The organism is Microbacterium invictum (assembly GCF_034421375.1).
Classification (GTDB): Bacteria; Actinomycetota; Actinomycetes; order Actinomycetales; family Microbacteriaceae; genus Microbacterium; species Microbacterium invictum_A.
In genome coordinates, this window is the sequence record NZ_CP139779.1 from 793,898 (window position 1) to 909,240 (window position 115,343).

The 115,343-nt window shown below is 69.6% G+C and carries 99 protein-coding genes and 1 tRNA gene (2 of these 100 running past the window's edge); 56 read left to right on the top strand and 44 right to left on the bottom strand.

Annotation, left to right across the window (positions count from 1 at the left end):
- The 8 genes from T9R20_RS03810 to T9R20_RS03845 all read left to right on the top strand — a co-directional run.
- Positions 1 to 1,180, top strand: partial view of a hydantoinase B/oxoprolinase family protein gene (locus T9R20_RS03810; protein ID WP_322411218.1) — the 3' portion only. It extends 692 nt beyond the left edge of the window; 1,180 of the gene's 1,872 nt are visible here — the last part of the coding sequence; the start codon falls outside the window, past its left edge; its stop codon occupies positions 1,178 to 1,180.
- Positions 1,177 to 1,836 carry an isochorismatase family protein gene (locus T9R20_RS03815; RefSeq protein ID WP_322411219.1) on the top strand — a complete coding sequence of 220 codons (660 nt, stop codon included), beginning with the start codon at positions 1,177 to 1,179 and terminating at the stop codon, positions 1,834 to 1,836. The genes T9R20_RS03810 and T9R20_RS03815 overlap by 4 nt, the downstream gene beginning before the upstream one ends.
- Entirely contained in the window at positions 1,833 to 2,843 is a 1,011-nt protein-coding gene (locus T9R20_RS03820; protein WP_322411220.1) for an ABC transporter permease, read from the top strand. Before T9R20_RS03815 ends, T9R20_RS03820 begins: the two co-directional genes overlap by 4 nt.
- A 135-nt stretch (positions 2,844 to 2,978) precedes the next feature.
- Positions 2,979 to 4,151: a sugar ABC transporter substrate-binding protein gene (locus T9R20_RS03825; protein ID WP_322411222.1), complete on the top strand. Its 1,173-nt coding sequence runs from the start codon at positions 2,979 to 2,981 to the stop codon at positions 4,149 to 4,151.
- A gap of 67 nt (positions 4,152 to 4,218) precedes the next feature.
- Complete coding sequence (locus tag T9R20_RS03830; RefSeq protein WP_322411223.1) at positions 4,219 to 5,742, top strand: sugar ABC transporter ATP-binding protein; 1,524 nt, start codon at positions 4,219 to 4,221, stop codon at positions 5,740 to 5,742.
- Complete coding sequence (gene leuC, locus T9R20_RS03835) at positions 5,739 to 7,211, top strand: 3-isopropylmalate dehydratase large subunit (RefSeq protein WP_322411224.1); 1,473 nt, start codon at positions 5,739 to 5,741, stop codon at positions 7,209 to 7,211. Before T9R20_RS03830 ends, leuC begins: the two co-directional genes overlap by 4 nt.
- The gene (locus T9R20_RS03840; RefSeq protein ID WP_322411225.1) at positions 7,201 to 8,088 is read left to right on the top strand and encodes an isocitrate lyase/PEP mutase family protein; all 888 of its coding nucleotides are present in this window, start codon (positions 7,201 to 7,203) and stop codon (positions 8,086 to 8,088) included. Before leuC ends, T9R20_RS03840 begins: the two co-directional genes overlap by 11 nt.
- 13 nt (positions 8,089 to 8,101) lie before the next feature.
- Positions 8,102 to 9,205 (top strand): zinc-binding dehydrogenase, encoded by a 1,104-nt coding sequence (locus T9R20_RS03845; RefSeq protein ID WP_322411226.1) that lies wholly within the window; start codon positions 8,102 to 8,104, stop codon positions 9,203 to 9,205.
- Positions 9,206 to 9,235: 30 nt separating this feature from the next.
- Here T9R20_RS03845 and T9R20_RS03850 read toward each other — a convergent pair whose 3' ends face one another.
- From T9R20_RS03850 to T9R20_RS03890, 9 genes are all read right to left on the bottom strand, one after another.
- Complete coding sequence (locus T9R20_RS03850) at positions 9,236 to 9,769, bottom strand: gluconokinase (protein WP_322411227.1); 534 nt, start codon at positions 9,767 to 9,769, stop codon at positions 9,236 to 9,238.
- A complete protein-coding gene (manD, locus tag T9R20_RS03855) occupies positions 9,766 to 11,004 on the bottom strand; it encodes a D-mannonate dehydratase ManD (RefSeq protein WP_322411228.1) in 1,239 nt (412 codons plus the stop codon). Before manD ends, T9R20_RS03850 begins: the two co-directional genes overlap by 4 nt.
- Positions 10,991 to 12,466 (bottom strand): mannitol dehydrogenase family protein, encoded by a 1,476-nt coding sequence (locus tag T9R20_RS03860; RefSeq protein ID WP_322411229.1) that lies wholly within the window; start codon positions 12,464 to 12,466, stop codon positions 10,991 to 10,993. The genes manD and T9R20_RS03860 overlap by 14 nt, the downstream gene beginning before the upstream one ends.
- Positions 12,463 to 13,866, bottom strand: a complete 1,404-nt coding sequence (uxaC, locus tag T9R20_RS03865; protein WP_322411230.1) for a glucuronate isomerase — start codon at positions 13,864 to 13,866, stop codon at positions 12,463 to 12,465. Before uxaC ends, T9R20_RS03860 begins: the two co-directional genes overlap by 4 nt.
- A 30-nt stretch (positions 13,867 to 13,896) precedes the next feature.
- Positions 13,897 to 15,678, bottom strand: coding sequence for a beta-glucuronidase (uidA, locus tag T9R20_RS03870; protein WP_322411231.1), 1,782 nt, complete (start codon positions 15,676 to 15,678; stop codon positions 13,897 to 13,899).
- 23 nt (positions 15,679 to 15,701) lie between these two features.
- Positions 15,702 to 16,538, bottom strand: a complete 837-nt coding sequence (locus tag T9R20_RS03875; RefSeq protein WP_322411232.1) for an ATP-binding cassette domain-containing protein — start codon at positions 16,536 to 16,538, stop codon at positions 15,702 to 15,704.
- Positions 16,538 to 18,421 (bottom strand): dipeptide/oligopeptide/nickel ABC transporter permease/ATP-binding protein, encoded by a 1,884-nt coding sequence (locus T9R20_RS03880; protein WP_322411233.1) that lies wholly within the window; start codon positions 18,419 to 18,421, stop codon positions 16,538 to 16,540. The genes T9R20_RS03875 and T9R20_RS03880 overlap by 1 nt, the downstream gene beginning before the upstream one ends.
- A complete protein-coding gene (locus T9R20_RS03885; protein WP_322411234.1) occupies positions 18,418 to 19,359 on the bottom strand; it encodes an ABC transporter permease in 942 nt (313 codons plus the stop codon). Before T9R20_RS03885 ends, T9R20_RS03880 begins: the two co-directional genes overlap by 4 nt.
- 76 nt (positions 19,360 to 19,435) lie before the next feature.
- A complete protein-coding gene (locus tag T9R20_RS03890; RefSeq protein ID WP_322411235.1) occupies positions 19,436 to 20,983 on the bottom strand; it encodes an ABC transporter substrate-binding protein in 1,548 nt (515 codons plus the stop codon).
- A 150-nt stretch (positions 20,984 to 21,133) separates the two neighbouring features.
- On the opposite strand from T9R20_RS03890, the gene T9R20_RS03895 reads away from it, so the two are divergent.
- Positions 21,134 to 22,138 carry a LacI family DNA-binding transcriptional regulator gene (locus tag T9R20_RS03895; RefSeq protein WP_322411236.1) on the top strand — a complete coding sequence of 335 codons (1,005 nt, stop codon included), beginning with the start codon at positions 21,134 to 21,136 and terminating at the stop codon, positions 22,136 to 22,138.
- Positions 22,139 to 22,154: 16 nt separating this feature from the next.
- On the opposite strand, the gene T9R20_RS03900 is transcribed toward T9R20_RS03895, so the two are convergent.
- Together T9R20_RS03900 and T9R20_RS03905 are read right to left on the bottom strand one after the other, a co-directional pair.
- Positions 22,155 to 23,024 (bottom strand): ABC transporter permease, encoded by an 870-nt coding sequence (locus T9R20_RS03900; RefSeq protein ID WP_322411237.1) that lies wholly within the window; start codon positions 23,022 to 23,024, stop codon positions 22,155 to 22,157.
- Positions 23,021 to 23,998: an ATP-binding cassette domain-containing protein gene (locus T9R20_RS03905; RefSeq protein ID WP_322411238.1), complete on the bottom strand. Its 978-nt coding sequence runs from the start codon at positions 23,996 to 23,998 to the stop codon at positions 23,021 to 23,023. The genes T9R20_RS03900 and T9R20_RS03905 overlap by 4 nt, the downstream gene beginning before the upstream one ends.
- 171 nt (positions 23,999 to 24,169) lie before the next feature.
- On the opposite strand from T9R20_RS03905, the gene T9R20_RS03910 reads away from it, so the two are divergent.
- From T9R20_RS03910 to T9R20_RS03960, 11 genes are all read left to right on the top strand, one after another.
- Positions 24,170 to 25,165: a MetQ/NlpA family ABC transporter substrate-binding protein gene (locus T9R20_RS03910; protein WP_322411239.1), complete on the top strand. Its 996-nt coding sequence runs from the start codon at positions 24,170 to 24,172 to the stop codon at positions 25,163 to 25,165.
- 30 nt (positions 25,166 to 25,195) lie between these two features.
- The gene (locus T9R20_RS03915; RefSeq protein ID WP_322411240.1) at positions 25,196 to 26,248 is read left to right on the top strand and encodes a methionine ABC transporter ATP-binding protein; all 1,053 of its coding nucleotides are present in this window, start codon (positions 25,196 to 25,198) and stop codon (positions 26,246 to 26,248) included.
- The gene (locus T9R20_RS03920) at positions 26,241 to 26,903 is read left to right on the top strand and encodes a methionine ABC transporter permease (RefSeq protein ID WP_322411241.1); all 663 of its coding nucleotides are present in this window, start codon (positions 26,241 to 26,243) and stop codon (positions 26,901 to 26,903) included. Before T9R20_RS03915 ends, T9R20_RS03920 begins: the two co-directional genes overlap by 8 nt.
- Positions 26,900 to 28,102: an acyl-CoA dehydrogenase family protein gene (locus T9R20_RS03925; RefSeq protein WP_322411242.1), complete on the top strand. Its 1,203-nt coding sequence runs from the start codon at positions 26,900 to 26,902 to the stop codon at positions 28,100 to 28,102. Before T9R20_RS03920 ends, T9R20_RS03925 begins: the two co-directional genes overlap by 4 nt.
- Positions 28,099 to 29,355 (top strand): hypothetical protein, encoded by a 1,257-nt coding sequence (locus T9R20_RS03930; RefSeq protein WP_322411243.1) that lies wholly within the window; start codon positions 28,099 to 28,101, stop codon positions 29,353 to 29,355. The genes T9R20_RS03925 and T9R20_RS03930 overlap by 4 nt, the downstream gene beginning before the upstream one ends.
- Positions 29,356 to 29,372: 17 nt before the next feature.
- Complete coding sequence (locus T9R20_RS03935; RefSeq protein WP_322411244.1) at positions 29,373 to 30,788, top strand: NtaA/DmoA family FMN-dependent monooxygenase; 1,416 nt, start codon at positions 29,373 to 29,375, stop codon at positions 30,786 to 30,788.
- A 245-nt stretch (positions 30,789 to 31,033) separates the two neighbouring features.
- Complete coding sequence (locus T9R20_RS03940) at positions 31,034 to 32,008, top strand: ABC transporter substrate-binding protein (RefSeq protein ID WP_322411245.1); 975 nt, start codon at positions 31,034 to 31,036, stop codon at positions 32,006 to 32,008.
- A 14-nt stretch (positions 32,009 to 32,022) separates the two neighbouring features.
- Positions 32,023 to 32,985: an amino acid ABC transporter permease gene (locus T9R20_RS03945; protein WP_322411246.1), complete on the top strand. Its 963-nt coding sequence runs from the start codon at positions 32,023 to 32,025 to the stop codon at positions 32,983 to 32,985.
- A complete protein-coding gene (locus T9R20_RS03950; RefSeq protein WP_416182938.1) occupies positions 32,982 to 33,824 on the top strand; it encodes an amino acid ABC transporter ATP-binding protein in 843 nt (280 codons plus the stop codon). Before T9R20_RS03945 ends, T9R20_RS03950 begins: the two co-directional genes overlap by 4 nt.
- Complete coding sequence (locus T9R20_RS03955) at positions 33,825 to 35,015, top strand: M20/M25/M40 family metallo-hydrolase (protein WP_322411247.1); 1,191 nt, start codon at positions 33,825 to 33,827, stop codon at positions 35,013 to 35,015.
- Between the two features lie 31 nt (positions 35,016 to 35,046).
- Entirely contained in the window at positions 35,047 to 35,904 is an 858-nt protein-coding gene (locus T9R20_RS03960) for a MurR/RpiR family transcriptional regulator (RefSeq protein WP_322411248.1), read from the top strand.
- A gap of 49 nt (positions 35,905 to 35,953) precedes the next feature.
- Here the strand turns inward: T9R20_RS03960 and T9R20_RS03965 are convergent, their stop codons facing one another.
- Entirely contained in the window at positions 35,954 to 37,213 is a 1,260-nt protein-coding gene (locus T9R20_RS03965) for a cyanophycinase (protein WP_322411249.1), read from the bottom strand.
- 150 nt (positions 37,214 to 37,363) lie between these two features.
- Here T9R20_RS03965 and T9R20_RS03970 point away from each other — a divergent pair, with 150 nt between their 5' ends.
- Positions 37,364 to 38,773: a pyridoxal phosphate-dependent decarboxylase family protein gene (locus tag T9R20_RS03970; RefSeq protein WP_322411250.1), complete on the top strand. Its 1,410-nt coding sequence runs from the start codon at positions 37,364 to 37,366 to the stop codon at positions 38,771 to 38,773.
- Positions 38,774 to 38,917: 144 nt separating this feature from the next.
- On the opposite strand, the gene T9R20_RS03975 is transcribed toward T9R20_RS03970, so the two are convergent.
- From T9R20_RS03975 to T9R20_RS03985, 3 genes are read right to left on the bottom strand one after another with little or no spacing between them, the layout of a single operon-like run.
- Positions 38,918 to 40,192, bottom strand: a complete 1,275-nt coding sequence (locus T9R20_RS03975) for an RNA polymerase sigma factor (protein ID WP_322411251.1) — start codon at positions 40,190 to 40,192, stop codon at positions 38,918 to 38,920.
- Positions 40,193 to 40,211: 19 nt separating this feature from the next.
- The gene (locus T9R20_RS03980; RefSeq protein ID WP_322411252.1) at positions 40,212 to 40,568 is read right to left on the bottom strand and encodes a YciI family protein; all 357 of its coding nucleotides are present in this window, start codon (positions 40,566 to 40,568) and stop codon (positions 40,212 to 40,214) included.
- A gap of 12 nt (positions 40,569 to 40,580) precedes the next feature.
- Positions 40,581 to 41,030 (bottom strand): SRPBCC domain-containing protein, encoded by a 450-nt coding sequence (locus tag T9R20_RS03985; protein ID WP_322411253.1) that lies wholly within the window; start codon positions 41,028 to 41,030, stop codon positions 40,581 to 40,583.
- A gap of 123 nt (positions 41,031 to 41,153) precedes the next feature.
- On the opposite strand from T9R20_RS03985, the gene T9R20_RS03990 reads away from it, so the two are divergent.
- Entirely contained in the window at positions 41,154 to 41,879 is a 726-nt protein-coding gene (locus T9R20_RS03990; RefSeq protein ID WP_322411254.1) for a ThuA domain-containing protein, read from the top strand.
- Here T9R20_RS03990 and T9R20_RS03995 read toward each other — a convergent pair whose 3' ends face one another.
- Positions 41,880 to 42,359, bottom strand: a complete 480-nt coding sequence (locus T9R20_RS03995) for a BLUF domain-containing protein (protein ID WP_322411255.1) — start codon at positions 42,357 to 42,359, stop codon at positions 41,880 to 41,882.
- A gap of 10 nt (positions 42,360 to 42,369) precedes the next feature.
- Positions 42,370 to 42,603: a hypothetical protein gene (locus T9R20_RS04000; protein ID WP_322411256.1), complete on the bottom strand. Its 234-nt coding sequence runs from the start codon at positions 42,601 to 42,603 to the stop codon at positions 42,370 to 42,372.
- 162 nt (positions 42,604 to 42,765) lie between these two features.
- Between T9R20_RS04000 and T9R20_RS04005 the strand changes: the two genes are divergently transcribed.
- The 4 genes from T9R20_RS04005 to T9R20_RS04020 all read left to right on the top strand — a co-directional run bounded on the left by T9R20_RS04005 (position 42,766) and on the right by T9R20_RS04020 (position 47,363).
- Complete coding sequence (locus tag T9R20_RS04005) at positions 42,766 to 43,914, top strand: Gfo/Idh/MocA family oxidoreductase (protein ID WP_322411257.1); 1,149 nt, start codon at positions 42,766 to 42,768, stop codon at positions 43,912 to 43,914.
- Entirely contained in the window at positions 43,911 to 44,804 is an 894-nt protein-coding gene (locus T9R20_RS04010) for an aldo/keto reductase (RefSeq protein WP_322411258.1), read from the top strand. Before T9R20_RS04005 ends, T9R20_RS04010 begins: the two co-directional genes overlap by 4 nt.
- A gap of 123 nt (positions 44,805 to 44,927) precedes the next feature.
- Positions 44,928 to 46,472, top strand: coding sequence for a glycosyltransferase family 2 protein (locus T9R20_RS04015; RefSeq protein WP_322411259.1), 1,545 nt, complete (start codon positions 44,928 to 44,930; stop codon positions 46,470 to 46,472).
- An 81-nt stretch (positions 46,473 to 46,553) separates the two neighbouring features.
- Entirely contained in the window at positions 46,554 to 47,363 is an 810-nt protein-coding gene (locus T9R20_RS04020) for a DUF1206 domain-containing protein (protein WP_322411260.1), read from the top strand.
- Positions 47,364 to 47,382: 19 nt separating this feature from the next.
- Here T9R20_RS04020 and T9R20_RS04025 read toward each other — a convergent pair whose 3' ends face one another.
- A complete protein-coding gene (locus tag T9R20_RS04025; RefSeq protein ID WP_322411261.1) occupies positions 47,383 to 49,512 on the bottom strand; it encodes an alpha-galactosidase in 2,130 nt (709 codons plus the stop codon).
- Positions 49,513 to 49,551: 39 nt separating this feature from the next.
- Between T9R20_RS04025 and T9R20_RS04030 the strand changes: the two genes are divergently transcribed.
- Entirely contained in the window at positions 49,552 to 50,691 is a 1,140-nt protein-coding gene (locus T9R20_RS04030; RefSeq protein ID WP_322411262.1) for an ROK family transcriptional regulator, read from the top strand.
- On the opposite strand, the gene T9R20_RS04035 is transcribed toward T9R20_RS04030, so the two are convergent.
- The 4 genes from T9R20_RS04035 to cofD are packed head-to-tail and all read right to left on the bottom strand — an operon-like array spanning position 50,692 to position 54,989.
- Positions 50,692 to 51,780, bottom strand: a complete 1,089-nt coding sequence (locus tag T9R20_RS04035) for a DNA polymerase IV (RefSeq protein ID WP_322411263.1) — start codon at positions 51,778 to 51,780, stop codon at positions 50,692 to 50,694.
- Between the two features lie 17 nt (positions 51,781 to 51,797).
- Positions 51,798 to 52,718, bottom strand: a complete 921-nt coding sequence (locus T9R20_RS04040) for an oxygenase MpaB family protein (protein ID WP_322411264.1) — start codon at positions 52,716 to 52,718, stop codon at positions 51,798 to 51,800.
- Between the two features lie 27 nt (positions 52,719 to 52,745).
- On the bottom strand, positions 52,746 to 54,002 hold the full coding sequence (locus T9R20_RS04045) for an FAD-binding protein (protein ID WP_322411265.1): 1,257 nt from the start codon (positions 54,000 to 54,002) through the stop codon (positions 52,746 to 52,748).
- A gap of 9 nt (positions 54,003 to 54,011) precedes the next feature.
- Complete coding sequence (gene cofD / locus T9R20_RS04050; protein WP_322411266.1) at positions 54,012 to 54,989, bottom strand: 2-phospho-L-lactate transferase; 978 nt, start codon at positions 54,987 to 54,989, stop codon at positions 54,012 to 54,014.
- Positions 54,990 to 55,116: 127 nt separating this feature from the next.
- Here cofD and T9R20_RS04055 point away from each other — a divergent pair, with 127 nt between their 5' ends.
- Positions 55,117 to 55,239, top strand: coding sequence for a hypothetical protein (locus tag T9R20_RS04055; RefSeq protein ID WP_322411267.1), 123 nt, complete (start codon positions 55,117 to 55,119; stop codon positions 55,237 to 55,239).
- Between the two features lie 15 nt (positions 55,240 to 55,254).
- On the opposite strand, the gene T9R20_RS04060 is transcribed toward T9R20_RS04055, so the two are convergent.
- The gene (locus T9R20_RS04060) at positions 55,255 to 55,749 is read right to left on the bottom strand and encodes a metallophosphoesterase family protein (protein ID WP_322411268.1); all 495 of its coding nucleotides are present in this window, start codon (positions 55,747 to 55,749) and stop codon (positions 55,255 to 55,257) included.
- On the opposite strand from T9R20_RS04060, the gene T9R20_RS04065 reads away from it, so the two are divergent.
- Positions 55,748 to 56,341: a bifunctional nuclease family protein gene (locus tag T9R20_RS04065; protein ID WP_322411269.1), complete on the top strand. Its 594-nt coding sequence runs from the start codon at positions 55,748 to 55,750 to the stop codon at positions 56,339 to 56,341. The genes T9R20_RS04060 and T9R20_RS04065 overlap by 2 nt on opposite strands.
- A gap of 11 nt (positions 56,342 to 56,352) precedes the next feature.
- Here T9R20_RS04065 and T9R20_RS04070 read toward each other — a convergent pair whose 3' ends face one another.
- The 9 genes from T9R20_RS04070 to T9R20_RS04110 form a co-directional block, all read right to left on the bottom strand.
- Positions 56,353 to 57,810, bottom strand: coding sequence for an NAD(P)/FAD-dependent oxidoreductase (locus T9R20_RS04070; protein WP_322411270.1), 1,458 nt, complete (start codon positions 57,808 to 57,810; stop codon positions 56,353 to 56,355).
- Entirely contained in the window at positions 57,807 to 58,373 is a 567-nt protein-coding gene (locus T9R20_RS04075; protein ID WP_322411271.1) for an SRPBCC family protein, read from the bottom strand. Before T9R20_RS04075 ends, T9R20_RS04070 begins: the two co-directional genes overlap by 4 nt.
- Before the next feature lie 70 nt (positions 58,374 to 58,443).
- Positions 58,444 to 59,031 carry a DUF1992 domain-containing protein gene (locus tag T9R20_RS04080; RefSeq protein ID WP_322411272.1) on the bottom strand — a complete coding sequence of 196 codons (588 nt, stop codon included), beginning with the start codon at positions 59,029 to 59,031 and terminating at the stop codon, positions 58,444 to 58,446.
- 32 nt (positions 59,032 to 59,063) lie between these two features.
- Positions 59,064 to 60,428 carry an ABC transporter substrate-binding protein gene (locus tag T9R20_RS04085; protein ID WP_322411273.1) on the bottom strand — a complete coding sequence of 455 codons (1,365 nt, stop codon included), beginning with the start codon at positions 60,426 to 60,428 and terminating at the stop codon, positions 59,064 to 59,066.
- A 58-nt stretch (positions 60,429 to 60,486) separates the two neighbouring features.
- Positions 60,487 to 61,440 (bottom strand): carbohydrate ABC transporter permease, encoded by a 954-nt coding sequence (locus tag T9R20_RS04090; RefSeq protein ID WP_322411274.1) that lies wholly within the window; start codon positions 61,438 to 61,440, stop codon positions 60,487 to 60,489.
- Entirely contained in the window at positions 61,440 to 62,372 is a 933-nt protein-coding gene (locus tag T9R20_RS04095) for a sugar ABC transporter permease (RefSeq protein WP_322411275.1), read from the bottom strand. The genes T9R20_RS04090 and T9R20_RS04095 overlap by 1 nt, the downstream gene beginning before the upstream one ends.
- Positions 62,373 to 62,485: 113 nt before the next feature.
- Entirely contained in the window at positions 62,486 to 63,724 is a 1,239-nt protein-coding gene (locus T9R20_RS04100) for an MFS transporter (RefSeq protein ID WP_322411276.1), read from the bottom strand.
- Positions 63,725 to 63,815: 91 nt separating this feature from the next.
- A complete protein-coding gene (locus T9R20_RS04105) occupies positions 63,816 to 64,673 on the bottom strand; it encodes an NAD(P)-dependent oxidoreductase (protein WP_322411277.1) in 858 nt (285 codons plus the stop codon).
- The gene (locus T9R20_RS04110) at positions 64,664 to 69,010 is read right to left on the bottom strand and encodes a family 43 glycosylhydrolase (protein ID WP_322411278.1); all 4,347 of its coding nucleotides are present in this window, start codon (positions 69,008 to 69,010) and stop codon (positions 64,664 to 64,666) included. The genes T9R20_RS04105 and T9R20_RS04110 overlap by 10 nt, the downstream gene beginning before the upstream one ends.
- A 253-nt stretch (positions 69,011 to 69,263) precedes the next feature.
- Between T9R20_RS04110 and T9R20_RS04115 the strand changes: the two genes are divergently transcribed.
- The 15 genes from T9R20_RS04115 (at position 69,264) to T9R20_RS04185 (ending at position 88,950) form a co-directional block, all read left to right on the top strand.
- Positions 69,264 to 72,176: an immunoglobulin-like domain-containing protein gene (locus T9R20_RS04115; protein ID WP_322411279.1), complete on the top strand. Its 2,913-nt coding sequence runs from the start codon at positions 69,264 to 69,266 to the stop codon at positions 72,174 to 72,176.
- A gap of 94 nt (positions 72,177 to 72,270) precedes the next feature.
- On the top strand, positions 72,271 to 72,891 hold the full coding sequence (locus tag T9R20_RS04120; protein ID WP_322411280.1) for a hypothetical protein: 621 nt from the start codon (positions 72,271 to 72,273) through the stop codon (positions 72,889 to 72,891).
- 85 nt (positions 72,892 to 72,976) lie between these two features.
- Complete coding sequence (locus tag T9R20_RS04125) at positions 72,977 to 74,038, top strand: WxL protein peptidoglycan domain-containing protein (RefSeq protein ID WP_322411281.1); 1,062 nt, start codon at positions 72,977 to 72,979, stop codon at positions 74,036 to 74,038.
- Positions 74,039 to 74,276: 238 nt separating this feature from the next.
- A complete protein-coding gene (locus T9R20_RS04130; protein ID WP_322411282.1) occupies positions 74,277 to 75,248 on the top strand; it encodes a LacI family DNA-binding transcriptional regulator in 972 nt (323 codons plus the stop codon).
- Between the two features lie 156 nt (positions 75,249 to 75,404).
- Positions 75,405 to 76,415: a substrate-binding domain-containing protein gene (locus tag T9R20_RS04135; protein WP_322411283.1), complete on the top strand. Its 1,011-nt coding sequence runs from the start codon at positions 75,405 to 75,407 to the stop codon at positions 76,413 to 76,415.
- A gap of 122 nt (positions 76,416 to 76,537) precedes the next feature.
- Positions 76,538 to 78,115 (top strand): sugar ABC transporter ATP-binding protein, encoded by a 1,578-nt coding sequence (locus tag T9R20_RS04140; protein WP_322411284.1) that lies wholly within the window; start codon positions 76,538 to 76,540, stop codon positions 78,113 to 78,115.
- On the top strand, positions 78,112 to 79,209 hold the full coding sequence (locus T9R20_RS04145; protein WP_322411285.1) for an ABC transporter permease: 1,098 nt from the start codon (positions 78,112 to 78,114) through the stop codon (positions 79,207 to 79,209). The genes T9R20_RS04140 and T9R20_RS04145 overlap by 4 nt, the downstream gene beginning before the upstream one ends.
- On the top strand, positions 79,206 to 80,267 hold the full coding sequence (locus T9R20_RS04150; protein ID WP_322411286.1) for an ABC transporter permease: 1,062 nt from the start codon (positions 79,206 to 79,208) through the stop codon (positions 80,265 to 80,267). Before T9R20_RS04145 ends, T9R20_RS04150 begins: the two co-directional genes overlap by 4 nt.
- Positions 80,267 to 80,986, top strand: a complete 720-nt coding sequence (locus T9R20_RS04155; RefSeq protein ID WP_322411287.1) for an L-ribulose-5-phosphate 4-epimerase — start codon at positions 80,267 to 80,269, stop codon at positions 80,984 to 80,986. Before T9R20_RS04150 ends, T9R20_RS04155 begins: the two co-directional genes overlap by 1 nt.
- The gene (locus tag T9R20_RS04160; protein ID WP_322411288.1) at positions 80,983 to 82,566 is read left to right on the top strand and encodes a xylulokinase; all 1,584 of its coding nucleotides are present in this window, start codon (positions 80,983 to 80,985) and stop codon (positions 82,564 to 82,566) included. Before T9R20_RS04155 ends, T9R20_RS04160 begins: the two co-directional genes overlap by 4 nt.
- A gap of 31 nt (positions 82,567 to 82,597) precedes the next feature.
- Entirely contained in the window at positions 82,598 to 84,109 is a 1,512-nt protein-coding gene (gene araA / locus T9R20_RS04165) for an L-arabinose isomerase (protein WP_322411289.1), read from the top strand.
- A 34-nt stretch (positions 84,110 to 84,143) separates the two neighbouring features.
- A complete protein-coding gene (locus T9R20_RS04170) occupies positions 84,144 to 87,128 on the top strand; it encodes an immunoglobulin-like domain-containing protein (RefSeq protein ID WP_322411290.1) in 2,985 nt (994 codons plus the stop codon).
- Positions 87,129 to 87,217: 89 nt separating this feature from the next.
- Positions 87,218 to 88,162, top strand: a complete 945-nt coding sequence (locus tag T9R20_RS04175; protein ID WP_322411291.1) for an aldose 1-epimerase family protein — start codon at positions 87,218 to 87,220, stop codon at positions 88,160 to 88,162.
- A 69-nt stretch (positions 88,163 to 88,231) separates the two neighbouring features.
- Entirely contained in the window at positions 88,232 to 88,792 is a 561-nt protein-coding gene (locus T9R20_RS04180) for an asparagine synthase (RefSeq protein ID WP_322411292.1), read from the top strand.
- An 85-nt stretch (positions 88,793 to 88,877) separates the two neighbouring features.
- Positions 88,878 to 88,950: transfer RNA gene (locus T9R20_RS04185), tRNA-Arg, on the top strand.
- A 73-nt stretch (positions 88,951 to 89,023) separates the two neighbouring features.
- Here T9R20_RS04185 and T9R20_RS04190 read toward each other — a convergent pair.
- A complete protein-coding gene (locus tag T9R20_RS04190; RefSeq protein ID WP_322411293.1) occupies positions 89,024 to 89,524 on the bottom strand; it encodes a DUF4188 domain-containing protein in 501 nt (166 codons plus the stop codon).
- A gap of 68 nt (positions 89,525 to 89,592) precedes the next feature.
- Between T9R20_RS04190 and T9R20_RS04195 the strand changes: the two genes are divergently transcribed.
- A complete protein-coding gene (locus T9R20_RS04195; protein WP_322411294.1) occupies positions 89,593 to 90,219 on the top strand; it encodes a MerR family transcriptional regulator in 627 nt (208 codons plus the stop codon).
- Between the two features lie 31 nt (positions 90,220 to 90,250).
- On the opposite strand, the gene T9R20_RS04200 is transcribed toward T9R20_RS04195, so the two are convergent.
- The gene (locus T9R20_RS04200; protein WP_322411295.1) at positions 90,251 to 91,795 is read right to left on the bottom strand and encodes an alpha/beta hydrolase-fold protein; all 1,545 of its coding nucleotides are present in this window, start codon (positions 91,793 to 91,795) and stop codon (positions 90,251 to 90,253) included.
- A 144-nt stretch (positions 91,796 to 91,939) separates the two neighbouring features.
- Positions 91,940 to 92,977: a LacI family DNA-binding transcriptional regulator gene (locus tag T9R20_RS04205; RefSeq protein WP_322411296.1), complete on the bottom strand. Its 1,038-nt coding sequence runs from the start codon at positions 92,975 to 92,977 to the stop codon at positions 91,940 to 91,942.
- 192 nt (positions 92,978 to 93,169) lie between these two features.
- Between T9R20_RS04205 and T9R20_RS04210 the strand changes: the two genes are divergently transcribed.
- The 5 genes from T9R20_RS04210 to T9R20_RS04230 all read left to right on the top strand — a co-directional run bounded on the left by T9R20_RS04210 (position 93,170) and on the right by T9R20_RS04230 (position 98,648).
- Positions 93,170 to 94,531: an ABC transporter substrate-binding protein gene (locus tag T9R20_RS04210; protein WP_322411297.1), complete on the top strand. Its 1,362-nt coding sequence runs from the start codon at positions 93,170 to 93,172 to the stop codon at positions 94,529 to 94,531.
- A gap of 71 nt (positions 94,532 to 94,602) precedes the next feature.
- On the top strand, positions 94,603 to 95,550 hold the full coding sequence (locus T9R20_RS04215; protein ID WP_322411298.1) for a sugar ABC transporter permease: 948 nt from the start codon (positions 94,603 to 94,605) through the stop codon (positions 95,548 to 95,550).
- Entirely contained in the window at positions 95,547 to 96,476 is a 930-nt protein-coding gene (locus T9R20_RS04220) for a carbohydrate ABC transporter permease (RefSeq protein WP_322411299.1), read from the top strand. The genes T9R20_RS04215 and T9R20_RS04220 overlap by 4 nt, the downstream gene beginning before the upstream one ends.
- A 53-nt stretch (positions 96,477 to 96,529) precedes the next feature.
- A complete protein-coding gene (locus tag T9R20_RS04225; protein WP_322411300.1) occupies positions 96,530 to 98,044 on the top strand; it encodes an alpha-N-arabinofuranosidase in 1,515 nt (504 codons plus the stop codon).
- Positions 98,045 to 98,174: 130 nt separating this feature from the next.
- The gene (locus T9R20_RS04230; protein WP_322411301.1) at positions 98,175 to 98,648 is read left to right on the top strand and encodes an Hsp20/alpha crystallin family protein; all 474 of its coding nucleotides are present in this window, start codon (positions 98,175 to 98,177) and stop codon (positions 98,646 to 98,648) included.
- 47 nt (positions 98,649 to 98,695) lie between these two features.
- Here the strand turns inward: T9R20_RS04230 and T9R20_RS04235 are convergent, their stop codons facing one another.
- Complete coding sequence (locus tag T9R20_RS04235) at positions 98,696 to 99,139, bottom strand: MarR family winged helix-turn-helix transcriptional regulator (RefSeq protein WP_322411302.1); 444 nt, start codon at positions 99,137 to 99,139, stop codon at positions 98,696 to 98,698.
- Between the two features lie 48 nt (positions 99,140 to 99,187).
- Here T9R20_RS04235 and T9R20_RS04240 point away from each other — a divergent pair, with 48 nt between their 5' ends.
- The 5 genes from T9R20_RS04240 (at position 99,188) to T9R20_RS04260 (ending at position 105,944) form a co-directional block, all read left to right on the top strand.
- Complete coding sequence (locus T9R20_RS04240; RefSeq protein WP_322411303.1) at positions 99,188 to 100,978, top strand: DUF2207 domain-containing protein; 1,791 nt, start codon at positions 99,188 to 99,190, stop codon at positions 100,976 to 100,978.
- Between the two features lie 82 nt (positions 100,979 to 101,060).
- A complete protein-coding gene (locus T9R20_RS04245; protein ID WP_322411304.1) occupies positions 101,061 to 102,026 on the top strand; it encodes a TIGR03885 family FMN-dependent LLM class oxidoreductase in 966 nt (321 codons plus the stop codon).
- Entirely contained in the window at positions 102,023 to 103,678 is a 1,656-nt protein-coding gene (locus T9R20_RS04250; RefSeq protein WP_322411305.1) for an alpha-amylase family protein, read from the top strand. The genes T9R20_RS04245 and T9R20_RS04250 overlap by 4 nt, the downstream gene beginning before the upstream one ends.
- Before the next feature lie 104 nt (positions 103,679 to 103,782).
- Positions 103,783 to 104,505, top strand: coding sequence for a response regulator transcription factor (locus T9R20_RS04255; RefSeq protein ID WP_416182939.1), 723 nt, complete (start codon positions 103,783 to 103,785; stop codon positions 104,503 to 104,505).
- A complete protein-coding gene (locus T9R20_RS04260) occupies positions 104,502 to 105,944 on the top strand; it encodes a HAMP domain-containing sensor histidine kinase (protein WP_322411306.1) in 1,443 nt (480 codons plus the stop codon). Before T9R20_RS04255 ends, T9R20_RS04260 begins: the two co-directional genes overlap by 4 nt.
- 79 nt (positions 105,945 to 106,023) lie before the next feature.
- On the opposite strand, the gene T9R20_RS04265 is transcribed toward T9R20_RS04260, so the two are convergent.
- From T9R20_RS04265 to T9R20_RS04285, 5 genes are read right to left on the bottom strand one after another with little or no spacing between them, the layout of a single operon-like run.
- Positions 106,024 to 107,622 carry a carbohydrate-binding domain-containing protein gene (locus tag T9R20_RS04265; protein WP_322411307.1) on the bottom strand — a complete coding sequence of 533 codons (1,599 nt, stop codon included), beginning with the start codon at positions 107,620 to 107,622 and terminating at the stop codon, positions 106,024 to 106,026.
- Positions 107,604 to 108,419, bottom strand: coding sequence for a polyphosphate polymerase domain-containing protein (locus T9R20_RS04270; protein ID WP_322411308.1), 816 nt, complete (start codon positions 108,417 to 108,419; stop codon positions 107,604 to 107,606). The genes T9R20_RS04265 and T9R20_RS04270 overlap by 19 nt, the downstream gene beginning before the upstream one ends.
- Positions 108,416 to 109,048 carry a DUF4956 domain-containing protein gene (locus T9R20_RS04275; protein WP_322411309.1) on the bottom strand — a complete coding sequence of 211 codons (633 nt, stop codon included), beginning with the start codon at positions 109,046 to 109,048 and terminating at the stop codon, positions 108,416 to 108,418. Before T9R20_RS04275 ends, T9R20_RS04270 begins: the two co-directional genes overlap by 4 nt.
- Entirely contained in the window at positions 109,045 to 110,187 is a 1,143-nt protein-coding gene (locus T9R20_RS04280) for a bifunctional glycosyltransferase family 2/GtrA family protein (protein WP_322411310.1), read from the bottom strand. Before T9R20_RS04280 ends, T9R20_RS04275 begins: the two co-directional genes overlap by 4 nt.
- A gap of 4 nt (positions 110,188 to 110,191) precedes the next feature.
- On the bottom strand, positions 110,192 to 111,241 hold the full coding sequence (locus tag T9R20_RS04285) for a phosphodiester glycosidase family protein (RefSeq protein WP_322411311.1): 1,050 nt from the start codon (positions 111,239 to 111,241) through the stop codon (positions 110,192 to 110,194).
- A 102-nt stretch (positions 111,242 to 111,343) separates the two neighbouring features.
- Between T9R20_RS04285 and T9R20_RS04290 the strand changes: the two genes are divergently transcribed.
- Complete coding sequence (locus T9R20_RS04290) at positions 111,344 to 112,303, top strand: endonuclease/exonuclease/phosphatase family protein (protein WP_322411312.1); 960 nt, start codon at positions 111,344 to 111,346, stop codon at positions 112,301 to 112,303.
- A gap of 404 nt (positions 112,304 to 112,707) precedes the next feature.
- Here the strand turns inward: T9R20_RS04290 and T9R20_RS04295 are convergent, their stop codons facing one another.
- The 3 genes in view from T9R20_RS04295 to T9R20_RS04305 are tightly spaced (at most 9 nt apart) and all read right to left on the bottom strand, a layout consistent with a single transcriptional unit that may run on beyond the window.
- Positions 112,708 to 113,571: an ABC transporter permease gene (locus tag T9R20_RS04295; RefSeq protein WP_322411313.1), complete on the bottom strand. Its 864-nt coding sequence runs from the start codon at positions 113,569 to 113,571 to the stop codon at positions 112,708 to 112,710.
- Positions 113,558 to 114,535, bottom strand: coding sequence for an ABC transporter ATP-binding protein (locus tag T9R20_RS04300; protein WP_322411314.1), 978 nt, complete (start codon positions 114,533 to 114,535; stop codon positions 113,558 to 113,560). The genes T9R20_RS04295 and T9R20_RS04300 overlap by 14 nt, the downstream gene beginning before the upstream one ends.
- Before the next feature lie 9 nt (positions 114,536 to 114,544).
- Positions 114,545 to 115,343: the 3' portion of a hypothetical protein gene (locus T9R20_RS04305; protein WP_322411315.1), read on the bottom strand. The gene runs 332 nt beyond the window's last position; 799 of the gene's 1,131 nt are visible here — the last part of the coding sequence; its start codon lies off the right edge, out of view — the gene reads right to left on this strand; it ends in the stop codon at positions 114,545 to 114,547.

Consider the following 115,343-nt stretch of genomic DNA (forward strand, 5'->3'; position numbering starts at 1 on the left):
GAAGACGCTCCTGGAGATGCTGTTCGTCGACGGCGAGACCATCTCCTTCACCGACTACATCTGCGACGACGGTGTGGGATACGGGCCGTTCGAGCTGAAGCTGAGCCTCACCCGTCACGGCGACAAGGTCACCCTGGACTTCACCGGGAGTGCGCCTCAGGCCCCGGGACCGATCAACTACTTCCTCAACGAGAACCTCGTGAAGATGTTCTTCGGCATCTACGTCATCACCGTCGCCGACCCGCAGATCCTGTGGAACGACGGGTACTACCCCCTCATCGACGTCGTGATCCCGGACGGCTCGTTCTGGAAGCCCAAGTTCCCCGCGGCGCTGAACGCGCGCAACCACGGAATCGGCCGCCTGTTCGATCTCTTCGGAGGACTGCTCGGGCAGAAGACCCCCGACCTGCTCAACGCCGCCGGCTTCTCCTCCTCGCCCCACTTCATGTACTCGGGCACCTACTCCGAAGGGGAGAAGAAGGGCGAGTCGTTCCAGCTCTACTCCATCGGGTTCGGCGGGATCCCCGGTCGACCGATCGGCGACGGCCCCGACGGCCACTCGCTGTGGCCTTCGTTCCTCAACATCCCGTGCGAGTACCTCGAGAGCTACTACCCGATGCGCATCACGAAGTGGGAGACCATCCCCGACTCCGGCGGCGCGGGCCTGCACCGCGGTGGCAACGGCGTGGAAGTCGTCTACGACTTCCTCGAGGACGGCGTGATCACCATCCACGACGACCGCTGGCTCACCTACCCCTGGGGGGTCAACGGCGGCAAGCCCGGCGCGCGCAGCCGCAAGTGGATCGAACGCCTCGACGGAACGATCGAGGTGCTGCCGAGCAAGGTCGACGACGTGAAGGTGCGCAACGGCGAGAAGCTGCACTTCGGCACCTGGGGCGGCGGCGGCTGGGGCGACCCGCTCGCCCGCGACCCCGAACTGGTCGCCCTGGAGGTCAAGCGCGGCCTGGTCACCGCCGAGGGCGCCCGCGAGTACGGTGTCGTCCTGAGCGAGGACGGCTCGGTCGACGTCGCGGAGACCGGCGCCCTCCGCGATCGGATCCGTGACACCCGGCCCCCGCTCGAGACCTTCGACCGCGGCGGCGACATCGAGACCATCCTCGCCAACGCGCTCGCCGAAACCGGCCTGCCGGCCCCGATGGCGCCCCCGGTGCTGACGTGAGCAGCACCGACGGCGACCGCCCCGGCGTCCTGCCGCCGTCCGAGGCGGGGTTCGCGAACCGGCTCGAGCTGGGCGCTCGGCCCGCGCTCGTGATGGTCGACATCGTGCGCGCGTACTTCGAGCCGGGTGCGCAGCTCTACATGGGCGATGCGTCGAGCCTCGACGCGGCGGCGATCCTCCTCGAGGAGGCTCGAAGCGCGGGGATCCCGGTCGTCCACACCCGGGTGTCGTTCAGCGGCGGCGGTGCCGACGGCGGCTACTTCTTCAAGAAGGTCGGTGCGCTCGAGCACTTCGTCGGCGAGACGCCGCTGGGCGAGATCATGCCCGAAGTGGCACCTCTCCCCGGCGAAGTGGTCATCGTCAAGCAGTACGCGAGCGCCTTCTTCGGAACGACGCTGGCCTCCACACTCGCCGCTGCGGGGGTGGACACCCTCCTCATCGCGGGGGTGTCGACCAGCGGGTGCATTCGGGCGACCGCGGTGGACACGATCCAGCACGGGTTCATCCCCGTCGTCGTCCGCGAGGCGGTCGGCGACCGGCATCCCGCCCCGCACGAGGCGAACCTCTTCGACATCCAGGCGAAGTACGGCGAAGTGAAGACCCTCGCGGAGGCCACGGCCTACCTGCGCGATCTCGCGGGGAGGGGGGAAGGATGACGGTCACCGCTCCCGACACCGACGCGGTGGTCGCCGCGAAGCGGCGGTCCTCCTTCTCGCCGCTGGCGATCCTCGAACGCTACGGCGTGATCGTGGCGTGGCTCGTCGTGATCGTCGTGTTCTCGATCCTCCGGCCCGCGACCTTCCCCACCGCCGGGACGGTCTCGCTCATCTTCGGCACCCAGACGGTCATCCTCGTCGCCACCCTCGGACTCATGCTGACCCTCGCCGTCGGCGAGATCGATCTCTCGGTCGGCAGCGTGGTCGGATTCGGTGCGTCGCTGATGGTCGTGCTGAACGGCGTGGCCGGCGTGGACGTGTGGCTGTCGTTCCTGCTGACGATCGCCGCATGCGCCCTGTTCGGTCTGTGCAACGCCGTCCTCACCGTGATCGTGGGCGTGCAATCGATCATCGTGACCCTCGCCAGCGGCACCCTGCTCGCGGGGATCACGCTGGCCGTCACCGGATCCAAGGTCGTGACCGGACTCGATGTCGCCGTCGTCCAGCTCATCTCCACGAGGTGGTTCGGCATCCCGATCCCGTTCTACCTCGGCATCGTCCTGACCGTGGTGCTGTGGTTCGTGCTGCAGCACACCCCGCTCGGTCGCCGCATGGCCTTCGTCAACTCCAACCGGGTGGTCGCGCGCCTCGCGGGCATCCGTGTCGACCGCATCCGCATGGGAGGACTCATCGCGACGGCGGTGTTCGCCGGTCTCGCGGGCGTCATCCTCGCGGGTCAGAACGGCGCGGCCAACCCGCAGGCGGGTGCCTCGTACCTTCTGCCCGCTTTCGCCGGCGCGTTCCTCGGATCGACCACCATCCGTCCCGGCACGTTCAACGCCGTCGGCACCTGGGTCGCCGTCTACTTCCTCATCACCGGCATCACGGGCCTCGTCTACCTCGGCTTCGCCGGGTGGCCCGAGCAGGTGTTCTACGGTGCGTCCCTCCTCGTCGCCGTCTCGCTGAGCGTGCTCGCGCGGCGACGACGACGGGAAGGAATCACCTAGCACCGTCGTCCCGATCCGATCAGCTGCGGCTGCCGCCGAGACATCTGCCCGGTGGCCTGGGCACCGCTGTGCCCCGGCCACCCCGTACCCACAACCGAATACCCACCCGAGCCCCACCCACCGAGAGGCAATTCCATGACCATTCGCACACCCGGACGCGTCGCGGGCATCGCCGCGGCGCTGGTCCTCATCGCAGGATTGGCCGCGTGCTCCACCGACGCCGGCGGAGCGGCCCCGGCCGACTCCGGCGCCCCCGCCGACTCCGGCGCCGCCGTCGACACCGCCGGGATCGAAACCGCCCAGGCCCAGCTGGACATCTACTACGAGCCCCCCACCTGGCAGGGCCCCGACGTTCCCGTCGATCTGACGGGCCTCGAGGGCAAGCGCGTCACCTACATCAACGTCTCCAGCGGCATCCCCGTCCTGAAGTACTGGACCGACACCGTCAAGGCGATCCTCGACGAACAGGCCGGCGTGATCCTGGAGGAGGTCGACGCGAAGGGTTCCGTCGACGAGGCGAACCGCGGGTTCCAGCAGGCCATCGCCAGCGGGGCTGATCTGATCGTGCTCCAGGCACTCTCGCCGGAGCTGTTCGCCACGCAGATCGCCGACGCCCAGGCGCAGGGGATAAAGGTCATCACCGGCAACACCGGTGTCCCGGGTGATGTGTCGGAGGGCCAGGACGCCGAGGTCTCGTTCGACTACGTCAAGATCGGCGAGCTCATCGCCGACTGGTTCATCGTCGATTCCGAGGGCGCGGGCAAGGCCACGGTCATCTCATCCGACGACGTCCCCGCGTCTCAGCCGCAGGTTCAGGCCACCCTCGACCGGGTCGCCGAGCTGTGCCCCCAGTGCGACGTCAAGGTCGAGGACATCCAGATCCCGCAGTGGGAGACCTCGGTGCCGACGCTCGTGCAGAGCACGATCAACACCGACCCGGAGCGCACCTACTTCCTGCCGCTCTACGACGGCCAGGGGCTCTCGGGCCTCGGCGCCATCCGCGCCGCGGGGGCCGGAGACCGCGTGACCATGGGTGCGTTCAACGCCACCCCCGGCATCGTGGAGAGCCTCATGGACCCGACCAGCGGCCTCGGTCTCGACATCGGCGGGCAGAACGAGTGGTGGGCCTACGCCATGGCCGATCAGATCTTCCGCGTCCTTCAGGACGAGGAGCCAATCGAGAACTACAACGTCGGCCTGCGCATCTTCGACCGCGACAACGCGGAGGAGCTGATCGTGGGCGAAGAGCTCGACTGGTACGGCTACGACGGCTACCGGGACGAGTTCCTGGCTCTGTGGGGTAAGTGATCCCGGCGGGGGGCGCGGTCATCCCGCGCCCCCCGCGTCCCGACCGGTTCGCCAGACAAGGAGAACGATGACGACCCAGGATGCCGCGCCGGCGCTGTCCGTCGCGAATGTGTCGAAGACATTCGGAACGACACGCGTGCTCACAGACGTGACCCTGTCCGTCGCCCCCGGAGAGGTCGCCGCGCTGATCGGCGAGAACGGCAGCGGGAAGTCGACCTTCATCAAGATCCTGTCGGGATTCCACGAGGGCGATCGCGGGGGAACCGTCTGCATGGGCGGAGTGGACGTCAGCGACGCGTTGCAGGACGGCCCCGAGAAGACCGGCATGGGCTTCATCCATCAGGACCTCGCGCTCGTGGAGACCATGACGATCGTCGAGAACCTGCGCATCGGCGGCTTCTCCACCGGGTTCCTCGGTCGGATCAGGTGGAGACAGGAGGCCGAGACGGTGCGCGGATTGCTGCGCCGAGTGGGACTCGACGTCGATCCGAACGTGCGCGTGGGTGAGCTCAGCGTCACCGACCGTGCGCTGGTGGCCATCGCGCGGGGGCTCGCCGAGATCGATCGCGCCTCGCACCTCTCCGCGCGCCTCCTCGTCCTCGACGAACCGACGGCCTACCTGCCCGTGACCGGTGTCGAGCGGTTGTTCCAGGCCGTCGCGCAGCTCGCAGCGGAAGGCGTCAGCGTGTTGTTCGTCTCCCACCGGCTCGACGAGGTGCTGCGATACTGCACCCGCGCCTTCGTGCTGCGGGGCGGCCGCCTCGTCGCCGATGAGCCGACCGCCGGCCGTACCGAGCGCGACCTCGTGACGCTCATGCTCGGCCGCGCGCCCGAGGATCTGTACCCCGAATACGCCCTGTCACCCGCCGAGTGCAGCATCGAGGTGACCGGACTCGCCGGCGGCCTCGTCGAGAGCGTCGACTTCGACGCCCGCGCGGGCGAGATCATCGGTCTCATCGGTCTGCCCGGCAGTGGCTACGAGGAGATCCCCTACCTGCTGTCGGGGTGTCGACCGGCGACCTCGGGGTCGTTGCGCGTGGGCGATCAGGTGATGGATGTCGGTCGTCTCGAGCCGGGGGCCGCGATCCGAGCCGGTGTCGCACTTCTGCCGGCCGACCGCAAGTCGGCCAGCGGCGCCCAAGACCTCTCGGTTTCCGACAACATCACCGTCGCCACCCTGGGAAGCGTCGTCCGACGGGGCGTGATCTCGCGTCGCGAGGAGCGCGATGTCGTGGCAGCGCAGATCGAGCGATTCCACATCGCCCTCCCCGACCCGCAACATGCGTTGAGCTCGCTGTCGGGAGGCAACCAGCAGAAGGCGCTCCTGGCGAAGTGGGTGATCTCCGCCCCGCGCGTGTTCTTCCTCCACGAACCGACCCAGGGGGTGGACGTGGGCGCCAAGCGCGAGGTGTTCCGCCACCTCACCGAACTCGCACGCCAGGGGGCGACTCTGGTGATCTCGAGTGTCGAATACGAGGACCTCGCGGCCCTCTGCACGCGCGTGCACGTGATGCGTCGCGGGCGCATCATCCGCACGATCGAGCGCGACGACCTGAGCGCGCACGAGCTGGCCGTGGCGGTGCACGGATGATTGCCCGGACGATGATCGACAAGATCTGGAGCGCCCATGCCATCGCGAGGGAGGGCAAGCCCGACCTGCTCTACATCGACCTGCACTTCCTCCACGAAGTCTCCAGCCCGCAGGCGTTCGACGGGCTCCGTCTCGCAGGGCGAGGCGTGCACCGCCCCGACCTCACCATCGCGGTCGAAGACCACAACGTGCCCACCGACGGCCTCATCATGCGCGATCCGATCGGGCGCGCCCAGGTGGAGGCCCTCCGCCGGAACTGCCGAGAGTTCGGCATCGAACTGCGCCGTCTCGGCGAGCCCGGCCAGGGGATCGTGCACGTGATCGGCCCCGAGACGGGGCTGACCCAGCCCGGCATGACCATCGTCTGCGGTGACAGTCACACCTCCACGCACGGCGCCCTCGGTGCCCTCGCCTTCGGGATCGGCACCAGCGAGGTCGAGCACGTGCTGGCGACTCAGACGCTCTCGCAGGCGAAGCCCCGCACGATGGCGGTGACCGTGACGGGCGAACTCGCCGACGGGGTCACCGCGAAAGACCTGGCCCTGCATCTCATCTCACGGGTCGGCACCGGCGGAGGACAGGGTCACATCGTCGAATATCGGGGGAGCGCGATCGAGGCGCTCTCGATCGAAGCGCGGATGACGCTGTGCAACATGTCCATCGAGTGGGGTGCCCGCGCGGGTCTGGTCGCCCCCGACGAGAAGACCCTCGACTACGTGCGAGGGCGGGAGTACGCCCCGGCGGGGCCGGCCTGGGACGCCGCGGTCGATCACTGGATGAGCCTGCGCAGCGACCCCTGGGCGGTCTTCGACGCCGAGATCGTCATCGACGCCGCCGACGTCTCCCCGTGGGTCACCTGGGGCACCAACCCCGGGCAGGGGGTTCCGCTGTCCGGCTCGGTCCCCGCTCCGGAAGAGGCCGCCGACGACGTCGCCGTCGCGGGCGCCCGCAAGGCGCTCGAGTACATGGCGCTCGAACCCGGGACGAGGATGCGGGACATCCGTGTGGACACCGTCTTCATCGGCTCCTGCACCAACGCCCGCATCGAAGACCTCCGTGCCGCGGCTGATGTGCTGCGCGGGCGTGCGATCGCGCCCGACATCACCCTCCTCGTCGTCCCAGGATCGATGCGCGTCAAGGCGCAGGCCGAGGAGGAGGGGCTCGATGCCGTATTCCGGGAGGCGGGCGGTGAGTGGCGGATGGCCGGGTGCTCGATGTGCCTGGGCTTGAACGAGGACTCCGTCGCCCCGGGCGTGCGCACGGCGTCGACGTCGAATCGCAACTTCGAAGGCCGTCAGGGCGCGGGCGCCCGAACCCATCTCGTTTCGCCCGCCGTCGCCGCCGCGACGGCGGTGCGCGGCACGCTCTCCTCGCCCGCGGACCTGGTCGCACCGTCGACCCGTGCCGCATCCGCCGTCGCCGGCACCGCCGGCGCCTCACACGAAGGACTCTCCACCGATGACCGCTGACACCACGCTCCGCGCGCGCTTCGCCGCACTCCAGGGGGCCCCGCTCTTCGCTGCGGGTGGGGGCACGCCCCTCGAAGCGCTGCTGACCGAGCAGGCGGGATTCGACGCCTTCTACCTCTCCGGCTATGCCGTCGCGGCGTGGCGGCACGGCCTGCCCGACATCGGGCTTCTGGGAATGAGCGACACCGCCCAGGCACTGCGCGCCGTGGCCCGCGTGGTCGACATCCCCATCGTGTGCGATGCCGACACCGGGTACGGCGATGTGATCGCGGTGACCGCGAACGTGCGGGAGCTCGAGGCGATCGGTGCCGCCGCGATCCAGATCGAAGACCAGGAGTGGCCGAAGAAGTGCGGCCACATGGAGGGGAAGACCGTGATCGCCCGCGACGACGCGGTGCGCAAGGTCGCCGCCGCCGTGGAGGCCCGCCGCGATCCCGAGACGATGATCATCGCGCGCACCGACGCGCTCGCGCCGCTCGGCATCGACGAGGCGATCGCCCGCGCCCAGGCGTTCGCGGCCGTCGGCGCCGATCTGGTGTTCGTCGACGCGCCCCCGTCGAAGGACGACCTCCGGCGCATCTCCGAGGAAGTGGGCGGGCTCCTGGTGGCCAACATCAGCGAGGGTGGGCTGACTCCCACCGTTCCCCTGGAGGATCTCGCCGAGCTCGGCTACGGGTTCGTGATGTACCCCACCTCGGCGCTCCGCGTCGCGGCGCGGACGATGGGAGAGTTCCTCGCCGAGCTGAAGGCGTCGGGAACCTCGGTGGCCTGGCGAGAACGGATGCACGGGCTCGACGGCCTCAACGAGATCGTCCGTCTCGATGACTACCTCGAGGTGGATGCCCGATTCGCCGCCACCCCGGTGCCGTCTGCCTGAGAAGACCGCGGCCATGCTCACCATCTCCGGCGCGATCCTCGATCGGATCGGCGATCCCGCGCCCTACGCCTCCTCCCTCCCGCTGCGCATCGGTTCGCTCAGCCTCGATGACCCCGGTCCCGGTGAACTGCTCGTCCGCATCGAAGCGGCCGGCGTCTGCCACTCCGACCTGTCCGTGGTGTCCGGCGTGCGCCCGAGACCCGTCCCGATGCTGCTCGGGCACGAGGCGGCCGGGATCGTCGAGGCCGTCGGAGCGCAGACGTCGATCGCCGTCGGAACACGTGTGGTCATGACCTTCCTCCCGCGCTGCGGAAGCTGCGCGGCGTGCCGCACCGGCGGGCGCGCGCCCTGCGTCGTCGGCAGCGCGGCGAACGGTTCCGGCGTGCTGATGGGCGGCGGATCCCGGTTGCGCGAGGGCGGCGCGTCCGTCGCCCACCACCTCGGCGTCTCGGCCTTCGCCGACCACGCGGTGGTCGACGAGCGCTCCGTCGTGGTGGTCGACGACGACGTGCCGCCCGATGTCGCCGCTCTGATGGGATGCGCGGTGCTCACCGGCGGGGGTGCCGTCCTCAACTCCGCCGGCCTCGCTCCGGGGGAGAGCCTCCTCGTCGTCGGCCTCGGCGGCGTGGGGCTTGCGGCGCTCCTGGCGGGGCTGGCCCTCGGTGCGACGCGCGTCACGGCCGTGGATCTTCATCCCGCCAAGCTCGAGGCGGCGATGGACCTCGGAGCCCACGAGGCGCTGACGCCCGACGAGGCCGCAGAGGCGGGTATCACGGCCGACGTGGTCGTGGAGGCCGTCGGGCGAGCGGTCGCCTTCGAGCAGGCGATCGCGCTGACCGCCCCCGGCGGCCGGACCGTCACTGTCGGCCTGCCCGCTCCCGACGATCTGGCGACCCTCTCACCGCTGTCGCTCGTCGCCGAAGGTCGCTCCGTCATCGGCAGCTATCTCGGCGGATCGGTTCCCCGGCGCGACATCCCCCGATTCCTCGCGCTCTGGCGAGAGGGACGCCTCCCCGTCGAGAAGCTCGTCAGCCGGCACATCGCCTTTGACGAGATCAACGATGCGATGGACGAGCTCGCGGCGGGCCGGGCCGTGCGTCAGATCATCCGGTTCTGACCCGCGCCCGGCTCTCCGCCCGTCGGCGGGTCAGCTGGTCGACGCCTCCACCACCGACAGCCGCCGAAGCGCGTCGATCGCGTCGCGAGTGACGTGTTCCGGATCGCCCTCGACCGACACGGCGGCTCCGAGTTCGTCGGCCTGGAGGGGCTCGAGCGTCTGGAGCTGCGACTCCAGGAGCGCCGGCGGCATGAAGTGGCCGGCCCGGTGGCGGAGGCGCTCCGCCACCCGGCCGCGGGTTCCGGTGAGGTGGATGAAGGCGATGTCGGGTCGTTCGGCCCGGAGCGCGTCGCGGTAGGCGCGCTTCAGGGCCGAGCAGGCGATGACGGTCGCCTCCTGGTCGACGTCGGCGAGTCGCGCGGCGACGCGCGCGAGCCACGGCCAGCGGTCGTCGTCGGTGAGCGGCTCACCGCGGGCCATCTTCTCGCGCGCTTCGTCGGAGTGCAGGTCGTCGGCGTCGACGAACGGCGCGCCGAGCGCGGCGGCGAGGGCGATCCCGACCGTGGTCTTCCCGGCGCCGGAGACGCCCATCACCACCACGGGAGAACGCAGGACGTCGCTCACCAGTCGTGCACCGTCCCATCGAGCAGTCGGTTGTAGGGCAGATATGCCTGCTCGTAAGGGTACTTGCCCGCTTCGTCGACGTTGAGTTCGACGCCGAGTCCGGGTCGATCGCCGGGGTGGAGGTACCCGTCCGTCCAGGTGAACGACTGCTCGAACACCTGATCGGTCTTCGCGCCGTGGCGCATGTACTCCTGGATGCCGAAGTTGTGGATCGCGAGCCCCAGGTGCATTGCGGCGGCCATGCCCACCGGCGAGATGTCGGTGGGTCCGTGCATGCCGGACTTGATCTGGTACATCGCGGCGTAGTCGAGGGTCTTCTTCAGCGCGGTGATGCCGCCCATGTGCGTGACGGCACCCCGGACGTAGTCGATGAGCTGGTCGCGGATGATGTCTTTGAAATCCCAGATCGTGTTGAAGATCTCGCCGATCGCCAGCGGCGTGGTGGTGTGCTGGCGCACCAGGCGGAGCGCCTCCTGGTTCTCGGCGGGTGTGCAGTCCTCCAGCCAGAAGAGGTCGTACGGCTCGAGGTCCTTGCCCAGGCGGGCTGCCTGGATGGGCGTCATCCGGTGGTGGCCGTCGTGCAGCAGCGGGATGTCGGGGCCGAACTCGTTGCGGACCGCCTCGAACACGCCGGGCAGGTGGTTGAGGTACGCCCGGGTGTCCCAGTCCTCCTCGACGGGCTTGGCGCCGCGCCGGGCCGGTTCGTGGTCGTACCGCACCGAAGCGTCACCGACGTCGGCGCCCTGCGCGGCGATGCCGTAGATGGCTTTGAGCGTCGGAACACCCGTCTGCACGCGGATCGCCTTGTAGCCCTGCTCCTGGTGCGCGCGGATGGAGTCGAACAGCTCGGGCAGCTCCTTGCCCGAGGCATGCCCGTAGGCCATGAGCCCCTTGCGGCTCGCTCCTCCCAGGAGCTGATAGACCGGCATCCCGGCCGCCTTGCCCTTGATGTCCCACAGCGCCATGTCGACGGCGGCGATCGCCGCCATGGTCACCGGGCCGCGACGCCAGTAGGCCGACCGGTAGAGGAACTGCCAGGTGTCTTCGATCCTCGAGGCGTCGGCGCCGATCAGCAGCGGGACGACGTGCTCCCTGAGGTAGGCGACCACGGCGAGTTCCCGACCGTTCAGGGTCGCGTCGCCGAGACCGGTCAGCCCGTCAGCGGTGGTGAGCTTCAGCGTGACGAAGTTGCGGTCGGGGCTGGTGACGATGACGTCTGCCTTATCGATCAGCACGGGTGCGTCCTTCCGATTCTGAGGAGGGGAGGGGAGAGGAGGGGTGGTCGGATGTCGCGGCGACGGCCGTGATCAGCTCGGTGTCGGCGCGCAGTCTCGGGTCGAGCAGTTCCAGAAGGCCCGCCGTCACCTCTGCGGTGTCGGTCGAGCCCTCCAGCACGGCGTCGATGGCCGTGCGGGCGGCGTCGGGGTCACGTCTTCCGGCACGCAGATCGGCGATCCACGCCGCCAGAACCGACACGCACGCCTGCGGCATCAGCCCTCGACCGCGCTCGGCGCGGAGAACCGGCACGACCCGGAAGCGAAGTTTGCTCGTGGTCTCGGCGGCGATCTGATCGAGGAGGTGCACGATGCGGGAGTTGGCGAAGCGGTCCTCGAGCGACGCGCGATACGCCGGAAGCTGAAGACCGGGCGCGGGCAGCACATCGGCGACGGTGTCCCACCACCGATGCAGGTCCGCGGCGATCTCGGGGTCGGCGATCGCCTCGGCGACCGTGGTGTGACCGCGCCGACGCCCGCAGACGGCGAGCAGGGTGTGTGCACCGTTGAGCATCCACAGCTTGCGCCGCTCGAACGGTGCGATGTCGTCGACGAACCGCACGCCCGAGCGTTCCCAGAGGGGACGACCCGCGGGGAAATCCCCCGAGATGATCCACTCCGAGAAGGGCTCGGTGACCACGGCGCCGCGGTCGACGATGCCGGAGCGGTCGCGAAGCCCGGCGATGTCGTCCTGCGTGGTGGCCGGGGTGATGCGGTCCACGACCGACGAGGCGAAGGCGACGGTGTCTTCGATCCACTGACGCAGTTCTTCTGACACGGCCCCGGAGATCTCGGCCACGGCGCGTTCGACGACACGCCCGTTGGCGGGCATGTTGTCGCACGGCAGCACCGTCATCGCTCCCACCCCGGCGGCCATTCGCGCCTCCAGCGCCAGGACGACACGACCCAGGGCGGTCGTCAACGGGGGGTGCCCCTGACCCGTCCGCCACTGGCGGAGTGCGGCGATGTCGGCGGCGGTCGCAGGATCGTTTAGGTCGACCCGGCCGGAGGGATCCAGGCGGTAGCCCGCCTCCGTGACCGTGAGGGTGATGATCGCCACGGCCGGATCGGCGGCGAGCGCCCGCAGCCTGGCGAGATCCGCGCCGTCGCTCGGAGCGACGAGATGACGGATGACGACGGCGTCGTCTTCTTCGGACGAGCGCACCAGGACGGTGTACAACCCGCTCTGCGCGGCGAGCGCGTCCGCGGCCGCGGGACTGCGTCCGGTGAACGAGGCGTAGCCCCACTCGTTCTCCGGATCCGAGATCGCGGTGTGCCACAGCTGGTGCGAGCGGTGGAACGCTCCGAGCCCGAGGTGCAGAAGGCGCACCGGCGGGCGGGCGGGGCTCTCACCGGCGATCTGCGCGAGGGTCGCGCTCAGGGCGACCGCATCGTTCGTCCGCGAGGGCGGGGCGGCGGTCATAGTTTGAACGCCCGCCGCGGAATCGCACTGTGGAGGTCGACCGCGATCCGCTCCGCCTCTCCGATGCTGAGACGCTCTTCGACCACCAGTCGGGCGAGGTAGCCGGCGTCGGTGCGCCGAGCCATGTCGTGACGCGCGGGGATGGACAGGAACGCCCGCGTGTCGTCGATGAACCCCGAGCCGCGGTAGAATCCGGCGGTCTCGACCGTCGCCGCCCGGAACCGAGCGGCGCTGTCGGGTGCGTCCAGGAACCACCAGGGCGCCCCGATGAACACCGACGGATAGAAGCCGGCGAGGGGAGCGAGCTCTCGGGAGAACGTGGTCTCGTCCACCGTGAACAGGATGAGGTGGAAGCCGCGGGCGGTGCCGAACCTCTGCAGAAGCGGCCGGAGGGGCTCGACGAAGGTGGTCGCCACCGGGATGTCGTGACCTCGATCCGGCCCGTAGCCGGTGAACGTGGGCGTGTGGTGATTGCGGAAGACGCCGGCGTGGATGGTCATCACGAGGCCGTCTTCGGTCGACATTCGCGCGGATTCGAACAGCATGTGAGCCCGAAACGCCCGCGCCTCGGTGGCCGACAGCTCGCCCCGGCGCGCCCGGTCGAACAGTGCGGCAGCGGACGACGGGTCGATCTCGGCCGTGTCTGCGGTGAAGACGCCGAAGTCGGCCGAGGTCGCGCCGTGCTCGATGAACCGACGGCGGCTCGCGCGAAGACCCTCGAGATAGCCCTCGTACCCGTTCTGATCGACCGAATCGATGAGTCGCTCGACGCGGTCGCCCCACCCCGCGGCGGTCGGGTCGAGGTAGGCGTCGGGGCGGAAGGTGGGCCTGACCACCGTGCGCACACCCGGATCAGCCGCCAGGATCCGATGCGGCTCGAGTGTGTCCAGCGGGTCGTCGGTGGTCGCGAGGACCTCGATGTCGAAGCGCTCGAGGAGAGCGCGGGGACGCATGTCCGCTGCGGCAAGGGATTCGCTGAGGGCGTCGAAGAGCGCGTCGGGGTCAGCGTCACCCGGCAGCTGCTCGACTCCGAAGACGTCCTGCAGGGTGCTGCGCAACCAGTATCCCGAGGCCGTTCCGGCGAACAGGTGCCAGCGGTCGCAGAAGATCCGCCAGATCCGCCGCGCCTCGGACTCGGAGATCTCGCCCTGCCCGATCGCGAGCGAGGCGAGGTCCACACCGTCGGCGTGGAGCAGCCGGGTGACGTAGTGGTCATCGCGGATGAGCAGCGTCGCCGGATCCCGGAACGGGCGATCCGTCGCGAGGATGCCGGGGTCGACATGGCCGTGCGGCGACAGGATCGGGAGATCAGCGATCAGCTGATACAGCCTCTCGGCGATCCGGCGGGTGGCCGGATCGGCGGGGAGCAACCGCCGGGAGGTGACGGAGGTGGTGGTCACGGTGAGTCCTTGCGATGTCGGTCTGTGGCGTCAGTCGGCTGCGGACAGCCAGCGCGTCCGCAGCTCGTGTGCGGCGGCCTTGGGCCGGCGGTCGCGTGTGAAGACGCCCTTCTTGTTCCCGTCGACGCGGATCACGCCCTGGGAGGTCTGGAAGTCGGCGAAGTTCCACACGTGCTCGCCGATCACAGCGTCGACGCGGTCGAAGACCTCGTGATAGGTGCGCAGGAGCGCGACCTGGAATTCCTCGCTCCACGCCTGGACACCGACAGCGTGCAGGCCGGCGAGGGTGTCGGCACCGTACTCGGTGATGATGATGGGCTTGCCGAACGTCGACTCCCATCCGCGCAGCTCGGTCTCCAGCCGCTTCGCGGCGAGCTCGAGGTCGGCCGTCTCGTTGTACCAGCCGTAGTAGCGGTTGAGGCAGATGACGTCGAAGAGGTCGGCGAGGCGGTCATTGTGGAACTGCCCCCGGTACTCGTTGGCGTAGGTGAGCGGCCGTGACGGGTCGAGTTCGCGCGCCAGGGAGACCAGCGGCTCGAAATACGACCGTGCCCCCTCCTCGACCGACTCCGGCTCGTTCGCGATCGACCACATGACCACCGAGGGGTGATTCTTGTCGCGGGCGATCAATTCGCGGATGCCGCGGGCATGCGCTTCACGGGTGCGGTCGTTGAACATCGTGGGGGAGAAGGACGCCTGCGTCACCGCGCCGTGGAATCCACCGCCCAGGCCAAGGTTCAGGCCGACGGCGGCGGTCTCGTCGATCACGACGATGCCGTGCCGGTCGGCGTAGTCGAGGAACTCCTCGGCGTAGGGGTAGTGCGACGTGCGGAAGGAGTTCGCACCCATCCAGTCCATCAGTGCGAAATCGTGCACCATGATCGCGTTGTCGAAGCCGCGCCCGCGGATCGCGCTGTCCTCGTGCTTGCCGAACCCGCGGAAGTGGAACGGCGTCCCGTTGATGAGGAAACGCGCGCCGTCGACCCGCACCGATCGGATGCCCACCGGCAGCTCGTAGCGGTCGCGCAGCGCCTCGCCGTCGACGACGTCGACGATCAGCGTGTGCAGATACCCCTCGCCGGGTTGCCACAGCCGTGCTTCGGCGACGTCCAGACGGCCGCGCGCTCCGACAGCGGTCGCCACCGTGCGCCCGTCGCCGTCGAGCAGGTCGACGCGAATCTCGACGTCTTCGGGACCGGCGATGGTGACGTCGTACTCGACGATGCCGGTGTCGCCCGCGACATCCGTCACCACCGTCAGGTCGGTGACCCGGATCTCAGGAACCGCGTAGAGCCGGACCGAGCGGGCCAGGCCGGCGTAGTTGTAGAAGTCGTGGCGGTAGCGCTGCTTGCGGCGTCCCGTCTCGGAGACCTCGATGGTCCCGGGCGGGATCGTCTCGTTGGTCAGTTCGTTGTTGACCCCGATCGTGATCCGCACCTCTTCGCCCGCGGGGGCGACGTCGGTGATGTCCGCTTCGAAGGGCGTGTACCCGCCGACATGATGCGCGACGCGCTCGTCGCCGACGTACACGACCCCTTCGTGCGTCGCTGCGTCGACGCGCAGGATGACCCGCTCACCGCTCCACCCCCGGGGGACGCGGACGGTGCGCTGGTACCAGACCCACCCCACATGATCGTGGATCTCCTGGTCTGCGAAGACGTCGTTGTAACTGGCGGGCACCGGCGCCTCGAGAGGAGTGTCGAGCGTGGTCGTCCACGGCTCGGGCCGTGCGTCGTCGTCGTCGAGGGCGAACAACCACAGTCCGTCCAGGACGATCTGTTCGCGGGTGATGGTCGAAAGGGGCTTGAGCACGGTTTCTCTTTCTGGAGTGCGGATCAGGCCGCGTCGAGCGATGCTTTGAGAGCCAGGCGCTGCTCGCGGCGGGCTCGCTGCTCGGCGGGGTTGGGAACGGGCGAGGCCAGCAGCAGCTGTCGGGTGTAGGGGTGCACCGGCGTCCTGGTGACCTCGGCCGCGGGTCCGTTCTCGACGATCTCGCCCTTGTACAGCACGGCGACGTCATGACTGACGTGGTGGACGACGTCCAGATCGTGGGAGATGAACAGGTAGGCCACGCCCGTGTCCTTCTGGATCTCGAGCAGCAGGTCCAGGACGCGGGCCTGCGTGGTCAGGTCGAGGGCGCTGACGGGTTCGTCGCACACGATCAGCTTCGGGTCGAGGGCCAGCGCGCGGGCGATCGCGATGCGCTGGCGCTGACCGCCCGAGAACTCGTACGGCTGGCGGTCGATCGCGTTGGAGGGCAGTCCGACCCGATCGAGCAGCGCCACCACACGTTGACGTGCTGCGTCGCGGGAGATTCCTCGGACGCCGAGGGGCTCGGCGAGGATGTCGCCGACCACCATCGCCGGATTGAGTGAGGTGTAGGGGTCTTGGAAGATCACCTGGAGGTCGCCGCTGAACGCGCGACGTTCGCGCCGATCGATCCGCGTGATGTCCTTGCCGTCGAAGGAGATCGTGCCGGAGGCGATGGGTGCGAGGCCCAGGATCGCTCGACCGATCGTCGTCTTGCCCGAACCGGATTCGCCGACCAGCCCGAGAGTGCGGCCCTCGGCCACGTGCAACGAGACGCCGTGGAGGGCGCGATGGGGATTGGCGCGGAACTTCTTCGGCTTGTACTCCACGACCAGATCGCGGACGTCCAGCAGATCGCTCATCAGATGTCCTCTCGGAGGATGGTCTCGGCTGCCGACGACAGCGGTTGCTGCATATCGGCCTGATCGAGTGCGAGCTCGTCTGCGTCCTCTCGACTGCGGTCTACGCCCGCTGTCGTCGTCCCGCAGAGTCCGAGGGGCGTCAGCGGTGGCTTGCCGACGAGCATGCTCGCCATGAGCGTCTGGGTGTAGGGATGCGCGGGGTTCTCGAGGATCTCCTCGACCCGCCCGGTCTCGACGATCTCGCCTTCGCGCATCACTGCGACGCGGTCGGCGATGTCGGCGATGACCCCGATGTTGTGAGTGACGAGAAGCACGGCGACGCCCAGTTCACGCTGCATCTTCCGGATCACATCGAGCACCTCGGCCTGCACCGTCACGTCCAGCGCCGTGGTCGGCTCATCGGCGATGATGAGGTCGGGTTCGCAGGTGAGAGCCCCCGCGATCAAGACCCGCTGTGCCATCCCGCCCGAGATCTCGTGCGCGTATCCCTTCATGACGCGGTCGGGATCGTCGATGCCCACCTTCTGCAGCAGGCTGCGCGCGCGTTCGGCCGCCTCCTTCTTCGAGATCCCGAGCAGCTTCACCATGGGACGGGTCAGCTGGTGCCCGATGGTGAACGCCGGGTCGAGGTTCGACATCGGTTCTTGAGGGATGTACGCGATGCGGCGCCCGCGGATGCCGAGGACCGCTTTCGTGTCGACCTCGCCGTCGCGGACGAGGACGGATTCCTCGAACCGGATCGATCCCGACAGGATGCGGGCGTTGCGCGGCAGCAGACCGAGGATCGAGAACGCGGTCTGCGACTTCCCCGATCCCGACTCCCCGACCAGGCCCAGCACCTCGCCGGGGCGGATGGTGAGCGAGACGTCGCGGACGACCCTGCTGTACTCTCCATCGGCATTGGGGTAGCCGACGCTGAGGTCGGCGACCTGGAGGATCGCGTCGGCATCGTCGATCACGGCGGGCGCCCGTACCGGGAGATCAGGGCTGGTGGGCCGCGGACGGCGTGGCGCGGTGAGCGTGCGGCGGTCTTCGAGGGCATCGCGGATCGCATTGCCGAGGAGGACGAGAGTGCCGATGGTGATGCCGATCGCCAGCGCCGGCCAGAGCATCAGCGTCGGTTGGATGTAGATGTTGCTGAAGCCGTCGTTGAGCATCGCGCCCCAGGACACCTCGGTGGGATCGCCGAGGCCGAGGAACTGCAGACCGCTCTGCACGGCGATCGCGACACCGCAGATGAGTGCGGTCTGGATGATCAGGGGCGCCCGTACCACGGAGAGCACGTGCCGCGAGATGATGCGCGCATCGCTCAGACCGACGACGCGCGCCGCATCCACGTACAGCTCATTGCGGACCGACTGCACGGCGGTGCGGGTGAGGCGGTAGTAGGAGGGGCTGATCAGGATGCCGAAGGCGATCATCGCGTACCACGCCGACGGACCCAGCGCAGCGCGCACCGAGAGCAGGATCACGATGGCGGGGAGGGCCATGAGCATGTTCGAGAACCAGTTGGACGTGCTGTCGAACGCTCCGCCGTAGAAGCCCGCGATGAGTCCTGCGGGCAACCCGATCGCGATGGCGACGACCGCGCACAGCAGGGCGGACAGCAGTGTCAGCCGGGTCCCGTAGATCAGTCGCGAGAACACGTCGCGGCCGGCGCTGTCCGTTCCGAGCAGGGTCTGCCCGCCGGGATCGGCCAGGGTGTTGCCGACATCGGCGAAAGTGGGGTCGAACGGTGCGATCAACGGCGCGAACACGGCCGCGAGGACGATGATCGTGAGCAGGGCGAGCGAGACGACGCCCAGGGGGTTGCGGAGCATCCGGCGGAATGTGCCCCGCCGGGGCCGCGTGGTTACGGACGGGGTCTTGATGACGCTGGTCATGAGAGCCGAACCTTCGGGTTGAGGGCGCCTTGCGCGATGTCCACGAGCAGGTTGACGATCATCACGATCACGACCGTGATGATCACCACGCCCATGACGAGCGGGATGTCGCTGAGAACCGTTGCGTTGACCGCGAGCGCCCCGATTCCGGGGATCGCGAACACCTGTTCCAGGATGATCACGCCGCCGAGCAGTCCGATGAACTGCAGGCTGAGGACGGTCAGGCCCGCCGGCGCCGCACTTCGGAGGACGTTCCTGAGCACGATCTCGCGCTCGCTCAGGCCGCGGCTGCGGAGGGTGCGCACGTAGTCCTTCTCGAGCTCTTTGATCACTGCGCTTCGGATCTGCTGAGCACTCGAGGTCACGTAGTTGACCACGATGGCGATGACCGGAAGCGTGAGCGACACGATCCACGCCTCTGCCCCGGCTCCCGGACGGATCGTCGCCACGGCGGGGAACCAGCCGAGGTTCACCGCGAAGATGGTGACGAGGAAGATGGCGAGCACGAAGCCGGGAATGGCGTCGCCGATGACGGCGCCGACCTGAACGGTCTGATCCACCCAGCCGCGGCGCACCGCGGCGAGGACCCCGAGCACCGCCGCGATGACGGCGACCAGGACGATCGAGACGATCATGAGGACGAGGGTGACGGGAAGTCGACTCTGGATCGTCTCGGTCACCGGCTCGCCGTTGAACCAGGAGCGGCCCAGGTCTCCCTGCAGCGCCGAGCCGACCCAGCCGAGGTAGCGGACGAGGAGCGGCTGGTCCAGGCCCAGTTCAGCCTCTTTGAGGGCGATCTGCTCGGGAGTCGCCTGATCCCCCAGGATGTTGCGGGCGATGCTCGAGCTCGAGAAGAAGAGCAGGGTGTACGCCAGCGCCGAGATGACGATGAGGAGCCCGACTCCGGATGCGATCCGCCGCAACGTGAAAGTGAGCATGAGAAGTCTCCGGTTGAGGGCGGGGGTGGTCGCACCGCGCGTGCTCGCCACCCCCGCCTGATCGGCGTGCGGTCTTCTACTCCGCCGGAGCGAAGTTGTAGATCGACGGCATCGCGGACTGGATCTGCGCCTCGACCGTGATGGCCTCGGGGTCGTAGACGCTGATCTGATCGATGCGGTAGAGGGGCAGGAACCAGGCGTTCTCCGTGACGTATCGGTTGATGTCCTGTGCCGCAGCCTCGCTGTCCTCGCCGCCCTCCTGCACGACTGCGATCAGCTCCTCCAGCTCCGGAGCCGTCGTCTGGAAGGGGTTGTAGGTCGCTGTCGGGGCGATGATCTGGTTGACCGCGACCCACGCCTCGCCCTGGAACAGGTTGAAGTTGAAGGCTTCGAACTTCCCCTGCACGGCGTCTGCGACGTAATCCGCGGGAACGGCGCTGACCTGGTTGACCGTGATGCCCACTTCGCTCAGCTGTTGGGCGATCGCCGTGATCTGCGTGGCGAAGCCGTCGATGACGGGCAGGGTGATTTCCAGTCCATCCTCGTAGCCCGCGTCCGCGAGGAGTTCCCGCGCCATGTCGGGGTCGTAGGTGTAGTAATCCTCGAGGTCTTCGACGAACGCGCCGCTCTCCGGACCGAACACCTGACTTGTCGCGGTGCCCCGTCCGAGCTGCAGCTGCTCGAGGAGGGTCTCACGGTCGACGGCGTAGTTGATGGCCTGCCGCACGCGGGCGTCGGCGAGGGCGGGGTTGATGGTGCCGTCACGATCGAAGAAGGTCACTCCCGTCCAGTCCACCTGGTAGTCGGGGATGATCTCCATCCCCGCCCCTTCCGCCTGATCGGCCGTCCGCGCGTCGAGTGTCGTCCAGTCGACCTGGCCGGAGACGATCGCGTTCGCCCGTGCGGAGAGGTCTTCGAGGATGCGGAGTTCGACGGTGTCGAACTTCTGGAGGTCCGGGTTCCAGTAGTCCTCCTTCGCGGTGAAGACGGACTGCGAGTCGCGGACCGAGCTGTCGGCGTCGTAAAGGTAAGGACCCGTGCCGACGGGATCGGTTTCGAGCGTTCCGGCCTCGATCGCCGCGGGGCTCGCCATCAGTCCGGCCGCCTGGCTGAGGTAGAACTCGAAGGCGGGGTCGGGCTGGGCGAGGGTGATCTCGACGGTGTCTTCATCGACGGCCGTCGCCGATTCGTACTGGGTCAGCTGCACGGCCTGGCGACCGTTGCCCGCCTTGAAGTGCTCGAAGTTCGCCACCACGGCTTCGGCGTCGAAGGGCTCGCCATCGGAGAATTCGACGTCATCGCGCAACTCGAGCGTGAGCACCGTGCGGTCGTCGTTGTAACTCCACTCGGTCGCGAGCATCGGGCTGAGCTCCCCGTCGGGTTCGCGCAGGACGAGGGTGTCGTACACCAGCTGATACGGCACGAACTGGTGACCGACGTGCGCCTGCGACGGATCCCAGGAGACGACGTCGCCCAGCTGACCGAGGGTCAGGGTGCCGCCGCGCGTGGCGTCGTCACCCCCGTCGCTGGTTCCGGCCCCCGCGTCGGAGCCGCCCGCGCTGCAGCCGGAGAGGAGAAGGGCTCCCGCGGCCAGTGCGCCGATTAGTTTCGTCGTTGATTTCATCGTTCCCTCATTGCCTCGTTGGAAGAGCAGAAGCTGTGTTGCCAGCAGTTCCATGGAAACGTTCCTGGAACATTCCGTCAACGAATTGCCAAACGTTGCCATAGACTGTCCTGGTCCGCGGTATCGAGCGCACTGATGACGGGAGTCGACATGAGGGTCACCGCCAGGGATGTCGCCCAGCGCGCCGGTGTCGCCGCCTCCACCGTGTCGCGCGCGCTGAATGACCCAGGGCGCATCAATGAGCAGACTCGACAGCGGATCCTCGACGCGGCACGCGAACTCGGGTACGCGCCGACGGCACCGCGGGCCGTCGAGCGCAAGGGACTCGTCGCGCTCCTCGTGCCGGACGTGACGAACCCCTTCTACTTCGACATCATCCGTTCGACGCAGGAGCAGTTGCGCACGGCGGGGTTCCTGCAGTTGCTGATCGACACCAGCGAGTCCGGCACGACGGAAGCCGACACCCTCGCGCAGCTGGCGGGCCTCGTCGACGGGGTGATCCTCTCGGCGACCCGGCTGGATGCACCCGCTCTGCGGGAGGCGACGGCGCGGCTCCCGCTCACGGTCATCAATCGCCAGCACGAGGACATCCCGAGCGTCCTGATCGATATCCGTACCGGACTCATCCAGGCGATCGACCACCTCAAGGCCCTGGGGCACCGCACCATCGCCTTCATCGCGGGTCCTCCGGGTTCATGGCAGAACAGGTGGCGGTGGAAGGAGTTCGAGGAGCAGGTGCTCGCGCAGGAGCTTCGTCCCGTGCTCGTCGGACCCTACGCGCCGACTCGAGCAGGCGGTGCAGCCGCGGCCGATGCCCTGGTGCTCACCGAGGCCACCGCGTGCGTGGCCTTCAACGACCTTCTGGCCATCGGCATCCTGCAGCGACTGCGACAGCGGGGCATCCGCGTGCCCGAGGACATCAGCGTCGTCGGCTGCGACGACATCTTCGGAGCCGACTTCAGTGCGCCACCCCTCACGACCATCGCCGGTGACACCGAGCAAGCGGGACGCCTCGCAGCCAGCCGGCTGATCTCGACGCTCAACGGCGAAGCACCACGCAACGGGACCACTCTCATCCCCACGCACCTGCTCGTCCGCGAGTCGACCGGGCCGGCTCCCTCCCATCCCGCCGCGCGTCAGCGCGCGGGCGGGTGAAACGATGCGCCGCGCCTCACCGACTGAGGGTCGCGAATCGGCGGATCGACAGCGGCACGAAGACGACGAGCATCACGACGGCGAACACGAGGACGTAGACGACGGGATACTGCAGGGGCCACGCGTCGGCGACCGGTGCGTCGGCCGGCACGTTGCCGAAGAGCACCCGCGCCGCCTGCACCAGCGCCGACACGGGGTTCCACCCCGCGAAGACCCGGAGCGGGCCGGGCAGGTTCTCGCTCGGCACGAAGGCATTGGAGATGAACGTCAGGGGGAAGAGGATGAGGAACGAGGCATTGTTGATCACCTCGGGGCTTCGCACCACGAGGCCGAGGAAGGCCATCACCCACGAGAAGGCGTACGAGAAGAGCATCAGCAGCCCGACGCCGGCGAGGAAGCTCAGGACCGACGACTCCACCCGCCAGCCCACGATGAATCCGGTCCCCATCATCACCACGAGCGAGAGCACGTTGATGACGAGATCGCCGACGGTGCGGCCGACCAGCACCGCCGACCCGTTCATCGGCAGCGTGCGGAACCGGTCGATGATGCCGTCCTTGAGATCCTGCGCCATCGCCGAGCCCGAATACGTCGAGCCGAACACGATCGTCTGGGCGAAGATCCCCGCCATGAGGAACGAGGTGTAGTTCTCACCCGGCACCGCGATCGACGACCCGAACACGAAGGTGAACAGCAGCACGAACATGATCGGCTGGATCAGGGTGAACACCAGGATGTCGGGGACGCGGACGATCTTCTTGATGTTCCGCCACGTCGCGACATAACCATCCGACAGGAAGCGGCTGAGAGGTGTGCCCGGCTCGGCCTCGAGGGTCGTGGAAAGGGCGGCGGTCGATCCGCCGCTCGTGCGTGCCGTCGTGCTCATGCCGCGGCCTCCTCATCGGTCGCGCTCTCGGCGGCATGGCCGGTGAGCTGCAGGAAGACGTCGTCGAGGGTCGGCCGGCGCATGCCGGCGTCGTGGAGTGCGACACCTGCCGCCGCCACGTCTGCCATCACGGCGCTCAGCGCGCCCGCCCCGTCGGCGACCGGGGCGACCAGGGTTCGCTCGCCGTCGGCGACGACCGCCCCGGTGCCGCGGCGGCGGAGGATGTCGGTCACCACCTCGGTATCGCCGTCGTCGACGAGCGTCACCGCGACGCGCTGACCCCCCACCGAAGCCTTGAGCTCGTCGGCGGTGCCTTCGGCGATCACTTTGCCCGTGTCGATGATCGAGATCGAGTCGGCCAGACGATCGGCCTCCTCGAGGTACTGGGTCGTGAGCAGGAGTGTCGTCCCGCCCGCGACGAGCGACTCGATGACATCCCAGAGCGCCAGCCTGCTGCGCGGGTCGAGCCCCGTCGTCGGCTCGTCGAGGAACAGGACGGGCGGGTTGATCACCAGCGCCCCGGCGAGGTCGATGCGGCGCCGCATGCCCCCCGAGAACCCCTTCACGGGGCGGTTCTGGGCCTCGACGAGGTCGAACACCTCGATGAGCTCGCGGGCGCGTTGCGTCGCGCGGCGCCTCCCGAGGTGGTAGAGCAGGCCCACCATCAGGAGGTTCTCGAACCCGGTGAGGTTCTCGTCGACCGCCGCATACTGCCCGCTCGCGCCACTCATCCTCCGGATCGCCTGCGGGTCGGCGAGAACGTCGACGCCGTTGATGCTCGCCTGACCCGAGTCGGGGCGGATGAGGGTGGTCAGCACCTTCACAGTGGTGGTCTTCCCCGCGCCGTTCGGGCCGAGGAGGGCGGTGACCGTTCCCTCGGGAACCTGCAGGGTGAGGCCGTCGAGCGCGCGCACCTCGGGTGCGCCCTTCGGCTGATAGGTCTTGACGAGGTCTCTGGCCTCGATGAATGCCATGGGCGGGATGCTACTCCCCCCGTGTGACATCCCGTCGGCCTGAAACATGACGCCTTACGACGCCGTATGACGCCCGCTTTCGAACCGTGACGTCACGCGTTGCGACGCCCCGCGGGCGGCCCGTTTACTGACTGCCCACAGGCCACGTCCGCAGCATCCAGGAGACCCATCATGTCCGCAGAGAACCCCACCCCGTCCGGCGAGAGCGACCTTCGCTCCGCCCTCACCGCGCAGAAGAAGAAGCGCCGCACCGCCGCCATCGCTGTCGGCGCGGTCGCCGTCGTCGGCCTCGTCGCCGGCGCCGTCGCCATCGTGGCGAACCTCGGCAGCGCCGACCCCGCCGCCAGTGCCGCCGAGGCCTCCACCGCGCCGGAGGAGCTCAGCGTCACCATCGCCACGGCCGAGGACAGTGTGTTCCAGGACACCATCGCCGAGGTGGCGGCCGAGAAGGGCCTCGATGTCGAGTGGCTGAACGTCGACGACTGGGTGCTCCCCAACACCGAGCTCGTGGCCGGCACCGTAGACGCCAACGCGTTCCAGCACATCCTCTACCTCAGTGCGTTCAACACCGAGAACGACGCCGACATTACCCCGGTGTTCTCGACCGTCATCACCCAGTGGGGCATCTTCTCGGCGACCCTCGACGACGTCGACGCCCTGCAGGACGGCGCGCGGATCGGCATCCCGGATGACCCGTCGAACGGCGGCCGCGCCCTCAACATCCTCGAGTCCGCCGGGCTCATCGAGCTCTCCGAAGACGCCGGTGACTTCCCGACCGTCGACGACATCGACACCAACGACCGCAATCTGCAGTTCGTTCCGCTTCCCGCCCGCGACATCCCGCTCCAATTCGAAGACCCGAGCCTCTCGGCCGTGATCGTCGGCACCTCGTACTTCGACCCGTCTCAGGGAATCGGCGCCGACGACGCGCTGTTCCTCGACGACTCGCTCGACGAGAAGAACCTGCCGTACGTCAATGTGGTCGCCACTCGAGCGAACGACGTCGACAACCCCGCGTGGGAGATCCTCGAGGAGGCCTACGCCGACCCTCGTGTGGCCGAGGCGCTGGAGGAGGAGTACTTCGGGAACACCGTGCTGGTCGACGTCGACATCGACGACCTCCGCGCCAAGCTCGCCGATCTGGAAGCCGCGGCCGCGCAGGGCTGAGCCCCGGCGGTGCGCAGAGAGGATACGGACATGACGACCGCCATCTCTTTCGAGGACGTGTCGAAGACCTTCACCGTCCGCGGCCGCCGGGTCGACGCGCTCCGCTCGGTCGACCTCACCGTCGAGCGGGGCGAGATCTTCGGGATCGTCGGATACTCCGGCGCCGGCAAGTCGACCCTCCTGCGCACCGTCAACGCCCTGGAGCGTCCGACCTCCGGACGCGTCGTCGTCGACGGCGTGGAGATCTCCTCCCTCGCCGGGCGGGAGCTTTACGCCGCACGCCGGGGCATCGGCATGATCTTTCAGCAGTTCAATCTGCTGCGCTCGCGCACCGTGTTCAAGAACATCGCCTACCCCCTGAAGCTCGCCGGGTGGACGGCCGAGCAGATCATCGACCGCGTCGAGGAGCTGCTGGACTTCGTCGGCCTCGCCGACAAGGCCCTCGCCTACCCCTCGCAGCTGTCCGGTGGGCAGAAGCAGCGCGTGGGCATCGCCCGCGCGCTCGCGACGCGCCCCGACATCCTCATCTCCGACGAATCCACGAGCGCCCTCGACCCCCAGACGACGGGTGAGGTGCTCGACCTCCTCACCCGCATCCACCGGGAGCAGGGAGTGACCATCGTGCTCGTCACCCACGAGGTCGACGTCGTTCGTGAGATCGCCCACCGCGTCGCCGTCATGGACAGCGGCCGGGTCGTGGAGACCGGGAGCGTCTACGACGTCTTCTCCGCCCCCCAGAACCCGACCTCTCGGCGATTCGTCTCGTCGGTGCTCCGCCACGTCCCCTCTGCCGAGACGCTGGACCGATTGCGTGCGCGTCACCCTGGGCGCCTGGTGCAGGTGCGGATCGCCGATCACGACGGCGCGGGGACGGTGCTCTCGAGGATCGCGCGCGACCACGGCGTGGACGCGAACGTGATCTACGGCGGCGTGGACGAGTTGCAGGGACGCGCCTTCGGCACACTCACGGTCGAGCTGGTGGGTCATCCGTCCGACATCGACGACGCCCTCGACGACCTCCGGGCGGTCACCACCGTGTCGGACCTGGCCGACACCCGAGCTGCGGAGGCCGCGCATGCGTGAGTTCGACCTCGAGGCATTCTTGCCCCGCTTCTTCCAGGCGCTCGCCGAGACGGGACTCATGGTCTCGGTGGCCTTCCTGGGTGCGGCCGTCATCGGCATCCTGATGGGCCTGCTGCTCTACGCCTCGAGGCCCGGGAATCTGCTCGAGAACCGGGTGATCTTCGGGGTGCTGAACGTCGTGATCAACGTCATCCGGCCGATCCCCTTCCTCATCGTCGCCATCGCGCTCATCCCGCTGACCCGGTTCGTGTTCGGCACCGGCATCGGCCCGCTTCCCGCGACCCTCCCGCTCGTCCTCGTCGCGAGCGTCGCGATCGCCCGCGTCGCCGAGTCGAATCTCGTCGCCGTCGACCCGGGATCGATCGAGGCGGGGGCGGCGATGGGTGCGAGCCCCGCCCGGGTGCTCTTCACGATCGTGGTCCCCGAGGCGCTGGGGCCGCTCACGCTCGGGCTCACCTACATCCTCGTTGCGCTCGTCGATGCGACGGCCGTGGCCGGCGTCGTCGGAGGCGGGGGACTCGGCGACCTTGCGCTGAAGTTCGGGTACGCGCGGTTCGACTGGATCACCGTGCTGATCGTCGTCGTCACCCTCATCGTCCTGGTCCAGCTCGCCCAGCTGATCGGCAACGCCGTCGCGAAGCGGGTGCTGCATTGAGCGCCGTCGACGCGCGTACGATTCCGGGCGCTCGAGCTCAGGAGGAGCCGAGGGATGACCGCTTCGCGGCCTTCCTGGACCGGGTGGCCGTCGGCGCGGTCGACCGCGAGCGCGACCGCCGGCTGCTCTTCGACGAGGTCGCCGAGCTGCGCGGACTCGGGTTCGGTGCGCTGCGTGTGCCCGCCGCCCACGGGGGAGAAGACCGCGCCTTCGCGGAGGTCATCGACCGCGTCATCCGCCTGTCTGCCGCCGACGCGAGCCTCGGGCACCTGTGGCGCGGCCACATCGCCTTCGTGGAGGACCTCCGTGCGCAGGGCGGGGGAGCGGATGACCGGTGGTGGCGACGCATCCTCGACGGCGACCTGATCGGCAACGCCCAGTCCGAGCGCCAGAGCACCGCGCGGCTGGAGACCCGCATCGACCGGGACGGCGACGAGCTGCTGCTCACGGGCACGAAGTACTACACGACCGGCAGCATCTACGCCGACTGGATCCACCTCGCCGCGCTCGACGGCGGCGAGCGCGTGGCGGTCACCGTGGCGGCGGCGCACCCGGGCGTTCGACCCGTCGACGACTGGGACGGCTTCGGCCAGCTGCTGACCGGCAGCGGCACGACCACCTTCGAACGCGTCCCCGTCGATCCGCGCGACGTGGTGCCCTCGATCGAGGACGAGCGCCGGTGGGCGGCGCTCGGGAGCGTCTTCCAGCTCACCCTGCTGGCCGTGATCGCCGGCATCGCCCAGCGCGCGCTCGACGACACCGTCGCGTTCGTCCGGCCGAGGCGGCGGACCTTCGGCTTCGCCGGTGAGACGCTGCCCGCCGACGACCCCCTCGTCCAGCTCGTCGTCGGCGAGGTCAGCGCGGCGGCCGCCGCCTCCAGACGCCTCGTGCTCTCGGTCGCCGTCGAGCTCGGCGACGCCCTCGAGGATCGGGGAGCCGGCAGTGCCGAGCGGCTCCGCGCGCTCCAGCTCGAGGTGTACCGGCTGCAGGAGGTCGTCCCCCGGCTGATCCTCGACGCCGCGACGCGTCTGTTCGAGGTCGGCGGGGCGTCCGCCGTGAGCGTCAGCACCGCCCTCGACCGTCATTGGCGGAACGTCCGCACCATCGCCTCGCACAATCCCGTCGTCCAGCGCACGCGCGCGATCGGGCAGTGGGAGCTGCGGGGGACGCTCCCCGCATGGAAGGCCCCGGGTGCATGACGATTCCGTCTCCGCTGACGGCTGACGACGTCGGCCGGCGCGCGAGCACCGCGGAGCTGGTCGAGCGTTACCGAGCGGTGTTCGACGAGATCGGCACCGGAGCCGTCGTGCGCGAGCACGAGCGGCGCCTGCCGTTCGCCGAGGTGGAGCTCCTGCGGGCGTCCGGCTTCACGCGGGTCACGCTGCCGCGCGAACTCGGGGGAGACGGGGCCGACCACCATGCCCTCTTCGAGCTGCTCACCGAGCTCGCCCGACGCGACCCGAACCTCGCTCAGCTCCTTCGCTCCCACTTCGCCTTCGTCGACCGCACCCTGCACGCGGAACCGTCCACCACCGCGCGCGTGCGTCTCGCCCGGATCGCCGAGGGCGCGATCCACGGCAATGCGACCTTCGAACGGGGGCCTGCGGGGGTCGGCGCATACGCGACGACCCTTTCTCGCGATGAGCGGGGGCTGCGGCTGGACGGGCGGAAGTTCTACAGCACGGGCACCCTCTTCGCCGACGTGGTGGGGGTCCTCGCCACGCCCGATCCCTCGACCGGGCTCGGGCCCGAACCGGTCAGCGTGCTCGTCGCGACCGATGCTCCCGGGCTCACGCGCGTCGATGACTGGGGTGGGTTCGGGCAGCGGATGACCGGCAGCGGGTCCACGGTCTTCGACGATGTCCGGGTCGCGGAGGGTGACGTCGTCGCACGTTCCGCCGCCCCCGGCCACGCCGGCGCTTTCGTGCAGCTCGTGCTGCTCGCCGCCCTGACCGGGATCGGTCGCGCCGTCGTCGATGATGCCGCCCGCTTCGTCCGGGAACGCACCCGCTCGTACTCCCATGCGAGCGCCGATCGACCTCGCCATGACCCGATCGTCCAGGAGGTCGTGGGTGATCTGTCCGCCCTTTCGTTCGCCGCCGACGCAGCGCTGAGTCGCGCGCTCGCCGCTCTGGCGCGTGCGGCGGAGTCATCGCATCCCTCCTCATCGTCGCCGCAGGGTGATGACCGGGCAGCCGCGATCGCGGCCGCCGACCTCGCCACCGCCCAGGCGCAGCTCGTCATCGTCCCGAACGTGCTGAGAGCGGCGACCGACCTGTTCGAGGTGGGCGGCGCGAGCGCCCTCGGCGCGCAGCTCGCGCTCGACCGCCACTGGCGGAACGCCCGTGCGCTGGCATCCCACAACCCCGCGCGGTACAAGGCCCGCATCGTCGGCGACCACCTCGTGAACTCCACCCCGATCGTCGCCTGGTGGACCAGCGGCGAAGCCTGACCCGGAAGAATCCCCCTATGACCTCACCGTCCCGCGAGAAGAAGCCGCTCATCCTGAATCTGTTCGAGATGAACACCGTCAGCCACATCACCCACGGGCTGTGGACGCTGCCAGACAACAACCGTCACCGTCACGGCGAGATCGGGTACTGGACGGAGCTGGCCCAGATCCTCGAGGGCGGCGGATTCGACGGCGTGTTCCTCGCCGATGTCGTGGGCGCGTACGACACCTTTCGCGGCAGCCCCGACACCGCCGTGAAGGAGGGTCTGCAGATCCCCTCGCACGACCCGCTGCTGGTGATCCCGCTCATGGCCGCCGTGACCCGGCACCTCGCGTTCGGCGTCACCTTCTCCACCAGCTACGAGCCGCCCTTCTCCTTCGCGCGTCGGATGTCGACCCTCGATCACCTCACCGGCGGCCGCGTCGGCTGGAACATCGTCACGTCCTACCTTCCGAACGCCGCACGCAACTTCGGCCTCGCCGACGAGATCCCGCACGACGAGCGCTACGAGATCGCCGATGAGTTCCTCGAGGTCGTGTACAAGCTGTGGGAGGGATCGTGGGATGACGACGCCGTCGTCGCCGATCGCGAGAACGGCGTGTTCGCCCGGCCCGAGATGGTGCGCTACATCGACCATGTCGGTGAGCACTTCCGTGTGGCGGGACCCCACCTGGTCGAACCGTCGCCGCAGCGCACGCCCGTGCTGTATCAGGCGACGCAGTCGCCCGCGGGGATCGCGTTCGCGGGGCGGCACGCCGAGCTCGTCTTCACCGGCGGACGCACCGCGGAGGATTTCCGACGCCACGCCACCGACATGCGGGCGGCTGCCGTAGCGAGCGGCAGGGCGGGCGACGACGTGAAGTTCATCGTGCAGGCCGGGGTCGTGGTCGGTCGCACGGAGGAGGATGCCGCGGACAAGTGGCGCCGCTACCGGGAACGGCAGAGCCTCGATGGCATCCTGGCGCACGCCAGTCTGCCGCTCGATCTTCCGCGTCTTCCGCGGGAGCAGACGATCGCCGCGGCCCTCGCCGAGGCCGGGCTGCCGCCGGAGGCGATGGGCCCGATCGACGGGTCGGCGACGGTCGGTGCGGTGCTCGACCGGTTCGCCGCGCAGCGCGAGGGGCGCTTCTTCGTCGCGGGCACCCCCACCGTCGTGGCCGACGAGGTCGAGCGCTGGCTCGACGAGGACGGCGTGGACGGGATCAACTTGCGCCAGTACCACTCGTTCGACACCGCGCGCGACTTCGCCGAGCTGGTGGTGCCGGAGCTGCGACGGCGCGGACGGATCCGGGAGCGCCCGGCGGAGCCGCAGACACTGCGGGAACGGCTCTTCGGCAGGGGCCCGCGCCTCGCCGCGCCGCACCCGGCGGCCGCCTACCGAGGGGCTGCCGGCGTGCAGACGAGCCGGGAGCCGCTGCGGTTCACGGTGTGAGGGTCTCCGACGCGTGAGGCGCGCTCCGTCCCTAGACCAGGACGGGCGCGAAGCGTGCCGACGGCACCGCCCCGCTCCTCCGGGGGCCCGACCGGCTCCTCGACGGCATGCTCCCGTCATCGCGGCACCTTCGCCCTGAGGTGATACGAGAATTACGAATTGATTTTATGCTAGACAATCTGTAATGCGTGTTACATTATGGACCGCGACGCTCGATGACGAACGCTCCGCAGAAAGGTCCACCGATGGCACACTTCCCCCGCACCCACCGCGCGATCCTCGCCGCCACCGCCCTCGCCGCGAGCGGCATCCTGCTCGCCGGCTGCGCCGCGGCCGCAGGCTCCGAGAGCGCGGACGACGCGTCCGCCGAGCCTGTCGAGATCGCCGGCGTCGAGATCGCCGTCGACGACGACGCGCGTGCCCTTCTTCCCGACGACATCACCCAGGCGGGACGGGTCACAGCCGCCACCGACGCCCCGTACGCCCCGTTCGAGATGTTCGTCGAGGAGGGCTCGGAAGAGCTCACCGGTGTCGACATCCTGCTCGGGCAGGCGATCGGCGGCAAGCTCGGCATCGACGTGGAGTTCGCCCAGCAGGGTTTCGACGGCATCATCCCCGCCCTTCAGGCCGGCAACTACGACCTCACCATCTCGGCCATGACCTCGAGTGTCGAGCGCATGGACGTGCTGACCTTCGTCGACTACTCGGCATCGGGCACCGGCATCCTCACGCGCGCCGGCAACCCCGACGACATCGAGACCTACCTCGACCTCTGCGGCAAGGATGTCGCAGTGCAGACCGCAACGAGCCAGGTGGACCTCGTCACCGGGGTCTGGCAGGCCGAATGCGAGGCCGAGGGGCTCGATCCGATCTCCCTCGCCGAGTTCCCGTCCGACTCCGACGCCCAGCTGGCGATCACGGCCGGCAAGGCCGTCGCGTCCCTGCTGACCAAGCCCAGCGCCGGGTACGTCGCGAAGACGACCAACGACGGCGAGACGTTCATGGTGGTGGAGGACCCCGCGGCCCCCAACGGCTACGACGCCACGCTGAACGGCATCGGCGTGCTCAAGGAGAACGAGCAGTTCGCCGAGGCCATCCAGGCGGCGCTGCAGAGCCTGATGGACGACGGCACCTACACCGCGATCCTCGCCGAGTTCGGCGTCGAGGGAATCGGCATCGAGACCGCGACCATCAACGCCGCCGCCGAGGCCGCGTCCTGATCGGGGGAGCAACCATGGTCACCTCCCCGGCTCCGGTCGACAGTCCTCCGTCCCCTCCGGCCTCCCGCTCCGGCGAGCCCCCGCACCCCACGCCGGCCCCGATCACCGCGGTGCCCCTCCGCCACCCGGGTCGCTGGATCTCGGGCGCGATCGTGGGGATCCTCGCCGCCGCGCTCATCCTCGGATTCGCACAGAATCCCAACCTCGACTGGCCCACGGTGGGGGAGTACCTCTTCGCCCCCCTCACCCTCCAGGGGCTCGCGACGACGATCTTCCTCACCGTCGCCGCCATGGTCATCGGCCTCGGGGGCGGAATCATCGTGGCGATCATGCGGCTCTCGCCCAACCCCGTCCTCCGCGTGGTCGCGGGGCTGTTCGTGTGGGTGTTCCGCGGCACCCCGGTGCTGCTCCAGCTCATCTTCTGGGGCTTCATCGGCGCCTTCCTCCCGAAGGTCGTCATCGGCATCCCGTTCACGAGCGTGGAGTTCTGGTCGGTCGAGACGAGCGACCTCATCCCGGCGACGGTCGCCGCGCTCCTCGCGCTCGGCCTGAACGAGATGGCCTACGCCTCCGAGATCGTCCGTGCCGGCATCCAATCGGTCGACCACGGGCAGACCGAAGCCGCCCACTCCCTCGGGATGACCCCGGGTCGCACCATGCGCCGGATCGTCCTGCCCCAGGCCATGCGGGTGATCGTGCCGCCCATGGGCAACGAGGTCATCACCATGCTGAAGACCACGGCGCTGGTGTCGGTCATCGCCGGGCGCGACCTCATGTCGAACCTCCAGGCCGCGTACGCCCAGAACTTCAAGATCATCCCGCTCCTCATCGTCGCGGCGATCTGGTACCTGGCCCTGACCAGCATCCTGGCCATCCCCCAGGCATGGCTCGAGCGACGCTACGGACGCGGCGTCGCCGGCGCCCGCGAGAGCAGCACCCTCCGACTCCTCCGCACCTGGAAGGGCGGCGCGAAATGACCTCCCCTGCGACCTCCGCCGCGCGTGAAGCGACCGCTCCCGCGGCATCCGCCCCCGGGGCCACCCACCCGCACACCGACACCGCGATCATCGACGCCCGCGACGTGCACAAGCGCTTCGGGTCGCTCGAGGTGCTCAAGGGCATCACCCTCCAGGTCGAGCGCGGCCAGGTCGCCTGTCTTCTCGGCCCCTCGGGCTCGGGCAAGTCGACCTTCCTCCGCTGCATCAACCACCTCGAGAAGATCGACGCGGGGCTCATCCGCGTCGCGGGACGCACGGTGGGCTACGCCGAACGCGGCGGCAAACTCTACGAGCTGAAGGAGAAGGATGTCGCGCGACAGCGTCGCGGCGTCGGCATGGTCTTCCAGCGGTTCAATCTCTTCCCCCACATGACCGCGCTCGAGAACATCGTCGAGGCGCCCACGCAGGTGCGCGGGCAATCGCGCGCCCAGGCGAGGGAGCGCGCCCACGAGCTGCTGGACCGGGTCGGCCTCGCAGACAAGGCCGGTGCGTACCCGAGCGCCCTCTCGGGGGGTCAGCAGCAGCGGATCGCGATCGCCCGCGCCCTCGCGATGGACCCCGAGGTGATGCTCTTCGACGAGCCGACGTCGGCGCTGGACCCCGAGCTCGTCGGCGACGTGCTCGACGTCATGCGCGACCTGGCTGCGTCGGGCATGACCATGATCGTCGTGACGCACGAGATCGGCTTCGCGCGAGAGGTCGGCGACGTGGCGGTGTTCATGGACGGCGGCGTCGCCGTCGAGCAGGGCGATCCCGCCCAGGTGCTCATCGACCCGCAGGAGGCGCGGACTCGGTCGTTCCTGGCGAAGGTCCTCTAGGTGCTGTTCCGGACGGATGCCGCGGCGTCGGCATCCGCGGAGGCGCTGCGCGCCCACGCCGACGATCAGCTCTCGCAGTACCGCCACGAGCTGGCGCACCTGGTCGGGATCGATTCGGGCTCGTACTCCCCGGACGGCGTCGACGCCGTGGGTGCCTGGTGCGCGGCGCGTCTCGCGGCGGCCGGTTTCGCGGTGGAGACGCCGCCGACCCCGGTCGTCGACGGTCGCCGCTTCGGCCGCGTGGTGGTCGGGCGCCGACTCGGCACCGGAACCCGCCGCATCCTGCTCTTCGCCCACATGGACACGGTCTTCGCCGACGGCACCGCAGCGCTCCGTCCGTACCGGGAAGTCGGCGGTCGCGCCTACGGCCCCGGCGTGAGCGACGACAAGGGCGGCCTCCTCGCCGGGATCCACGCGGCCGATGTGCTCGATCGCATCGGCTACGCCGGCTACGGCGAGCTCATCCTCGCCTTCACCCCCGACGAAGAGGTCGGCGCCCCCGCGTCGGGTGAGCTCCTGCGGGCGGCCGCCACGGGCGTGGATGCGGCTCTCTGCCTGGAGTGCGCCCGCGAGAACGGCGACGTCGTCGTCGCGCGGAAGGGCGTCGCCGACGTGCACGTCGACGTCTCGGGGCGGGCGGCGCACGCCGGCGTCGAGCCCGAACGCGGCGCGGACGCGGCCGTCGAGGCGGCGCGACTGCTGCTGGACGCTCATGCGCTGGCATGCGATGGCGATGTGACGGTCAACATCGGCGTCGTCGCCGCCGGCGAGCGACCCAACATCGTCCCGGCCGTCGCGACCCTCCGCGGAGAGGTGCGGGCCTGGACGGCGGCGGCACTCGAGCGGACGCTCCACGCCCTGGAGCGTCGGGTCGAGGCGACGACGGTTCCCGGTGTCGGTGCGACCTTCCGCCGCGAGGCGCTCTGCCCGCCCCTCGAGGCGACCGACACGGCGGTGCTGTTCCAGGCGGCACGGGCGGTGGCCGCCGACGGGGGGTGGCCCCTGGGTGGGGCCGCGACGGGAGGGGTGTCCGACGCCAACTTCATCGCGGCGCTCGGCGTCCCGGTGCTCGACGGACTGGGCCCGATCGGCGGGGACGATCATTCCCCGACCGAGTGGCTCGACCTCGCGTCGGTCCCCGAGCGCGTGGCGCTTCTCGCCGGCCTCGTCGTGCGCATCGCCGAGGGGTGAGCGCAGTACTGTCGAGGCGGAGGTGCCCGAGATGACCGATGCCGGTGTCGCTGAATCCATCCGGCGCGGGATGGCGGACTGCTCACCCGCCGAGCGGAAGGTCGCTCGCGTGCTGCTGTCGGCCTACCCGTCCGCGGGTTTCGAGACGGTCGCGAGGCTCGCCGAGCGTGCCGGGGTGAGCGGCCCGACGGTGCTGCGTTTCGTGCACCGGCTCGGATATCGGGGCTTCCCCGACTTCCAGGAGGCGCTCCGCCACGACCTCGACGAGCGGTCGGCGTCCCCGTTGCGCATCCTCGCCTCGCGCCCGCCGGCGGACGGCGAGCCGCAGGGCCTGCGCGACCGGGCCGCGGCGATCACCACCGGCACGATCCAGAGAACGTTCGACGACGTGAGCACGCACGACCTCGAGCGCTGCGTGGAACTCATCTCCCAGGCATCCGGATCGGTGGTCATCGCCGGCGGCCGGTACAGCAATCTGCTCGGACGCGTCTTGGCGCTGCACCTCGAGCAGCTGCGGCCACGGGTGCGGATGCTCTCGGACCAGCCTTCTGCGCGGGCGGCGATGGTCGAAGATCTGGGGCGCCGTGACGTGATGGTCCTGTTCGACTACCGCCGCTACGAGGAGCAGACGCTCCGGCTCGCGCGGCACGCGCGCGCACGGCACACGGCGGTGGTGCTGTTCACCGACACGTTCCTCTCGCCGATCGCGTCGGAGGCCGACGTCGTGCTCGCCAGCGAGACGGCCGCGCCGTCGCCGTTCGACGCGCTCACGCCTGCACTGGCGCTCATCGAGACCGTCGTCGCTGGGTGCTTCGAGCGCCTCGGCGATGCCGCGGTGGACCGGATGGCGCGAGCCGACCGCGCCGCCGCCGACCTCGGTCTCTACTGAGTCCGGGGCGCCCCGCGGATGCGGGACGCCCCGGACGAGGCGCGAGCGCTCAGTCGGCGACGCGGATGTCCATCCGGAGGTCGGAGAACGACACGGCGCCCGCGGGAGTCGTCCAGACGTCGGTCTTCCGGTCGCGGGTGAGCACCGTCTCGAACGAGGGATCGACCTCGACGCTCACGCCTAGCCCCGTGCCGCTGCGCGACGCGGCGACCTCGAGGGCCAGATCACGCAGGGAGTACACGCCGCCGGGGCCATCGATGGAGTCCCAGACATCCGTCCGCACGGCCGCATCGGCGCCCCGGGGCTTCAGCTTCTTCGCGCCCCGCGCGTCTTCGACCTCGGCGCGACCGCGCAGGTCGATCTCGTCTCCGGCGCTCGCGTAGCTCCACCGCACGTTCTCGACGCCGGTGTCGGTGAGCGTCGCGCGGGTCACATCGAGGATCGAGGCGCCGTGCTCGCCGATGACGCGCCCCTCGTGGTCATCGCGGTCGAGCACCACCGCCGTGGTCTCGTCGACGCCGAGGACGTACGGGTTCCCGGTCTCGAGCGCGAGCTTCGCTGCGCGTCCCTGGCGGCCCCAGGTCGTGAAGTGACTGTCGAGGAGGACCCCGTCGACGAATCCGAACCCGCCGGCGGGGAGGTAGCCGAGCGCGGCGGCGTCGTCGAGATAGCCGGGGGTGGCTCCGTCGCGCCAGGCCTGGTACGACTCGCCGCCGGTGATCATGTCGGCGCCCTGCTGGATGGTCAGGCCCGCGCTGACTCCCGCGACCACACCGCGGTCGGCGACCTGACGGATGGCGGTCATCGCCGGGGTGTCCCGGCACGAGGTGAACGCCTCGAGCTCGGCCGGGTCGCACGAGAACAGGGTGCGGACGTACCTCATCTGATCACCGCCGCCGAAGAACACCCCCGTCGACGCGCCGATCTGCGCCGCCACCTCGGGATCGGAGGCGCGGGCGGGGGAGTAGGCATCGCCGTCGTAGTCGGCACGGGTGTCGATCGGCACGGCGTAGGTGTCGGCGCCGAAGCGACCGAAGAGCTCGGCGTAGTAGAGCCCGTTCGCCGCAGCGTTGTTGAGCGTCGGGTCGGCGGCCTCGGCGGGCGTCCGCGCCGACGACGACGCCGCCGTCACGATCGCGATCCGCGCACGCGCGGGCCCCGTGCCGTCGGGATCGGCGAGGTCGACGATGGTCTGCAGGATCTCGGCGTTCTCTTTGAGGTTGCCGCCGATGAGGACCGCATGGGGGTCCAGGGGCTTCGCCCGGTTCAGCGGGGCGGCGGTCGCGGGGGCGGCGAGGCCGACGATCATGGCGCAGGATAGAGCGAGAACGCCCCACGTGCGAGCGGATGAGGTCACGGTTTCTCCTTCGAAACGACGACAATGAAATGTACGATACGGATTAGGTACCTTCGTGACTGAAGCTAACGCACATTACATTCCGACGGAAGAGGTCTCCCGATGACGCGAGCGCCCGAACCGCCCTCCTCGGGCCTCGACACGGCCGCGCGGATGCACGCGATCACCCCGCAGACCACGGCCGTCGTCGACCAGGTGCTCGAGTATGCGCGCCGGCGCGCGCTCTACCCCGACGTTCCCCTCGATCGCGCGATGCGCCTGGCAGACCTCCGGCGACTCGCGGGCGACTCGATCCGACCCGACGGCATGGGGTCCGAGCGTGCGCTTGCGCTGTTCGAGCACGTCCTCGCTCCCGCCTGCCTGTCGACCGATCATCCCGGCTACCTCTCCTTCATCCCGTCCGCGCCGTCCAAGGCCGCGCTGGCGTTCGACGTCGTCGTGTCGGCATCCGCGATCTACGGCGGCTCGTGGATGGAGGGCTCGGGGGCGGTCTTCGCCGAGAACGAGGTGCTCCGGTGGCTCGCCGGCGAGTTCGGCCTCCCCGCCTCGGCGGGCGGGGTGTTCGTGCAGGGTGGGACCATCGGGAACCTCTCGGCCCTCGTCACCGCGCGCGACCACGCGCGCCGGCGCGCCGCAGACGCCGAGCGCCCCGCCCCTGCCCGCTGGGCCGTCGTCTGCAGCGCCGAGGCGCACTCGTCGATCGCCTCGGCGGCCGCCGTGATGGATGTGGACGTGCTGACAGCGGCCGTGGGCGAGGACGGCAAGCTGCACGGCGCCGCCGTCAGTGCGGTGCTGGACGAGCACGCCGACCGCGTGTTCGCCGTGGTCGCGACGGCCGGAACGACGAACTTCGGCATCGTCGACGACATCGCCTCGATCGCCGACGCGGCGAACGCTGCCGGGGTGTGGTTCCACGTCGACGGCGCCTACGGACTGGCGGCGATGCTCTCGCCCGCTTCGCGACCGCTCTTCGCCGGCGTCGAGCGGGCCGACTCGGTCATCGTCGATCCGCACAAGTGGCTCTTCGCGCCCTTCGACGCGTGCGCGTTGATATACCGCGACCCGGTGCCGGCGATCCACTCGCACACGCAGAAGGCCGAGTATCTCGACACGCTGACGGATTCGCTCGACTGGAACCCCTCTGATCTGGCGATCCAGCTCACTCGACGCGCCCGCGGCCTGCCGCTGTGGTTCTCGCTCGCCGTCCACGGCACCGAGCAGTACCGGACGACGATCGCCGACGCGATCTCGCGGGCGAAGCGTCTCGCCGACGATATCCGCCGCCGCCCCGACCTGTCCCTCGTCCGCGAGCCCGACCTGTCGGTGGTGGTGTTCCGTCGCGAGGGTTGGTCGCTCGCCGATTACGAGGCGTGGTCGGACAGGCTGCTCGACGAGCAGCGCGCGTTCGTCGTACCGAGCTCGCATCGCGGCGAGCCCGTGCTGCGGATCGCTCTCATCTCGCCGCTCACCACCGACGAACTGCTCGGCGAGATCCTCGACTCGCTGGCCTGAGGCGGCGTCGATCGTCGATCGTCGAAACCGATCCCGGCGGCCGAGACCGACCGCGTGGCGACAGGTCTCGGACGTGGGGGTGGGTTTCGACGCGCCGGGGGGCCCGCGGGTGGGTTTCGACGTGCCGAGGGCGGCGCGCGGGTGTCAGTCCGCCGGAGCGGGACGACCGGGGCCGGTGAGGGGCGCGCGGGCGAGGAGATAGGCCCGCACCCGCGGGTCGGTCGTCAGCCCGATGGCACGGCGGGTCGCATCGTCCGCCTCGGCCGCCCGGCCGCGCGCCGCCTCGACCCGGGCGAGACAGACCCAGTAGGGCTGATGGCTCTCGATGGCGGATGACGGCAGGCCGGCCAGCATCCCGGCAGCCTCGTCGGTGTCGCCGACCTCGACCAGGGCCGCCGCCGCGCCGATGGTCGCCCCGATCGAGGGTGCCACCTGCAGCAGCCCGCGGTAGAGCGTCACCACCGCGCTCCACTCGGTGGTCCCGGTCTCGGCGCGCGCCGAGTGCACGGCGCTGATCGCCGCCTCGAGCTGGAACCGTCCGAGCGCGCCGGACGCCGCCGCGCGCCGGAGCTCGGCGTCGCCGCGACGACGGAGCTCGGTCGACCACAGTCGCGTGTCCTGTTCCGCAAGCGGGACGAAGGTGCTCCCCGCGAACCGGGCCGGGCGCCGACTCTCGGTGTGGAGCAGCAGTGCGAGGAGCCCGCGAACCTCGGGATCGTCGGGACTCAGAGCCGCCAGCACCTCCGCCAGCCGCAGCGCCTCGGCGCGAAGCGCCGGACGATCGCCCCCGAGATCGTCGATCAGGGCGTCGGATGACCCGTACGCGGCGTAGATCGCACGAAGGACGGCGCCGACCCGCGCGGGCAGGTCTCCCGGCGACGGCACGCGATAGCGGATGCCTGCGTCGCGGATCTTCGTCTTCACCCGGCTGAGGCGCTGACCCATGGTCGCCGGCGGCACCAGGAACACCGCCGCGATCCGCGCCGCGTCGACCCCGAGGACGGCCTGGAGCATGAGCGGGGCATGGAGGCGCTCGTCGATGGCCGGATGCGCGCAGACGAACAGCAGGGTGAGGACGTCATCGGCGGTGGGTGGGGGCTCGGCGATCTCATCGTCGGTCACGGCCATGTCGGTCATCTCCTCGGGCGCCACGGTGACGTCTCTGGTGCGGCGCCGCGCGGCGCTGATCGCGGCGTTGCGGGCAGCGACCCGCAGCCAGGCCTCGGGCGACCGCGGCACCCCGGCCTGCCTCCAGGCGGTGACGGCCTGCGCGAACACCGATGCGACGGCATCCTCGGCGGCCTGGAGGTCGCCCTCGCGGCGGAACAGCCAGCCGACGAGGCGCCCGAAGAGCTCTCGGTGAGCCTCGGCGAGCGCCTCGTCGACCGCCTCGTCGACGGCATCGTGTCGGGGGACCATCCCGCTCCTTCCCGCGCGATCAGGACATCGGCGGAAGCACCGGCCGGACTTCGACCGACCCGCGGGCTGCGGCCGGGCACCGCGCCGCCCACTGCATCGCGGCGTCCAGGTCGGGCGCCTCGATGAGGAAGATCCCGCCCAGGTGCTCCTTGGTGTCGGCGAACGGACCGTCCTGGATCTCGGCGTCGCCGCCGCGCATCCGCACCGTCGTCGCCGTCCCCGGCGGCTGGAGCCCGGCGGCGGCGGACATGGTGCCGCTCTCCTGGAGAGCGGTGACGTACGCCGCCCACGACGACCAGTAGGCCTCGGAGGCGTCCGGGTCGGTGCGGTCGGCGTAGTCGGCCTCGGCTTCCATCGCCAGGATCGCGAACTGCATGGGATGTCCCTTCTACGCGGTGGGCGCCGGCACGAGCGGGGCGGAGGTCTCGAGGAGCGTCTTCAGTCCCGAGAGGATCAGCACCCAGCCGCGCTCGATGTTCTCGGACGTGGGGCCCTCGGGGAGGCCCTCGTGGATGAGGGTGAGCTGGGTGAGCCCGGGGATCGACATCGCGGTGTCCGAGAGCACGTACGTGACGCGGCTCTCGGGGAGCTCGGCGACATCCGGTGCCCAGGATCCGCGGAAGGTCATGCTCAGCCGTTCCTCCTCGACGACGTCGGTGACGGTGCCGGTGATGACCTCGTGACCGTCCATCAGGTACGAGTATGCCGCGCCGGCGACCGCGGGGATGTGGGCTTCGAAGCCGTAGTAGTAGGCGGGGGAGATCGCCGGGTCGGTCAAGGCCCGCCAGACGTCCGCGGCGGGGGCGTTGATGGCGAGCTGGATCTTCTGGGTCGACATGATGTCCTCTCTTCGCGCCACGGTGGCGCTACCGGGAAGACGCACGAGCCCGGGGCGTTTCGACAAACACGAGAAAGATTCCTCGAGCCGGGTAGTGTGTGCCGGGTTGCGGAGGGGTGACCAGTGAGCGATCGAACGACGGGTGACAACGAGCGCCGAGCGCTCATCGTGCGCGGGGGATGGGAGGGGCATCAGCCGGTCGCGGCGACCGATCTGTTCGTTCCCTTCCTGCGTGCACAGGGCTTCGCGGTGCGGATCGAGGAGACGAACGCGGTCTACGCCGATATCGACGCGATGGCCGAGACCGACCTGATCGTGCAGAGCGTGACGATGTCGGAGATCTCGGCGGAGGCGCTCCGGGGTCTTCGCGAGGCGGTCGCCGCGGGAACCGGACTCGCCGGCTGGCACGGCGGGATCGCCGACGCGTATCGCGGCAGCTCGGACTACCTCCAGCTCATCGGCGGTCAGTTCGCGACACACCCGTCCAAGGCCCCTCACGACCGGGTGGGCGACGAGAGCGACAATTTCCTTCGTCACACGATCGAGATGACCGCACTCGGACGCGACCACGAGATCACGCGCGGCATCGGCGACATCGACCTCGTCACCGAGCAGTACTGGGTGCTCCACGACGATCTCAACGACGTGCTGGCCACCACCACGCATCCGGTGCAGCCCTACCACCCGTGGCAGCGGCCGATCACGTCGCCCGCGGTCTGGACGCGCCTCTGGGGGAACGGGCGCGTGTTCGTGGCGACACCCGGGCACAGCGTCGACGTGCTGCAGGACGCGCGGGTGCGCACCGTGATCGAGCGAGGGATGCTCTGGGCCGCGCGCGAGCGCGCCTGATCAGAAGGATGTCGTCGCGCGTGAGCGCACTCGGAACCACAGGCTGAGTTCCCGCGCCGCGCGGATCGTCGGGGCGGCGCCCTCGACGTCGTCGAGGTCGTCGAACGTGCTTCGGAAACCCACGGGGACGGACTCCTCGTGGTCGGGAACGCGCTCGAAGCCCATCGTCCACTCACCGAAGTGGCGCTCCGCGACACGATCCTCGACCAGGGTGCGCACCGAGTGGTGGCGCTGGTCGGCGGCGATCCGGCCGTAGAGGGCGCGGACCGCCGCAGGTGGGCCCTCGATCACCTGGAAGAAGCGCCCGGCCCTGTAGACCAGGAGCCCCGTGATGTCGTCGGCGGCGTTCCTGGAGCGACTGACGGTGAGGAGGTCGGTGAGCTGTTCATCGCTCAGTTGCTCGTGGGACGTGCTGGTGTAGAGCACCGACAGGAGGTCTTCGGACGGGTCTTGCGGCCCCATGGCTGCGCTTTCTTTCACGCGGTCTTCCTCATCTGCGTTGCTGGCCGATCCCGAGCGTCACCGCCACGAGCGCGTGCATCGCCTCGGTCAGATCGGGGTACTTCCCGATCGGTCGCGAGCGCATGTCGTAAGCGGTGAACCGTCGGTCGCGCTCGCGGATGATGTACCCGAGCAGCGCGCCGTTGCGGCTTCCGACGTGGAATCCGTCTTCTACGCGCGACCAGACCACACCGGCGCCAGGACTCCTGCCTCGATGGTTCACGAGCTGGCCCACTCATCCTGTTGCGCGCCGGTGAATCCACGCGTGACCCTCAGCGTGGCATACGCGACGGCTCGACGGTAGTCGAGACGCGTGGGGCCGCGTGCGCCCGGCAGGCATGGCAGGGTGGAGAGGGCCCGATTCGCAGGCGAAGGGATGGCACCGATGACGACGTCGACCGGTGAGGATGCCGCGGACGCTACGCACGCCCACGGGGTGGGCATCGTAGGGCTCGGGGTGATCTCGGCGCAGTACCTCGCGACCTTCCGAGGGCGCACGGATGTGGCGGTCGTCGCGGTCGCCGACCTCGACCGTGCGCGCGCCGAAGCGGTGGCCCGTGACATCCCGGGGTGCCGCGCCCTGTCGGTCGCCGACCTGATGTCCGACCCGCGCGTCGAGACGGTGCTGAATCTCACGATTCCCGCCGCGCACGCCGAGATCGCCCTGCAGGCCCTCGCCGCGGGGAAGAACGTCTACGGCGAGAAGCCCCTCGCGGCGAGCCTCTCGGAGGCGCGACGTGTCGTCGACGCCGTCCCGTCCGGCGCGTGGCTCGGCGGCGCGCCCGACACAGTGCTCGGCACCGGCATCCAGACCGCGCGTGCCGCCGTGGATGCCGGCCTCATCGGCCGGCCGGTGTCGGCGATGGCGACCTGGACTTCCGGCGGCCACGAGTCGTGGCATCCGCACCCCGACTTCTACTACCGAGAGGGAGGTGGGCCCCTTATGGACATGGGGCCGTACTACCTCACCTCCCTGGTGCAGCTGCTCGGCCCGGTCGTGCGGGTCAGCGGTGCGTCCTCGCGCTCGCGCGACGTGCGGCGCATCGGCACCGGCCCCCGCGCGGGGGAGCAGATCCCCGTCGAGGTCGACACCCACGTCACCGGGACGCTCGTCCACGAGGGCGGCGCCCTCTCGACGGTGACCTTCAGCTTCGACGGGGGCCAGACCGGTGCCCCGCCGATCGAGGTGCACGGCGAGGCGGGAAGCCTGCAGGCGCCCGATCCCAACCACTTCGACGGGCAGGTGCGCGTGCGACGGCACGGCGCGCAGGAGTGGGCCGACGTGCCGACGGGCGCCGGGTACGTCGGCGCGGGACGCGGCGTGGGACTCGTGGATTTCCTCCGCCCGGACGGCGGACGCGCGAGCGGGGCCATGGCCCTGCATGTGCTCGAGATCATGACCTCGTTGCTCGACGCCGCCGACGAGCGTCGGTGGGTCGAGCTGGTCACGACCGTCGAACGGCCGACGCCCGTGCCCCTCACCGATTTCGCCAGGCTCGGACTTCCCACCTCGACCGAAAGGACCCCGCTGTGAAATCTCGTTCGCTCGCCGGCCGCGAGGTGTCGGCCATCGGCCTGGGCGCCATGCCCCTGTCGATGAACAACGACCGGGTCTATCCCACCCGGGACGAGGCGATCGCCACCGTCCACGCCGCCCTGGACGCCGGGGTCACCCTCATCGACACCGCCGACATCTACGCCCCGACGTGGGACGCCATAGGGCACAACGAAGAGATCGTCGCCGAGGCGCTGCGCACGTGGGAGGGGGATGCCGCGGGGGTGTTCGTGACCACGAAGGGCGGGATCACCCGGAGCGAGGGCGAGAAGTGGGGGCGGGACGGGTCGCTCGCCTACCTGCGCTCCGCCGTCGAGCGGTCGCTGCGTGTGCTGGGCGTGGAGCAGATCGAGCTCTACCAGTACCACCGCCCCGACCGATGGATGGTCTACGGCGAGATCATGCAGAATCTCAAGTCGCTGCAGGACGAGGGGAAGATCCGCGCGATCGGCATCTCGAACGCCAGCGTCGAGGAGATCGACATCGCTGTGGAGGTGCTGGGCGAGGGGAACCTCGCGAGCGTCCAGAACGAGTTCTCGCCCAGGCATCCGGGCTCCATCGACGAGCTCCGTCATTGCGCCTCACTCGGAATCGCCTTCCTCCCGTGGAGCCCGCTGGGGGGAACCGGCGGCGGCGCCCGCACGGTCGGTGATCGCTTCTCGGCGTTCGCCGACGTGGCCTCCGAGCGCGGCGTCAGCCCGCAGCAGGTGGTGCTGGCCTGGGAGCTCGCGCTCGCCGACACCGTGATCCCGATCCCCGGCGCCCGGCGAGCGGCGTCGATCACCGACTCCGCGGCCGCCGCGGATCTCGACCTGTCCGGCGACGAGGTCGAGCGCCTGTCGTACTCCGTCGGCATCGATCCGCAGTAGGGCCGACCGTCGACGCCGGATGTCGATCGACGCGCCGGGGATGGCATACCCCAAGACGTGGCACCCGCAGCGGCTCCGGCGCAACCCCCGGGGATCGCCGGTTCGGTGTGCTTGGTTGGGGTGGTGGCGATTCGGGTGAGCGTGGTCGTTCCGGTCTATCGCCCCGGAGGCGCGATCGACCCGCTCATCGCCTCGCTCGACCGGCAGACGATCCCGTCCGACGAGTTCGAGGTGCTGCTGTGTGACGACGGCTCGGGTGAGCAGACGGTCGAGCAGCTCGCCGGCATCGCCGCCGATCGCCCGAATGTCCGGGTCCTGTCGCTTCCGCACACGGGGTGGCCCGGCACACCGCGAAATCACGGCATCGATGCCGCCGCCGGCACCTACGTCCAGTTCGTCGACCAGGACGACTATCTCTTCGACGCCGCTCTCGAGCGGCTGTGCGATTTCGCGGATCGGAACGGGTCGGACGTGGTGGTCGGGCGCGAGGTCGGCGTCGGTCGCCGGATCCCCCGCCGTATCTTCCGCCGCGACGTTCCCCGTGCCACCCTCGGCGAGGACCCGCTCCTGGAGATGCTCACGCCGCACAAGCTGTTCCGCACCGCGTTCCTCCGCGAGCACGGCATCCGCTACCCCGACGGCAAGGTGCGTCTGGAAGATCACCTGTTCGTCATGCGGGCGTACTTCGCTTCGCGGACGATCTCGATCCTGTCGAGCGAGCCGTGCTACGCCTGGGTGCGGCATCCCGGCAGTGCGAGCTCGTCGCGCATCGACCCGGATCAGTACTTCCCGCACCTCGCGAACGTCCTCGCTCTCGTGGAAGCCCACGTCGAGCAGGTCGATCTGCGCGACCAGCTGCTTCGACATTGGTACCGGGGAAAAATTCTCCGGCGGATCGCGGGCCGGCGGCTGATCAACTATTCGCAGGCGTATCGAACGCGCTTCTTCGATGCCTCGCGGCCGCTCGTGCGCCGGTGGGTCGACGACGGAGTCGAGGCGGGGCTCCCGCCCGCCGAACGGGTGCGCTCGCGCCTGCTTCGCGCCGACCGTCGCGACGACCTGGCGGACTTCGCCCGCTGGGAGAGCGAGCTGCGCTGCCGTGTCACGGTGACCTCGGCGCGGTGGACCCGCGGCGGGGGCCTCGCGCTCGCGCTGTCGGTCGGGGTGATGCACGGCGAAGCGGATGCAGCGGTCTCCCTGTCGGCGGGGGATGCGGGCGACTGGACGGCGGATCTCTCCCTTCGCCCGTTCCGCGACGCGCTCATCGAGGCGGCGGCCGATGCGGGGCGCGACCGGGTCGCTGTGTCCGTCCGGACCGACCGCGGTGTCTCGCCCGTCGCCAAGGGATCGCGTCCGACCCGCGAGGGCGTACGGCTGGTCATCGATCCCCAGCGGGCGTTCGCGGGTGAGGCGGGCGCCGGAGGCACACTGGTGGCCAGCGTTCGATGCGCCGGGTGGGCCTTCGATGTGCCGCTCACGGCCGACCAGGGGGTCCTCGCCGAGGTACGCAACTCGCCGATCCTCGCGGGGCGCCCGCTTCGCCTCGAGGCCGGCGACGACGGAGCCGTGCGAGTGCACCGCGAGCCGAGCCGGGGGAGAGGCCGCGAGGTGCTCGCGCGCACGGTGCGCGCCGCCCGGGCCCGGCTGGGCCCCGTGCGCGGACGGTGACCCTCCGTGCTCGCCAGAGCACGAGGGCGCCCGCGCGTCAACAGGTGGTCGTTGCGTCAGCGGGATCGATACCGTTCCCCTATGAGCACGGCGAAGAATGCAGCGCGGTCTGCCCACTCCTCCTCGACATTCCGCGCGGTCGCTCGGGTCGGATACGCCGTCCTCGGACTCCTCCACATCATCATCGGCAGTATCGCCATCACGATCGCCACGGGCGCCGGGGGCGGCTCGGCCGATCAGAGCGGCGCCATGTCGCAGATCCGCGAGTCGCCCTTCGGCCTCGTCGTGCTGTGGGTCATCGTCATCGGCCTCACCGCCCTCTCTCTCTTCGAGATCGCGCAGGCGTTCTTCGCCTCCGACACCGCGGGGGACGACAAGAAGAAGTGGGGTCGCCGCGTCAAGCACCTCGGTACCGCCGGCGCCTACATCGCGGTCGCCGCGACCGCCCTCACCTACGCGCTGGGAGGAAGCTCCTCGTCCTCGGGATCCACGCAGTCGTTGAGCGCCCAGCTGCTCGCGACACCGGGTGGTGTCTTCCTGCTCGTCCTCGTCGGGCTCGTCGTCGCCGTCGTCGGCGGCGCTTTCGTCTACAAGGGGGTGACCAAGAAGTTCGAGGAGAAGCTCAACCTCCCGCCGGCCACGCTCGGGAAGGCGATCGTGGGATTCGGCATCGCGGGATACGTCGCCAAGGGCATCGCCGTCGGGGTCGCCGGCCTCCTCTTCATCGTCGCCGCCTTCACACAGGACCCCGAGGCCGCGGGCGGGCTCGACGGAGCACTGCAGAGTCTCGCGCAGTTGCCGTTCGGTCAGGTGATCCTCTGGATCGTCGGCGCCGGCCTCATCCTGTACGGCCTGTTCTGCTTCGCCCGCGCGCGCTACGCGCGCATGTGACCCCGCCCGTTCTGCCGCGTCAGTCCGCCGCCACCACGTCGACGACGATCGCCCGCTGCGGCTGCTGAACCATCGGCCGCAGCCCGACGACCGACAGCTGGCGGCCGGTCAGCACCGTCTCGGCCCCCGCCCATTCCAGCGGCGACTGCCCGGCATCGTGAGCGCGGGTCAACGGAGACAGGGTCACCCGGTACAGGCGGTCATCCGCCAGCCCGGGCATCCGCACGCGTCCGGGCGGCCACGCGGCATCCGTCATCGTCTGCACGATCGTGAACATCGCCTGCGAACCGTCCGCCGCGACGACGCCGCGCACGTCCACACCGGGGTCGGTGCCGTCGACGTGCACGGTCCGCCCGGTGGCGATCATTTCGCGGAGGGACGCCGCGTACGCCACCCACTCCGCGATTCTCGCCCGCGTCGCCCGGTCGGTGCCGGTGAGGTCCCACTCGATGCCGAAGTGCCCGATGAGGGCGACCGCCGCACTCAGCTCGAGATCCACGGTGCGCCCCGAGGTGTGCAGATGCGGGGTGGTCAGGTGCGCACCCATCAGCTCCGGCGGCACCACCAGACCGGTGTAGCGCTGGTTCGGCAGCCGTTCGAGCGGGTCGAGACTGTCGCTCGTCCAGATCCGGTCGGTGCGATCGAGGATCCCCAGGTCGACCCGCGCTCCGCCCGATGCGCAGCTCTCGATCTCGAGCTCCGGGTGCGCGGCCTTCAGTTCGTCGAGCAGACGGTAGAGCGCAAGCGTGGTCGCGTGCGCGCGCGAGGCACCGCCCGGGCCCGCCGCGGCATCGACGAGGTCGCGGTTGTGGTCCCACTTCAGATACGCGATCGGATACTCCTCGAGGAGCGCATGAAGACGCTCCGAGATGTAGCGGTACGCGTCCGGGTGGGCGAGGTTCAGCACCTGCTGCTGCCGCGCGGACGGCGGCAGGTCGCTGCGCCCGCGTAGGATCCAGTCCGGATGCTCCCTGGCCAGCTCGCTGTCGGGGTTCACCATCTCGGGCTCCACCCACAGGCCGAACTCCATTCCGAGACCGCGCACGTGGTCGACGAGCGGGTGCAGGCCGCCGGGCCAGACCACCGGATCGACCAGCCAGTCACCGAGACCTGCGGTGTCGTCGCGACGGCCGAGGAACCAGCCGTCGTCGAGCACGAAGCGCTCGACTCCCACTTCGGCGGCCGCGTCCGCGAGCGCCCGGAGCCGGTCGAGGTCGTGGTCGAAGTAGACCGCTTCCCACGTGTTGAGGGTGATCGGGCGCGGACGGGAGGGATGCTGCGGGCGCGCCCGCCACTCGTCGTGGAATCGGTGCGACAGCTCGCTGAGGCCGTCGCCCCACGATCCCATCACCGGGGGCGTGGTGATCTCGTCGCCCGGGGCGAGCACGACCTCGCCCGGCAGGAACAGCTCGCCGCCGGCGAGGAACGCGTCGCCGTTGCTCGTGCGTTCGGCGAGGACGCGGTGATTGCCGCTCCATGCGACGTGGAGACCGTGCACCTGCCCGGTCTCGAAGCCGAACCCGGGCCGCCCCGCGGCGAGGAGCACGGTCGCATCGGCGCCCGGTCGGCCCCGCCGGCTCTCGCGCAGATGGGTGCCGATGGCGAGGGGTCGGCGCTGCGGGGCACGTTCGCGCAGATGATGCCCGGTGGTGTCGAGGATCTCGGTCGCCTCCCACGGCAGGGGGAAGGTCGCCTGCAGGCGGTCGACGGTGAACGCGGTGTCGCCGACGTTGCGCAGGGTCACCCGCTGGGTGAACACCCCGGCGACGCCGAGCGCCAGGTCGACCCGCGCCTCCAGACCCGACTCGGCGTCGACGAGCTCGAGCGTCGCCGAGTGATCGTCGCCTGTGACGCCGGCGAGCGAGAACAGGATGCTGCTCCCTGATCCTGCCCGGTGGCCCTCGACGGCGGGGGAGAACATCCACCCGGCGGCCTCGGTCGGAAGGACGGTCAGCCGCGGCGTGGCGTCCAGGCCCCCCGACACCCGCTGCGGGCGCGCGGCGACGGCGAGCGAGGTCAGCGCCTCGCGGGGCAGCGCGCCGAGGTCGGCGCCCCAGTGCACGATCGTCGGGACAGGGGCGGTCGACAGATCGAGGATGACACTCGTGCCGCCGCGTCGGAGATGAAGGACGTCATCGCGGGGATTCATGCCAATATTTCTATCAGGAAACTATTGTCCGGAGGTGCCGTGCTCACCGACAGCGAGTCCGCCCTCGCGCGGGCCGTGCTCGTGCACGGCCCGATCTCTCGCACTGCGCTGGCCGAAAGGCTCGCCCTGTCGCCGGCGAGTCTGACGCGCTTGGCCAAGCCGTTCGTCGACCGGGGCGTGTTCGTCGAGCGGCCCCACATCTTGGACGGCCTGGTCGGCCGCCCCGTGACCCCTCTCGACGTCGCCTCGGAGTGGGGGCGGTTCGCCGGTGTGAAGCTGACCGGCGACCGGGCCTACGCCGTGCTCACCGATGCGCGCGCCGACGTCCTCTCCCAGGCCGACCGGGCACTGGACGCGACCGATCCGGAGGGCGTCGTCGCGCTCATCGTCGAGCTGGTGCGGGGCCTCGTCGCCGAGGCGACGGGCGACGCCCCGCTCCGGGCGGCGGGGGTGAGCGTCGGCGGCACCGTGCGGGCGGGGCGGGTGGAGTTCGCCCCGTTCCTCGCCTGGACCGACGTCGACCTCGCCAACCTCGTGAGCGCCCGTCTCGGGGTGCCGGTGACCGTCGAGAACGACGTCGTCGCGCTCACCGAGGCCGAGCACTGGTTCGGGAAGGGGCGCGGCATCCCGGGATTCTCGCTCATCACGGTCGGTGCGGGGATCGGGCACGGGCTCGTCGTGGACGATCGGGTGGTCCGGACCACGGCGGGAGTCGACCTCGTGGGGCACGTGCCGGTCTCGGCGGCGGGCCCGATCTGTCCGCTCGGTCACCGCGGATGCGCGCAGATGCTGACGACCGCGTCGGTGCTCGCCGCGTTCACCCGCTCGCTGGGCCGACCGGTCGCCGCCCGCGAGGCGCTCGTCCTCGCGCGTGCGGGCGACGAGACTGTCGTGCCGATCGTCTCCGCGCTCGCCGAGGCGCTGGGAAACCTCCTCGCCCTGGTGGCGGGCCTCACCCAGCAGTCCGTCGTCGTGCTCGCCGGTGAGGGGATCGATCTGGCCGCCGCCGCCGAGGAGCGCGTGCGCGCCGCGATCACCGCCGCCCGCGACCCCCGGGCCGATCCCGTGACGCTGCACGTCGACGACGGCGGCTTCACGGCATGGGCGCGCGGCGCGGCCGCCGTGGCCATCCAGGCCGCCGTGGACCGCATCGACCTCCGCGCCCGCACGTCGCGGTAGTCACCAGCCGCTCCGGGTGGGGGTGTGCCCCTCGCGCGCATCATCGGGCATCGCCATCTCCGCCCGCATCCCGAGCAGTCGCACCGGACGATCGGGCTCGATCTTGGCGAGGAGGGCGGACGCCTCGGCGATCACCGCCTGCCGATCGTAGGTCTCGGCGATCTTTCGGGTGAAGGTCTTGGTGACGAACGGCGCGTACCGCACCTTCAGCCCGAGGCCGACGACCGGGCGCCCCTCGGCTGCCACGTCGTCGAGCACCTGTGCGAGCAGCGCGTGCGCGGCCGCCTCGACCTCGTCGCGTGTTTCGAGATTCTGCTGGTACGTCGTCTCCCGGCTGTGCCCCCGCGCGACCCAGGGGGTGTCGTCGACGACGTCCGACCCGTCGCCGCGGCCCAGCTGGCGGTACCACGGCCCCATCTTCGGCCCGAACTCCGCCGCGAGCGGCGCGATGTCGGCGACGGCGAGGTCGCGGACGGACCGGATGCCGAGCGCCTCCAGGCGCCGCGAGATCTTCGTCCCCACACCCCAGAGGTCCGCGGTGGGCCGGTCGCCCATCACCTCGAGCCAGTTGTCCGCCGTGAGGCGGAAGCGGCCGCGCGGCTTGCCGAATCCGGTGGCGTTCTTCGCGCGCACGAGCGTGTCGCCGATGCCGACGCTGCAGTGCAGCCGGGTGCGCTCGAGCACGGCGCGCTGCAGGTCCGCGGCGAAGGCCTCGGGATCGGCGGCGGTCACGCCGACGAACGCCTCGTCCCACCCGAGCACCTGCACCACCGCCCCCGGCTGCGCTCTCAGGGTCGCCATCACCTCCTCCGACGCGGCCGTGTACGCGGCGTGGTCGACCGGCAGGATCACCGCGTCGGGCACCTTCCGCGCCGCGATCCGCAGCGGCATCCCCGATCCCACCCCGAACGCGCGCGCCTCGTACGACGCGGTCGACACGACCGCGCGCTCGGTGGGGTCGCCTCGGCCCCCGACGATCACCGGCTTCCCGGCGAGCTCGGGGCGGCGGAGCACCTCGACCGCCGCGATGAACTGGTCGAGGTCGACGTGCAGCACCCATCGCCGGGTCTGCGTCTCGCTCTCGGCCATCGCTGGGCGCCGGCTCGTCAGTCCTGGCTCACGGGCGGGGGGAACCCGAGTCGTGCATGGCGTTCGCGGGCGAAGTCCTGCGCGCGCGGCCCGGCGCCGAGGGCGCGGGTAGATGCTGCGAGCGCGAGCCGTGCGAGGGTGATCACCGGCAGCGGCACGCGGCGGAGGCCCAGCAGCTTCCGGTACTCGCGGGGGAGGCTCGCCACGGCCGCGGCGAACAGCAGCCTGTAGCTCACGCCCATCGAACCGGGGAGCGGCACGCGTCGCAGGAACCGCACGACCTCGTCGACCCGCTCGTCGCGGCGCAGCTCGCCGGTGAACGCCGCGAGACGCGCGCGCAGCTCCGCCTCGGTCTCGGGCGGGTTCGCCACCCGCATCAGCCGCCCTGCCTGCGCCCACTCCCTCACGTAGGCGTCGCCGCCCCCTGGGATCGGTCCGCCCCAGATCTCGTGCGCTCCCAGGAAGGCCTCGGTGAAGGCCAGGTGCACCCATTCGACGAGATCGGTGTCGCCGGCGGTATAGGCGCGTGGGCCGTCGGCCGTGTCGTACGTGCCGCGCACCCGCTGGTGGAGACGTCCGACCCGCGCGGTCTCGCGCTGCGCCTGCGCGGTCGATCCGTACGTGACGCAGAGGATCCACCGGACGGTGCCCGACAGGCGTCCCATCGGGTCGTCGCGGTAGCGGGAATGGTCGTGGACCCCCGCCAGTGCGCCCGGGTGCAGGGCCTGGATGAGCAGCGCGCGGATGCCGGCGATCAGCGTGCTCGTACCCGCATGCACGGTCCAGACCGCGCCCCCGTCGGCGAAGTACCCGGCGTCATCCCCGTCGGCGAGGGCCCGCACCCACGGCGGCGTGCCGTTCGGGTCGCCCGAGAGCGCAGTGAGCAGCCGCGACCGCAGCGTCGACGAACGCGGCGGAGCAATCGATCCGGTGCCCATGCTTCCAGCGTGCCACGGCTGCGGAGGTCAGAGCCCGAGTCGCGCCAGGTAGTCGCCGACGAACCTCCGGTCGGGGTCCAGGCGCGTTCGGAGCGCCGCGAAGTCGTCGAATCGGGGATACCGGCCGCGGATCTCGTCCCCGGGCATCGTGAAGACCTTCCCCCAGTGCGGCCGGGTCGATGCCGGCAGGGCTGCCTCGATCGCGGGGAGGAGGGCGCGGACCGCTTCTTCGTCGCGGTGCCAGGTGAAGTGGATGCCGACCGTGGGGCGGTCGTACGCGGGAGAGAGCCAGAGGTCGTCCGCCGCCATCGTCCGCACCTCGCAGGTGAGGAGGAGCGGCGCGATGCGATCGGCGAGCCCCCGCACCGCCTCGATCGCCGCCACCGCCTCGGTGCGGGCGACGAGGTACTCCGACTGGAGCTCCTCACCGGCCGACGGGGTGAATGCCAGCCGGAAGTGCGGGAGCCGGTCGTACCACGGCCCCCGAACGCCCAGCTGCGTCGTACACGGGGTCGGGTCGATGCCGGGGATCGGATGACGCGGACCGTCGGCCGCCCGCGCCCCGAAGGCCGACAGGTCGTCGGGGCGTGAGGTCGCCCGGGCCTTCACCCACACCTGGTCGATGACGTCCGGGTCGACCCATCGTGTGAACAGGCTCACACTGTCGCCCGCGCCCGTGAGCTCGTCGAAACGACCCAGCGCGTCATCCCAGCGCACCCCCTCATAGACCGTCTGCGCGACGGTGTAGTGCGGCAGGACGTCGAGGTGAAGGTGGGTGACGATGCCGAGGGCGCCGAGGCCGACGACGGCGCCCGGGAAATCCTCGTCCCCCCGCTCGAGGGTGGCGCGCTCGCCGGCGGCGGTGAGCAGTTCGACCGCGGCGACCTGGGTGCCGAGGGCTCCGACGCGGTCGCCCGACCCGTGTGTGCCGGTCTGGACGGCGCCGGCGACCGAGATGTGGGGGAGCGAGGCGAGATTGGCCAGCGCGAGCCCCTCGCGTTCGAGCACCGGCACGAGGTCGCCGTACCGGATGCCGGCAGGGATCCGCACGCTCGTCCGGTCGGGCGCCACGTCCACCGCCCCGCTGCGCGCGAGCCCGGCGAGCGAGACGATCACCCCGTCGGTGTCGGCGATGTCGTTGAACGAATGGCGGCTTCCGAGCACGCGGACGGTCGCGTCGTCCTCTCGCGCCCGGTCGAGGATGCGGGAGAGTTCGGTCTCATCGGAGGGTTCGACGACACGCGCCGCGCGGTAGGTGAGGTTTCCTGCCCAGTTGGTGGTCACCCCACAGGTCTACCCGAGATCGGCGAGCGCCTGGGCGAAGGCGAGCGCATCCGCGGCGAGGGCGGCCGACGTGTCGGCATCCTTCATCCACAGCGGGACAGCCCTGGCGGCGATCGCGGCGGCATCGATCGCGGGCACCGCCTGCGCGTCCTCTTCGCCGACGAGCCAGCCGTCGAGCACACCGCCCCGGCCCCGGGCGCCGTAGTGACGGGCTACCGCGCCGGCGTCGGCGGACACGCCGATGACGGCGAGGCACGCCTCGGCCATGCCCCGCACCGCGGCTCCGCCGATGATGGGCGAAACCCCGACGATCGGTGCCGAGGCGGTGGCGAGCGCGTCGCGGATACCCGGGATCTCGAGCACCGGTCCGATCGAGACCACGGGGTTCGAGGGGGCGAGGAGGATGACATCGGCGGCGGCGATCGCAGCGAGCGCGGCCGGTGCGGGCCGGGCGGACTCGATCCCCTGCTGCTCGAATCGCGCGACGGCCAGCTGGGCGCGATGGCGGGTCCACCACTCCTGGAAGTGCAGTCGCTCACCGTCCGGCGTGACGATGTGCGTGTCGATCTCGTCGTCGGTGGCGGGGTGGAGAGCGACGCCGAGATCCCAGCGGGCTCCGAGCCGGCCGGCGACGTCGCTCGGCGTCTCGCCCGCGCGCAGCCACGCCGTGCGTGCGATGTGGGTGCCGAGGTCCAGGTCGCCGAGGGTGAACCACTCGGGGGTGACGCCCCAGGTGCGGAGCTCCTCCGACACGCGTTCGCTCTCGCCGCGCCTGCCCCACCCGCGCTGCTCGTCGTTCTGCCCGGCGAGGGTGTACAGGATGCTGTCGTGGTCGGGCCAGATGCGAAGCCCCGCCAGCCACCAATCATCGCCGGTGTTGACGACGACGTCGATGGTGTGGTCCTGGCCGCTGCGGCGGACGTGCTCGCGGACGCCGCGCACGAACCGTGCACCTCCCACGCCCCCGGCGATGACGGTGATCTTCACCCGTCAACGCTACCCGCGCCGCGACGACCACGCGGCGCACCGGGCCAGAACCGACGGTCCGTCAACCCCCTCGGCACCGCGGCGAGCGCGGGGGAAGATGGCCCGACATCCACGAGAGGAGATCGCCGTGTCCGATCCCAACAAGCCGAGTCAGGCCGAAGGCGAAGATCCCGACCGCCCCGCCGACGGCGAAGTGCTGCCTCGGGAGGGCCACCCGTCGCAGGCGGAGGGTGAGGATCCCGACGCGTGACCCCTGCCCGGCGATTCATAGCGCCTTGAGCGTGACCTGGCGGAGCGATCCATCGTCGAGAACAGCGGTCATCAGGGTGTGGTGCGGCTGGCGCCGCCGATCGGTCGGTGAGCCGGGATTGAGAAGCCGCAGCCCCGTTTCGGTGGTGGAGTCCCAGGGGATGTGGCTGTGCCCGAAGACGAGGACATCCAGACCCGGGTAGCGCAGCGTCATCCGTTTCTCCCGGCCCTTCGCGTCGCCGGTCTCGTGGACGACGCCCAGCCGCACCCCCTCGATCGTCCGCTCGGCGAACTCCGGTAGCCGTTGCCGCAGGTCGGTGCCGTCGTTGTTGCCGTACACCCCCAGCACCTCGCCGTGGCCCTGCAGGTCATCGACCACGGCCACCGACACCCAGTCGCCGGCGTGGACGATGAGATCGGCGGCGTCGGCCTCGCGCCGCACGGCGGCCGGGAGCGTCCGCGCCCGACCGGGGATGTGCGTGTCGGAGATCAGGAGAAGGCGCGTCGGCATGCGTCGATTCTGTCCGACCGTCGCCGCCCGTCGGGCCCTGTGCCACGATGGGCACATCCTCGCCGTCGACATCGAGGAGGTCGGGGTGGTCCAGGTCCGTGTGATCGGCGTCGCGCTCGATGCCGCACGACAGTACGTGATCCTGCTCCGGCCGATCGCCGAAGAAGAAGAGGGCGCGCGGATGCTGCCCATCTGGATCGGCGCGCAGGAGGCGACCTCGATCGCCATCGCCGTCGAGGGCGCGGAGCCCCCGCGTCCCCTCGCACACGATCTGATGAAGACGCTGCTCGAAACCGTGTCGGCCGAGGTCGAGCGGGTCGAGGTCACCCGCATCGACGACGGCACGTTCTACGCCGAGATCACCGTTCGGCTCCCGGATTCCCGGCGCGTCCTCGATGCCCGTCCCTCGGATGCGATCGCCCTGGCCTCCCGGGTCGGTGCGCCGATCTGGGTCGCCGACGACGTGCTCGCCGACGCGGGTATCCCGGTGTCGGCGATGGAGTTCGAAGAGGACGACACGCCCGACGAAGAGAAACTCGAGGAGTTCAAGCGGTTCCTCGACGAGGTCGATCTTGAGGACTTCCAGGGCTGACGGCGGACCCCTCAGGGCGAGAGAACGGGCAGGATGCGGGTGCCGAACTCGTGCCGGAGGGCGCTTCGCGCCGCCAGCCAGCCGGCCATGCCGTGCACGCCCGGCCCCGGGCTCGTCGACGCGCCGCAGAGGTACATCCCGGGCATCGCGGTGCGCCACGGCTCGGACGAGAACGTGGGGCGCCCCAGGAGCTGGCGCACATCGGGGAGGCCCGCGGCGATGTCGCCGCCCGGGTAGTTCGGGTTGTGCCGCTCCATGTCGACCGCGGTGAGCGTCGAGGTCGCCACGATCAGGTCGCGGAACCCCGGCGCGAACCGCTCGATCTGCGAGATGACGGCCTCGGTGGTGTCGACGGTCGAGCCCGCCGGCACGTGCGTGTAGGTCCACAGCGTGTGCATACCCGCTGGTGCGCGACTGTCGTCGAACGTGCTCGGCTGAGCCACGAGCACATAGGGCCGCTCGGGCACTCCGCCGCGCGCGACGACGTTCTCGGCCGCCGCGATGTCGGCTCGGCTGCCGCCGACGTGCACCGTTCCCGCGTGGCGGACGGCCTCGTTCGTCCAGGGCACCGGGCCGGAGAGGGCGAAGTCCACCTTCAGGACGCCGTTGCCGTACCGGAACCTCTCCAGTGCGCGGCGATACGCGGCCGGCATGCGCTCGCCGGAGAGGCGGATGAGCGCGGCGGGGGTGACGTCGAGAAGCACCGCGCGCGCGGGGGGGAGCTCGTCGAGATCGGCGACCTCGTGGTCGGTGACGATCTCGCCGCCGTGGGCGAGGAGGTCGTCGGCGAGGGCATCGGCGATGGCCTGGCTGCCGCCGATCGGGATCGGCCAGCCGCGGGCGTGGGCATGGGTCGTGAGGGCGAGGCCAGCCGCCGCCGAGGCCAGACTCGGCAGGGGGAGGATGGTGTGGGCCGACACCCCGGTGATCATCGACGGAGCGGCGTCCTCTGCGAAGGGGGTGTTCCACCACCGGCCGGCTTGCGACAGCGCTGCGAGTCCGAACCGCACGGGTGCGACGACGTGCGGGGGGACCCGCACGAGCGGGTGGGTGGTGAAGTCGGCGATCTGATCCGCCGCGGCGACGAGGGGGCCGAGCAACGCGCGGTACGCCGCGCCGTCGCGGCCGAGCTCATCCACCGTGCGGTCGAGGTCGCGGTAGGCGACGCCCGCGCGCCCTGCGTCCAGGGGATGGGCGAAGGAGATCTCGGGGATCTCGAAGCCGACGCGCTCGGCCAGTCCGAACTCCCGGAAGAACGGCGATGCCAGCGCGAGCGGATGCACCGCCGAGCAGATGTCGTGACGGAAACCCGGGAGGGTGAGCTCGGATGTCGCGGTGCCGCCGCCGACGGCGCCCAGGCGCTCGTAGACCCGGACGCCCAGCCCCGACCGCGCGAGCGTGACGGCGGCCGCCAGACCGTTGGGTCCGGCGCCGACGACGATGGCGTCGAGTTCTCCCGAGCGCCTCATCCGCGCGCCGCTTCCGCCGCCTCGGCGGCTTGTGCGGCCTCTTCGGCCTCATGATCGTCCGCGACGTCGGGGGAGGAGGGGCGGCCGGCGTCCTCGTTCTCCTCTTCGGCGGTGGTCTCGCGGCTGCGCGCATGGCGCCCCTCGGCCAGGTAGGCGAGGCGGTGGAGGGTCTCGGCGTTGCGCCAGTGCAGCAGCAGGTCGATCACCATGTCGGGGACGTAGCGGGGCGGACCCGCGATGGCTTCCTCCTGGAGGCGCACGACACTGCCCTTCCCGCGGGGCTTCACATCGATCGAGATGCGGGCTTCGCCGATGGGCCAGCCCGTGGCGACCATCACCGCACGTCGCGGCGGGTCCCACTCCGTGGACACCGTCTCGTCGTCGACCAGCAGTGGCCAGGCGCCGAAGGAGTGGTGCAAGCGCGAGCCGGCCGCGGGCCAGTCGGCATCGACGTCGCGCATGCGGGAGGCCCCGACCACCCACGACGGGAACAGCCAACCCTCGGCCAGCACCTCGAAGACGCTCTCGGGCGCACACGCCATCTCTCGCACGTTGCGTGACATCGCGAACTCCTTCCGGATGCCTCGACCGTACGGCGTTCCGAGCGCGCACCCCACCCCGTTGACAGGTCCCTCAACGTCGCCGCCACCACCGCCGAGGCGGGGGCGGCGGAACCTGCGCGGGCATGCGCGCCCGGCGTCGCGCATGCCAGGCGGCCACTTCGACCTCGATATCGCGGAGGGATGTGACGACCGGCGGGCCGCCGAGGAGCTGCATCCGAGCGAGCTTCACCCGCCGATTGAAGTCCTCCACCGCCTCGCGCACGTCCTCTTCGCGCGAGAGCGCATCCAGGCGTTCGGGTAGCTCGGCGTCTTCCACCCGCAGCGTCAGCGCCGGGGGTCCGAGCCCGGTCAGCTGCTCGCGTTCGATCTTGCGGCGGATCCACCAGTCCGGGTCGTGTGCGCGCCCGAGGTCGGGGAGGGGTTTGCCTGCGCCGGGGAGGTCATCGAAGTCACCCCGCCGGATCGCCTGCTGGATGGCGATCTCGACGTAGGCGGCACGCGCCGCTGCTCCTGCCGACGGCGACGGGTCAGGGGTGGGCGTGGCATCCGCGGACTCGGACGGCGCCGCGTGGACGCCCTCGCCCGTCGCATCCGGACTCTCTTCCCGCTGCAGCCGCTCGACGCGATACCGTGCCGCTCGAAGTCTGGGATCCTCCATCCAGCACCTCCTGCTTCCACGGTACGCAACCGTCAGCCGCCGGTGACGTTGTCGTAGGCGCGCATCGCTGCAGCCTGCGCGTCGGCAAGCGCCCCTTCCGCGGTCTTGTCACCGAGTAGCGCCGCGGTGACGGCGTTGTTCAGTTCGTTCTGGATCTCCTGCCCCACCGGCGAGGACCCGAAGGACTGGCCGTACTCGAGGACGTCGTAGTAGGTCTGGATGACCTGGTCGAAGCCTTCATTGCCTGACGACACCACGTACTGCTCGCGGATCGCCTGGTCGGGGCCGGGCGACCCGGTGAACAGCCCGGTGTTGATACCGCCGTCCGCCTCGCGGGTCGCCGCGCGTGCCTCGGCAGCCGCCATCCACGCGCCCTCGCTCGTCACGTCGACGAGCCAGTCGCACGCAGCGGCCGGCTGGGCGGCGCCGACAGGGATGACGAACGCCTGGCCGCCGGCGACGGCGAACGGGTTGCCCTCGCTGTCGAGGAACGGCACCGCCTGGATGTCGATCTCATCCACGTAGGGCGAGAGGACATTCGGGTACCACTGGGCGTTGACCTGCGCGCCGACCTGGCCTGCGACGAACTGATTCTGATCACCGAAGGTGTCGAACGAATCCGTGAAGCTCTTCACCTCGGCGAATCCGCCCTGCGCGTCACTGATCTGCTGCAGCATCTCGATGCCGGCGATGTTCGACGCGTCGTCGAGCGTCGGCACACCGTCTTCATCGGTCAGCTGACCGCCCATGCCGAGGATCCAGAGCGGCGCCTGACCTGTGGCGACGGGGTCGAATCCGAGGCGCGAGGGGACCCCGCCCGATTCCTGGTAGACCTTCGCGATCGCCTCGAGCAGGACATCGGGCTGAGCGGTGTCGATCTCCTCGTTCGTCACGCCCGCCTCATCAAGCACGGCGCGATTCACGATGATGGCCGGCGGCTGATAGAACTGCGGCACACCCCACACCTGGTCCTCGTAGCGCACGTCGTCGACGACGAACGGGTACCAGTAGTCGTCGGGCGTGACGTCGTGCTCGGCGAAGCAGTCGTCCATCGGCAGCACCAGGCCCTGCGCAGCATAGGTGGTGACGAAGCGGCGGTCCATCTGCACGACATCGGGCACGTCGCCGCTGGCGATCCGCGTCGTGAACTTCTGGGCGTCGAAGGCGGTGGCGTCGAGATCGATCTCCAGTTCCGAGGCCTCTGCGGCGGCGTAGTCCAGGCGTGCCTGGCCCACGTCGTCGGCGTTCTCGAACCCCCAGACGCTGAGCGTGCCGGTGGCGTCGGCGCCGAAGTCGACGTCCTCGGCGGTCGCGCCGCCTCCGCCCCCGCCGCAACCGGTCAGGACGATGAGGGATGCCGCGCCGAGAACGGCGACGGCTGTGCGCTGTCGAATCATGAGATTCCTTTCCCGTGATGGTGCATACGGCGAGGGCCTGCGGACGGCGGGGCAGCCGTCATCCCTTGCGCCCCTGCGTGGCGACGCCCTCGATGAAGTAGCGCTGCCCGAAGGCGAAGAGGATCAGCATGGGGAGTGTGACAAGGAGCGAGGCGACCATCACGTACTGGTAGTCGCCCTGCCCCCCGGCAGTGGGGCTGTACTTGGTCATCGCGTAGGCGATGCCCAGCGGCGCGGTGAAGTCCTCCACCCCGCCGGCGTTGAGGTAGATGAGCGCCGCCTGCAGGTTGTTCCAGCTCGCCTGGAACTCGAAGAGGAACACGATGACGAACGAGGGGATGGACAGCGGCATGGCGATCCGCCAGAACAGGCCCCAATTGCTCGCACCGTCCAGTCGTGCAGCCTCGAACAGCTCCCGGGGGAGACCCAAGTAGAACTGCCGCTGCAGGAAGATGTAGAAGGCCGAGCCGAAGAGGTTCATCCCCCACAGCGGCACCCAGGTCCCGAGGAACCCGGTCTCCTTCCAGATCAGGTAGATCGGGATCATGGTCACGGCGCCGGGGAGCATCATGGTCGCGAGGACCAGTCCGAACAGGACGCCCCTCCCCGGAAAGCGGAAGTACGCGAACCCGAATGCGACGATCGAGCTCGAGATCGCCACCGCCGTCGCGGCGAGGAACGCGATGGCGACGCTGTTCCACATCCAGCTCAGCAGCGGCAGCTGGTTCCACACCTCGACGTAGTTCTCGGGAACGAATGTGCGCGGAATCAGCGCGTTGTCGAACACCTCTCCGCGCGGCTTGAAGCTCGCCGCGAGGAGCCACGCGAAGGGGTACAGGAAGAGGAGCGAGAAGAGGATGAGCGCAAGGGCGAGGACGACACGGCCAGCCAGCGTCTTCGGCTGGGAGAACGCGCGTCGCCAGCGCGAGCGATGAGGCGTGGATGGCGCGGCTGCGGCCGCGGCCTCGGGCACGGGGCGTGAGACGCCCGGGGTTTGCAGGGTCGCGGACATCAGCGGTCCCCCTCGTAGTAGACGAATCGGTTGCCGAACTTCACCTGGATGACCGTGATGATCATGATGATGACGAACAGCAGCCATGCCATCGCCGCGGCGAAGCCGAAGTTGAACTGCCGGAACGCCTGTTGGAACAGGTAGATGGCGTAGAAGAGCGACGCCTCCGGTGAGGAGTTGCTCTGATCTCGCCAGAAGAGGATGTACGCCTGATCGAAGATCTGGAACGCCGCAATGGAGAGCACGATCACGTTGAAGAACATCGCTCCCGAGATCATCGGCAGAGTGATCGAGAAGAACTTCCGGACGGGACCCGCGCCGTCCAGGGACGCCACTTCGTAGAGCTCTACCGGAACGTTCTTCAACGCCGCGAGGAAGATCACCATCGTGCCCGCCACGGTCCACAGGGTCATGATGACGATGCTCGGCTTGACCCACGCGGGATCGACCAGCCACTGCGGTCCTTGGATACCGAAGATCCCGAGGAACTGGTTGATCGCGCCGGAGTTGCCGTTCAGCAGCAGGAAGAACACCGCTGCAGTTGCCACGGCGGGCGTCATCTTCGGCAGATAGTACAGAGTCCGGAAGATCCCTGCGCCGCGGCTCGCGCGCGCGAGGAGCATCGCGAGAAAGAGGGCGAACATGATCTCCAGCGGCACGGCCATCACCACGTAGAAGAGCGTGTTGGCCAGTGAGACACCCACGCGGGGGTCTTCGAAGAGGGTGGCGTAGTTGTCGAATCCGACCGGCCGGGCGCTGTTGGTGGCGAGGTTGTAGTTGCTGAACGAGATGTACAGGCTGTAGGCCATCGCACCGGCGGTGAAGATCAGGAAACCGACGATCCAGGGCGAGATGAACAGGAAACCCGAGATCGCCTCGCGGCGGTTGTAACGGTCGCGCGTCACAGGGGCGCGACGGGTCGATCGGCTCATCGCCCCACCCGTGTCATCCGTCGGTGATGCATCGGTCCTCCTCTGGGATCCTTCGGAACGTAAGCGTCCGAAAATCCCGCGACAATCCGCTTGCCAACGAGGAGAAGTTGTGTCTAGTTGCCGAACCGTACTTGTCGCCGAGGAGCTATCGCGGCATCGACGATGCCCGCCAGCAGCACGACGACGGCCGCGAGAAACGGCAGCGTCAGCGCGGTATCCGTCCCTAGGTATTCCGCGGCGATGCCCGCCACCGCGGTCGACGCCGATTGGCCGACCACGATGCCCGAGCCGAGCATCGTCATCACCGTCGACGAGCGCCCGGCGGGGCTTCGATGGGCGGCGAGGCTGTACTGCGTCACGAGGGTGGGGCCGATCCCGACGCCGATGACGAGGAGGGTCAGGGTCATGGCCACGACGCTGGAGACGAACGGCAGCACGAGGGTGCCGGCCACGAGGATGGCGGCGAAGACGATCCAGCGCGCGCCGAGCGTGAATCGGGCGGGGAAGGCCGCGACACCCAGCGCGAGGGCTGCCGAGCCGAGGCCCATCGCGCCGTAGACGACGCCCGCCTGCTCGGCGATGCCGCGGTCGGCCATGAACGAGGTCAGCGAGGTGAGCATCGTGCCGAAGAAGAGACCCATCCCGAGGGCGCCCACGACCGGCGCGGCGACGCGGGTGAGCTCGCGCGCCGGCGCCGGGGCGGGGGAGCCCTCACGGATGCCGGCCTCGACGCGGGCGGACGGGTGCAGCGCGAACGCCGATACGAAGACCACCGCCAGGGCTGCGGCGCCGAGGACGGGCGCGACGGGATCGAGCGTGGCGGCGAGGACGCCGACGATCACGGGTCCGAAGACGAAGACGATCTCGTCGGCGGCCGACTCGTAGGCCATGGTGCCGCTGACGACGGCGTCCCGGCGGGCGGGATCGATCGCGCGGGCGATGATCCCCACGAGGCGACTCCGCGAGAACGGTGCGACCTGGGGCGTGGACGCGCCGATGAGGAAGCCGGCCGCCAGCACCGCCGCATCGGGGACCGGCGCGAATGCCAGCCACGCGATCGCGACGAGCAGCAGGCTGTTCGCGAGTCCGGCGCACAGCAGCACGCGTCGCTGACCGAATCGATCGGCCGCCGCGCCGAGGAGCGGACCGAACATCGCGGTGCCGAGGCCGGTCACCGCGGCGGTCACCCCGCCGAGGGCCAGCGAGTCGCGGGCCGAGACCACGAGGGTCAGGAGTCCGACGACAACCATCGCGAACGGCAGACGTGCGACGAGCGCGATGGGGAAGTACGACAGTCCCGCGGCCTGGATCAGAGAGGTCGGGCGGGGCGCAGCAGAAGGAGTCATATGCATCAGGTCGATTCGGTCGGCCGCCCGGGTCGTCCGGCGGCGTTTCGTGCCGCCTTTGCGCGAAGCGCGAGGTGATGCACAGAGCCCGAGAAGTCTACCCGAGCTCGTCGCGCCACGAGTGGCGGGGCTCGAAGCCGAGCACGCGACGCGCCTTCTCTATCGAGAGCAGGGTGTCGTTCTCTCCGATCTCGCCGCGCACCTCGACGTCGGGGAACACCTCGGCCAGCAGCTCGGCGTTCGGCCTCGTCATCACCGTGTCGGCCGCGGCGATGATGAACGCCTCGAAGCCGGGCTCGGCCACGCGAAGTGCCCGCTCGATCGCCTGGGCGCCGTCGCGGGCGTCGATGTACCCCCAGAGGTTCCACTTGCGGCGCAGGGCGTCGCTGTCGAACGAGGGGAACTCGGCGTAGTCCTCGGGCACCATGACGTTCGAGAAGCGCAGGGCCGTGATCGACAGGTCGGGGTGCCAACGCACGAGCTCGCGCGCCATCCGCTCCTCGAGGGTCTTCACGAGCGAATACACGCTCTCGGGACGCGGCTCGTACTCCTCGTCGACGGGAACGTACGGCGGCGGCACGTCGAAGGGGAGTCCCAGCACCGTCTCGCTCGACGCGGCGACGATCCGGCGCACGCCCACGCGGATGGCCGCGTGGAAGACGTTGAAGCTCGCCGTCATGTTGTTGTGGAACGTCGCCACGTCGCTGCGGAGCCCCGGTGCCGGGATCGCCCCGAGGTGCACGACCGCGTCGACACCGTCGTGCTGGTCGTTCACCGCGCCCAGCGCGTCGACCACCTGTCCGTAGTCGGTCAGGTCGACCTGCACGAACCCGGGGCCGCGCTCGCCGGCGACGTCGAGGCCGATGACCTCGACGCCGCCGGCGCGCAGCTCACGGGCTACGACCGTGCCGAGCTTGCCGGAGGATCCGGTGAGGGCGATGCGCGTCACTGACATGTGTGTGCTCCGTATCCGTGCCCGATCTCGGTCGTCACCGCCTCTCCGTCGATGGTGGCGGATGCGGTGACCTCGACCTCTCCGGGCTCGATCGTCGTCGTGCGGGAGGCGAAGGCCTGCGAGACGACCTTGCCGGGGGCGAGGGAGGCGACCGTCTTGCTGCCGTAGGCGGTGGAGACCTCCACCGTCACGGGCACCTCGTCGGTGTTCTCCACGCGGACGACCAACTGTACCTTTCCGACCACGCACCGGGCCGCGGTGGAGACCTCGACGGTCGGGCCGGCGGCGGGGAGGTCGATGGTCTGCGGGTCGACGCTCTCCAGGGTCGGGATGACCTTCTTCATCAGCCCGTTCTCGTCGAATTCGAGCTTGTCGATCGTCGTCTCGCGGTTGTTGCCGTTGCCGCCGGGCATCGCGAACCGGTGGTAGGCGATGTACCAGTCGTCGGTGCCGGGAACGTTGATGATCGAGCTGTGGCCCGGTCCCTTGATGCCGAGGGACAGGTCCTTCTCGAGGATCACGCCGCGGTAGGTCCACGGGCCGTTCATGCTCGTCGCGGTGGCGTAGCCGACGCGGTAGTTCTCCGACCCGGTGTCGTCGATCGCGTAGGTCAGGTGGTACAGACCGTTGCGGTAGTTGAAGAACACCCCTTCTCGGAAGTCGGTCAGACCGTTGATCCGCTGATAGGTTCCGGGCTTGATCGAGACCATGTCGTCGTTCAGCTCGGCGAGCACGGGGCTGCCGTTGCCCCAGCCGAGGTACCACTTTCCGGATACCGGGTCGTGGAACGCCGCCGGGTCGATCGCCTGGCCCGAGGTCACGGCCTCGTTGTTGACGATCATCGGCAGCGGCTGGGCGACGAACGGGCCCTCCGGGCTGTCCGCGACGGCGACGCCGAGCGTCTTGCGGTTGTAGGTCGGGTTGTGACCGGAGAAGTAGAAGTAGTACTTCCCGTCCCGCTTGATGATGGTCGGCGCCCACGCGTTCCCGGTCGCCCAGGGCACGTTGCCGTTCTCGCCGTCGAGGGTCAGGAACGGCTCTTCCGAGCGCTCCCAGTCCACGAGGTTCTTCGATTTCCAGACGTAGAACTCCTTGCCGCCCCATCCGGGGAAGCCGTCGGAGGTCGCGTAGATGTAGTACGTGTCGCCGAACACCGCGATGTTCGGGTCGGCGTACAGGCCAGGGAGGACCGGGCTCTTCATCTCGCGCGCCTCGATCGTCCAGGTCACCGTCTCGCCGCTGCCGGTGGTGAGGGTGTAGGTGACCGGCGACGAGAGGTCGACCGTCGTACCGCTGGCGGGCGAGACCGTCACGCCCTCCACCGTGGTGAAGGTCGGTGCGAGCGCGGTGAGGTCGGTCCCCCGGTTCACGGGGAGGACGACGGAGCGCGTCGTGCTGTCGGAGATCGGGGCGATCTTCAGCGCCGACGGGTCGCTGAGCGATACGTCGATGAGCTGGTCGTCGACCCCCGCGTTTCCGAGGATCTCGGTGGCCGACAGCGCCCGGTTGTACACCCGGATGTTGTCGTACCACCCCTGGAAGAACGCGTCACCCTCGTAGAAGGATCGTCCGAGGTAGCCGAGCAGGTCGTCGCCGAGTCCGTCCACCGTGGTGCTGAGCGAGGCGTTCTCGCCCACCTTCACGCCGTCGATGTACAGGGTCATGGTGTTGCCCTCGAACACGACGTCGTAGCGGTGCCACTGCCCGGAGGCGGTGGTGCCGGTGACGGCCGACTCGTTCTGCCACGACTCGGTGGTGATGGCGCTGCGCACATCGCCGCCGCGGACGCGGAGGAAGTAGTAGTCGATGTTGCTCTTCCCGAAGGCGAACGTGAAGAAGTTCCCGCTCGTCCGCTCGGAGCGGATGTCCATCGACACGGTCATGGTGCTCCGGCCGTCGAAGAACCCGGTCGGGAACGACGCGTAGCCGCCGGATGCCCCGGTGAGGCGCAGCGCGCTGCCCTTCGTGGCCTCGGCGCCGACGGCGGCCGTGCCGAACGCGGTGAGATCCGCATTCCCGACGGAGTCCGTCAGGGTCCCGTCGTCGAAGGTGTACTCCGCGATCGGGCCCTGCTGGGGCTCTTCGGGCTCCTCCGGGTCGACGGGGGAGTCGCCGTACGCGGCGAGGAGACGCTCCTCTTCGGCAGCCGAGAGGCGCAGGACCGAGCCGTGGCGGAAGCGCTGGTCGAACGAGTACTGGTCAGGGCCCGTGCCCACGCTGAGCTCCTCGAACTCGAGGCTCTCCAGGGTGTCGGCGATGTGGCCGTAGTAGCCGCCGTCGTCGCCCATGATCGCCCAGCGGCCGTCGGGCAGCTGGTAGACCGTGTGGCCCTCCATGCGGGTGCGGAGGCCGAAGTCTCCCGCCTCGTCGCGCGCGACGACCGTGGTCCACGGCCCGTCGAGGCTCGGGGCGGTGTCGATGACGGTCCACCAGTCCGAGGTGGAGAAGCGGTAGTAGGTGTCGCCCTCCTTCGCGATGGAGGAGTCGATGATGTTCGGACCGGTCTGCCCGTCGCCCTGGGCGTTGAGGGATGCCCAGACCTCTGGCTCGGTGAACGTGACGAAGTCGCGGGTCTTGGTGAGATACACCCGCAGCGCCCAGTCGGGGGTGTTGTTCTCGCGCTGGTCGCGGGCCGACCAGTACACGTAGTACTCCCCGGTCTCGTCGTTGTAGATCGCCTCAGGCGCCCACACGTTCCCGGCGTGCTCGAAGCCCGCGAAGACGATGCGCTGGTCGCTCCAGTTCACCAGGTCGGTGGATTCCCACACGACGAGGTTCTGGCTGGCGTTCAGCTGGTCCCATCCGGATCCACCCGGCCCGCCGCCCTCGGCGTGCAGGTCGGTGCCGATGATCCAGTACTTGTCACCCTCCGCGGAGCGGACGAGGTGCGGGTCGCGCACGCCGAGGTCGCCGCCGAGGTTCGCCAGGATCGGCTCGTTGTCGTTGAGCTTCGACCACTGCAGGCCGTCGTCGCTGTGGCCGAAGAAGATCTTCTCGTACCCGCCTTCCGCGGCGAAGTGCGTCCAGAGGTATCCGGCGGTGTAATCGGTGTCGAGGCCCTCGGGGGCGGCGGTGACGGTGATCGGTATCTGACGCGACGCGCCGGTGTTCGCGACCGTGGCGGTCAGGGTCACCGGGGTGTCCGCGGCTCCGCGGGTCACGACGCCGGCGGCCTTGCCGTCCTGCGCCGTGGTAGTCACGACGCCCGCGGGTGAGGCCGACCACGAGATCGACGTGCCGTTGACCGATCCGGCCTCGGGCAGGGTGATGTTGCCGCGGACGTCCTCGGCATTCGGGATCTCGATCGCGTCCAGGTCCTCCTGCGCGAGGGTGTCGTCCCCCGGCATGGCGAGGACGGTGACCTCGAAGGCGCGCGTCTGGGTGGCGCCGCCGCGCGCGAGGCTCGCCGTCAGGGTCGCCGTCGCGTTCGGCTGGCCGCTCGCCGGTCGGGTCACCGCGCCGGTGGCGCTGATCACCCCGGCGTCGCTGGTCGCCCAGGCGATGCTCGCGCCGTTGACCCCGGTCGTGGGCAGCGTCAGGTTCGCCGTGAGGCCGGAGACATCCCCGAGCGAGATCGCCGCGGCATCCCGAGCCAGCTTGGTGGCGTCGTCGGGGTGGAGCGCGGCGACCGCGGTGGCGCTGAGCGCACTGTCGTAGATGCGGAAGTCGCGGACGCTGCCGGCGAGGCGCCGGTCGGCGTCGTAGTTGGAGCGGCCGATGTAGTTCGCCGTCGTCACGCCGCCGCCGAGGGATGCGGGGGTGATCGTGACGTTGGTGTTCTGGGCCACCTGCACGCCGTCGAGGTAGAGGCGCGCGGTGTTCGTGGCGTCGTCGAGGGTGTAGGTCAGGGTCTTCCAGACACCGCGGGGCAGGTTCTGACCGCTGGCGGTGTTCTGCTCGCCCTGCCAGTTGTGCGGGGAGATGGTGCCGCGGTAGGCGTTGCCCGTGGTGAACAGGTAGCCGTTGCCCGAGTTGGACGTCGCCGGGGTTCCCAGACCCCAGATGAAGTACGGGGTCGCCTGTTCCTGGCGGATGAGCACCTCGGCGCTGACGGTGACGGAGTTCAGCCCCGCCAGGATGTTGTCGGGCAGCTTCACGTGGTCGTCGGCGCCGTCCAGGCGCACCCCCTCGCCGCCTGCGAGTGTCGGACCACCCACGTACGTCGCATTCCTCCCCGACCCCGAGACGTCGACCGCCACCGCGCCGGAGGTCTCGTCGAGCGGGTAGTGGGCGACCAGTCCCGTGTCGCCGAGCGCCGGGGGCGTCACCACCACCGCGCCGGTCAGACCCAGAGCCAGGGCCGTGAACGCCGCCAGCACACCTCGTGAACGTCTCATCGCACTCCCTCGTGAACGGATCGGGCGACCATGCCCGGACCCGTTGGATGTTATCGCTCACAGTTTTCGAAACTCAACCCCTGATTTCGCTTGACACCGTGAGACGTGGGCTCTTACGGTAGGGAATCGCCGGACATGTTCCCGGTAACACCCTCCCCCGGGTGGACGACCTGCACCGTCGCAGTGAGCGACACCGACCTGCATCGTCGCAGACAGGAGATCTCAGCTCATGCCCCAGCGATCCTTCTCCCGCATGCCTTCCCGACGACGGGGGCGCTGGGGTGCACTCGTCGCGGCGGCCGCTGTCGCCGTGGCCGGCACGATCGTCCCCGCGACCGCCGCCCAGGCCGACATCGGTGTGGATCCGCTGATCCACTACACCTTCGACGAGGCTTCCGGCACGACGATCGCCGACGCGAGCGGCAACGGCAACGACGGCGTCCTGCGCCAGTCCGGCGGCGCGGTCGACGGCGGCGTGCTGTCCCTCCCCGGCGGCGCACGGGGGAGCGCCGCCTACGTCGAGATCCCGACGGCGGGCCTGGTCGGCAAGAAGGACCTCACCATCTCGACCTGGCTGAGTACCCGTACCGGCCCCGCCAATGTCGCCGCCGCGTTCATCGGCGCGCCCGTGGCATCCGGTGCCTCGTTCTCCAGCGCCTACTGGCTGATGAACCCGACCAACCTGAGCGGCTACGTGAAGTCGGTGGTCACGAACACCGTCAACGCCGGATCCCCCTGGACGACCGAGGTCGGCGCGGGCGCGACCAACACCCCCACTATCGGGGCGCGCACCCCGGCAGGCATGTCGCTCTACACCACGGTCATCGACGGCACCGACGGGCAGCTGCGCGTCTACATCAACGGCGCGCTCATCTCGCAGACCTCGATCGGCCGCGACGTGGCGTCGTTCGGCTCGTCGCTGGTGTCGTACCTCGGCCGCTCGACCTACAACGACGCCAACTGGAACGGGCAGATCGACGACTACGCCGTCTACCCGGCCGCGCTGGAGACCACTCAGGTGGCCGCGCTGTTCTCGAGCCAGGCCATCGACCGCGCGATTGGCGCAGTCGAGATCGCCGAGACCGCCACCGCCGACTTCTCCCTGCCCACGAGCAGCTACGGGGTCGCGATCGCCTGGGAGTCGGATGACGCCGCCATCACCGTCGCCGGCGGCGCGGCCGATGTGACCCGCCCCGCCTCCGGGAGCGGCGACCGGACGGTCACGCTCACCGCGACCTTCACCGCGCCCGACGAGGTGCGCACCCAGACGTACACCGTCGTCGTGCCCGAAGACATCGCCGACGCCGACAAGGTCGCCGCCGATCTCGCGGCGCTCGAGATCGCGGGGGCCGACGACATCCGCACCAACGTCTCCGTGCCGGTGACCGGAGCCCAGGGCTCGGAGATCACCTGGACGGTCACGGAGGGCGCCGGGTTCGCCGCGCTTCGCGCCGGGATCGGCGAGGCGTACCGCACGGTCGACATCGAGCGCCCCGCCTCGGGAGCGGATGCCGCCGAGGTCGAGCTCACCGCGACCGCTCGCAACGGCTCGGTCGAGCAGACGCGCACGTTCCGCCTCGTGGTGCAGCCCATGCCCACGGCGACCGACGACACCGAGGCCTACGTCTGGGCGTTCTTCACCGGAGAGGGCGCCGGCGCCGAACGCGTCAGCCTCGCCGCGTCGAAGGGCAACGACGCCCTGGACTGGAACACGCTCAACGACGGTGAGCCGATCTTCACCTCCACCCAGGGCACGACGGGCCTGCGCGACCCCTTTATCATCCGCTCCCCGCAGGGCGACCGGTTCTACATGCTCGCCACCGACCTGAAGATCGACGGCCTGCCCGGCGGCTTCGGCACCGCTCAGATCTCCGGCTCGCGTTACATCGAGGTGTGGGAGTCCGACGACCTGGTGAACTGGTCGGAGCAGCGGCACGTGAAGGTCTCGTCCGACTTCGCCGGCAACACTTGGGCGCCGGAGGCGTACTGGGACGAGGAGCTCGACACCTTCGTGGTGTTCTGGGCCTCGAACCTCTACGACACCCCGAATGCCGCGGATCGCACGGCGGTGACCTACAACCGCATGATGTACGTCACCACCGACGATTTCCGCACCTTCTCCGAGCCGCAGCCCTGGATCGACGTCCGTCGGGGCAACGGCCTCGGCACCATCGATTCCACGGTGGCCAAGGTCGGCGACACCTACTACCGCTTCACGAAGGACGAGGCGTCGATGACGATCCGGCAGGAGAAGTCCACCGACCTCCTCGCCACGATCACCGGCACCCTGCCGGGAACCAGCGGCCCCGCCGACGAATGGACGCTCGTCAAGGAGCGGATCGCATCGGGTCTGCCGAACGGCGAGCCGGGCAGGACATACTCCAGCGGCGAGGGACCGAGTGTCTTCCCGGCGAACGCCGGCGACGTCAACGGGTTCGAGTGGTTCCTCTTCATCGACCAGCCCTCGTACCACGGTGGTCCGAACCACTACATCCCGTTCGGGTCGGACGACATCGCCGACGGCGACTCCTGGCAGCCGCTGGGGGCGAAGCTCCGCGCGAACCTGCCGGAGAACTCCGACGGCGGGAAGCCGCGACACGGCACGGTCATTCCGGTGACCCGCCTCGAGTACCAGCGGGTCCTCGAGGCCTACGCCCCCGATCTCGCCGTCACCTCGGTCGCCGCGATCGACGTCACCACGACGGCCGGCACCGCGCCAGTGCTGCCGCAGGCGACGCTGACCAAGGCGGACGGGTCGACCCAGACCGTGGACGTGGTGTGGGAAGCGGTCGATCCCGCCTCGTATGCCGACGCCGGGTCGTTCACCGTCGCGGGTGTCGCCCAGGACGACTCTCGGATGCCGGTCGAGGCGACCGTGACGGTCGAGGACGCCGTGTCGATCGAGGTGACCACCGACAGTCGCTGCGTCGTCGGCAAGGTGGCACTCACGGTGAAGATCGTCGGCGACCCCGACGCGGCGGTATCGGTCGACATCGTCACGGCCTCCGGCACGCGCACCGCGATCATCGCCGCGGGGAAGACCGCGAGCTACGCGTTCAGCTCGCGGCTGGCGACGATGCCGGCGGGCTCGGTGACGGTGACGCCCAGCGTCGACGGCGAGAGCCACGCGCCGGTGGTGGCCGGCTACAACGGTCGCGGGTGTTGACACGCCCGCGAGATCGACGACCGGAGGCCGGAAGGGCCGGCCCCGGAGGACGTCAGTCCGGCACAGCAGCCGCACTGAGGATGGGAGAGAACGGATGAAGACGTCAGGTCTGCTTGCCCGAGCGGCAACCGGCATGGCCGGGGGCGTGCTGCTCCTCGGTGTGGCGGGGGCGGCGCTGGCCGCCGAGGTCGGGACCGACGATGTCGACGTCAGCGTCGCCATCGAGGAACAGGAGCCGGTCGGCGCGCTCACGATGAGCGTCGCCGCCGACGCCACCACCCTCACCGAGGTCGAGTCGGGCGAGGAGGACGTGCGCCGGTTCGACGGCACACTCCCCACCGTGACCGTCACCGACGACCGCGAGGAAGTCCCCGCCGACACGTACTGGTACGTCGTCGGCCAGGCCTCCGACTTCGTCAACGAGGAGGGGGGGATCATCCCGGCCGAGCACCTCGGATGGGCGCCCGCGATCCTGACTGAAGGGGAGGGTGAGGTGACCCCCGGCGACCAGGTCGACACCGTTCTCGACGAGGGCCCCAACAACGTCGGACTGGTGGGGGAGGAGCTCCTCGCGCTGAACCTCTCCGCCGCCGACGCGCGTCCGACCGGGACATGGGATGCCAACGCCGCGCTGTTCCTCAAGACGCCGTCCGACATCGAAGGCGGCAACTACACCTCGAAGATCACCCTCACCCTCTGGGAGGAGTCGTTCTGAGCGGGGTGCGTCCCCGCTCCGACTGATCGGTCGGGGCCGGGCGCGGCATCACGCCGCCCGGCCCCGACACCTAATCTGGATTCTCGTGCTCTCCTCCGACTCCTTCCTCCGGCCCTCCCGCGTCCTCGCCGCGATCGCCGCGATCACCGCGATCGTGGGGACGCCCGGCGTAGCCTGGGGAGCCTCCGGCGATACCGGCGGAGACGACGCCGGCATCCGGTGGTCGGTGACGCCGGCCGACGAGACCGGGCCCGACGGGCGGACGGCCGCAGAGCACACCCTCGATCCCGGCGAAGGGATCGACGACTACTTCGCGGTCCGTAACGTCAGCGACGCCGACGTGACCTTCGCGCTGACCGCGGCCGATGGCTTCTACACCCGCAACGGCCGGTTCGACATCCTCGCCTCCGGGGAGGAATCCGTCGATTCCGGAACCTGGATCTCCCTCCCCGAGGAGGTGACCGTCCCCGCCGGACAGGTCGCCGTGGTGCCGTTCCGGATCGACGTGCCCGACCAGGCCGAGCCCGGTGACCACGCCGCGGGCATCACCGCCTCGGTGCTCTCGATCGGCGCCACCGACGACGGTACGAGCGTCGGTGTGGAGAGCCGCGTCGGGTTCCGCGTTTTGACGCGCGTCACCGGGGAGATCACTCCGATCGCGGCGCTCGCCGGAGGCGGCGCGGCCTACACGCTGTCGTGGAACCCCTTCCGTCCGGGTTCGGTCACCGTCTCGTTCGAGGTGGTCAACGAGGGCAACACCCGACTGCTCGTCGACGGCGAGGCCGCCGCCGGAGCCGGGACGTCGACGTTCCCGGAGGACGGCACTCCGCAGGAGCTCCTTCCGGGCGACGCGCGGCCCTTCACCGTCGTCATCGACGACGTCTGGCCGCTGTTCTTCGTGCCGGCCACGGTGTCCGTCGGCGCCGAGAGCGTGACGATGGACGGGGCCACCTCCGAGGTCGCTCCCGTCCAGGCCGAGATCCCGGTCTGGGCGGTGCCCTGGCCGCAGCTCGCCGTCCTGCTGGGGGTTGTGCTGGTGGCGGTCGCAATCATCGGCGGGCGGCTGCGCTCACGTCGCCGGCTGGACTCCCTCCTCGCCGAGGCACGGGAAGAGGGGCGGCGGTCGGTCGCCGCGGCACCGGAATGACCCGATCCGTGCTCCGCCGCACCGTCGCCGCGCGTTCGCGACACACGACCGACGCATGGGAGCCGTACGATGTGCAGATCGGGCGCCTCGCCGGCCGGTCCACCACCGTCGCTCCGCGCGACGGGAAGGGGTACGACCCTTCGGATCGACGGTGCGACGCTCGTGACATCGAACGGGGGGACTGAAGATGTCAGGAAGTGTTGCTCGAAGCGGGTGGCAGAGACCCAGCATCTACGACGTGGCCAAGCAGGCCGGCGTGTCGCACATGACGGTCTCGCGTGTGTTGAACGGTCACCCGAACATCCGGGAATCGACCCGGGAACGGGTGCTGCAGGCGATCGACGAGATGAACTACACCCGGAGCTCCATCGCCCGGGCCCTCGCCACCCGCCGCGCCATGCGCATCGGGGTGCTCGTTGACAGCCCCGTGCAGTACGGACCCAACAGCACCCTCCGTGCCCTCGAGGGGGCCGCGCGCGACGCCGGCTACGCGATCAGCGCGTTCTCGGTGTCGGACGACGACGGCATGCAGATCGACAGCGGCGTCGTCGACCTCGTCACCCAGGGCGTCGATGCCCTGTGCGTGATCGCCCCCCGTCAGTCATCCCTCGACCTCCTCGGGCAGCAGGCCACCGGACTTCCCACCGTCGTCGTGAAGTCCGAGGCCCACCCCGACATGCACACCGCCGGTGTGGATCAGTGCCAGGGGGCGAAGCTGGCCGTGTCGCACCTCATCTCTCTCGGTCACCGGCGCATCCTGCACCTCGCCGGCCCCATGGACTGGTACGACGCCCGCGTGCGCGAGCAGGGTTGGCGTGATGCGCTGACCGCGGCGGAACTGCCGGTCTCGGATCCCGCGGTGGGCGACTGGACGTCGGATTTCGGGTACGAGTACGGCAGCTCCCTCGAACTCGGCGAGGCGACGGCGATCTTCGCGGCGAACGACCAGATGGCGCTCGGACTCATCCACGGGCTGAGCGATCGGGGAATCCGCGTGCCCGACGACGTCAGCGTCGTGGGGTTCGACGACCTTCCCGACGCGCGGCACTTCCTGCCGCCGCTGACCACTGTCCGACAGGACTTCGCGGCGCTGGGCGCGCTCGCGCTGCAGCTGATCATCGCCGCGATCGAGGGCGAGTCCACCGACGAGCACGACATGATCGAGCCCGTCCTGATCGTTCGCCGCTCCACGACTGCGCCTCGGGCGTGAGCGCGGTAACAGCTGAATAACGAACCGAAGAATGGTGGTTGCGCTCACGTGTTGTTAGCGCGCACAATGAGAGGGCACACCCGATAAGAGTGTCCCGCCGGGGCACAGGGCTTTTCTCTCCGACGAAGACGCGTCGGAGAGTCTCAAGGAGGAGAAATGGCACAGAAGAAGCGGATGCTCGGCCTGCTCGGCTTCGTCGGCGCGGGCGCGCTGGCACTCGGGCTCGCCGGCTGCGCGAGCGGCGGCGGCGATGACGCCGGCTCCGGCGACGGCGGCGACAGCGGCGATCTCGTCACCGTGGGGTTCGTCGCGGTCGGACCCGAGGGCGGCTGGCGAAACGCCAACGAGCAGGCCATCAGGGACGCCTTCAGCCAGGAGGCGGGCTTCGACCTGAAGTACGCTCCTGCCGCGAGCCCCACCGACCAGAAGTCCCAGATCGACGCGTTCGCGACATTCGTCAACGACGAGGTCGACGCCATCCTCCTCACCGCCACCGAGGCGTCGGGCTGGGAGGACTCGCTCGAGCTGGCTCAGGAGGCCGAGATCCCCGTCATCCTCCTCGACCGCGGTGTCGAGGCCAGCGAAGACCTCTACGTCACCCGTATCGCTCCCGACAACGTGAACGTCGCGGCGTCGGTCGGCGAGTGGGCGCTGGAGACCTTCCCCGAGGGTGCGAACTACTACACGCTCGAGGGTGTCCCCGGACTCTCCGTCGTCAACGAGCGTAACGAGGGCTTCGACATGGCGATCGAGGGTGCGTCGGGATGGAACAAGGTCGGCGCCCAGACCGCAAACTGGACCGCCGACGAGGGCAAGTCGGTCATCGAGACCGTGCTCAGCGCGAACCCCGACCTGCAGTTCATCTTCGCGCAGAACGACGAGATGGGCATCGGTGCGGCCGCCGCGGTGACCGCAGCCGGTCTCGTCCCGGGCGAGGACGTCAGGATCGCCACGATCGATGGCACGACGCCGGCTCTCGAAGCGCTCGCATCCGGTGAGCTCAGCTTCGTCGCGCAGTACAACCCCTTCTTCGGCGACCTCGCCGTCGAGGCGGTCAACGACGCACTCGCGGGCGAAGAGGTCGAGAAGAACATCATTGTCGAGGGTGAGACGTTCAACTCGCCCGAGGCCGGTCAGGCCGCGATCGACGAGGGCAAGGGCTTCTGAGCCAGCTCTCCTTCGGGTGAGAGCATGAGCCATGCGCGCGGGGGCCGCCGTTCCGGTGGCCCTCGCGTGCACATGTCTCGCATCCGCAGGGCTTTCCCGCACCACGAAGGAAACACGCAGCCATGAGTGAACCTCTCGCGATCGTCGAGGTCCGCAACGCGTCCATCAGCTTCCCCGGAGTGAAGGCACTCGACGACGTCAGCTTCCGGCTGCTCCCCGGCGAGGTGCACACCCTCATGGGCGAAAACGGCGCGGGAAAGTCGACGCTCATCAAGGCGCTCACCGGCGTCTACCAGATCGATTCGGGCGAGATCGTCGTCGCCGGCCAGGTGCGGCACTTCGCCGGCACCGCGTCTGCACAGGCCGCGGGGATCTCCACGGTCTACCAGGAAGTCAACCTGTGCACGAATCTCACCATCGGTGAGAACGTCATGCTCGGGCACGAGGTGCGCGACTGGCGCGGGATCAATTGGCGCAAGACGCACGCCCGAGCCAGAGACGGCCTCGCCCGTCTGGGCCTGGGTGACCTCGACCCGCGTGCGCCTCTCTCGTCGATCTCCATCGCCCTCCAGCAGCTCGTCGCCATCAGCCGCGCGATGGTCACCAACTCGAAAGTGCTGATCCTCGACGAGCCCACCTCCAGCCTGGACGCCAACGAGGTCGAGGTGCTGTTCGGTGTCATCCGCCGCCTCCGCGATCAAGGCGTCGCCATCCTCTTCGTCTCGCACTTCCTCGACCAGGTCTACGCGATCAGCGACCGCATCACGGTCCTGCGCAACGGCACCTTCGTCGGCGAGTACCTCACGCGCGACCTCGATCGCACCCAGCTCATCTCGAAGATGATCGGCAAGGATTTCGAAGCGCTGCGGGCCCTCGGATCCAATCGTCAGACCCAGCAGCGCGACCGCACGGCGACGCCGCTCTTCGCGGCCGAGAATCTCGGCCGCAAGGGCGCGATCGCGCCCACCGACCTCGACATCCACGCCGGCGAGGTGGTCGGTTTCGCGGGTCTGCTCGGAGCCGGCCGTACCGAGCTCGCGAGGCTCATCGCGGGGGCGGACAGGGCCGATTCGGGAACCGTGCGGATCCGCGGTGAGAAGGTTTCGCTCACCTCGCCCGTCGCGGGATTGTCGCAGGGCATCGCGTACTCGACCGAGAGCCGTCGAGACGACGGCATCGTCGGCGATCTGAGCGTGCGCGAGAACATCATGCTCGCCGTGCAGGCTCGCCGAGGATGGCTCCGCCGCGTTCCGGCACGCGAGGTCGACCAGCTCGTGAAGACCTACATGGAGCGCTTCAGCGTTCGCCCGAACGACCCTGACCGTCCGATCCGTCTGCTCTCGGGCGGAAACCAGCAGAAGGTGCTGCTCGGTCGCTGGCTGGCCACCGACCCCGATCTCCTCCTGCTCGACGAGCCGACACGCGGGATCGACGTCGGAGCGAAGGCCGACATCCAGGAGACCGTGGCCGAGCTCGCGGAGGGCGGCATGGGTGTGGTGTTCATCTCGTCCGAATTGGAAGAGGTCGTCCGGCTCTCGGAGCGCATCGTGATCCTGAAGGACCACGAGAAGGTGGGCGAGGTCGTGAACGGGCCGGGAGTGACCGCCGAGAGCATCGTCTCGATCATCGCCACCGAGACGGAGGGGCATGCGGCGACCTCGACCGAAGCGGCCGCACGCCACGAAGGGGAAGCGTCATGAACCGTCTCAAGATCGCGCTGCGCACGCCCTGGTTCTGGGCCATTGTCGGAATCGCGCTGCTGCTGACGATCAACACTCTGAAGGATCCGGGCTACCTGGCGCTCAGCGTCAACCCGACGACGGGGCTTCTGACCGGCAACCTCCTCGACATCCTGCGCATCTCGGCGCCGATCATCATGATCGCGCTCGGCATGACCTTCGTCATCGCCACGGGAGGCATCGACCTCTCCGTCGGCTCGATGATGGCGGTCGGCGGCGCGGTCGCCATGGAGACCCTCTCGAGCCTGGACGGGGCAGCGCCCGTGGGGGCGATGCTGACGGCGATCGGACTGGCGCTCGCCCTGGCGATCGTCCTCGGCGCGATCAACGGCTTCCTCGTCTCCGTCATCGGGCTGCAGCCCTTCATCACGACACTGATCATGATGCTCGCAGCCCGCGGAATCGCCCGCGTGATCACTGGCGGCCAGAACACCAACGCCACGAACGAGCCGTTCCGGCTGCTCGCGAACGGACAGATCTTCGGTCTGCCGACGAGTTTCGTCCTGGCGATCGCGATCGTCGTCCTCGTCGCCCTGGTGATGCGCCGCACCGCGCTGGGACTCATGATCGAATCGATCGGGATCAACCCCCACGCCAGCCGGCTCGCCGGCATCCGTCCCCGCCCGATCCTCTTCGGCGTGTACGTCCTCGCCGCTGCCCTCGCCGCTGTCGGCGGGCTGTTCAGCGTCTCGGAAGTCATGACGGTGAGCGTGGGCGGGACGGGCAATCTGATGGAACTCGACGCCATCCTCGCCGTCGTCATCGGGGGCACCTCCCTCGCCGGCGGGAAGTTCTCCATCGTGGGGTCCACGGTGGGGGCCCTCCTCATCGCCACTCTGAACAAGACCGTGCTGTTCCTGGGCATCCCCGCCGCGGCCACTCCCGCCTTCAAGGCCGTCGTCATCATCGTCCTCGTGCTCCTGCAGTCCGAGCGCGTCCGCTCGTGGGTGCTCGGACGGAAGAGAACGCCGCGCACACCCACCGGCGATCCCGGTGGGCCCACTCGACCCGCAGCGGAGCAGGGCACTCCCGTCTCGAAGGAGGCCGTCGCATGAGCTCTTCGCGCACGCTCGCCGATGCCGTTCCCCCCGTCCCCGACCTTCCCGAGAGCAGGGGTGCCCGGCGGCTCGCGGGGCTCTGGGAACGCAACCAGACGCTGGTTCCCACGCTCGCCGCGCTCGTCCTGCTGTTCGGCATGCTCATCTACGCCGAGATCGCCTACGGCAGGGTCTTCCACGCGGGCACGATGTCGAGCCTCCTCATCAGCTTCGCGCCGACCATCATCCTCGCCGTCGGCATGACCATCGTGATCGTCTCGGGCGGCATCGACCTGTCGGTCGGCGCGGTCGTGGCGTTCAGCTCCGTCGCCGGCGTCATGGTCATGAACATCGGCGTGGACGGCTGGGCCTCGATGGCTCTGATGATTCTGTCCGGCGCCACATTCGGGGCGCTCGCGGGAGTGATGGTCCAGTACTTCAACGTCCAGCCGTTCATCGCGACGCTCGCGATGATGTTCCTCGCGCGAGGTCTGGCATCGATCCTCTCGACGACGCCGGTGCAGGCGCCCGAGGGCTCGCCGATCCACCTCCTCGCCACGGATTGGAAGATCCTCGACGGGCCGAGGGTGAACGACTTCACGGTCACGCCCGGGCTGATCATCGCCGTGCTCGTCGTGCTCGGCGGCATGTTCTACCTGCACCGCAGCCGGAGCGGGCGCACGGTCTACGCCATCGGCGGCAACGAGTCGTCAGCCGCGCTCATGGGTCTTCCGGTCGCTCGAACACGCGTGGGCATCTACATCATCTCGGGAGCCCTCGCGGGCCTCGCGGCGATCGTGTACACCGCCGAAGTGGGCGGGAAGGCGCAGAACGTCACGGGCATCGGCTGGGAGCTCGACGCCATCGCCGCCGTCGTCATCGGCGGAACGCTGCTCACCGGCGGCTACGGCTACATCCTGGGCTCCGTCGTCGGTGTGTTCGTGATCGCGGCGATGCGCCTCATCATCACCAAGGACGGCACGATCAATCCCGAGTATCTGACGATCATCACCGGCGGCGTGCTGCTCGTTTTCGTGCTCCTGCAGCGGGCCCTCACTCGCCGTCGGGCGAGCTGATGACTACTCCCGAGGTCGACGCCGCGATCGAGGCGGTCCGGAGGGATGTCGCTGCGCTCCACGCCGAGCTGGTGCGGTACGGCCTGGTGGTGTGGACCGGCGGCAACGTCTCGGGCCGGGTGCCGGGGACTGATCTGTTCGTGATCAAGCCGTCGGGGGTGTCGTACGACGACCTGACGCCGGAGAATATGATCCTCTGCGACCTGGACGGCACCGTGGTCCCCGGAACGCCGGGCAGCGAGCGGTCGCCGTCCAGCGACACGGCGGCGCACGCGTACGTGTACCGGCACATGCCGGAGGTCGGTGGTGTGGTGCACACCCACTCGACCTACGCGGTGGCGTGGGCGGCGCGCGGGGAGGAGATCCCCTGCGTCATCACGGCGATGGCGGACGAGTTCGGCGGACCGATCCCGGTGGGTCCGTTCGCGATCATCGGCGACGACTCCATCGGGCGCGGGATCGTGGAGACCCTCCGCGGGCACCGGTCGCGGGCGGTGCTCATGCAGAACCACGGTCCGTTCACGATCGGGGTCTCGGCGAAGGACGCCGTCAAGGCGGCGGTGATGGTCGAAGACGTGGCGCGCACCGTGCACCTCGCACGGCAGGGCGGTGAGCTGGTGCCGATCGCGCAGGAGGCGATCGATCGCCTGTACGACCGCTACCAGAACGTCTACGGCCAGGCCGGAGACGAACGCCGCGAGGGGGAGCACGATCAGTGAGCGCCGAGGTGATTCGCGCCGGACGGACGGCGCTGGGGATCGAGTTGGGCTCGACCCGGATCAAGGCCTGCCTGATCGATGCGGATGACCCCGGCCGGGTCCTCGCGACGGGATCGCACGCCTGGGAGAACCGGTTCGAGGACCGCATCTGGACCTATGCGCTCGACGACGTCTGGACGGGACTGAGGGCGGCGTACGCCGACCTGGTCGCGGATGCGGAGCGCCGGTACGGCGTCGCCCCCGAGACCTACGGGGCGCTCGGGATCTCCGCGATGATGCACGGCTATCTCGCGTTCGATGCCGACGGCGAGCTGCTGGTGCCCTTCCGCACGTGGCGGAACACCACCACAGGGCAGGCGGCCGAAGCCCTCACCGAGGCCTTCGGCGTGAACATCCCACTGCGGTGGTCGGTCGCACACCTCTACCAGGCGGTCCTCGACGGTGAAGCGCACCTTGCAGACCTGGATCACCTCACCACCCTCGCCGGCTACGTCCACGAACAGCTGACGGGCGAGCGGGTGCTCGGCGTCGGCGACGCGTCGGGAGTGTTCCCCATCGCCGCGGCCGGCACCGACTACGACGGCGCCCTGATCGACCGGTTCGACGCCCTCGTCGCCGACCGCGCGCCGGCGCTGTCGGCGCGCAAGGTGCTGCCGCGCGTGCTTCGGGCGGGCGAGCCGGCGGGCGTGCTGACCGAGACCGGCGCGCGGCGGCTCGACCCGACCGGCGGGCTGCGCCCCGGCATCCCGCTGTGTCCTCCTGAAGGAGACGCGGGCACCGGCATGGTGGCCACCGGAGCGGTCGCCCCGCGCACCGGCAATGTCAGTGCGGGCACGAGCATCTTCGCCATGGTCGTGCTCGAGCGGCCGATCGCCGGGGTCCACCACGAGATCGACCTCGTCACCACGCCGGCCGGCGACCCGGTGGCGATGGTGCACTGCAACAACGGTGCGAGCGAGTTCGGCGCCTGGGCGGGGATGTTCTCCCGCTTCGCCCACGCCGCCGGCACGCCGCTCGGCGCCGACGAGGTGTTCCGGGTGCTCCTGGAGGAGTCGCTCGCCGGTGAGCCCGACGCCGGTGGCCTGCTGGCCTACAACCATCTCTCCGGAGAGCCGATCGCCGGCCTCGACGAGGGGCGGCCGATGTTCCTCCGCACCCCCGACAGCCGATTCACCCTGGCCAACGCCATGCGCGCGCAGGTCTACGGCATCTTCGCCACCCTCGCGCTCGGCATGCGCGTCCTGGATGCCGAGGGCGTGGAGATCGACCGGATGTTCGGCCACGGCGGGGTCTTCCGCACCGCCGGTGTCGCGCAGCGATTCCTCGCCGGCGCGTTGAACGCTCCCGTCGCGGTGGGCGACACCGCCGCCGAGGGCGGGCCCTGGGGGATCGCGGTGCTCGCCGCGTACCTCGCCCACGCCGAGACACCCCTGTCCACCTACCTGACCGACCACGTCTTCGCCGGCGCCGAGGTGACCACCGTCACCCCGGACGCCGACGACGTCGATGGCTTCGCCCGCTACCTGACGCGATACCACGAGGGTCTCGCGGCCGAGCGTGCTGCCGCCGACGTGCACTGACGATCCGCATTCCCCACAAGAGAAGGACCCCATGACCCGCACCACCCTTTCGACGAGCTTCGACGACCTGGAGGTCTGGTTCGTCACCGGCAGCCAGAACCTCTACGGCGAGGAGACGCTGCGGCAGGTGGCCGAGCAGTCCCAGCAGGTCGCCGCGGGCCTCGGACATCTGCCGGTCAAGGTCGTCTGGAAGCCGGTGCGCAAGGATGCGGACTCGATCCGACGGCTGGCGTTGGATGTCAACGCGCGCGACAACGTCATCGGTGTGATCGCCTGGATGCACACGTTCAGCCCGGCGAAGATGTGGATCGCGGGTCTGGATGCGCTCCAGAAGCCGCTGCTGCATCTGCACACCCAGGCGAACGTGGTGCTGCCGTGGGCCGACATCGACTTCGACTTCATGAACCTGAACCAGGCCGCCCACGGCGACCGCGAGTTCGGGTACATCCAGACCCGCCTGGGGGTGGCGCGAAAGACAGTGGTGGGGCACGTGTCCAACCCCGCGGTGCGTCAGCAGGTCGAGGACTGGCAGCGCGCAGCGGCCGGATGGGCGGCGGCGCGGTCGCTGAAGCTCGCGCGGTTCGGGGACAACATGCGCTACGTCGCGGTCACCGAGGGCGACAAGACCGAGGCGGAGCTGCGGTTCGGTGTGCAGGTGAACACCTGGGGCGTGAACGAGCTCGTCGAGGCCGTCGACGCCGCCTCGAACGAGGATGTCGACCTCCTCGTGGAGGAGTACACCGACCTGTACGACATCGCCCCGCACCTGCGTCCGGGAGGGGAGCGTCACCAGTCCCTCCGCGACGGCGCCGCGATCGAGTTAGGGCTTCGCGCCTTCCTCGAGGAGGGCGGGTTCGGGGCGTTCACCACGAGCTTCGAAGACCTCGGCGGGCTGAAGCAGCTGCCCGGCCTTGCGGTGCAGCGACTCATGGCCGAGGGATACGGATTCGGTGCCGAGGGTGATTGGAAGACCGCGATCCTCGTGCGGGTCGCGAACGTGATGGGCACGGGGCTCCCCGGCGGGGCGAGTCTCATGGAGGACTACACCTACGACCTGGTACCGGGGGACGAGAAGATCCTGGGCGCCCACATGCTCGAGGTCTCGCCGTCGCTGACGACGGCTCGCCCGCGTCTGGAGGTGCACCCGCTGGGGATCGGCGGGAAGGACGACCCGGTACGGCTGGTGTTCACCGCCGACCCCGGGCCCGCGTTGGTGGTCGCGATGAGCGACATGCGCGATCGGTTCCGCCTGGTCGCCAACGTCGTGCAGAACATCGACGCTCCCAACCTCCCCAAACTCCCCGTGGGCCGGGCGGTCTGGAAGCCGCAGCCCGACTTCGCCACCAGCGCCACCTGCTGGCTGGCCGCGGGCGCCGCGCATCACACGGTCATGACCACGCAGGTGGGCATCGAGGTGTTCCGCGACTTCGCCGACATCGCCGCCACCGAACTCCTCGTCATCGACGAGGACACCACCGTCCGCGGGTTCCAGCGCGAACTCCGCTGGAACCAGGCCTACTACCGGCTCGCCCAGGGCTTCTGAGCGCGCGCATCCCCCACCCAGGAGGAACTCACCGATGAGTCCACGTCCCCTTCCCGCGCCTGCCCGGCGGCGGTCTCTCAGGCGTGCGGTCGCCGGCGGTGTCGCCGGCGTGCTCGCCGTGTCGATGCTGGGGCTGACAGCCCCCACGGCGGCGCTCGCCGCCGACGTGCCGGCCCCGACAGCGCACTACGACATGTCGCACAGCGGGTCGACCCTCCTGGACGTGTCGGGCAACGGCCGCAACGCCACGCTCACCGGCCTCAGCGACGCGTCCTTCGTCGACCTCGCCGGAGATGACACGCTGCGGTTCAGGGCGGACGGGTACGCGGCGCTGCCGAAGGGTCTGGTCACGGGGACGGACAACGACTTCACCGTGGAGTACACCGTCACGACCCAGACGGGGGCCAACCACTTCGGGTGGGTCATCGGCGACGGCGTCGGGCCGTGGAACACCACGCAGCTCGGCAACCACGTGTTTCTGAGCCCCCGCAACGCGCAGGGAGGCTACACCAACCAGGTGCTCGCCGCCATCCGCGTGAAGGACTCCGGCAACGGCGAGTCCCGGATGCCGGCCGGCGGCGGCCTGAACCCGGGCTTCACCACCCTCACGATGGTCGGCAGCGGCAACACACTGACTCTCTACCGGGACGGCGCTGTCATCTCGACGCTCACGCACTCGAAGTCGATGGCGTCGATCATCCCGAGCGGCACCGTGCTGGGCTACCTCGGCCGTTCGCTCTATCAGGGCGACCCGCTCCTGCGTGCGGACGTCTCGGACGTGAAGTTCTGGGATGTCGCCCTCACCGGTGACCAGGTGTCCTCGAGCATGCCGACCGCGGTGCAGAAGGCGGCTTCCACCGCCGAGCTCATCCGCCTCGACATCGAGCCCACCGTGCGTGCGGCCAACCCGTCACTCGACGAGGTCACCAGCACGCTGACCCTGCCGTCCTCCCTGTACGGCGTGAGCTTGGCCTGGGAGTCATCCGACCCCGAGGTCGTCTCCACCGACGGCGAGGTCTCGCGCGCGATCACCGAGGACACCCCGGTCACCCTCACCGCCACCACCGGCCTCGGATCGACCCTCACTTTCGGGGTCACGGTGCTCGCGCCGGTCGTCGGCGCCGACCTCGACGCGATCGTCCTGAAGCCCCGGACCACCGAGAACCTGCCGCTGGTGACCACCGGTACCGTCAACGGCGCCGAGATCACCTGGACCTCGTCCGACCCGGCGCTCGTGACCTCGACCGATCCGGGGTACGTCGCCCCGGCCGCCGGCGCCGCCGACCCGTTCCGAGGCGGAGGTCTCGTCACCCGCCCCGGCTACGGAGAGGGTGACCGCGAGGTGACGCTCACGGCGTCGGCGGAGCTGAACGGACAGACGCAGACCCGCGAATTCGTCATCACGGTGGCCGAGCTCGGGCGCTCCGCGCCCGACGCCGGTTACGCCGCGGCGTACTTCAGGTCCGACTCCGACGAGAAGATCTACCAGGCGGCGACGTCGGGGAACGACTTCTTCACCTTCTCGCCGGTCAACGGCGGTCAGCCCACCATCACGTCCACCACCGACACCACGGGCCTTCGCGACCCGTACATCCTGCGCTCGGCGAACGGCGACAAGTACTACATGATCGCCACCGACCTCTGCATCGGATGCGGCACCGGATGGGGCCCGGCCCAATCCGACGGCAGCCTCAAGGTGGAGGTGTGGGAGTCCGAGGACCTCGTCGAATGGACGCGCACCAACGGCGAGAACACCGGCATCACGATCAACCAGCCGGCGGCGGGCATGACGTGGGCGCCGGAGGCGTACTGGGACGACGACCTGCAGTCGTACGTGGTGTTCTTCGCCTCGCGGTTGTACTCCGACGAGACGAAGTCCAACTCCGACAACCTCTACGCGCGGATGTTCTACGTCCTCACGCGCGACTTCACCACCTTCACCTACCCGCCGACGAGCTGGCAGGACACCGGGTTCGCGCGGATCGATTCGACCGTGCAGAAGATCGGCGACTACTACTACCGGTTCACGAAGAACGAAGAGGGCGGCGGAGCCGACGGTCTCGAGGCGGGGAAGGACATCTTCCTCGAGCGGTCGACCGTGCTGACCGCACCCACGACGCGGTCGGACTGGAACGCCGACCCCGCGTCATCCTGGCAGCTGACCGACACCCGCATGACGACGCTGGAGACGGGGCAGGCGGGGGAGGGCCCGCAGATCATCAAGCTGAACGAGGGCGACCCGAACAACACCCCGGATGACGACGGATACGTCTTCCTCGTCGACAACTACGGCGCCGGCGGATACCGGGCCTTCGTCACCTCCGGCGACGAGATCGCTTCGAGCAGGCAGGCCGACCGCCTCTCGCAGCGATCGACCTGGAACGTCCGGGCCCCGGGCGGGCTTCCCGCAAGCCCGCGGCACGGGTCGTTCGTTAGCGTCTCGCAGCAGGTGCTCACCGCGATGCAGCAGTGGACCTCGGTGGCCGCCGTGGCCTCGGAGACCGCGCTCTCCGTCGAGGACGGTGTGGCCACGGCGACGGTCACCGCCTCCGACGAGGGCCAGGTCGCGGGTTCGGTCACCTTCGCCGGCGACGACTGGTCCGAGACCGTCGCGCTCGTCGCCGCCGACGGGGGGGTCGCCTCGGTCGAGGTGCCCACCGGCGTCGGCAGCGTCACGGCGAGCTACGACGGGTACCGCGACGGGCTCGTGAGCGCCTCGGCCTCCGAGACCGTGCCGCTCGGACTCGACCTGACCGTCACGACCGCCACGCGCTGCGTCGTCGGCAAGGTCGTGCAGGTCGTCAGCGTCACGAACGCCGACGACGTCGCCGCCACGGTGACGCTGTCGGGCGCCTTCGGAGGGAAGACGGTCACGGTCCAGCCGGGCAAGACGGTGGCGAGCTCGTTCTCGACCCGGGTCGCCTCGGCGCCCTCGACGCCGGTGGCCGTCACCGCGACGGGCGCCGACGATCGTACCTTCACCACCGCCGCGACGGTCGCCGCCGCGACCTGCGGCTGATCCGCTGACGAGGGGGCCCGCGCACCGGTTGCGCGGGCCCCCGCGTCGTGGGTCATACTCGAACGTCACCACACCCCAGGAGCATCGACATGGTCTCGCACCCCGTTTCCGGCACGCAGCACTCCCTTCGCGCGGGCGATTACGAGGCGTGCATCGCCAGCGTCGGTGCGACGCTGCGGTGCCTGACCTTCCAGGGCCGTGACCTGGTCGTCCCCTTCGGCGCCGACGAGGTGCGACCGTCCTACCGCGGGGCGACGCTCGCGCCCTGGCCCAATCGGGTGGTCGACGGCGTCTTCACCTTCGGCGGCGTCGAGCGTCGCGTCGCGCTGACCGAGCCCGCGCGCGGGCACGCGCTCCACGGTCTGGCCTCCTGGCTCGACTTCGAGGCCATCGACAAGGGTCCGAGCCACGTCACTCTGGCGGCGACGATCGTCGCCCAGACCGGCTACCCGTGGGAGCTCGGCGTCGAGACGACCTTCCACCTCTCGTCCGACGGCCTCACCCAGACCGTCCGGGTGCACAACCACAGCGACGAGCCAGCGCCCTGGGGGACGGGGCCGCACCCGTATCTGGTCGCCGGCCCGGGCCTGGTCGACGAATGGACGCTCGAGGTCCCCGCCGACGAGGTGCTCACCGTCACCGACGACCGGCTCATCCCCGTGTCGCTCGAGCCCGTCGAGATCGCCGGCGCCGAGCGGTTCGACTTCCGTCGCGCCCGGCGGATCGGTCAGGTCGAGATCGACCACGCCTACACCGGGTTCGCCCGCGACGCCGACGGCTTCGCCACGGTGCGCGTGACCTCCGCCGACGGTACCGGTGTCGCCATGACCTGGAACACGGCCTGCCCGTGGGCCCAGATCCACACCGCCGACAAGCCCGACAAGGCTGTCTCGCGCCTGGGCCTCGCCGTCGAGCCGATGACCTGCGCGCCCGATGCGTTCAACGCCGGCAGGTACGACTTCGACGCCGGACTCATCGAGCTCGCGCCGGGCGCGTCATCCGATGCCTCGTGGCGGATCTCCGCCATCGGCTGAGCCCTCGCGCGCAGCCCCCGCCTCCGGACGGTCGGACCCGACCGGTAGCCTGGGAGGGAGGGGGTGTCGATGGGTAAGACCGCCGAAGCCATCGGCGAGGGGGTCTCGATCGCCGCTGCTGCCGCCCGCCTCGCCGTCCGCAACCGCATCCTCGTCGAGACGATCGCCCACGGCGAGACATTCGAGTACGGGCCCTTCGAGCAGTTCGCCCGGGCGACGCTGCTCGCGCTCGCGGACGAGCAGGATGCCGCGGCTGATCTCGCTCGCCGCCAGCGCAAGAAGGCGTGGGGCAAGTTCTCCGACCCGGACGGCACCCACGACTACCGCGACCGGGATACCCGCAACCTCCGCCGCCGTCGCCGGCAGTACGAGGGCGTCGCCAAGAGGCTCCGCGAGGTGGCGGAAGACCCCGAATCCGTGCGCGACCTCGTCGAGAGGGCTCGGGATGCCGCGTGGGGCGACGTGGAATCGAACCTCCAGCGTCGGCTGAAGGTCGAGGCGATGCGTCCGGACCTCGATCCCGACTACGAGACGATGCGTACTGCGCGCATGCAGGCGCTGCGCCTGGTGGACCTGCCGAGACTGTCGGCGCACCGGCGCGCCCGCCGGCGCGAGGACGACCCCTCCTGACCCGTCGGCCGCCCGATTCGCGGCGCCGCTCGTGGTGGGGTATTCTCGTGTGGTGCTCGTGCGCCGGTTTCGGCGGTGGGTGCGGGCGCCCGTAGCTCAATGGATAGAGCATCTGACTACGGATCAGAAGGTTAGGGGTTCGAGTCCCTTCGGGCGCGCACTGTGTTGAGACAGTGAAGAAGAGGTCCCTGCGTGGGGCCTCTTCTGCTGTATCCGGCGGCTGTCCGTGCCTCAGTGCGAAGAGGATGCCGCGACGGTGCGCCCGTCCGCAAGGCGGACGCGGGCTCGGTCATGGCGTCCGCTGACGGGGACGGCGGTGGTGGCGGCCGCCAGTCCCATCGGCTTCGTCGAGACGTACATGCTCTCGGCGCGGTCGACCAGAAAGGTCTCGTGCCAGATCCCGACGGCCCCGGGTGCTTTGCGTGCACGCTGATTGAAGGCCGTCCACGCGGGGCGGTGCTCACGGTCCATCGACGACGCGTAGGCGTAGAGCTTCTCGATGGACGACCAGTACTGCACCACGTACGGTCCGCCCGCGCCGAGGAGCAGCTGCGACCCGAGCATGCCCGAGTCCTGCTCGGTCATCTGCTCGCGGAGCATCCGTGGCATCGCGAGGAAGACCGGCAGCCACTGGTCGAAGCGCCACCAGCGATTGATCTGCATGCCGATGTGGAAGACCACGAGCTCTCCCTCGTGGTGGTGCGTGACGCGTCCCGCAACGATCCTGCTCATGATCCGACCTCTTTCGATAGTGTCGCTATCCAGTATGGATAGTTGTACTATCCAATGCAAGGGGGAACATGAGGATTTCCGAGCTGGCTGCCGAGACCGAGGTCGCGGTACCGACGATCAAGTACTACCTGCGCGAGGGGCTCCTTCCGGAGGGGGTGCGCACGGCGGCGACGCAGGCGGACTACGGCCCACGGCACGTCGAACGCCTTCGAGTGGTCCGGGCGCTCGTGAGCGCGGGTGTCAGCGTGGCCGAGATCCGCAAGGTGGTCGCCGCGCTCGATGCCCCGCCGCCCGGCGCCTACGACCTGCTCGGCGTCGCCCACGGGGCCGTGACGCCCCCGGTGCCGGACGATATCGACACCGCCGCCGCCGAAGTCCTGTACGAGCGCCTCGGTGGACGCCCCGGAACCTGCGAGCCCCGCCTCCTCGGCGGACTCGCGGGGGCGCTCGGCACCCTCGAGCGCGCCGGATTCGCCGTGCCCCCCGACGTCCTGGAGGTGTACATCGGCTCGGCGAGACGCATCGCGGAGGCGGAGATCGAGGGCATTCCCGCGGATTCGATCGAGGACGCGGTGCGCTACGTGGTGCTCGGAACGGTCCTCACCGAGCCTCTGCTCCTGGCGCTGCGACGCGCGGCTCAGCAGATCGTCTCCGGTGAGCAATTCGCGCAGGCAGAGGGGCCGGCGAACGGGTGATTCCGCGCGCCGGCCCCGGGTTGGGACCCGGCTACTGCTGCCAGTATCCGAGGTTGAAGACGACCTGATCGGCGACGTTCTTCAGTGCGTCAGCTTGGTCCTGGGGGAGCTGACCGTTCGACGCGAACCGTGACAGCTGGTCCTCCATCCGCTCGACGTACCGCAGCGCGCCGGCGGTGTCGCCCGCCTGGAGGTCTTGCCATCCCTTCTCGAGCTTCACAGTGAGGGCGTTCTTGTTCCCGCGGTTCAGTGCGGACTGCGCGACGCCGTCGAGCAATTGGGTGAACTCGTCCTCGAGGAAGGCCTCGGGCTGCCACACGTAGTCACGCGCGAAGATCGTGAACAGCTGGTTCCAGGCATTGAAGTCGTGCGCGCCGGCTACGACCTCGTTCTCGACGAAGGCGACCTCGTCGTAGGCAGAAACCGTCCCGGCGTTCGGCAGGCCGAAGTCCCACTGGCCGCCTCCGAAGAGGATGTAGGGCGCCGCGAGATTGGGTGTATCTGCGTTCAGCCGAGCCCCGCCACTCCATGGACCGTAGTAGCCGAAGAGGGTGGGGTCGTTGTTGATGAGGTTCTGCGTGACGATGCTGCCCGCGGACAGGCCGGCGAAGGCGCGGTCGATCGGGTCGGTGGAGACGTTGTAGTTCGCCTCGATGAACGGCAGAACGACGTTGCGCAAGTTCGGATAACCCTCGCCGGGGGCGCCGAGGTAGTTGGTGTTCGTCGTGACGACGACAGCCGGCTCGGTGTCGCCATCCTGAAGCAGGTTGTCCATGATGACGGGGACGTTCCCCATGTTCATCCAGTCCGACTGGTCCTGCCCGCCACCGTGCTGCATGTAGATCGTCTTGTAAGGTTCAGCGCGGTTCGGGTCGTAAGCCGGCGGGAGGTAGACGCCCACCGTACGGGTGGCTCCGTTCACCTCGAACGGGACATAGCTCCACGAGCCCTTCGGTGAATCCTCACGCGGAAGTTCGATCTGGCGTGCAGCCAGCGGCTCGAACTCCTGCTTCTCAGCGTCATACGGAACGAACACCTTGTTGAATGCCCGGCGCGCGGTACCGGTGAGTCCGTCCGGAGCGAAGATCGGAGTGTTCGCAGGGTCGGCCACCCACAGGCTGGTGTCGTTGTCGACGTAGAACCAGTACTGATTCGCTCCAGCGGCGAGGGGGACTTCGGTCACCCAATAGCCGTCGCCCACCTCGGTCATCTCGACGTCGTACCCGCCACCACCACGCATGAGTCCTGGGAAGTATTCCTCGGGTTGGTAGACGGTCGGATCAGCCGTGTCCGCCCAGTTCCGGAGCAGGATGTCTGCGACGAAACGCACGCTCGTCGCATCGGGGTTGTAGTACACGAACTGACCGGTGTAGCCCGTCGGCGAGTTCGGGTCGGCGTACACGGTCGGTCCAGGAGTCAGGTCGACGTCATCGGCGTGCGCGGTCGCCGGCACCCCGCCCAGCACCAGAGCGACGGCGATCCCGAGGGCTGCAAGCGATCTCGTCCGGCCAAGAGGAGCGTTGATGTCCCGTTCGTTGCCGGGCCCCCGATGCCGTACCGCGATGAAAGCTCCCATAACTATTCCTCCTTGAAGAGTTGTCGAGCATGTCGACCCCGAAGTCGACGCGGCCCACGCTAAACCCGGATTACGACGTTGTAAAGACCGATTTACGACGTTGTAAACTCGCTCGGATCGAATCGAGGAGCGCGGCTTCCAGCTTCAGTCGACGCCGCGGAACCCGGTCGACTCGCGCCGGACGACCCGGAAGTCTGGCTTGTAGGTCTCGGGCGGTCGGCGGTCGCCCTTCTCCTTGATCCGCTCGATCAGACGGTCGACCGCGATCGCCGCGATCTCGTCCCGCCCCGGGTCGATCGTTGACATCGAGGGAACCGAGTAGGTGCTTTCGTCGATGTTGTCGAAGCCGATGACGGCGACATCCTCGGGAACGCGCAGCCCCTCCTCTCCGAGCGCGCGGAGCACGCCGAGCCCCAGGGTGTCGGTGAGGGCGAAGACGGCGTCGAAGTCGACGCCCTCCTTCACCATGCGGTGGGTGGCGGCGGCGCCTCCCGCCCGGTTCCAGTCGGACATCACGGCGGGGCGCACGAGCAGGGGATCGAACGGGATGCCGGCCTGCTCCAGCGCACGGCGGTAGCCTCGCAACCGCAGGTTCGCCGAGTTCGCCTCGTCGTCACGGTGTCGCGGGTCGGCGCCGATGAGCGCGATGCGGCGCCGTCCGATCTCGATGAGGTGCTCGGTCGCAGCCTGCGCGGACGACATGTTGTGCATGGTGACGTGGTCGGTCGGGCCGCCGAAGATCCGCTCGCCCAGGAGGACGAGCGGGCCATCGACGGCGAGGAGTTCGGCGTCCTCCTGACCGAGGCTGACGGGGCTGAAGAGCAGACCGTCGAGGAAGCGAGGACGGCTACGTGAGACCGCGCGCATCTCTGCGTCACGCTGGCCTCCGGTTTGCTCGACCATGACACCGAGCCCTCGCTTCTCCGCGGCGCGGATGACGGCGTCGGCGAGCTCGGCGAAGTAGTTCTCGCGGAGAGAGGGTACGGCGAGTCCGATCACCCCCGTCCGTCCTGAGCGGAGGCCGCGAGCCGACAGATTCGGGCGGTAGTCGAGTTCCGCGATGGCAAGGTTCACGCGCTCGCGGGTGCCGGGTCTGACGTGCGGGTAGTCGTTGATGACGTTCGAGACCGTCTTGATGGACACACCCGCCACTCGCGCGACGTCGTGCAACGTGGGTCCCATCCGCGGCCCCGCCTTCCGTGCTGAAGAAGTTCTTGACACATCTTGACACGTCGCGCGGACGGTGCCATCGTCTTTGCAACGTGAGAAATACAACGTTGTAGAGCTCCAGCATCGAGGCCGTCATGCGGCGTCGTACGCCTGGAGCCGGTCGCGCACCGACGAAGAAGTCCCGCACAACCGAGAGGAACCCCTGTGAAGACCAAGCGAGTCCTCGCTGTCACAGCCACGATCGCGCTCGCCGCCGGCCTTGCCGCCTGTTCGAACGACGGCGGTGACGGCGGCGGCGGTGGAGACGCCGGCGCCAGCAACTGCGAGAACACCATCCCCAAGCCCGACCTTCCCGTCGTGACGCTGTGGGCCTGGTATCCGAACATGGAGGACGTCGCCGACAACTTCAACGAGGCCAATGACGAGGTCCAGGTCTGCTGGACCAACGTCGGCGCCGGCGGACCGGCGTACGAGCGCATCCAGACCGGTGTCTCGGCGGGCAGCGGCCTCGCCGACGTCGTGATGGTCGAGGCCGACCGCATCCCGAGCTTCCAGGTGCAGGGCGCATTCGTCGACCTTCGCGATCTCGGCTACGAGGACGTGCAGGACAACTTCAGCGAGGGCGCCTGGCAGGATGTCTCGGTCGGTGAGGGCATCTACGGTGCCCCGATCGACGGTGGCCCGATGGGCATGATCTACCGCACCGACGTCTTCAGCGAATACGGGGTCACACCCCCCACCACGTGGGAGGAGTTCGAGGCAGCCGCGCGCAGTGTCCGCGACGCCGGCGGACCCTACTTCGCGGACTTCGCGGCGAATCAGCCGGCGTTCGTCACGGCGCTGATGTACCAGACCGGGGCCGAGCCCTTCACCTACACCCCCGAGAACGAGGGTGAGATCTCGATCAACCTCGACGATCAGCGCATCAAGGACATGCTCGACTACTGGGCGAACCTCGTCTCGGAGGACCTCGTCGGCACCCAGGACCAGTTCACTCCCGAGTACATCTCCGGCGTGATCGGTGGCGACTACGCCACCTATCTTTCTGCTGCATGGGCGCCCGGCTACCTGCAGGGCGCGGGCGTCGGCGAGGGTGCCGACGCGGGCGTCTGGGCGACCGCGCCGATGCCGCAGTGGGACCCGGAGAACCCGATCGCCATCAACTGGGGCGGATCGGCGTTCGCGGTGACGAGCCAGGCAAGCGATCCGGAGCTCGCCGCCCAGGTCGCGTTCGGGGTCTACGCCGACCAGGCCTCGCTCGACCAGGGCTGGCAAGAGCAGATCATCTTCCCCTTGAACGTCGATGTGCTCGATTCGCCGGAGTTCCAGGATTACGAGGTGCCGTTCTTCAGCGGCCAGCAGGCCAACCGGGACGTGTACGTTCCGGCGGCGAACGCCTACACCGGCATGGTCTATACGCCGATCGGGCAGTACTACTACTCCGCGCTGACCGAGCAGCTCGCGGCCATCAATGATGGCTCCTCGACTGGCTCCGAGGCGGCCGATGCCCTTCAGGCCGACCTCGTGTCCTACGCCGAGGAGCAGGGATTCACCGTCGTCGATTGAGGTGACGGTGGGGGTCGGACCGCGCTGGCGCGGTCCGACCCCCACCGCAGCCCTCGCACCGGAGGCCAATCATGACCGTCACACTCGCAACACCGGAGCGCGAAAGCGCCACGCACAACAAGAAGGGACGTCGTCGCTCCCACGCTGCGCGTCAGAACCTGATCGGATGGCTCTTCATCGGGCCGTTCGCCCTCGTCTTCCTCGCCTTGCTCGTCCTTCCGATCGGGTTCGCGTTCTATCTGAGCCTGTTCCAGTCCTCGCTGATCGGCGGGGAACGCTTCGTGTTCTTCGACAACTACATCAAGGCGTTCACCGACCCCTCGTTCCTCAGCGGATCGTGGTTCGTCATCAGCTTCTCACTTGTGCTCATCCCGCTGCAGATGGCGGTATCGCTCGCCGTGGCGCTGATGCTCGACATCATGACGACGCGGTTCGCCCGCTTCTCGCGACTGATGATCTTCATGCCGTACGCGATTCCCACCGTCATCGGCGCGCTGATGTGGGGTTTCCTCTACAGCAGCAACTTCGGCCCTCTCGCCGAGATCTTCGGAATGTTCGGCGCCTCGGCCCCGAACTTCCTCAGCAGCAACCTGATCTTCTACGGCCTGCTCAACATCGTCACCTGGCAGTGGGCCGGCTATTACATGATCATCCTCTACGCCGCCCTCCAGGGGATCGACCCGACGCTGTACGAGGCCGCCCGTATCGACGGTGCGTCGCAGTGGCAGATGGTCCTGCGCATCAAGATCCCCCTGATCGCGCCGGCGCTTCTGCTGATCCTTGTCTTCGCCCTCATCGGCACACTGCAGTTCTTCAACGAGCCGAAGATCCTGCAACAACTGGCCGCCGGAGCCATCCCCAACGACTTCACGCCGAACATGTACGCGTACCAGCAGGCGTTCGCGCTGGCGAACGACAACTACGGCTCCGCGATCTCGTTCGCGCTGGGCGCGGTGGTCTTCATCTGCGTGTACATCTTCTTGTTCGCTACCCGCAAGCGAGGGAGCTTCATCTCATGAGCGTCACTCCGGTGGAGCGCCCGAAGACGCGGCGCGCTTCGGGCAAGCTCGTCGAACGGCGATCGGACCCTCGACGTGTCGGCGGTCGCATCCCGCTCAACATCGTCCTCGCCCTCCTGATGATCTACTTCCTCATCCCGTTCTGGTGGCTCATCGTCAACAGCTCGAAGGACGCCGCGAGCCTGTTCGGCGGCGGAAGTGCCCTGTGGTTCAGCGGCGACATCGACTACGTCCAGAACTTCACCGACCTCTTCACCTACGGCGGCGGCATCTACGCGCGGTGGCTGGGCAACTCCGCGCTGTATGCCATCGCCGGCGGACTCGGCGCCACGGCGCTCGCCGTGCTCGCCGGATACGGCTTCGCGAAGTACAGCTTCGCGGGTCGCCGATTCGGCTTCGCCGTCATCTTGGGTGCCGTCATGGTGCCGACGACCGCCCTCGTCATCCCCACCTTCGTGCTGTTCGCCGAGGCGGGGCTCACCAACACCATCTGGGCGGTGATCCTGCCGACCCTGCTGAACCCGTTCGGCGTATATCTGATGTGCGTGTACGCGCGGGACGCGGTTCCCGATGAGCTCCTGGACGCTGCGCGCGTGGACGGAGCGGGCGAGTTCCGGACGTTCCTGACCGTCGCCCTCCCGCTCCTGCGCCCCGCCATGGTGACGGTGCTGCTGCTGTCGGTGGTCGCGTCGTGGAACAATTACTTCCTCCCGCTGGTGATGCTCTCGGACAACCGCCTGTTCCCGGTCACCGTCGGGATCGGCCTGTGGCAGTCGACCGCTTCGTCGTACGGCGCAGCGGGCGGGCAGACCCTCTGGAGCATCATCATCCTCGGCTCGCTCGTGTCCGTCATCCCACTGATCATCGCGTTCCTCACCCTGCAGCGGTACTGGCGGGGCGGGCTCGCGATCGGAAGCCTGAAGTAGTCCGTCGTCCCACCGCCCCATCCCGCTGAACCCGCCTTTCCCGAAAGAGGAGCATGATCCGCGCACATCTCACCATCGACCCGCACTTCACGGTCGGTGCCATCAATCGTCGGCTGTTCGGCTCGTTCGTCGAGCACCTCGGCCGGTGCGTCTACGACGGGATCTACGAGCCGGGTCATCCCTCCGCCGACGAGGAGGGTTTCCGCACCGACGTCATCGAGCTGGTGCGAGAGCTGGGGGTGTCGGCCATCCGCTACCCCGGCGGGAACTTCGTCTCGGGGTACCGGTGGGAGGACGGTGTGGGTCCGCGCGCGGACCGGCCACGGCGACTTGACCTGGCGTGGCACTCGACCGAGACGAACGAGATCGGCCTCGATGAGTTCGCCTCGTGGACGGCGAAGGTCGACGGCGAGCTGATGTACGCGGTGAACCTCGGGACGAGGGGTGTGCTCGAGGCCCTGGACGTGCTCGAGTACGCCAACCTCCGCTCGGGCACCCGCCTGTCCGATCAGCGCGTCGCCAACGGTCATCCCGAACCCCACGACGTCCGCATGTGGTGCCTCGGCAACGAGATGGACGGCCCGTGGCAGCTCGGCTATAGCACGGCGGAGAACTATGCGCAGCTGGCCGCGACGACAGCGCGCGCGATGCGTCAGTTCGACCCCGACCTCGAACTCGTCGTGTGCGGCAGCTCGGGCGCCGGCATGCCCACCTTCGGCGAGTGGGAGCGCATCGTTCTGGAGCAGACCTACGAGAACGTCGACTACATCTCCTGTCACGCCTACTACGAGCCCGAGGGCGACGATCTCGCCAGCTTCCTCGCCTCGGGCGTCGACATGGACCGCTTCATCGAGGCGGTCGTGGCGACCGCCGACCACGTGAAGGCGCTCAAGCGCAGCGACAAGACGATCGACATCTCCTTCGACGAGTGGAACGTCTGGTACCAGTCCCGCTACAACGACGTCGACAAGATCACGGATGTCGCGGACTGGCCGGTCGCGCCGCGGCTGCTGGAGGACCGCTACTCAGTGCTCGACGCGGTCGTCTTCGGCAGCCTCATGATCTCGCTCCTCCGGCACGCCGACCGGGTGACCTCGGCGAGCCTCGCGCAGCTGGTGAACGTCATCGCGCCGATCATGACCGAGCCCGGCGGGCCCGCATGGCGGCAGACCACCTTTTACCCCTTCTCTCTCACCGCGCAACTCGCACGCGGGGTCGCTCTCGAGCTCAAGCTCGACAGCCCGACCCACGAGACCGCGAAGTTCGGCGCGGTACCGGTCGTCGATGCGGTCGCCACGCACGATCCCGACAGCGATGCCATCACGGTCTTCGCCGTCAACCGCAGCCTCACCGATGCCGTGACGCTCGACATCGATGCGGTGGCACTGGGTCGGGGCATCTCGTCAGCTCGGGCGACGTCGATCTTCGACGAGGACATCCACGCTGCGAACACTCTCGAGCACCCCGATCGGGTGACGCCGAAGAGCAACGCGTCGGTCGAGGTCGCAGACGGATCGATCAGCGTGACGCTGCCGCCCTGTTCGTGGACGGTGCTCACCGCGGAGTGACGCGCGACGGTGCGTTCGCTCAGAGCGAACAGCCGCGGTATTAGCACTCTCTATACCAGAGTGCTAATCTGGACGTACTTGAGCCAAGCTGACTCAAGTTCCGAATTTCGTCCAGTGAAGGAGACCGAACATGGCAACGTACGACCCGTTCCGTGACCTCGACCGTCTGGCGACGAGCTTCTTCGACGTGCGCCGCGGCCCGCGCCGTATGCCGATGGACCTCTACCGCGACGGCGACCACTACGTCCTCACCGCCGACCTCCCGGGAATCGATCCGGGCTCGGTCGATGTCGACGTCGACGGTCAGCTGCTGACCATCCGCGCCGAGCGCACGCTCAGTGCCGGTGAAGGCGTGAAGTGGATCACCCGCGAGCGCGAGGCGGCGAGCTTCGTGCGGCAGCTGAACCTCGGTCAGGGGATCGACACCGACCGCATCTCGGCGAGCTACAGCAACGGGGTGCTGAGCGTCACCATCCCCGTCAGCGAGAAGGCCAAGCCCCGCAAGATCGAGGTCGCGACCGAGGAAGGCGCCCAGGTCCTCCAGGCGCACGAGACGGCCTCCGCGTCGCAGGCCGCCGACCACCCGCAGCCGGTCGAGCAGTAGACGCACCGCCCCGCGGAAGAACTCGCTCGCGGCACCCCCGTCGGGTCTCACCCGGCGGGGGTGCCGGCCGTCCGGAGCTTGGTGGTGAGCTCTCGCAGCTGCGTGAGCTCGTCCTCGGTCAGTGCCGACATCCGGGCCGCGATGTGCGCGGCGTGCACGCGCGCCACCTCGCGGAACGCGCGCGCCCCCGCCTCGGTCGCCCGGACGAGGGAACCGCGCCCGTCATCGGGGTCGGGGCACTTCGTGACGTAGCCCCGCGCGACCATCCGATCCACCAGCCGCGACACAGAGGGCTGACTGACGAGCATAAAGCGCGTGATGTCGCGCAGCCGCGCCGTCATGCCGGGCGCGCGGGTCACCGTCAGCAGCACGTCGTACTCGCCCTGCTGCAGGGGCGCGTCGGTGAAGTCGCGGCCGAGATCGGCGAACAGCTCGTGCTGCGCACGAAAAAGGCTTTCCCACGCCTCGACGGCCAGGCGACGATCGTTCACGGGCCCAGGGTATCCGGTGCCGGCGACGCCGACATCTAGGCTGAGCGCATGCCGCGAACGCGTCGGGCCACCGTCCTCGTGCTGACCGCCCTCCTCGGGATGGTCGGTCTCGCCGGTCTTGTGGTCCCGGCCCCACCCGCCTCGGCGTCGGGCGATGTCGACGACTTCGTCTTCGAGAGCATGGATGCCGAGTTCACCCTCGGACGCGAGGACGACGACACCAGCACGCTCCGCGTCGTCGAGACCTTCGTCGCCGTCTTCCCCGAGAACCAGAACCGGGGCCTTCGTCGCGAGATCCCCGCCGAGTACAACGGCCAGCCGACCTTCCCCGAGCTGGTGTCGGTCACCGACGACGCGGGGAATGCGCGGCCCGCCGAGGTCGAGACCGACGGCGATGTCATGGTGGTCACCTCGCGCGCCGACGACTTCCTCTCCGGCCGACAGATCTTCGTCTTCACCTACACTCTCCGCAACGTCACCGATTCGTTCGCCGACACCAGCGACGAGTTCTACTGGGACGTCAACGGCAACGGCTGGCAGCAGCCCTTCGGCGAGGTGACGGCCACCCTGGTGGTTCCCCCCGAGCTCGCCGACGCGCTGACCGGCGCCGAAGCCTGCTACGTCGGACAGTTCGGCGACGTGGGCACGTGTCCCATCGATGCCGCCGACGCGCCCGCGGGCGCCGTCATCACGGCGGGATCACAGGATCTCGCCCCGGGGGAGACGCTCACGATGGCGGTGGGATTCGAGACCGGCACCTTCGCCCGTTTCGACGGCTCGTACCTGGCATCGGGGTGGGGCTGGGCGCAGGGGGCTGCCGGCATCGCCGGCCTCGGCATGCTCGGGGCGGCGATCGTCGTCCATCGCCGGTCGCTGCGCAACGCCCCGGGTCGGCCGACGATCATCGCGGAGTTCACCCCGCCGCCCGGCATCGACGCCCTGGAGAGCGCGCTGCTGCTGGGCAAGACGGCGAAGGCGATCCCGGCCGAGGTGCTCGAGCAGGCGGTGGTCGGCAGCATCCGGATCCTCGAGGGCGAGAAGCGCTGGTTCGGCGGTGCGAAGCTCCAGGCCGAGCTCATCGACGCCGATCGCGCCGACCGCGATGGACGGATGCTGCTGGAGGGCCTCTTCGACGAGGAGCTCCGTCCCGGCGAGGTCTACGAGTTCGGCGGCAACGACACCCACTTCTCCCGCACGGCGCAGAAGATCCTCGCCGCGGGGCGCGCGGAGCTGAAGAACCGCGGTCTGTACCGCGCGATTCCGGTGCGGGTGCGTGCCTGGCCGATCGCCGGTGCCCTCGTCGTCGGGGTGCTCATCGTCCTGTTCGGCGTGTTCGCGCTGGCGGGCTCGGTCGATCCGCTGGTGCCGATCCTCGGCATCGTGCTCGGCGCGGGCCTGACGGTCGTGACGGTCGCGGTGCTCTCCGCCCGGCCGCTGAGCGCCGAGGGCGCGGAAGTGCGCGACCACCTGCAGGGGTTGAAGGTGTTCATCGAGTGGGCCGAGGCTGACCGCATCCGGATGCTGCAGTCGCCGGCCGGTGCCGAACGCCGGCCGATCGACATCGGAGACCCTCGGGAGATGCTCCATCTCTACGAGCGGCTGCTGCCCTACGCGGTGGTGTTCGGGCAGGAGAAGGAGTGGGCCCAGCACCTCGCGGTCTACTACGGCGACGACACTCCGGGCTGGTACATCGGCACGTCGGGGTTCAATGCCGCGGCCTTCTCGGCGGGGATCGGCAGCCTGTCCGCCACGGCGGCGTCCTCGTCGAGCTCCGGAGGCTCGAGCGGCGGCGGCTCGGCGGGGGGCGGGGGCGGCGGGGGCGGGGGAGGCGGAGTCTGACCCGACGCCGCGTCGGCCTACCCGATCGCGCGGAAAAGCGGAACCCCTCCCGCTTCTCACGCGGGGCGGGCACGGTGGAGTCATGGTCGTCATCGGATTCCACGCCTCGCACGAACAGATCCCGCCGAGCGCATTGCTGCGCGATGTCCAGGGTGCCGAGGCCGCCGGCTTCGACGCCGCGATGTGCTCCGACCATCTGTCGCCGTGGGGTGTCCGGCAGGGCGAGTCGGGGTTCGCCTGGTCGTGGCTGGCCGCCGCCCTGGCGACCACGCGGCTGTCGTTCGGCGTGGTGACCGCCCCCGGGCAGCGATACCACCCGGTCGTCCACGCCCAGGCGATCGCGACGCTCGGTGAGATGTTCCCCGGGCGGTTCTGGGCCGCGCTCGGCAGCGGTGAGGCGATGAACGAGCACGTCACCGGTGACAGGTGGCCGGAGAAGGACGTCCGCAACGCCCGGCTGCTCGAGAGCGCCACGGTCATGCGCCGGCTCCTCGCCGGCGAGGAGGTCAGTCACGACGGACTCATCCGCGTCGACCGGGCGCGGGTGTGGTCGCGGCCCGAGGTACCGCCGCCGTTCCTCGCCGCGGCCGTGAGCACGCAGACCGCCCGATGGGCGGGGTCGTGGGCGGACGGCTTCGCGACGGTCGCCCAGGCGCCCGAGGTGCTCCGCGACGTGATCGACGCGTACCGCGAGGGTGGTGGGACCGGACCCCTGGTGCTGCAGGTGCACGTGAGCTTCGCCGAGACCGACGCCGAGGCCATCGCGCTGGCGAAGGATCAGTGGCCGAACGGACTGGTGTCGCCGCCCGAGGCATGGGACTTCGAGCAGCCCGAGGACTTCGACCGCGCCGTCGGACAACCCGACGAGGGCCAGCTGCGCAACGCGGTGCTGGTCGATCATGATCCGGCGGCGCTCGCCGAGCGCATCGCCGACCTCGTCGACATCGGCTTCGACCGCGTGTACCTCCACCACGTCGGGCGCGACCAGACCGACTTTCTCGCGGCGTCCGAGCGCAGCATCCTCCCTCGTCTGCGGGAGCTCGTATGAGGATCACCGACACCAGCGATCTGTGGTGGAAGAGTGCGGTCGTCTACTGCCTGGACGTCGAGACCTACTTCGACTCCGACGGCGACGGCGTCGGCGACCTGCAGGGCCTCGCCGCGCGCATCGACTACCTCGCGCAGCTCGGCGTCACCTGCCTGTGGCTGATGCCGATCTACCCGAGCCCGGATCTCGACGACGGCTACGACGTGGCCGACTTCTACGGCATCGACCCGCGGCTGGGATCGTTCGGCGACTTCGTCGAGGGGGTGCGCACGGCGCGCGACCGCGGCATGCGCGTGATCGTCGATCTCGTCGTCAACCACACCTCCGACCGCCACCCCTGGTTCCTCGCGGCCAAGCGCAGCAAGGACTCGCCGTTCCGCGACTTCTACATCTGGCGGAGCGACCCGCCGCCCAAGGGCCAGAAGAACCCGGTGTTCCCGGGCGAGGCGGACGGCATCTGGGAACTCGAGGAGAAGACGGGGGAGTGGTACCTCCACAGCTTCTACGAGCACCAGCCCGACCTGAACATCGCCAATCCGAAGGTGCGCGACGAGATCGCCAAGACCGTCGGGTTCTGGCTGCAGCTCGGGGTGTCGGGATTCCGCGTCGACGCGGTGCCGTCACTGCTGGAGATCCCCGAGATGGCCGACCCGCATCAGTACCTCCGCAGCGTCCGCCAGTTCCTCCAGCGCCGATCGAGCGAGGCCATCCTCCTCGGCGAGGTCAACCTGCCCTACGACGAGCAGGTGGTGTACTTCGGCGGCGAGGACGGCGACGAGCTCACCATGCAGTTCGACTTCCTCGCGATGCAGCGGCTCTACCTGTCGCTCGTGCGGCACGACCCCGCGCCCCTCATCGGGGCGCTGCAGTCGCGGCCGGACCTTCCGACCGAGGCGCAGTTCGCCAACTTCGTGCGCAACCACGACGAGCTCACCCTGGATCAGCTGAGTGACGACGAGCGTCAGGAGGTCTTCGAGGCGCTCGCGCCCGACGAGAGCCAGCGGGTCTTCGGCCGCGGAATCGTCCGGCGGCTCCCGACGATGCTCGGCGGCGATCCCCGTCGCATCCGCATGGCCTACAGCCTGCTGTTCACCCTCCCCGGGACCCCCGTGCTCTTCTACGGCGAAGAGATCGGCATGGGCGAGAACACCGACGACAAGAGCCGCGAGGCGGTGCGGACGCCGATGCAGTGGTCGGCCGAGCGCAACGGGGGATTCTCGGATGCCGCGCCGTCGCGTCTTCCCGCGCAGCTGCCGGGCGACGGGTACGCGCCGGCCCATGTGAACGTGGCGGATCAGATCGAGGATCGCGACTCGCTCCTGCACTTCATCCGCGACCTCGTCGCGCGCTACCGCATCTCACCCGAACTCGGCTGGGGGTCGCTGGAGATCATCGCCCACGATGCGCCCGCGGTCATGGTGCACCGGCTCACCGCCGACGTCGGGTCGATGGTGGCCGTGCACAACTTCGCCGACGTGCCGACGATGATCTCGTTCGCCCTGCCCGAGGAGCCGGATGGGACGCAGCTGGTCGATCTGCTCGCCGCCGACCGTCTGCCGTTGGACGAGAAGGGGAACGTCCGCATGGAGATCGCCCCCTACGGATTCCGGTGGCTGCGGGTGTCTCGGCCCGGTGACGGGCGGGTCAGCTGAGACGCTGTGGTGAGGGCGAGGAGCGTCATAGGTTCCTCCAAGGTGGTGTGGCCATCGTCGAAGCGTCCGTGGCGGCAAATCCAGAACCGGGGAACACTATGACCATGACCGCACCCGCATCGTTGACGCGTCCGGACGGAACCCCGATCCGCGCGCTGATCGTCGACGACGAGGCCAACCTGAGCGATCTGCTCCGCATGGCGATGGCCCATGAAGGATGGGATGCGCGCACCGCCGGCAATGGTCAGGAGGCGCTGAACATGGTGCGCGAGTTCGCCCCCGACATCCTCGTCCTCGACATCATGATGCCGGGACTGGACGGCATGGAGGTGCTCACCCGGGTGCGCGCGAGTGGGAACGATGTGCCCGTGCTGTTCCTCACCGCCAAGGACGCCGTCGACGATCGCATCGCCGGCATCGCCGCGGGCGGCGACGACTACGTCACCAAGCCCTTCAACCTCGAAGAGGTCGTGGTGCGGCTGCGGAACATGGCGCGGCGACACGTCGCCGTAGTGGCAGCGAACGACCCTCGACTGAAGGTGGGAGACCTCACGCTCGATGAGGAGACCTACGAGGTCGAGCGCGACGGCACCGCGATCAGGCTGACCGCGAAGGAGTTCGAGCTGCTGCGCTATCTCATGCAGAACCCGCGGCGCGTGCTGAGCAAAGCGCAGATCCTCGACCAGGTGTGGAGCTACGATTTCGGCGGCAACTCGAGCGTGGTGGAGATCTACATCTCCTATTTGCGGAAGAAGATCGACACGCTCGGCGAACCGCTCATCCACACCGTGCGGGGGGTCGGTTACACCATCAAGCCCGTCTCATGACGCGTCGGAGATGGACGCTGCGGCGCACCCTGGTCGTCGGGACCGCGTGCGTCGTCGCCGGGGGATTCCTCGTGACGGGGGCGACCACGGTGGTGGCGCTGCAGTCGTTCGTCTACGAGCGACTCGATGCCCAGGTCCTGGAGGGACTGGAGTTCGCGGCGGGCCGCAGCGGGGAGGGGGCTCCCGACGATGCCCGCACCCCCGACCCCACCGACGAGCGGCCCACCCCGGCGCCGCGGGCGGGGACCCTGCAGGTCGTGCTCGACGGCGATGGCGACGTCGTCAGCTCGCAGTACGTCACGCCGACGGGTGCCGAACTTGTCCTGACCGACGAGCAGATCGACACCGTCGAGGCCGCCGATCTCGCCCCGCGGACACCGACGACGATCACCCTCGCCGACCTCGGCGCGTTCCGTGTGGCCGCCGACACCGGCGGCGGGACGACGGTGGTCGCGGGGCTCCCCCTGGAAGAGGTCACCGCGACCACATCCGCGTTAACCGTCATCCTCGTCGCGGTCGCCGGCGGGTCCCTCGTCGTCGTCGTCATCGCCCTCTCGGTCTTCGTGCGGCGGACGCTCCGACCCCTCGACCGGGTCGCCGACGTCGCGCAGCGGGTGGCCGCCCGTCCCCTCTCGGAGGGGGCCGTGGACATTCCCGACCGCGTCGCCCCGGCAGACGTCGATGCGCATGCCGAGGTGGGGCGCGTGGGAGCGAGCCTCAACACGCTCCTCGGGCACATCGAGGCGGCCCTGGCCGCACGGCATCGCAGCGAGGAGCGGCTCCGCCGCTTCATCGCCGACGCCAGTCACGAGCTGCGGACGCCACTGGCGTCGATCCGCGGGTACGCGCAGCTCTCGCTCGGCGAGGCTGCCCCGATGACGCCGACGCAGGAGAGGTCGTTCGATCGGATCGCCGCCGAATCGGAGCGGATGGCGTCGCTCGTCGACGACCTCCTCCTCCTGGCCCGGCTCGACGCCGGACAGCCGCTGCGACGCGAGCCGGTGAGCCTCGCCCTCCTCGCCATCGACGCCGTCAGCGACGCGCACGCTGCGGACCCCACGCGCGACTGGCGCCTGGACATCAGCGAGGAGCAGATCGAGGTCGTCGGGGATGAGAATCGGCTGCGCCAGGTCATCCTAAATCTGCTGCGGAACGCGCGCACACACACCCCGCAGGGCACGATCGTCACGACGAGACTGGCGCGCGACGGCGATGTCGCGGTGCTCGAGGTCGAGGACGACGGCCCCGGCATCGATCCGGCCATCCGCGAGGTGCTCTTCGAGAGATTCGTCCGGGGCGATTCCTCCCGCAATCGGGATGCCGGGAGCACGGGCCTCGGACTCTCGATCGCGCAGGCCATCGTCGGTGCGCACGGCGGATCCATCGGCGTCCGCAGCGCCCCGGGCCGGACGGTCTTCTCGGTCCGTCTGCCGCTCTGACCGACGGCACATCATTGCCGTGCACAGCGGCATCCGCCGATCGCACCGGGGGAGGCGATCGACGGATGCCGGTCTGACGTCAGGGGCGCTGGCCGCCCCCGCCGGGCCCGCCGGTCCCCCCGCCGGCCCCGCCGCCGGGGCCGCCCTGCCCGATCGTCGCGGTGCCCTCGGTGACCGTCGTCACCGACTCGCCGTTCACCATGACGGTGTACTCGGCATCGGCGAGGAGATCGGCCGACGAGAAGACGATCGTGGTGAACGACACCTCGGCGGTGAGGGATGCCACGGTGCCGCCGGAGGCGTCGACGAGCTCGATGAGATCGCCCGCGCTCCCCGACGCGGTCGCCGAGAGCCGCGGCTGGGTCGAGCTGTCGCCCGATGCCTGTGCGACGCCGGCGCCGCCCACCGTGGCGAGGGTCCCGCCGGTCACGGCGAAGGCGCCGTTCGCGTCCAGCGCGCCGTCGCCTCGTGCAGTCTCCGGCCCGAAGACCGTCAGCGATCCGCCCGAGACGGTCAGCGAGCCGTTCGAATCCAGTCCGTCGCCACCGGCGCGCACGATCACGGTGCCTCCGCTGACCTCGATCGTCTCGCCGGTGTCCTCCATCCCGCCGCCGGTCGAGGTCGGGCTGGCGGCGTTGATGCCGTCGTCCGAGGCGGTGATGTCGATCTCGCCTCCTTCGATCGTGACGGCCGGGGCCTCGAGCGCCTCGTAGGACTCGCTGACCGTGATCGTCCCGCCGGCGACGGCGAGCGCGGAACCGGCATGCACGGCGTCGCCCGATGCCGCCACCGACAGGGTGCTCCCGGTGAAGACGATGTCGGTGTACGCGTCGAGGCCGTCGTCGGCGGCGGTCAGGTCGATCACCCCGTCCTCGAGGAGGATGTACCCGCGGGTGTCCTCCTCCTCGTTGTCGCTCTTGATCGCATCCCCACCGGCATCGACGGTGATCGTGCCGCCCTCGATCGAGACCGAGTCCTTCCCTCGGAGGCCGTCGTCGACCGCCGTGACCGTGATGGTTCCCGCGAGGATCGCGAGGTCGTCGGTGCTGGCGATGCCGTCGTTGCCGTTCCCCGTGACGGTCAGCGAGCCGGTGCCCGTGATGGTCAGGTCGGCGGAGCTGTACAACGCCGCGTTGGCGTCCGCGTCGTCGGGGTAGGACGAGGCATCCGAGAGGGTGTTCGTGCTCCCCTCGGCGAGGGAGACGGCGACGTCGTCGGCGGTGACCACCTCGATGGCCGGTCCACCGGCGTTGGTGATGGTGACGCCGTCGAGGATCAGCACGACCTGCGCGTCGTCGGGGGCGGCGACCACCACCGAGCCCGTGAGGTCGCCGCTCAGGCGGTACACCCCGGCCTCGGTGATCGTCACCGTACCCCCCTCGGTGGTGACACCGGTGGCGGAGCTCGTCGCCCCGTCGCCGGTGAGGGCGATCTCGGACGCGTCGTCCGCCGACCATTCGTCGTCGCGCACCACGGTGGCGTTCTCGTCGGCCGCCAGCACGGCCTCGGCGGTGGTGTCCGTCGTCGTGGCGACCGTCGTCTCGCTCTGGCTGGTCTGAGATCCCGCGGAGGTGTCGGACGTCTCGGTCGGAAGTGCGACGGTGGTCGCACAGCCCGCGAGGACGAGCCCGGCGATGCTCAGCGGGATGAGGGGCAGGATCAGGCGGCGGTTGCGCATGGGGTCTCCTTCTGTCGGTTCGGGTGGTGGCGGATCGCGTCGGCGAACGGTCCGCGCAGGAGGCGCGCCCACCGATTGCGGGGGAGGTCGGGATGGAGTGCGGCGAGCCCCGTCGCGTATTTGCTGATGTTCACGGGGCGGTGCCCGGCCCGCCAGAGTGCGCGGTCGAAGGCCGATGCCGCCGAGCCCGACTTCGTCTCGATCACCAACAGGCGGGGGGTGAGGAGCGTCGTCCCCTCGACGTCGACCCAGCGCAGCTCGGTGTCGAGCGTGCAGCGGGCCGAGCCGTCGGGGGCGACGAACGTCGCGCGTCGGTAGGTCGTGGTGAGCCGGGACCCGAGGTCGTCGGCCCGTTCCTCAGCAATGCCGACGGCGTGGAGCCCTTCGGCGGCATAGCTGCGGGCGAGGTCGCTCAGCACGGTGCGCTCCCCGGCGGCGTATTCGACGCGCTCCTTCACGGTGGCGCTCCGCGCCCCGCGCGTCTTGAGCTCGAGGAAGGCCGCCTGCGAGTCGAGGTAGGTGCGGGTGCGCAGTTTGAAGCGACGTCGCCGCGGCTGCGCCGCCATCCGGAAGCTGAGCAGGTCCGGGGTGTCGAAGTAGACCGATTCATACCGGAAGGAGCGGATGCCCTCGGTGTCGAGAATGCGTGTGGCGTCGTCGAACCGGGCCACCACCTGGCGGGCCGAGTCGCGTGTCAGGACGTACTTGCGGTCGACGCGGGTCTGCAGAGACGCCTCGGCGATCAGGCTGTCGAGGTCGATAGCGTCGAAGCGGGAGAGGTCGGAGGACGTGGTCATCGTGTGCGCTCCAGGGTGAGGGAATCCGGTGCCGTCGCGGTCGCGGTCGCCGTCGTCGTCGCGGTCGCCGTCGTCGTCGAGACGGGGCGCAGGCGGTAGCGGACGTCGACCAGCGTCGTGTCGTCGACCAGGTCGAGATGCTGAACGGTGAGGGACGTCACCGTGGCGTGCAGGCGGGCCTCCAGCACGCGGCGGAGCTCAGCCTCGTCGGCGACGGCGCGATCGATCTGCACGGTCTGCTGGCGCGAGTGGCTGAGAAGCCGGGGGTGGTCCGCGATGGCCATCACGAGGAGGACGAGCCCCATCAGGGACACGGGGATCCACGGCTCGGTCGCCGGCAGGCCGCCGACGAGTCCGAGCGCGAGCGAGGAGAAGTAGTAGGCGACTTCGCGCTGAGAGATCTCCGACGAGCGGAGCCGGATGATCGACAGCACGCCGAACAGTCCGAGTCCCAGTCCGACGGCCACCTCGGAGCTTCCGAGCACCACGGTCACCGCCAGCACACCGACGTTCACTCCGAGGAAGGCCACGACGAGGTCACGGCGGCGGTGACGCCGGTAGTAGAGGGCCAAGCTCAGGATGACGGCGGCGACGATGTCGGCGGCGATGAGCAGCAGGGTGACGTTCATGGTGTCCTCTCGCGGCGGGGGATGGTGAGATTCATCCGATCGCCGGGCACTTCTGTGCTCCTTGGCCGTTCCTGTGACGGAGCCAAGCGTCGCTGACGTTCCGGGTCGGTCCGTCCGCCGGCGAAGATCACGCGGCGCTGCACCTGGTAGCTGGTGACCGCCAGCACTGTCTCGGTGATGACCTTGGCCGCGAGGAGGGGCAGCCCGAGGTCGGTGAGGAAGGTCATCCAGACGACGTTGGAGCCGAGCAGCAGCAGGGCGAGGGTCACGTAGCCGAGGCCCTGCGCGATCATCCGCTGCCGCCCGCGTCGGCGGAAGACGAATTGCCGATTGACGACGAAGTTGACCGTGGCGCTCAGCAGGCGTGCCCCCACGATCGACCCGATCAGTGACCCGGTCATCGCGGTGAGGACGAGGAGCGCGATCGTGTCGACGAGGAAGGCCAGCAGCGACGAGGCGGCGAAGGCCAGGAGGGGAGCGGTCACCCGCACCGAGTCGATGATGGGCCGGAAATGACTGGAGGTGTTGCTCTCGAGGTAGATCGTGTCGACGGCGATCTCCCGCGCCTCGAAACCCGCGCTCCGGAGCCGGAGCAGCATCTCGGTCTCGTACTCGAAGCGTTCGCCCGGCACGTCCAGGAGCCACGGCAGCATTCCCGCCGGGATGCCGCGGAGCCCGGTCTGGGTGTCGGATGCGTTCCACCCCGCCGCGATCCGGAACAGACCTCGCGCGACGGTGTTCCCCACGCGGCTGCGCAGCGGCACCGTGCCACGGAAGGCCCGGGCACCCAGTACGAGGGCCGGCTGGTGCGAGACGTCGGATGCGAGGGCGTCGGCGACGCGCTGGATGTCATGAACGATGTGCTGCCCGTCGGCGTCGGCGGTCACCACGTCGTGCCCGGGGAAGCGGGCGAGGATGTCACGGATGCCCGTCTTCAGCGCCGCACCCTTGCCGCGGTTGAGCGGGTGGGTGATCACGGTCGCACCCCGTCGGGCGGCCTCGTCGAAGACCCCCGCGAAGGCCGGGCCGCTGCCGTCGTCGACGACCACGACGTCGGACCCGACATCCGCTCTTGTCAACCGCTCCACGAGAGCCGGCAGCGCAGCGCCGGGCTGATAGGCCGGCACCAGGACGATCATGACCTCAGCCCGCCACGTAGAGGATGTCGGAGGTGCCGCGCTCGCCGCCGTTGGAGGGCTGGTTGACGACCTCGCCGTTGAAGTACAGCGTCGACGACCCGCCGCCGTCGAGGTTGTAGGCGGTGGTCGCGCCGAGGCTCGTCATGATCTCCGCGAGCTCGGTGAGTGTCACCCCCGCGCTGTACCCCGGGGATCGGCCGTCGACGACGACGAACACATAGTGGTTGTCGTCGATGATGCCGATCGCCGTGCGCGGCTGGTCGCCCTGGATGGAGTGGTTTCCGACGTTGGTGTCGACTTCGACATCCTCGATGCCGGCGACCGTCTCGCCGTCTTCGACGATCGCCGGACCGAACGACACGGTGTTCCAGACACCGTCGGCCAGCAGGTCTTCCGCGGTCGTCGCCGTCTCGTCGTACACCTCGACGTGCCCGTCGAGGAAGAACGCCAGACCCTCGCGGACTCCCTCGTCGCGATAGATCACGCCGTTGCGGATCTCGATGCCGGTCGAACGGAACCCGTAGTAGTCGCCGTTGACGGCGAGGATCGCGTCGTTGTCGGACGCGATCTGGCTGGTGGTCTCGGTGATGTTCTCGCCGAACTGGTCTTTCGCGAATGCCGAGCGCAGCTGCGTGGCATCTGTCACCGTCACGTCGGCGACGTAGTACGTGACCGTGTCGTCCCCTGTGCCCGTCGTCACGGTGGAGATCGTGATCGAGGTGTCGTCGTCCGTGTACGACGTGTCGGTGACGACCGCCGTCCCGCCGTCGTCGGTGTCGGTGCTCCCGTCGGTGTCGGTGCCGGCGTCGTCGGTGCTATCGGTGTCGGTAAGGGTGGAGTTCGCCTCCTCGTACGCCGAGACGTCGGCGATCTCGACGTGTTCGATGAGGAACCGGTCGACCGCCCAGACGGCGGTGCCGCCCAGCGAGAGCACCACGACGAGGACGGCGCCGATGGCGACGTTCGGCCACCGGCGCCGGCGCCGTTTCCGATCGTCCGCCTGAGGGGCGGAGGCGGTGGGAAGCGGGGCGGTGACGGTGTTCGGCGAGCGCATGCCCCCAGGAATACGGGGGCGGCATTGTCCGCACGTTCATGGAGCCTGAGGATTTCCGAAGAGACGACGCAGGAGGGCGGCCGCGGCAGCTAGCGTGGCCGGGTGGGAAGAGCCCGTCGCCGCCGTTCGAGATGGGTGTGGGCCGGGGTCGCCCTCGCGGTCGCGGTCGTGGCGGTGGCCCTGCCGCACCTGGACACGCAGGCGGGCGGAGTGATCCCGGCCGCGCAGGCGCTCGTTCCGCTCGGAGCCGTCGGGCTGGTGGTCCTCGCCGTCGTCCCCCTGTTCTTCCGGGCCTGGGCGGCGGCGGCGATCCTCGTCGTGGGTGCGGTGATGGCCGGACTTCCCACCCTCACGCCGCTGCGTGCCGCAGCGGAGTGCGCGACGACGACGACCGTGACCGTCGTCACCTTCAACGCCAAGTTCGCCGGAGCCGACCCCGCCCTCCTCGCGGAGCGCATCGACGAGGCGGGCGCCGACATCGTGGCGCTCGTCGAGACCGACGAGACGCACATCGACGCGGTGCTGAGCGAACGCGGGCTGGCGGCGGCTCTGCCCTACCGCACGCGTGAGACGAGCGAAGGCGGGGTGAACGGCAGCGTCATCCTCTCCGCTTTTCCGCTCCGCGATGGAGAGGACATCGAGGGGAGCGTCTTCGATCAGGTCACCGCGGTCGCGGCCCTTCCCGACGGGGAGGAGTTCCGGGTGGCGGCGGTGCACCCGCCTCCGCCCATCGGCCAGCCCGCGGACTGGCGTGCTGGACTCGGTGCGCTCGAGCAGTGGATCCGGGAGGCCCCGGATGAGCGTCTGATCGTGGCGGGCGATCTCAACGCCTCGTATGCGCATCCCGCCTTTCGGCACCTCGCTTCGACGCTGCGCACCGCGGCTGAGGCGGCGGGGCCGATCCCGTGGCCCACCTGGCCCGAGGAGCGCCCGGTGCCGGCGTTCACCGCCATCGATCACGTCCTCGCGCGCGGTGCCGTTCCGATGGCGTGGGACAGCTTCTCGGTGCCGGGGAGCGATCACCGCGGAGTGGTCGGCGAGTGGTCGCTGTGCGGAGCGTGATCGAGGGTGCGCCGCGAGTGGGCACAAGTAAGGGCCGGTCGGAGAGGCTCCCGACCGGCCCTTGTCCCTTGCACCAAGAGTGTCCTGCAATCACATGTCGGTAGCTGCCACAGCAAAACAACTACCGTGCGAGCACTCTATAACGGCGAGGTAACGAAAGGGAAGGCCTCGTCGTTACCTTTTCGTGATTCTCAGGTGGTCCATAACGTCGGCCTGGGGAGGGACAGAGTAAGGGCCGGTCGGTGAGGCTCCCGACCGGCCCTTGTCCCTTGCACCAAGAGTGTCCTGCAATCACATGTCGGTAGCTGCCACAGCAAAACAACTACCGTGCGAGCACTCTATAACGGCGAGGTAACGAAAGGGAAGGCCCTGCCGTTACCTTTTCGTGATCGATCTTCTCCGGGCTACGAGAGCACGTCCTTCGTCGCGAACCGGAGCACCGCCGCGGCTCCGAACACCACGACATAGCCGGCCTGCAGCAGGGCGTTGGCCGCGAACGAGTCCCAGATGACGGGGGAGCGGAGCAGATCGCCGAAGTCCAGCCACCGGTCGGTGAACAGCCACGGATGCAGAGCGTCCAGCTGGGGGATCGCCCCGACGATCTGCGTGGCCACGGCGAGGATCGCCGTCGCCGCCATCGCACCGATCGGCACCGTGGTCAGGGTCGAGAGGAAGAGGCCGATCGCCGAGAGGCCGATGAGCGAGATCGATGCGTAGGCGGCGACCGCGAGCAGTCGCAGCAGCCCCTCGCCCGTCGACACCTGGGCGCCCGACACGAGGGTGACCGGCCCGATCGGGAACAGGATGGCGCCCACGATCGATCCGACGAGCACCACGGTGAGGGTGGCGGCAACGCAGAACACGACGGCGCTGAGGTACTTGACCAGGAGAAGACGGATGCGACCGGCGGGCGCGATCAGCAAGTAGCGGAGGGTCCCGTGGCTCGCCTCGCCCGCGATCGCGTCGCCGGCCGTGACGCTGACGGTCAGCGGGAGGAAGAGCGGGATCGCCACGGTGAGGGCGGCCAGCCCGACGAACAGCCCATTGTCGGTGATCTGATCCAGGAACGCGGGGCCGCGCCCAGGGTCCGAGCCGCCGACGAATCGGATGGCCACGCCGAGCAGGACGGGGATGAGCGCCAGCGCGCCGAGCATCGCCCACGTTCGCCACCGTCGGAACTGCACCGACAGTTCATTGCCCAGCAGCGTGAGCGTCCCCCATCCACCGGGGGCCGACGATCGCGCGGCGACGGACTCACGCGACGACATCGAAACCCTCCCCCGTCAGCTCCACGAAGCGCTGCTCGAGGCTCTCGGTCACGACGGCGAAGCCCCGAACGCGGACACCGGCGCCGACGAGGGCCGCCACGATCGCCTCGGGAGAGGCCGTCTCGGGAAGGGAACCGGTGAGCGTCTCGCGGTCGGACGAGGCATCCGCGGCATCCGTCCCGACACCGAGCGACGCGAGCACCCCGCGCGCCGATGCGAGGTCAGGGGTCTGCACCCGCACCCGCGCCCGCGCATCCGAGCGACGGAAGTCGTCGAGGGTGCCCTGGGCGACGAGGCGGCCGCCGCTCATCACTCCGACGTGGGTGCAGAGCTGCTCGACCTCGGCGAGCAGGTGGCTGGAGACGAAGACGGTCGTGCCGTCCGCTGCGAACGAGCGGATCAGCGCCCGCACTTCGCGGGTGCCCTGCGGGTCGAGACCGTTGGTCGGCTCGTCCAGCACGAGCAGGTCGCGCGGCATGAGGAGTGCGCTTGCGAGCCCGAGGCGCTGCTTCATCCCGAGCGAGTACGCCTGCGCCTTCTTCTTCGCCGCGTGGGACAGACCGACGCGGTCGAGCGCGGTCGCCACCCGCTGTCGGCGCGTACGACCGGACGAGTGCCGATCGGCGGCGTCGAAGCGGCGGAGGTTCTGCTCACCGGTGAGGAACGGCGAGAAGGCCGGACCCTCGACGAGAGCGCCCACCCGTGGCAGGACGTTGTCCAGCGAGCGCGGCATCGCCTCTCCGAGCACCTCGGCCTCACCGCTGCTCGGGCGGACGAGGCCCAGGAGCATTCGGATCGTCGTGGTCTTCCCCGACCCGTTCGGCCCCAGGAAGCCGAAGACCGAGCCCCGGGGAACGGCGATATCGACCCCGTCGACCGCGGTCTGGCTGCCGAACCGCTTCGTCAGGCCGCGCGTCTGGACGGCCAGCTCTGCGGCGCGGGTCTCATCAGGACGGGTCGTCACCGGCGGGCGTCAGCGTCCCGCGACGTCGACCAGGAGCTGTGTGGGCACGGCGCCGATGAGGATCCGCCCGTCGTCGGTGATCATCACGCTCATCAGCGAGGTCTGGATGACCCGGCCGCCGTCCACGGCGGTGGTGAGGCTGTCGAGCATCGCCCGCTGCTCGGCGTCCATGCCCGGGTTCGCCAGTTCGACCACGGCGGACCAGCCCTCACCGACGACGCGGGGAGCCGTCTCATCCTGCGGCGTCGAGAGCTCGCCCTGTTCCCGCTCGGTCGGAAGGGGCACGTCCTTCTCGGTCACATCGAGGCCGGCGCCGGGTTCGAACGCGAAGACGCTCGCGTCGGGGGCCGAGAAGTAGACCTGCGTGAACGCGACCTGGAAGGCGGGTTCGGTGACACCCCGTGCGGTGACGGAAGCCGAGAGGGCGACGCCGGTCTCGCCGTCGATGGCGAACCGCACGTCGCCGACCAGGGTGTCGTCGGTGCGGGGTGCCAGGACCAGCTCGTAGACCTCACGTCCGGCGACCCTCGCGTCGGTGCCGACGGTCACCTCGGTACTCTCGTCCAGGCGCGCGAGCGCGTCGTCGAGCATCTCGTCGGGGGTCGGCAGCACGTCGCCGGCCTCGGGCTTCTCGGCGTCCTCTCCGTAGGCATCCCGCAGCTCTTCGTCGTCCGGCAGCACCAGCTTCGTCGCCGACTGGCTCTCGCTGTCGACGTACCAGACCTCGCGGGCCGCCTCGTCGACGTACACATTGCGCTCGCCGAGTTCGTCGAGCACCTGCAGGCGGGCGCTGTCGCCGTCGAGATAC

Excerpts from the sequence above, each read along its gene's own strand:
- T9R20_RS04060 (WP_322411268.1), bottom strand. The coding sequence starts at position 55,749 with ATGCCGACGCGCCTTCTCCTGATCTCCGACACGCACATCCCCGGTCGG.
- T9R20_RS03920 (WP_322411241.1), top strand. The coding sequence starts at position 26,241 with ATGCGTGAGTTCGACCTCGAGGCATTCTTGCCCCGCTTCTTCCAGGCG.
- T9R20_RS03935 (WP_322411244.1), top strand. The coding sequence starts at position 29,373 with ATGACCTCACCGTCCCGCGAGAAGAAGCCGCTCATCCTGAATCTGTTC.
- T9R20_RS04175 (WP_322411291.1), top strand. The coding sequence starts at position 87,218 with ATGGTCTCGCACCCCGTTTCCGGCACGCAGCACTCCCTTCGCGCGGGC.
- T9R20_RS03970 (WP_322411250.1), top strand. The coding sequence starts at position 37,364 with ATGACGCGAGCGCCCGAACCGCCCTCCTCGGGCCTCGACACGGCCGCG.
- T9R20_RS04145 (WP_322411285.1), top strand. The coding sequence starts at position 78,112 with ATGAACCGTCTCAAGATCGCGCTGCGCACGCCCTGGTTCTGGGCCATT.
- T9R20_RS04215 (WP_322411298.1), top strand. The coding sequence starts at position 94,603 with ATGACCGTCACACTCGCAACACCGGAGCGCGAAAGCGCCACGCACAAC.
- T9R20_RS03890 (WP_322411235.1), bottom strand. The coding sequence starts at position 20,983 with ATGAAATCAACGACGAAACTAATCGGCGCACTGGCCGCGGGAGCCCTT.
- T9R20_RS04035 (WP_322411263.1), bottom strand. The coding sequence starts at position 51,780 with ATGGCCGAGAGCGAGACGCAGACCCGGCGATGGGTGCTGCACGTCGAC.
- T9R20_RS04180 (WP_322411292.1), top strand. The coding sequence starts at position 88,232 with ATGGGTAAGACCGCCGAAGCCATCGGCGAGGGGGTCTCGATCGCCGCT.
- T9R20_RS04245 (WP_322411304.1), top strand. The coding sequence starts at position 101,061 with ATGGTCGTCATCGGATTCCACGCCTCGCACGAACAGATCCCGCCGAGC.
- T9R20_RS04080 (WP_322411272.1), bottom strand. The coding sequence starts at position 59,031 with ATGGAGGATCCCAGACTTCGAGCGGCACGGTATCGCGTCGAGCGGCTG.
- T9R20_RS04230 (WP_322411301.1), top strand. The coding sequence starts at position 98,175 with ATGGCAACGTACGACCCGTTCCGTGACCTCGACCGTCTGGCGACGAGC.
- T9R20_RS03985 (WP_322411253.1), bottom strand. The coding sequence starts at position 41,030 with ATGTCGACCCAGAAGATCCAGCTCGCCATCAACGCCCCCGCCGCGGAC.
- T9R20_RS04135 (WP_322411283.1), top strand. The coding sequence starts at position 75,405 with ATGGCACAGAAGAAGCGGATGCTCGGCCTGCTCGGCTTCGTCGGCGCG.
- T9R20_RS03840 (WP_322411225.1), top strand. The coding sequence starts at position 7,201 with ATGACCGCTGACACCACGCTCCGCGCGCGCTTCGCCGCACTCCAGGGG.
- T9R20_RS04020 (WP_322411260.1), top strand. The coding sequence starts at position 46,554 with ATGAGCACGGCGAAGAATGCAGCGCGGTCTGCCCACTCCTCCTCGACA.
- T9R20_RS04295 (WP_322411313.1), bottom strand. The coding sequence starts at position 113,571 with ATGTCGTCGCGTGAGTCCGTCGCCGCGCGATCGTCGGCCCCCGGTGGA.
- T9R20_RS04205 (WP_322411296.1), bottom strand. The coding sequence starts at position 92,977 with ATGGGACCCACGTTGCACGACGTCGCGCGAGTGGCGGGTGTGTCCATC.
- T9R20_RS03900 (WP_322411237.1), bottom strand. The coding sequence starts at position 23,024 with ATGAGCACGACGGCACGCACGAGCGGCGGATCGACCGCCGCCCTTTCC.
- T9R20_RS04095 (WP_322411275.1), bottom strand. The coding sequence starts at position 62,372 with ATGAGCCGATCGACCCGTCGCGCCCCTGTGACGCGCGACCGTTACAAC.
- T9R20_RS04040 (WP_322411264.1), bottom strand. The coding sequence starts at position 52,718 with ATGGGCACCGGATCGATTGCTCCGCCGCGTTCGTCGACGCTGCGGTCG.
- T9R20_RS04090 (WP_322411274.1), bottom strand. The coding sequence starts at position 61,440 with ATGTCCGCGACCCTGCAAACCCCGGGCGTCTCACGCCCCGTGCCCGAG.
- T9R20_RS04150 (WP_322411286.1), top strand. The coding sequence starts at position 79,206 with ATGAGCTCTTCGCGCACGCTCGCCGATGCCGTTCCCCCCGTCCCCGAC.
- T9R20_RS03845 (WP_322411226.1), top strand. The coding sequence starts at position 8,102 with ATGCTCACCATCTCCGGCGCGATCCTCGATCGGATCGGCGATCCCGCG.
- T9R20_RS03885 (WP_322411234.1), bottom strand. The coding sequence starts at position 19,359 with ATGCTCACTTTCACGTTGCGGCGGATCGCATCCGGAGTCGGGCTCCTC.
- T9R20_RS03825 (WP_322411222.1), top strand. The coding sequence starts at position 2,979 with ATGACCATTCGCACACCCGGACGCGTCGCGGGCATCGCCGCGGCGCTG.
- T9R20_RS04105 (WP_322411277.1), bottom strand. The coding sequence starts at position 64,673 with ATGTCAGTGACGCGCATCGCCCTCACCGGATCCTCCGGCAAGCTCGGC.
- T9R20_RS04285 (WP_322411311.1), bottom strand. The coding sequence starts at position 111,241 with ATGCGCTCGCCGAACACCGTCACCGCCCCGCTTCCCACCGCCTCCGCC.
- T9R20_RS04255 (WP_416182939.1), top strand. The coding sequence starts at position 103,783 with ATGACCGCACCCGCATCGTTGACGCGTCCGGACGGAACCCCGATCCGC.
- T9R20_RS04085 (WP_322411273.1), bottom strand. The coding sequence starts at position 60,428 with ATGATTCGACAGCGCACAGCCGTCGCCGTTCTCGGCGCGGCATCCCTC.
- T9R20_RS03860 (WP_322411229.1), bottom strand. The coding sequence starts at position 12,466 with ATGACCGCCGCCCCGCCCTCGCGGACGAACGATGCGGTCGCCCTGAGC.
- T9R20_RS04270 (WP_322411308.1), bottom strand. The coding sequence starts at position 108,419 with ATGACCACGTCCTCCGACCTCTCCCGCTTCGACGCTATCGACCTCGAC.
- T9R20_RS03975 (WP_322411251.1), bottom strand. The coding sequence starts at position 40,192 with ATGGTCCCCCGACACGATGCCGTCGACGAGGCGGTCGACGAGGCGCTC.
- T9R20_RS04025 (WP_322411261.1), bottom strand. The coding sequence starts at position 49,512 with ATGAATCCCCGCGATGACGTCCTTCATCTCCGACGCGGCGGCACGAGT.
- T9R20_RS04280 (WP_322411310.1), bottom strand. The coding sequence starts at position 110,187 with ATGATCGTCCTGGTGCCGGCCTATCAGCCCGGCGCTGCGCTGCCGGCT.
- T9R20_RS04200 (WP_322411295.1), bottom strand. The coding sequence starts at position 91,795 with ATGGGAGCTTTCATCGCGGTACGGCATCGGGGGCCCGGCAACGAACGG.
- T9R20_RS04265 (WP_322411307.1), bottom strand. The coding sequence starts at position 107,622 with ATGCGCAACCGCCGCCTGATCCTGCCCCTCATCCCGCTGAGCATCGCC.
- T9R20_RS03950 (WP_416182938.1), top strand. The coding sequence starts at position 32,982 with ATGACCTCCCCTGCGACCTCCGCCGCGCGTGAAGCGACCGCTCCCGCG.
- T9R20_RS03910 (WP_322411239.1), top strand. The coding sequence starts at position 24,170 with ATGTCCGCAGAGAACCCCACCCCGTCCGGCGAGAGCGACCTTCGCTCC.
- T9R20_RS03830 (WP_322411223.1), top strand. The coding sequence starts at position 4,219 with ATGACGACCCAGGATGCCGCGCCGGCGCTGTCCGTCGCGAATGTGTCG.
- T9R20_RS03965 (WP_322411249.1), bottom strand. The coding sequence starts at position 37,213 with ATGATCGTCGGCCTCGCCGCCCCCGCGACCGCCGCCCCGCTGAACCGG.
- T9R20_RS03875 (WP_322411232.1), bottom strand. The coding sequence starts at position 16,538 with ATGAGCGATCTGCTGGACGTCCGCGATCTGGTCGTGGAGTACAAGCCG.
- leuC (WP_322411224.1), top strand. The coding sequence starts at position 5,739 with ATGATTGCCCGGACGATGATCGACAAGATCTGGAGCGCCCATGCCATC.
- T9R20_RS03915 (WP_322411240.1), top strand. The coding sequence starts at position 25,196 with ATGACGACCGCCATCTCTTTCGAGGACGTGTCGAAGACCTTCACCGTC.
- T9R20_RS03820 (WP_322411220.1), top strand. The coding sequence starts at position 1,833 with ATGACGGTCACCGCTCCCGACACCGACGCGGTGGTCGCCGCGAAGCGG.
- T9R20_RS04190 (WP_322411293.1), bottom strand. The coding sequence starts at position 89,524 with ATGAGCAGGATCGTTGCGGGACGCGTCACGCACCACCACGAGGGAGAG.
- T9R20_RS04120 (WP_322411280.1), top strand. The coding sequence starts at position 72,271 with ATGAAGACGTCAGGTCTGCTTGCCCGAGCGGCAACCGGCATGGCCGGG.
- T9R20_RS03945 (WP_322411246.1), top strand. The coding sequence starts at position 32,023 with ATGGTCACCTCCCCGGCTCCGGTCGACAGTCCTCCGTCCCCTCCGGCC.
- T9R20_RS04155 (WP_322411287.1), top strand. The coding sequence starts at position 80,267 with ATGACTACTCCCGAGGTCGACGCCGCGATCGAGGCGGTCCGGAGGGAT.
- T9R20_RS04110 (WP_322411278.1), bottom strand. The coding sequence starts at position 69,010 with ATGAGACGTTCACGAGGTGTGCTGGCGGCGTTCACGGCCCTGGCTCTG.
- T9R20_RS03880 (WP_322411233.1), bottom strand. The coding sequence starts at position 18,421 with ATGACCAGCGTCATCAAGACCCCGTCCGTAACCACGCGGCCCCGGCGG.
- T9R20_RS03930 (WP_322411243.1), top strand. The coding sequence starts at position 28,099 with ATGACGATTCCGTCTCCGCTGACGGCTGACGACGTCGGCCGGCGCGCG.
- T9R20_RS04070 (WP_322411270.1), bottom strand. The coding sequence starts at position 57,810 with ATGAGGCGCTCGGGAGAACTCGACGCCATCGTCGTCGGCGCCGGACCC.
- araA (WP_322411289.1), top strand. The coding sequence starts at position 82,598 with ATGACCCGCACCACCCTTTCGACGAGCTTCGACGACCTGGAGGTCTGG.
- T9R20_RS04065 (WP_322411269.1), top strand. The coding sequence starts at position 55,748 with ATGCGTCGATTCTGTCCGACCGTCGCCGCCCGTCGGGCCCTGTGCCAC.
- T9R20_RS04005 (WP_322411257.1), top strand. The coding sequence starts at position 42,766 with ATGACGACGTCGACCGGTGAGGATGCCGCGGACGCTACGCACGCCCAC.
- T9R20_RS04170 (WP_322411290.1), top strand. The coding sequence starts at position 84,144 with ATGAGTCCACGTCCCCTTCCCGCGCCTGCCCGGCGGCGGTCTCTCAGG.
- T9R20_RS04075 (WP_322411271.1), bottom strand. The coding sequence starts at position 58,373 with ATGTCACGCAACGTGCGAGAGATGGCGTGTGCGCCCGAGAGCGTCTTC.
- T9R20_RS04140 (WP_322411284.1), top strand. The coding sequence starts at position 76,538 with ATGAGTGAACCTCTCGCGATCGTCGAGGTCCGCAACGCGTCCATCAGC.
- T9R20_RS03895 (WP_322411236.1), top strand. The coding sequence starts at position 21,134 with ATGAGGGTCACCGCCAGGGATGTCGCCCAGCGCGCCGGTGTCGCCGCC.
- T9R20_RS04115 (WP_322411279.1), top strand. The coding sequence starts at position 69,264 with ATGCCTTCCCGACGACGGGGGCGCTGGGGTGCACTCGTCGCGGCGGCC.
- T9R20_RS03905 (WP_322411238.1), bottom strand. The coding sequence starts at position 23,998 with ATGGCATTCATCGAGGCCAGAGACCTCGTCAAGACCTATCAGCCGAAG.
- T9R20_RS04225 (WP_322411300.1), top strand. The coding sequence starts at position 96,530 with ATGATCCGCGCACATCTCACCATCGACCCGCACTTCACGGTCGGTGCC.
- T9R20_RS03960 (WP_322411248.1), top strand. The coding sequence starts at position 35,047 with ATGACCGATGCCGGTGTCGCTGAATCCATCCGGCGCGGGATGGCGGAC.
- T9R20_RS04250 (WP_322411305.1), top strand. The coding sequence starts at position 102,023 with ATGAGGATCACCGACACCAGCGATCTGTGGTGGAAGAGTGCGGTCGTC.
- T9R20_RS04220 (WP_322411299.1), top strand. The coding sequence starts at position 95,547 with ATGAGCGTCACTCCGGTGGAGCGCCCGAAGACGCGGCGCGCTTCGGGC.
- T9R20_RS03940 (WP_322411245.1), top strand. The coding sequence starts at position 31,034 with ATGGCACACTTCCCCCGCACCCACCGCGCGATCCTCGCCGCCACCGCC.
- T9R20_RS04275 (WP_322411309.1), bottom strand. The coding sequence starts at position 109,048 with ATGAACGTCACCCTGCTGCTCATCGCCGCCGACATCGTCGCCGCCGTC.
- T9R20_RS03980 (WP_322411252.1), bottom strand. The coding sequence starts at position 40,568 with ATGCAGTTCGCGATCCTGGCGATGGAAGCCGAGGCCGACTACGCCGAC.
- T9R20_RS04240 (WP_322411303.1), top strand. The coding sequence starts at position 99,188 with ATGCCGCGAACGCGTCGGGCCACCGTCCTCGTGCTGACCGCCCTCCTC.
- T9R20_RS04195 (WP_322411294.1), top strand. The coding sequence starts at position 89,593 with ATGAGGATTTCCGAGCTGGCTGCCGAGACCGAGGTCGCGGTACCGACG.
- T9R20_RS04260 (WP_322411306.1), top strand. The coding sequence starts at position 104,502 with ATGACGCGTCGGAGATGGACGCTGCGGCGCACCCTGGTCGTCGGGACC.
- T9R20_RS04100 (WP_322411276.1), bottom strand. The coding sequence starts at position 63,724 with ATGCATATGACTCCTTCTGCTGCGCCCCGCCCGACCTCTCTGATCCAG.